The 115,343-nt window shown below is 54.4% G+C and carries 112 protein-coding genes, 7 tRNA genes and 2 pseudogenes (2 of these 121 only partly in view); 49 read left to right on the plus strand and 72 right to left on the minus strand.

Translation table 11 applies throughout. From position 1 onward, the window contains the following. The 11 genes from LH23_RS10960 to LH23_RS11010 form a co-directional block, all read left to right on the plus strand. A protein-coding gene (locus LH23_RS10960) for a flagellin (protein WP_039291066.1) crosses the window boundary here: on the plus strand, window positions 1-548 show its 3' portion. The gene continues 313 nt to the left of window position 1, outside the view; 548 of the gene's 861 nt are visible here — the last part of the coding sequence; its start codon lies beyond the left edge, outside the window; it ends in the stop codon at window positions 546-548. Window positions 549-713: 165 nt separating this feature from the next. Continuing rightward, window positions 714-1,574 carry a flagellin gene (locus tag LH23_RS10965; protein WP_039291068.1) on the plus strand — a complete coding sequence of 287 codons (861 nt, stop codon included), beginning with the start codon at window positions 714-716 and terminating at the stop codon, window positions 1,572-1,574. 211 nt (window positions 1,575-1,785) lie between these two features. Next, on the plus strand, window positions 1,786-3,105 hold the full coding sequence (fliD, locus tag LH23_RS10970; RefSeq protein WP_039291070.1) for a flagellar filament capping protein FliD: 1,320 nt from the start codon (window positions 1,786-1,788) through the stop codon (window positions 3,103-3,105). Between the two features lie 13 nt (window positions 3,106-3,118). Beyond that, a complete protein-coding gene (fliS, locus tag LH23_RS10975; RefSeq protein ID WP_039291073.1) occupies window positions 3,119-3,514 on the plus strand; it encodes a flagellar export chaperone FliS in 396 nt (131 codons plus the stop codon). Beyond that, entirely contained in the window at window positions 3,507-3,812 is a 306-nt protein-coding gene (locus LH23_RS10980; protein ID WP_039291076.1) for a hypothetical protein, read from the plus strand. The genes fliS and LH23_RS10980 overlap by 8 nt, the downstream gene beginning before the upstream one ends. Continuing rightward, entirely contained in the window at window positions 3,809-4,846 is a 1,038-nt protein-coding gene (locus LH23_RS23075; RefSeq protein WP_052050193.1) for a flagellar hook-length control protein FliK, read from the plus strand. The genes LH23_RS10980 and LH23_RS23075 overlap by 4 nt, the downstream gene beginning before the upstream one ends. 99 nt (window positions 4,847-4,945) lie before the next feature. Next, on the plus strand, window positions 4,946-5,326 hold the full coding sequence (locus tag LH23_RS10990) for a flagellar basal body-associated FliL family protein (protein ID WP_231560180.1): 381 nt from the start codon (window positions 4,946-4,948) through the stop codon (window positions 5,324-5,326). Window positions 5,327-5,347: 21 nt separating this feature from the next. Further along, window positions 5,348-6,037: a FliA/WhiG family RNA polymerase sigma factor gene (locus tag LH23_RS10995; protein WP_039291080.1), complete on the plus strand. Its 690-nt coding sequence runs from the start codon at window positions 5,348-5,350 to the stop codon at window positions 6,035-6,037. Between the two features lie 24 nt (window positions 6,038-6,061). Continuing rightward, window positions 6,062-6,925: a flagellar motor stator protein MotA gene (gene motA, locus LH23_RS11000; protein WP_039291081.1), complete on the plus strand. Its 864-nt coding sequence runs from the start codon at window positions 6,062-6,064 to the stop codon at window positions 6,923-6,925. After that, entirely contained in the window at window positions 6,925-7,872 is a 948-nt protein-coding gene (gene lafU, locus LH23_RS11005; RefSeq protein ID WP_039291083.1) for a putative lateral flagellar export/assembly protein LafU, read from the plus strand. Before motA ends, lafU begins: the two co-directional genes overlap by 1 nt. Window positions 7,873-7,954: 82 nt before the next feature. Continuing rightward, complete coding sequence (locus tag LH23_RS11010) at window positions 7,955-8,725, plus strand: C40 family peptidase (RefSeq protein ID WP_231560181.1); 771 nt, start codon at window positions 7,955-7,957, stop codon at window positions 8,723-8,725. A gap of 3 nt (window positions 8,726-8,728) precedes the next feature. On the opposite strand, the gene LH23_RS11015 is transcribed toward LH23_RS11010, so the two are convergent. From LH23_RS11015 to dcuC, 24 genes are all read right to left on the minus strand, one after another. Continuing rightward, window positions 8,729-9,289, minus strand: coding sequence for a hypothetical protein (locus tag LH23_RS11015; protein ID WP_039291087.1), 561 nt, complete (start codon window positions 9,287-9,289; stop codon window positions 8,729-8,731). Window positions 9,290-9,355: 66 nt separating this feature from the next. Next, window positions 9,356-10,585, minus strand: coding sequence for a beta-ketoacyl-ACP synthase (locus LH23_RS11020; protein ID WP_039291089.1), 1,230 nt, complete (start codon window positions 10,583-10,585; stop codon window positions 9,356-9,358). After that, on the minus strand, window positions 10,582-11,313 hold the full coding sequence (locus LH23_RS11025; protein WP_039291091.1) for a 3-ketoacyl-ACP reductase FabG2: 732 nt from the start codon (window positions 11,311-11,313) through the stop codon (window positions 10,582-10,584). The genes LH23_RS11020 and LH23_RS11025 overlap by 4 nt, the downstream gene beginning before the upstream one ends. Then, window positions 11,310-11,786 carry a 3-hydroxy-fatty acyl-ACP dehydratase gene (locus LH23_RS11030; protein ID WP_039291094.1) on the minus strand — a complete coding sequence of 159 codons (477 nt, stop codon included), beginning with the start codon at window positions 11,784-11,786 and terminating at the stop codon, window positions 11,310-11,312. The genes LH23_RS11025 and LH23_RS11030 overlap by 4 nt, the downstream gene beginning before the upstream one ends. Then, complete coding sequence (locus tag LH23_RS11035; protein WP_039291096.1) at window positions 11,783-12,952, minus strand: beta-ketoacyl-[acyl-carrier-protein] synthase family protein; 1,170 nt, start codon at window positions 12,950-12,952, stop codon at window positions 11,783-11,785. Before LH23_RS11035 ends, LH23_RS11030 begins: the two co-directional genes overlap by 4 nt. 1 nt (window position 12,953) lies before the next feature. Beyond that, window positions 12,954-13,538: a DUF3261 domain-containing protein gene (locus LH23_RS11040; protein WP_039291098.1), complete on the minus strand. Its 585-nt coding sequence runs from the start codon at window positions 13,536-13,538 to the stop codon at window positions 12,954-12,956. Further along, entirely contained in the window at window positions 13,535-15,859 is a 2,325-nt protein-coding gene (locus LH23_RS11045; protein ID WP_039291100.1) for an MMPL family transporter, read from the minus strand. The genes LH23_RS11040 and LH23_RS11045 overlap by 4 nt, the downstream gene beginning before the upstream one ends. Next, window positions 15,828-16,433: an outer membrane lipoprotein carrier protein LolA gene (locus LH23_RS11050; protein WP_039291102.1), complete on the minus strand. Its 606-nt coding sequence runs from the start codon at window positions 16,431-16,433 to the stop codon at window positions 15,828-15,830. The genes LH23_RS11045 and LH23_RS11050 overlap by 32 nt, the downstream gene beginning before the upstream one ends. Next, window positions 16,430-16,852, minus strand: coding sequence for an acyl-CoA thioesterase (locus LH23_RS11055; RefSeq protein ID WP_039291104.1), 423 nt, complete (start codon window positions 16,850-16,852; stop codon window positions 16,430-16,432). Before LH23_RS11055 ends, LH23_RS11050 begins: the two co-directional genes overlap by 4 nt. Before the next feature lie 3 nt (window positions 16,853-16,855). Continuing rightward, the gene (locus LH23_RS11060) at window positions 16,856-18,547 is read right to left on the minus strand and encodes a glycosyltransferase family 2 protein (RefSeq protein WP_039291106.1); all 1,692 of its coding nucleotides are present in this window, start codon (window positions 18,545-18,547) and stop codon (window positions 16,856-16,858) included. Continuing rightward, complete coding sequence (locus tag LH23_RS11065; protein WP_039291108.1) at window positions 18,538-18,891, minus strand: hydroxymyristoyl-ACP dehydratase; 354 nt, start codon at window positions 18,889-18,891, stop codon at window positions 18,538-18,540. The genes LH23_RS11060 and LH23_RS11065 overlap by 10 nt, the downstream gene beginning before the upstream one ends. Continuing rightward, entirely contained in the window at window positions 18,878-20,239 is a 1,362-nt protein-coding gene (locus LH23_RS11070) for an AMP-binding protein (protein WP_039291110.1), read from the minus strand. Before LH23_RS11070 ends, LH23_RS11065 begins: the two co-directional genes overlap by 14 nt. Beyond that, complete coding sequence (locus tag LH23_RS11075) at window positions 20,236-20,817, minus strand: hypothetical protein (protein WP_039291112.1); 582 nt, start codon at window positions 20,815-20,817, stop codon at window positions 20,236-20,238. The genes LH23_RS11070 and LH23_RS11075 overlap by 4 nt, the downstream gene beginning before the upstream one ends. Window positions 20,818-20,823: 6 nt before the next feature. Further along, entirely contained in the window at window positions 20,824-21,075 is a 252-nt protein-coding gene (locus tag LH23_RS11080) for an acyl carrier protein (RefSeq protein WP_038474792.1), read from the minus strand. Between the two features lie 12 nt (window positions 21,076-21,087). Continuing rightward, the gene (locus LH23_RS11085; RefSeq protein WP_038474790.1) at window positions 21,088-21,345 is read right to left on the minus strand and encodes a phosphopantetheine-binding protein; all 258 of its coding nucleotides are present in this window, start codon (window positions 21,343-21,345) and stop codon (window positions 21,088-21,090) included. Next, window positions 21,326-22,141: a lysophospholipid acyltransferase family protein gene (locus tag LH23_RS11090; RefSeq protein WP_039291115.1), complete on the minus strand. Its 816-nt coding sequence runs from the start codon at window positions 22,139-22,141 to the stop codon at window positions 21,326-21,328. Before LH23_RS11090 ends, LH23_RS11085 begins: the two co-directional genes overlap by 20 nt. Beyond that, complete coding sequence (locus LH23_RS11095; protein WP_039291117.1) at window positions 22,138-22,860, minus strand: beta-ketoacyl synthase chain length factor; 723 nt, start codon at window positions 22,858-22,860, stop codon at window positions 22,138-22,140. Before LH23_RS11095 ends, LH23_RS11090 begins: the two co-directional genes overlap by 4 nt. A 62-nt stretch (window positions 22,861-22,922) precedes the next feature. Next, a complete protein-coding gene (locus LH23_RS11100; protein WP_039291119.1) occupies window positions 22,923-23,984 on the minus strand; it encodes a methyltransferase in 1,062 nt (353 codons plus the stop codon). A 67-nt stretch (window positions 23,985-24,051) separates the two neighbouring features. Beyond that, the gene (locus LH23_RS11105) at window positions 24,052-24,438 is read right to left on the minus strand and encodes a lipoprotein (RefSeq protein WP_039291120.1); all 387 of its coding nucleotides are present in this window, start codon (window positions 24,436-24,438) and stop codon (window positions 24,052-24,054) included. 331 nt (window positions 24,439-24,769) lie between these two features. Next, on the minus strand, window positions 24,770-25,180 hold the full coding sequence (gene rnk / locus LH23_RS11110) for a nucleoside diphosphate kinase regulator (RefSeq protein WP_039291122.1): 411 nt from the start codon (window positions 25,178-25,180) through the stop codon (window positions 24,770-24,772). A 160-nt stretch (window positions 25,181-25,340) separates the two neighbouring features. Next, window positions 25,341-26,717 carry a GntP family permease gene (locus tag LH23_RS11115; protein ID WP_039291124.1) on the minus strand — a complete coding sequence of 459 codons (1,377 nt, stop codon included), beginning with the start codon at window positions 26,715-26,717 and terminating at the stop codon, window positions 25,341-25,343. 279 nt (window positions 26,718-26,996) lie between these two features. After that, window positions 26,997-27,155 (minus strand): hypothetical protein, encoded by a 159-nt coding sequence (locus LH23_RS23960; protein WP_156108028.1) that lies wholly within the window; start codon window positions 27,153-27,155, stop codon window positions 26,997-26,999. A 91-nt stretch (window positions 27,156-27,246) separates the two neighbouring features. Next, complete coding sequence (rna, locus tag LH23_RS11120; protein ID WP_071842713.1) at window positions 27,247-28,053, minus strand: ribonuclease I; 807 nt, start codon at window positions 28,051-28,053, stop codon at window positions 27,247-27,249. A gap of 87 nt (window positions 28,054-28,140) precedes the next feature. Then, entirely contained in the window at window positions 28,141-29,517 is a 1,377-nt protein-coding gene (gene dcuC, locus LH23_RS11125; RefSeq protein ID WP_039291126.1) for an anaerobic C4-dicarboxylate transporter DcuC, read from the minus strand. Window positions 29,518-29,823: 306 nt separating this feature from the next. On the opposite strand from dcuC, the gene LH23_RS11130 reads away from it, so the two are divergent. The 7 genes from LH23_RS11130 (at window position 29,824) to cspE (ending at window position 37,802) form a co-directional block, all read left to right on the plus strand. Beyond that, complete coding sequence (locus LH23_RS11130) at window positions 29,824-30,339, plus strand: hypothetical protein (RefSeq protein WP_081946080.1); 516 nt, start codon at window positions 29,824-29,826, stop codon at window positions 30,337-30,339. Between the two features lie 66 nt (window positions 30,340-30,405). Beyond that, a complete protein-coding gene (locus LH23_RS11135; RefSeq protein ID WP_052050196.1) occupies window positions 30,406-30,783 on the plus strand; it encodes a copper-binding protein in 378 nt (125 codons plus the stop codon). 11 nt (window positions 30,784-30,794) lie between these two features. Beyond that, window positions 30,795-32,048, plus strand: coding sequence for a TolC family protein (locus tag LH23_RS11140; RefSeq protein WP_039291128.1), 1,254 nt, complete (start codon window positions 30,795-30,797; stop codon window positions 32,046-32,048). After that, window positions 32,048-33,514, plus strand: coding sequence for an efflux RND transporter periplasmic adaptor subunit (locus LH23_RS11145; protein WP_039291129.1), 1,467 nt, complete (start codon window positions 32,048-32,050; stop codon window positions 33,512-33,514). The genes LH23_RS11140 and LH23_RS11145 overlap by 1 nt, the downstream gene beginning before the upstream one ends. Continuing rightward, window positions 33,511-36,630 (plus strand): efflux RND transporter permease subunit, encoded by a 3,120-nt coding sequence (locus tag LH23_RS11150; protein WP_039291132.1) that lies wholly within the window; start codon window positions 33,511-33,513, stop codon window positions 36,628-36,630. The genes LH23_RS11145 and LH23_RS11150 overlap by 4 nt, the downstream gene beginning before the upstream one ends. 197 nt (window positions 36,631-36,827) lie before the next feature. Then, complete coding sequence (pagP, locus tag LH23_RS11155; protein ID WP_039291134.1) at window positions 36,828-37,397, plus strand: lipid IV(A) palmitoyltransferase PagP; 570 nt, start codon at window positions 36,828-36,830, stop codon at window positions 37,395-37,397. Window positions 37,398-37,592: 195 nt separating this feature from the next. After that, window positions 37,593-37,802 (plus strand): transcription antiterminator/RNA stability regulator CspE, encoded by a 210-nt coding sequence (cspE, locus tag LH23_RS11160; RefSeq protein ID WP_004100146.1) that lies wholly within the window; start codon window positions 37,593-37,595, stop codon window positions 37,800-37,802. A 217-nt stretch (window positions 37,803-38,019) separates the two neighbouring features. Here cspE and crcB read toward each other — a convergent pair whose 3' ends face one another. Continuing rightward, window positions 38,020-38,403, minus strand: a complete 384-nt coding sequence (gene crcB, locus LH23_RS11165) for a fluoride efflux transporter CrcB (RefSeq protein WP_039291139.1) — start codon at window positions 38,401-38,403, stop codon at window positions 38,020-38,022. A 103-nt stretch (window positions 38,404-38,506) separates the two neighbouring features. Between crcB and LH23_RS11170 the strand changes: the two genes are divergently transcribed. Together LH23_RS11170 and tatE are read left to right on the plus strand one after the other, a co-directional pair. Further along, entirely contained in the window at window positions 38,507-39,295 is a 789-nt protein-coding gene (locus LH23_RS11170; RefSeq protein WP_039291141.1) for a deaminated glutathione amidase, read from the plus strand. A gap of 129 nt (window positions 39,296-39,424) precedes the next feature. Next, window positions 39,425-39,631 (plus strand): twin-arginine translocase subunit TatE, encoded by a 207-nt coding sequence (gene tatE / locus LH23_RS11175; protein WP_039291144.1) that lies wholly within the window; start codon window positions 39,425-39,427, stop codon window positions 39,629-39,631. 85 nt (window positions 39,632-39,716) lie between these two features. Here the strand turns inward: tatE and lipA are convergent, their stop codons facing one another. The 14 genes and pseudogenes from lipA to leuS all read right to left on the minus strand — a co-directional run bounded on the left by lipA (window position 39,717) and on the right by leuS (window position 54,840). Beyond that, on the minus strand, window positions 39,717-40,682 hold the full coding sequence (gene lipA, locus LH23_RS11180; RefSeq protein ID WP_039291145.1) for a lipoyl synthase: 966 nt from the start codon (window positions 40,680-40,682) through the stop codon (window positions 39,717-39,719). A 239-nt stretch (window positions 40,683-40,921) separates the two neighbouring features. After that, window positions 40,922-41,878, minus strand: coding sequence for a YbeF family transcriptional regulator (locus LH23_RS11185; protein ID WP_008456036.1), 957 nt, complete (start codon window positions 41,876-41,878; stop codon window positions 40,922-40,924). 247 nt (window positions 41,879-42,125) lie between these two features. Next, window positions 42,126-42,770: a lipoyl(octanoyl) transferase LipB gene (gene lipB, locus LH23_RS11190; protein WP_039291147.1), complete on the minus strand. Its 645-nt coding sequence runs from the start codon at window positions 42,768-42,770 to the stop codon at window positions 42,126-42,128. A gap of 74 nt (window positions 42,771-42,844) precedes the next feature. Further along, a complete protein-coding gene (gene ybeD, locus LH23_RS11195; RefSeq protein WP_008456041.1) occupies window positions 42,845-43,108 on the minus strand; it encodes a DUF493 family protein YbeD in 264 nt (87 codons plus the stop codon). Window positions 43,109-43,217: 109 nt separating this feature from the next. After that, window positions 43,218-44,429, minus strand: a complete 1,212-nt coding sequence (dacA, locus tag LH23_RS11200) for a D-alanyl-D-alanine carboxypeptidase DacA (protein WP_039291151.1) — start codon at window positions 44,427-44,429, stop codon at window positions 43,218-43,220. Between the two features lie 143 nt (window positions 44,430-44,572). After that, the gene (gene rlpA / locus LH23_RS11205; RefSeq protein WP_039291152.1) at window positions 44,573-45,796 is read right to left on the minus strand and encodes an endolytic peptidoglycan transglycosylase RlpA; all 1,224 of its coding nucleotides are present in this window, start codon (window positions 45,794-45,796) and stop codon (window positions 44,573-44,575) included. A 16-nt stretch (window positions 45,797-45,812) separates the two neighbouring features. Further along, window positions 45,813-46,925 (minus strand): peptidoglycan glycosyltransferase MrdB, encoded by a 1,113-nt coding sequence (mrdB, locus tag LH23_RS11210; protein WP_039291154.1) that lies wholly within the window; start codon window positions 46,923-46,925, stop codon window positions 45,813-45,815. 2 nt (window positions 46,926-46,927) lie between these two features. Beyond that, entirely contained in the window at window positions 46,928-48,829 is a 1,902-nt protein-coding gene (gene mrdA, locus LH23_RS11215) for a peptidoglycan DD-transpeptidase MrdA (RefSeq protein ID WP_039291156.1), read from the minus strand. 27 nt (window positions 48,830-48,856) lie between these two features. Then, on the minus strand, window positions 48,857-49,327 hold the full coding sequence (rlmH, locus tag LH23_RS11220; RefSeq protein ID WP_008456055.1) for a 23S rRNA (pseudouridine(1915)-N(3))-methyltransferase RlmH: 471 nt from the start codon (window positions 49,325-49,327) through the stop codon (window positions 48,857-48,859). A 3-nt stretch (window positions 49,328-49,330) separates the two neighbouring features. Further along, the gene (gene rsfS / locus LH23_RS11225) at window positions 49,331-49,648 is read right to left on the minus strand and encodes a ribosome silencing factor (RefSeq protein ID WP_008456058.1); all 318 of its coding nucleotides are present in this window, start codon (window positions 49,646-49,648) and stop codon (window positions 49,331-49,333) included. A gap of 316 nt (window positions 49,649-49,964) precedes the next feature. Beyond that, a pseudogene (gene nadD, locus LH23_RS11230) lies at window positions 49,965-50,611 on the minus strand (nicotinate-nucleotide adenylyltransferase). Beyond that, window positions 50,604-51,635 carry a DNA polymerase III subunit delta gene (holA, locus tag LH23_RS11235; RefSeq protein ID WP_039291158.1) on the minus strand — a complete coding sequence of 344 codons (1,032 nt, stop codon included), beginning with the start codon at window positions 51,633-51,635 and terminating at the stop codon, window positions 50,604-50,606. The pseudogene nadD and the gene holA overlap by 8 nt, the downstream one beginning before the upstream one ends. Next, on the minus strand, window positions 51,632-52,243 hold the full coding sequence (gene lptE / locus LH23_RS11240) for an LPS assembly lipoprotein LptE (RefSeq protein ID WP_039291160.1): 612 nt from the start codon (window positions 52,241-52,243) through the stop codon (window positions 51,632-51,634). The genes holA and lptE overlap by 4 nt, the downstream gene beginning before the upstream one ends. A gap of 14 nt (window positions 52,244-52,257) precedes the next feature. Beyond that, window positions 52,258-54,840, minus strand: a complete 2,583-nt coding sequence (gene leuS, locus LH23_RS11245) for a leucine--tRNA ligase (protein WP_039291162.1) — start codon at window positions 54,838-54,840, stop codon at window positions 52,258-52,260. Between the two features lie 264 nt (window positions 54,841-55,104). On the opposite strand from leuS, the gene LH23_RS11250 reads away from it, so the two are divergent. Next, window positions 55,105-55,587: a zinc ribbon-containing protein gene (locus LH23_RS11250; RefSeq protein WP_008456066.1), complete on the plus strand. Its 483-nt coding sequence runs from the start codon at window positions 55,105-55,107 to the stop codon at window positions 55,585-55,587. A 46-nt stretch (window positions 55,588-55,633) separates the two neighbouring features. Here LH23_RS11250 and LH23_RS11255 read toward each other — a convergent pair whose 3' ends face one another. The 4 genes from LH23_RS11255 to LH23_RS11270 all read right to left on the minus strand — a co-directional run bounded on the left by LH23_RS11255 (window position 55,634) and on the right by LH23_RS11270 (window position 58,878). Further along, on the minus strand, window positions 55,634-56,359 hold the full coding sequence (locus LH23_RS11255) for an amino acid ABC transporter ATP-binding protein (protein WP_039291163.1): 726 nt from the start codon (window positions 56,357-56,359) through the stop codon (window positions 55,634-55,636). Further along, window positions 56,359-57,033 (minus strand): glutamate/aspartate ABC transporter permease GltK, encoded by a 675-nt coding sequence (gene gltK, locus LH23_RS11260; protein ID WP_039291165.1) that lies wholly within the window; start codon window positions 57,031-57,033, stop codon window positions 56,359-56,361. The genes LH23_RS11255 and gltK overlap by 1 nt, the downstream gene beginning before the upstream one ends. Further along, complete coding sequence (locus tag LH23_RS11265) at window positions 57,033-57,773, minus strand: amino acid ABC transporter permease (RefSeq protein WP_039291167.1); 741 nt, start codon at window positions 57,771-57,773, stop codon at window positions 57,033-57,035. Before LH23_RS11265 ends, gltK begins: the two co-directional genes overlap by 1 nt. 199 nt (window positions 57,774-57,972) lie before the next feature. Further along, a complete protein-coding gene (locus tag LH23_RS11270) occupies window positions 57,973-58,878 on the minus strand; it encodes an amino acid ABC transporter substrate-binding protein (RefSeq protein WP_039291169.1) in 906 nt (301 codons plus the stop codon). A 46-nt stretch (window positions 58,879-58,924) separates the two neighbouring features. Between LH23_RS11270 and LH23_RS23965 the strand changes: the two genes are divergently transcribed. Continuing rightward, window positions 58,925-59,176 (plus strand): hypothetical protein, encoded by a 252-nt coding sequence (locus LH23_RS23965; protein WP_156108029.1) that lies wholly within the window; start codon window positions 58,925-58,927, stop codon window positions 59,174-59,176. Window positions 59,177-59,261: 85 nt separating this feature from the next. On the opposite strand, the gene lnt is transcribed toward LH23_RS23965, so the two are convergent. The 5 genes from lnt to miaB all read right to left on the minus strand — a co-directional run bounded on the left by lnt (window position 59,262) and on the right by miaB (window position 64,950). Further along, window positions 59,262-60,803, minus strand: a complete 1,542-nt coding sequence (gene lnt, locus LH23_RS11280; RefSeq protein WP_039291172.1) for an apolipoprotein N-acyltransferase — start codon at window positions 60,801-60,803, stop codon at window positions 59,262-59,264. 7 nt (window positions 60,804-60,810) lie between these two features. Then, window positions 60,811-61,689: a CNNM family magnesium/cobalt transport protein CorC gene (gene corC / locus LH23_RS11285; RefSeq protein ID WP_008456079.1), complete on the minus strand. Its 879-nt coding sequence runs from the start codon at window positions 61,687-61,689 to the stop codon at window positions 60,811-60,813. Between the two features lie 99 nt (window positions 61,690-61,788). Next, window positions 61,789-62,256 (minus strand): rRNA maturation RNase YbeY, encoded by a 468-nt coding sequence (gene ybeY, locus LH23_RS11290; RefSeq protein WP_039291173.1) that lies wholly within the window; start codon window positions 62,254-62,256, stop codon window positions 61,789-61,791. After that, a complete protein-coding gene (locus LH23_RS11295) occupies window positions 62,253-63,314 on the minus strand; it encodes a PhoH family protein (RefSeq protein ID WP_008456082.1) in 1,062 nt (353 codons plus the stop codon). Before LH23_RS11295 ends, ybeY begins: the two co-directional genes overlap by 4 nt. Window positions 63,315-63,525: 211 nt before the next feature. After that, the gene (gene miaB / locus LH23_RS11300; protein WP_039291175.1) at window positions 63,526-64,950 is read right to left on the minus strand and encodes a tRNA (N6-isopentenyl adenosine(37)-C2)-methylthiotransferase MiaB; all 1,425 of its coding nucleotides are present in this window, start codon (window positions 64,948-64,950) and stop codon (window positions 63,526-63,528) included. A 123-nt stretch (window positions 64,951-65,073) separates the two neighbouring features. Between miaB and ubiF the strand changes: the two genes are divergently transcribed. After that, the gene (ubiF, locus tag LH23_RS11305; RefSeq protein WP_039291178.1) at window positions 65,074-66,249 is read left to right on the plus strand and encodes a 3-demethoxyubiquinol 3-hydroxylase; all 1,176 of its coding nucleotides are present in this window, start codon (window positions 65,074-65,076) and stop codon (window positions 66,247-66,249) included. An 88-nt stretch (window positions 66,250-66,337) separates the two neighbouring features. Here ubiF and LH23_RS11310 read toward each other — a convergent pair. The 12 genes from LH23_RS11310 to nagB form a co-directional block, all read right to left on the minus strand. Further along, window positions 66,338-66,412, minus strand: a tRNA-Gln gene (locus LH23_RS11310). Between the two features lie 35 nt (window positions 66,413-66,447). After that, window positions 66,448-66,522, minus strand: a tRNA-Gln gene (locus tag LH23_RS11315). Between the two features lie 45 nt (window positions 66,523-66,567). After that, window positions 66,568-66,644: transfer RNA gene (locus tag LH23_RS11320), tRNA-Met, on the minus strand. A gap of 21 nt (window positions 66,645-66,665) precedes the next feature. Then, a tRNA-Gln gene (locus LH23_RS11325) sits at window positions 66,666-66,740 on the minus strand. A 38-nt stretch (window positions 66,741-66,778) separates the two neighbouring features. Then, a tRNA-Gln gene (locus tag LH23_RS11330) sits at window positions 66,779-66,853 on the minus strand. A 22-nt stretch (window positions 66,854-66,875) separates the two neighbouring features. Beyond that, a tRNA-Leu gene (locus LH23_RS11335) sits at window positions 66,876-66,960 on the minus strand. Between the two features lie 10 nt (window positions 66,961-66,970). Beyond that, window positions 66,971-67,047, minus strand: a tRNA-Met gene (locus tag LH23_RS11340). A 252-nt stretch (window positions 67,048-67,299) separates the two neighbouring features. Then, entirely contained in the window at window positions 67,300-68,961 is a 1,662-nt protein-coding gene (asnB, locus tag LH23_RS11345; RefSeq protein ID WP_039291180.1) for an asparagine synthase B, read from the minus strand. Between the two features lie 309 nt (window positions 68,962-69,270). After that, entirely contained in the window at window positions 69,271-70,026 is a 756-nt protein-coding gene (locus LH23_RS11350; RefSeq protein WP_008456091.1) for an HAD-IIA family hydrolase, read from the minus strand. Between the two features lie 62 nt (window positions 70,027-70,088). Continuing rightward, window positions 70,089-71,309, minus strand: coding sequence for a DNA-binding transcriptional regulator NagC (gene nagC, locus LH23_RS11355; protein WP_039291182.1), 1,221 nt, complete (start codon window positions 71,307-71,309; stop codon window positions 70,089-70,091). A 5-nt stretch (window positions 71,310-71,314) separates the two neighbouring features. Beyond that, complete coding sequence (gene nagA / locus LH23_RS11360) at window positions 71,315-72,463, minus strand: N-acetylglucosamine-6-phosphate deacetylase (RefSeq protein WP_039291184.1); 1,149 nt, start codon at window positions 72,461-72,463, stop codon at window positions 71,315-71,317. 161 nt (window positions 72,464-72,624) lie between these two features. Next, complete coding sequence (gene nagB, locus LH23_RS11365; RefSeq protein ID WP_008456097.1) at window positions 72,625-73,425, minus strand: glucosamine-6-phosphate deaminase; 801 nt, start codon at window positions 73,423-73,425, stop codon at window positions 72,625-72,627. 334 nt (window positions 73,426-73,759) lie between these two features. On the opposite strand from nagB, the gene nagE reads away from it, so the two are divergent. From nagE to chiQ, 4 genes are all read left to right on the plus strand, one after another. Further along, window positions 73,760-75,784 (plus strand): N-acetylglucosamine-specific PTS transporter subunit IIBC, encoded by a 2,025-nt coding sequence (nagE, locus tag LH23_RS11370; protein WP_039291187.1) that lies wholly within the window; start codon window positions 73,760-73,762, stop codon window positions 75,782-75,784. A gap of 177 nt (window positions 75,785-75,961) precedes the next feature. Then, window positions 75,962-77,629, plus strand: coding sequence for a glutamine--tRNA ligase (gene glnS / locus LH23_RS11375; protein ID WP_039291189.1), 1,668 nt, complete (start codon window positions 75,962-75,964; stop codon window positions 77,627-77,629). 463 nt (window positions 77,630-78,092) lie between these two features. Beyond that, the gene (chiP, locus tag LH23_RS11380) at window positions 78,093-79,499 is read left to right on the plus strand and encodes a chitoporin ChiP (RefSeq protein ID WP_039291192.1); all 1,407 of its coding nucleotides are present in this window, start codon (window positions 78,093-78,095) and stop codon (window positions 79,497-79,499) included. Window positions 79,500-79,545: 46 nt separating this feature from the next. Next, entirely contained in the window at window positions 79,546-79,872 is a 327-nt protein-coding gene (chiQ, locus tag LH23_RS11385) for a ChiQ/YbfN family lipoprotein (protein WP_039291194.1), read from the plus strand. A 95-nt stretch (window positions 79,873-79,967) separates the two neighbouring features. On the opposite strand, the gene fur is transcribed toward chiQ, so the two are convergent. The 4 genes from fur to ybfF all read right to left on the minus strand — a co-directional run bounded on the left by fur (window position 79,968) and on the right by ybfF (window position 82,591). After that, entirely contained in the window at window positions 79,968-80,414 is a 447-nt protein-coding gene (gene fur, locus LH23_RS11390; protein WP_039291196.1) for a ferric iron uptake transcriptional regulator, read from the minus strand. Between the two features lie 279 nt (window positions 80,415-80,693). Further along, window positions 80,694-81,224, minus strand: coding sequence for a flavodoxin FldA (fldA, locus tag LH23_RS11395; RefSeq protein ID WP_039291198.1), 531 nt, complete (start codon window positions 81,222-81,224; stop codon window positions 80,694-80,696). A 179-nt stretch (window positions 81,225-81,403) separates the two neighbouring features. Next, window positions 81,404-81,682, minus strand: coding sequence for a LexA regulated protein (ybfE, locus tag LH23_RS11400; RefSeq protein WP_039296598.1), 279 nt, complete (start codon window positions 81,680-81,682; stop codon window positions 81,404-81,406). A gap of 141 nt (window positions 81,683-81,823) precedes the next feature. Further along, window positions 81,824-82,591: an esterase gene (gene ybfF / locus LH23_RS11405; protein ID WP_039291200.1), complete on the minus strand. Its 768-nt coding sequence runs from the start codon at window positions 82,589-82,591 to the stop codon at window positions 81,824-81,826. 174 nt (window positions 82,592-82,765) lie between these two features. On the opposite strand from ybfF, the gene seqA reads away from it, so the two are divergent. Beyond that, window positions 82,766-83,314, plus strand: a complete 549-nt coding sequence (gene seqA / locus LH23_RS11410) for a replication initiation negative regulator SeqA (protein ID WP_039291202.1) — start codon at window positions 82,766-82,768, stop codon at window positions 83,312-83,314. A gap of 27 nt (window positions 83,315-83,341) precedes the next feature. Further along, window positions 83,342-84,985: a phosphoglucomutase (alpha-D-glucose-1,6-bisphosphate-dependent) gene (gene pgm, locus LH23_RS11415; RefSeq protein ID WP_039291204.1), complete on the plus strand. Its 1,644-nt coding sequence runs from the start codon at window positions 83,342-83,344 to the stop codon at window positions 84,983-84,985. A gap of 34 nt (window positions 84,986-85,019) precedes the next feature. On the opposite strand, the gene LH23_RS11420 is transcribed toward pgm, so the two are convergent. From LH23_RS11420 to kdpF, 7 genes and pseudogenes are all read right to left on the minus strand, one after another. After that, window positions 85,020-85,448, minus strand: coding sequence for an EamA family transporter (locus LH23_RS11420; protein ID WP_039291206.1), 429 nt, complete (start codon window positions 85,446-85,448; stop codon window positions 85,020-85,022). A gap of 36 nt (window positions 85,449-85,484) precedes the next feature. Next, on the minus strand, window positions 85,485-86,162 hold the full coding sequence (kdpE, locus tag LH23_RS11425; RefSeq protein WP_008456119.1) for a two-component system response regulator KdpE: 678 nt from the start codon (window positions 86,160-86,162) through the stop codon (window positions 85,485-85,487). Then, the gene (gene kdpD, locus LH23_RS11430; protein ID WP_039291208.1) at window positions 86,159-88,846 is read right to left on the minus strand and encodes a two-component system sensor histidine kinase KdpD; all 2,688 of its coding nucleotides are present in this window, start codon (window positions 88,844-88,846) and stop codon (window positions 86,159-86,161) included. Before kdpD ends, kdpE begins: the two co-directional genes overlap by 4 nt. A 12-nt stretch (window positions 88,847-88,858) precedes the next feature. Continuing rightward, window positions 88,859-89,433, minus strand: a pseudogene (gene kdpC, locus LH23_RS11435) (potassium-transporting ATPase subunit KdpC). 12 nt (window positions 89,434-89,445) lie between these two features. After that, window positions 89,446-91,494, minus strand: coding sequence for a potassium-transporting ATPase subunit KdpB (gene kdpB / locus LH23_RS11440; RefSeq protein ID WP_039291210.1), 2,049 nt, complete (start codon window positions 91,492-91,494; stop codon window positions 89,446-89,448). 13 nt (window positions 91,495-91,507) lie between these two features. Next, the gene (gene kdpA / locus LH23_RS11445; protein WP_039291212.1) at window positions 91,508-93,193 is read right to left on the minus strand and encodes a potassium-transporting ATPase subunit KdpA; all 1,686 of its coding nucleotides are present in this window, start codon (window positions 93,191-93,193) and stop codon (window positions 91,508-91,510) included. After that, the gene (kdpF, locus tag LH23_RS23405; RefSeq protein ID WP_008456132.1) at window positions 93,193-93,282 is read right to left on the minus strand and encodes a K(+)-transporting ATPase subunit F; all 90 of its coding nucleotides are present in this window, start codon (window positions 93,280-93,282) and stop codon (window positions 93,193-93,195) included. Before kdpF ends, kdpA begins: the two co-directional genes overlap by 1 nt. Window positions 93,283-93,595: 313 nt before the next feature. Here kdpF and LH23_RS11455 point away from each other — a divergent pair, with 313 nt between their 5' ends. From LH23_RS11455 to nei, 6 genes are all read left to right on the plus strand, one after another. Then, entirely contained in the window at window positions 93,596-93,802 is a 207-nt protein-coding gene (locus LH23_RS11455; RefSeq protein WP_039291213.1) for a YbfA family protein, read from the plus strand. Between the two features lie 205 nt (window positions 93,803-94,007). Next, window positions 94,008-95,417: a deoxyribodipyrimidine photo-lyase gene (gene phrB, locus LH23_RS11460; protein WP_039291215.1), complete on the plus strand. Its 1,410-nt coding sequence runs from the start codon at window positions 94,008-94,010 to the stop codon at window positions 95,415-95,417. A 15-nt stretch (window positions 95,418-95,432) separates the two neighbouring features. Further along, complete coding sequence (locus LH23_RS11465; RefSeq protein ID WP_039296600.1) at window positions 95,433-96,176, plus strand: type 2 GTP cyclohydrolase I; 744 nt, start codon at window positions 95,433-95,435, stop codon at window positions 96,174-96,176. 13 nt (window positions 96,177-96,189) lie between these two features. Beyond that, window positions 96,190-96,846 (plus strand): 5-oxoprolinase subunit PxpB, encoded by a 657-nt coding sequence (gene pxpB / locus LH23_RS11470; RefSeq protein ID WP_039291216.1) that lies wholly within the window; start codon window positions 96,190-96,192, stop codon window positions 96,844-96,846. Next, on the plus strand, window positions 96,840-97,772 hold the full coding sequence (gene pxpC, locus LH23_RS11475; RefSeq protein ID WP_039291218.1) for a 5-oxoprolinase subunit PxpC: 933 nt from the start codon (window positions 96,840-96,842) through the stop codon (window positions 97,770-97,772). Before pxpB ends, pxpC begins: the two co-directional genes overlap by 7 nt. 18 nt (window positions 97,773-97,790) lie before the next feature. Further along, the gene (gene nei, locus LH23_RS11480; protein WP_039291219.1) at window positions 97,791-98,582 is read left to right on the plus strand and encodes an endonuclease VIII; all 792 of its coding nucleotides are present in this window, start codon (window positions 97,791-97,793) and stop codon (window positions 98,580-98,582) included. Window positions 98,583-98,628: 46 nt separating this feature from the next. Here the strand turns inward: nei and LH23_RS11485 are convergent, their stop codons facing one another. Continuing rightward, entirely contained in the window at window positions 98,629-99,915 is a 1,287-nt protein-coding gene (locus LH23_RS11485) for a citrate synthase (RefSeq protein WP_008456139.1), read from the minus strand. A 645-nt stretch (window positions 99,916-100,560) separates the two neighbouring features. Between LH23_RS11485 and sdhC the strand changes: the two genes are divergently transcribed. The 14 genes from sdhC to tolQ all read left to right on the plus strand — a co-directional run. Beyond that, a complete protein-coding gene (gene sdhC / locus LH23_RS11490; RefSeq protein WP_039291221.1) occupies window positions 100,561-100,965 on the plus strand; it encodes a succinate dehydrogenase cytochrome b556 subunit in 405 nt (134 codons plus the stop codon). Beyond that, complete coding sequence (gene sdhD, locus LH23_RS11495) at window positions 100,959-101,306, plus strand: succinate dehydrogenase membrane anchor subunit (RefSeq protein ID WP_008456141.1); 348 nt, start codon at window positions 100,959-100,961, stop codon at window positions 101,304-101,306. The genes sdhC and sdhD overlap by 7 nt, the downstream gene beginning before the upstream one ends. Further along, the gene (gene sdhA, locus LH23_RS11500; protein ID WP_008456142.1) at window positions 101,306-103,072 is read left to right on the plus strand and encodes a succinate dehydrogenase flavoprotein subunit; all 1,767 of its coding nucleotides are present in this window, start codon (window positions 101,306-101,308) and stop codon (window positions 103,070-103,072) included. The genes sdhD and sdhA overlap by 1 nt, the downstream gene beginning before the upstream one ends. Before the next feature lie 15 nt (window positions 103,073-103,087). After that, complete coding sequence (locus tag LH23_RS11505) at window positions 103,088-103,804, plus strand: succinate dehydrogenase iron-sulfur subunit (RefSeq protein ID WP_039291222.1); 717 nt, start codon at window positions 103,088-103,090, stop codon at window positions 103,802-103,804. Window positions 103,805-104,066: 262 nt separating this feature from the next. Beyond that, entirely contained in the window at window positions 104,067-106,874 is a 2,808-nt protein-coding gene (gene sucA / locus LH23_RS11510) for a 2-oxoglutarate dehydrogenase E1 component (protein WP_039291224.1), read from the plus strand. Between the two features lie 15 nt (window positions 106,875-106,889). Next, window positions 106,890-108,116, plus strand: coding sequence for a 2-oxoglutarate dehydrogenase complex dihydrolipoyllysine-residue succinyltransferase (gene odhB, locus LH23_RS11515; protein ID WP_039291226.1), 1,227 nt, complete (start codon window positions 106,890-106,892; stop codon window positions 108,114-108,116). A 98-nt stretch (window positions 108,117-108,214) separates the two neighbouring features. Then, window positions 108,215-109,381: an ADP-forming succinate--CoA ligase subunit beta gene (gene sucC, locus LH23_RS11520; RefSeq protein ID WP_039291227.1), complete on the plus strand. Its 1,167-nt coding sequence runs from the start codon at window positions 108,215-108,217 to the stop codon at window positions 109,379-109,381. Then, entirely contained in the window at window positions 109,381-110,253 is an 873-nt protein-coding gene (gene sucD, locus LH23_RS11525) for a succinate--CoA ligase subunit alpha (protein WP_039291229.1), read from the plus strand. The genes sucC and sucD overlap by 1 nt, the downstream gene beginning before the upstream one ends. 821 nt (window positions 110,254-111,074) lie before the next feature. After that, window positions 111,075-112,643, plus strand: a complete 1,569-nt coding sequence (cydA, locus tag LH23_RS11530; RefSeq protein WP_039291231.1) for a cytochrome ubiquinol oxidase subunit I — start codon at window positions 111,075-111,077, stop codon at window positions 112,641-112,643. Window positions 112,644-112,658: 15 nt separating this feature from the next. Continuing rightward, window positions 112,659-113,798 carry a cytochrome d ubiquinol oxidase subunit II gene (cydB, locus tag LH23_RS11535; RefSeq protein ID WP_039291234.1) on the plus strand — a complete coding sequence of 380 codons (1,140 nt, stop codon included), beginning with the start codon at window positions 112,659-112,661 and terminating at the stop codon, window positions 113,796-113,798. 13 nt (window positions 113,799-113,811) lie between these two features. Further along, on the plus strand, window positions 113,812-113,925 hold the full coding sequence (cydX, locus tag LH23_RS23420; protein ID WP_071842714.1) for a cytochrome bd-I oxidase subunit CydX: 114 nt from the start codon (window positions 113,812-113,814) through the stop codon (window positions 113,923-113,925). Next, a complete protein-coding gene (ybgE, locus tag LH23_RS11540) occupies window positions 113,925-114,218 on the plus strand; it encodes a cyd operon protein YbgE (protein ID WP_039291236.1) in 294 nt (97 codons plus the stop codon). Before cydX ends, ybgE begins: the two co-directional genes overlap by 1 nt. Before the next feature lie 148 nt (window positions 114,219-114,366). Continuing rightward, window positions 114,367-114,771 (plus strand): tol-pal system-associated acyl-CoA thioesterase, encoded by a 405-nt coding sequence (gene ybgC / locus LH23_RS11545; RefSeq protein ID WP_008456156.1) that lies wholly within the window; start codon window positions 114,367-114,369, stop codon window positions 114,769-114,771. Further along, window positions 114,768-115,343: the 5' portion of a Tol-Pal system protein TolQ gene (gene tolQ, locus LH23_RS11550; RefSeq protein WP_071704076.1), read on the plus strand. The gene runs 111 nt beyond the window's last position; 576 of the gene's 687 nt are visible here — the first part of the coding sequence; the start codon lies at window positions 114,768-114,770; its stop codon lies off the right edge, out of view. Before ybgC ends, tolQ begins: the two co-directional genes overlap by 4 nt.

Below are 115,343 nucleotides of genomic sequence, written 5' to 3' on the forward strand. Positions count from 1 at the left end.
GCGAAGACGATCGTAAGGCGATCAATGCCGAACTGGGTGAACTGAACAAAGAGCTGAGCAACATCATGACCAACACCTCTTTCGGTGGGGACAAGCTGTTCGGTGCCAGCGGTAAGCTGACTGACGACATGAACTTCCAGATTGGGGCCAGCACCGGGGAAGGCATGACGGTTAACCTGAACACGGAGCTGACCGCTGTTACCGGGGCGAGTGGTATGACGGGGATTACGACGGCTATTGCTACCCTGAGTGGTGCTGCGGATGCGACTAACGCGCAGGCCTTGATGACCTCGCTGGAAGATGGCCTGAAAGCGGTGGGTGAAATGCGTTCAGGGCTGGGGGCCAACATCAACCGTCTGGGCCACACCGCAGCGAACCTGGCGAACATGAAAGACAACACCGAGCTGGCGCTGGGCAACATTCAGGATGCGGATTTCGCGAGCGAAGCCTCTTCCATGACGCGTAACCAGATGCTGGCGCAGACCAGCATGTCGATGCTGAAGCAGTCCAACAGCATGTCCGGCATGGTGATGTCCCTGCTGGGCTAAGACTTTGCCAGATGAGACACAAAACCACACCGCCTTTTGGCGGTGTTTTTGTTTATCGGCGAAAAATACATTTTTTTATTTCACTGTTTAATTTCTCTTATCTACGTGCCGCTTTGATTAAGTAACGAAGCTTATGTAGCACTTACCGAATCAAGGAGATTCATTATGTCTTTATCTATTTTCACCAGCGGCTCTGCCATGTCCTCCCTTAATGCGCTGAATAAGTCCAACAGCATGCTGTCCACCGCGATGGAGCGCCTGGGCACCGGCAAACGCATCAACTCTGCTGCCGACGATGCCGCAGGGATGCAGATCGCTTCACGCCTTCAGGGCCAGAGCAACGGTATGGCTGTGGCTCAGCGCAACATCTCTGACGCCACCGCCATGCTGCAGACGGCGGAAGGCGCATTCGATGAAGTCAGCAACATCATGTACCGCATGAAAGATCTCGCCACGCAGTCTGCGAACGACACCAACAGCGAAGACGATCGTAAGGCGATCAATGCCGAACTGGGTGAACTGAACAAAGAGCTGGGCAATATCATGACCAACACCTCTTTCGGTGGGGACAAGCTGTTCGGTGCCAGCGGTAAGCTGAGTGCCGACATGAACTTCCAGATTGGGGCCAGCACCGGGGAAGGCATGACGGTTAACCTGAGCACGCAGCTGACCGGTGTCACCGGAGCGAGTGGTATGACGGGGATTACGACGGCTATCACTAACCTGAGTGGTGCTGCGGATGCGACTAACGCGCAGGCCTTGATGACCTCGCTGGAAGATGGCCTGAAAGCGGTGGGTGAAATGCGTTCAGGGCTGGGGGCCAACATCAACCGTCTGGGCCACACCGCAGCGAACCTGGCGAACATGAAAGACAACACCGAGCTGGCGCTGGGCAACATTCAGGATGCGGATTTCGCGAGCGAAGCCTCTTCCATGACGCGTAACCAGATGCTGGCACAGACCAGCATGTCGATGCTGAAGCAGTCCAACAGCATGTCCGGCATGGTGATGTCCCTGCTGGGCTAAGACTTTGCCAGATGACACAAAACCACACCGCTTTCGGGCGGTGTTTTTGTATCTGAAGACCCTGTACCAGCTTCCCCTGAGGGGGAAAATCACCTTCCCGCCTTTATTTAATATATTGATTTTATTGATTTAAAAAATTGGCACGCTAATTGCTAATAATGACTGTATTACGTTCGGTTAGCCCTGCGTACCCGTATTTCTGGAGATAAAAATGTCTGATTTGACCAGCCTGGATCCTCAAACGCTCGCCACGCAGCTTGCAGGGTATGACATTGCCGCTATGCAGACGGCGTTGAAAAAACAGACCAGCTCTCTGGCGGCTCAAAAAGCGGCATTGACCGCGCTTCGCACGGCAATGAGCGACTTTCGAAGCGCATTAACCGGATTGAATAAAACCGACAGCGGGATGCTGCAGAACGTGGCCACGACGAATATTGAAGGTGTGGCTACCGTGACGGCAGGAAGCGGAGCGCAAAAGGGCTCGTACAATCTGTTTGTTGAGCAGCTGGCCTCTGCACACCAAATTGCATTCGATGATATGACCGACGAGTCCATCAAAAATGCAGCCGGCACGATGACTATCACCATTAACGGCAAGTCGATGGACATTGAGATGGATGGTCTGGAGTCGATGTCTGACCTGACCAAAAAGATCAATAGCAACAACGATAAAGATGCGCCGGGTGTGACGGCGTCGCTGATTCGAACCGACGGCAAAGTCAGCCTGATGTTGAGCAGCGATGAGAGTGGTGAAGACAATGTTGTTGAGCTGGATACCAGCTTAATGGATAGCGCCAGCGCGCAAAAATTCGCTGCATCAGAAACGATCTCTGAAGCGCGAAATGCGAAATTCAGGCTCGGAGAAAGTAACAAGGTCTATGAAAGCAGTTCAAACACCCTCGATAAGCTTATCGACGGCGTAACTATTGAGCTGACAAAGGCGCAAAAAACCGGCGATGAGCCGCTGCGCATCAGCATCGGTGTGGATAACACTGCAACCAGGGAGCAGATACAGAGCTTTGTGGATGCGTTTAATACGCTGAAAACCGAGCTGGGTAAGCTCACCAATAGCGGCAGCGACGGGAAAGATCGCGGCGCGTTTGCCGGTGATGCTGGTATTGCCTCGCTTGAAAGAGATTTGAACAACATGCTGCGCCAGACCTTTGGTGACAAAAACATGACCGCATACGGCATTACCGCCAGCCGGGATGGTTCGTTAACTATCGATAGTACCAAGCTCGACAAGGCGTTGCAGGACGATCCTCACGGCCTGAACGACCTGTTCAACGGCAACGACGGGCTGATTAAGAGCATGGATAAGTCGCTGGATAAATATCTCAACACCTCTAACGGACTGCTGAAAGGGCGCCAGGAAACGCTGGATCGCCAGCAGACAGAGATAGACACCAAAACCGACAAAATTCAGACACGCTACGACACATCGTATAACCGCTACCTGAAACAGTTCACCCAGCTGCAATCCATTATGACGCAGATGAATAACACCATGAGTATGTTTGGCCTGGCCTAAGGGAGAGTCAGTTATGTATGGAAATGAACAGGAGGCCTTCGGCCAGTATCAGCAATCCGATCTGGCCATTCAGGCCGCGGCGGCGAGCCCGCATCAGCTGGTGCTGATGTTGTTTAACGGCCTGATGGATGAGTTGGTTCGTGCGAAAAGCCATATTGCTGCTCGCCGTTACGAGCGCAAGGTTCAGAGCATTAATAAGTGTATCGATATTCTTAACGCGCTCACCAGCGCGCTGGATTATGACAAAGGGGGCGATTTGGCGCTAAGCCTTGCCAACCTCTATGACTATTGCGTGTATCGACTGTATGACGCGAGCCACAAACTCTCCGTTGAGTACGTTGATGAGGTGGAAAAGATCCTCGGCAACCTGCAGGACGGATGGCAAAAAATGGGTCAGCAGCATGAATGATGTTCAGGTCATTCATTTTTTGACGCGCGCGCTGAACGCGGCGGCAGAAAACGAAAATTGGGCTCAGGTGCAGGAAGTGGACAAGCAAATTGCCTCACTGCTCACCACTCTGAAACGCAATCCCCTTAGTGATGAGAAGCGCGTGGCTCTGGAGGCGCTGCGGCGTATGCACCGCAAAGTGAATGACAAGTGCCGTCTGAAAAGCGAAGAGCTGGAGCGAAAAATGGCGCTACAGCGGCGTAATCAGGAAGGCATTGCCGCCTATGCGGCCTTTATGGATGAAGGGGATATTCGATGATGACGATGGCCTCTTCACCCCTGGGGATGACGAATACGTCAGGATCTTTGCCGGACTTACAGAATGTTGTCACACCGCAGAGTATCACGGCTGCTGACCCTGGGTTACAGCTCGCGGTCTCAGCCCAGCCCCCCTTTACGCTTTCAATGCTGAGCGTGATGCCAACCGTGCCAAAAGATGACGCGGGGCTGGACGCTGTCGGCCCGACTCGCCCGGCACCAGAAGAAGACGGAGGCGCAGAGGCAAATGCCGGAGCGCCAGTGATGCTTCTTCAGCAAATTCTGGACGGCCTGTTGGCGAGCAACACCTCATCTTTCACCCCGGCAGCCCCAGCCGCCGACGTGAGAAATGACGCGGGCAGGCTGATTCCGGCCGGCGAAGCTCTGATTTCGCCCTCCAGCTTACCCGACGTGAGCTTGCCAACTCAGGGGCACCCTCCAGCGTTGGCTGAAGCCGGGGCGCTACTGCCTGTGCAACAGATGGTGGCAAAAAAGGGCGAATTTTCAACACCTTTAACCGTGTTGAATGCTGCTGAAAACCGGGGGATTTCAACCGTGCAGCCTGAGATTCAGCCTCAGAGTGTCGGGCCTGAAACAAAATCGTCCCCGGCAACCCTCAGGCTGGAGCCTGAATCTTCCCGTTGGGCTCAGCAGCTGCAGTCCGCACTTGGTGAACGTTTACAGGTGCAGGTTAAAGACCAGATTCAGCACGCCACTATTCGCCTCGACCCGCCGGAGATGGGCAAGATAGACATTGCCGTGCAGATCGAAAATGGCCGAGTACAGGTCACAATTAATGCAAACCAGGGGGAGGTTTACCGCGCGCTTCAACAGGTCAGTAACGACTTACGTCAGAGCCTGACCGAGCAGAATTTTGTGCAGGTAAACGTCCAGGTTTCCTCCCAGAACGGACAACGCGACGGTCAGCAGCAATCGGCACCGCAGAAGCAGCCCGAGAAGGTTATGGCTGCCGTGAGCCTTGAGACGGACGCGAGCATGCGTCGTGAAGATGCCTCCGTTTTACTGACCGTTTAAACACAGAAGATTATGACAATAAAAACTTTTTCTCTGGGGCTGTTAATTGCCCTTATTGCGGCCGCTTTAGCGGCGGTATTGACAATAGTGGGTACTCACATGCTGAGCAGAAATGAGGGGGAAAGCGGCATGCTGACCTCCCTGTTTAGTGCCTCGGATGAGCAGCGCGTTGAGTTTGTCGAAATAAAGAATGTCGTTATCACCCTACAGAGCAACAGCAGTAAAGAGCGGTATCTGCTGCTTGAGCTGGCCCTGGCGACGAGTGATCCACGTGGCGTGCAGATGATTAATGACATGTCCCCGGCGGTACGTGGTGCCACGGTAAGTCTGCTCTCCGGCATGCAATACGATGCGGTGCGTGCTATGAGCGTGTCCGAGCTGAAAGTAGAGCTGATGAAGGTCTATCGTGAACGTTTCAGGACCCTCAACAGCACCATGCCGTTTCAGGATGTGATCATCAGCAAGCTGGTCTTTCAGTAAGTCACCACGGCGGTACCGGAAATGATGGATTTTATTGCTGACGATGCCCTGACGCCTGCGGAAGAGTCACATTATGTGAATGCTTACTTACCGCTGGTCCATCGGGTTGTGAAGCAGCTTTCTTATCAGGCGAGCAGCGTGATGGACAGGGACGATATGGAGCAAATTGCCCTGATGGGACTACTCACGTCTTTGCGTCGTTACGGCCATCCTGATGAACAGTTTGGGGCTTATGCCGTGCACCGTATTCGCGGAGCCGTGCTGGATGAGCTACGCCAGCTTGACTGGCGTCCACGTCGCCTACGACAAAAGACTCATAAATTGAACGATGCCATCCGCGAGGTTGCCCGCGAACTTGGCCGTCCGCCTAATTTTTCTGACCTTGCCGGGCGGCTGGATATCACCGCCGAAGAGTATCAGGAATATCTGCTGCTGGACTGTGCGAAGTCGATGGACAGTCTGGATGAATTGCTCAGCAGTGAAACGCATTCAATGCCCTTGAATGGCAGAAATTTAGAAGAAGAAGTGATGGTGAGCCGCACGCTGAAAACCGCGCTGGCAAGCCTTGATGAACGTGAACAAATGATTTTGACGCTTTATTACCAGCATGAAATGAGCCTGAAAGAAATAGCCCTGGTGCTGGGGCTGACGGAGGCACGAATCTGTCAGTTGAATAAAAAAATAGCGCAAAAAATTGAGCAGTTTTTTTAGTGGTTCTTTGAGAAGTGGAAACTCATGCAAAAATTATTAGGTTTAGTGATTATTTTCGTCTGTGTTGTCGGCGGTTTTCTGATGTCTGGTGGGCGGCTGGCCTCGTTCTGGCAGCCTGGTGAAATTATCATCATCCTGGGTGCAGGGTTTGGCGCATTAGTGTTGGCTAACCCCAAACCTGTGCTGGCCGAAATGTACCGTCAGTTTCGCGGCGTGATGCGTAAAAACGAGCATACCGATGAATACCAGCGTCAGCTGCTGATGTTGCTGTTTGAACTGCTTGAGCTGGTGCAGGACGGCGGTCTTAAGGTACTGGACGAGCACATTGAAGTCCCGGAAAGCAGCCCGCTGTTTCAAAAATACCCGCTTATTCTGCGCGACAAAGCGCTGATTACCTTTATTTCGGATAACTTCCGCCTGATGGCGATGGGAAAAATTAACGAGCACGAGCTGGAAGGGATCCTCGAGCAGGAACTAGTGGCGATGGAGGAAGATCTTTTACTGCCATCCCGCTCGCTACAGCGTATCGCCGAGGCGATGCCGGGTTTCGGTATTTGTGCCGCGGTGCTCGGGATTATCATTACCATGCAGTCCATTGATGGTTCCATTGCCGTGATCGGCGTGAAAGTGGCGGCCGCGCTGGTGGGCACCTTCCTTGGGGTCTTCTTCTGTTACTGCCTGATGGATCCGGTGGCAAACGCCATGGAGCAGCGCACCAAGAAGCAGATGGCTGTACTGGAGTGTGTGCGAACCGTGCTGGTGAATCATGTTGCCGGTAAACCTACGCTTCTGGCGGTTGATGCCGGGCGCAAAATGCTGCCGATGGACTCTAAACCGACCTTTGCCACGCTCGACGGCTGGGTAAACCAGATGACAGGTGATGCGTAATGCGAGGCAAGGCCAAGGGGCACACTACCATCATTAAACGCTCTTCACGCAAAGGGCATGACGCGGTGCATGGTGGCGCGTGGAAGGTGGCGTTTGCCGACTTCACCCTCGCGATGATGGCGCTGTTTATGGTGCTGTGGATCATGGGGGCAGTTACCGAAGAAGAGCGGAAAGAGATTGTCTCTCTGCTCAACAGCGACTCGCTGTTTGAGGGCATGTCCGCGATGCCAATTACCCAATCAAACGGCTCCGGCGGCAGCGTGACTATCCTTGCCGGGAAACCAAAATCGGATGATGCTGGATCTGACGTTCAGCAGGATGTCGCTGCGCTGCAGGCGTTGACCAGCGCGGCAAACCAGGGGGAAAGCCTGGAAGAGGTGAATCGCCGCTCAGAGCAGGAAATCGAAGATTTGGCCCGAGTGATCATGAAGATCACTTCTGCCTATGATGCGCAGTCTAATTTGCAAATCGAAATTGTCCCGCAGGGGCTGCGTATTCTGGTGCAGGATGACCAAAAACGAGAGATGTTCCAGCGCAGCAGCGCCATTCTGACGCCCTTTTTTAACCGCTTGCTGACGGAGTTTGCCAGGGCGCTGAACTCCATCGATAACAAAATCATTATTACCGGGCACACCGATTCCACACGCTTTCGCGATCAAGAGCTTTACAACAACTGGAACCTGTCCGGTGAGCGTGCCATGCAGGCACGTAAAGCGCTGACGAAGGGCGGGCTGGATTACGGGAAAATTCTTCAGGTTAGCGGAATGGCTGACCAGATGCTGCTCGATCCTGAACATCCGCTCAGTTCGGCTAACCGCCGCATTGAAATTATGGTTTTGACCCATTCCGCGAGCGCGTCGCTGTATCAGTTCTTTGGTCAGCACGGCGAAAAAGTCCTTAAACCGCTGGCCGAGAGCGTCGTGCAGCAGCCATCCCCGACACGATAAGTTTTAGGTATTTGAATTGCTGATTTTGATTTCCACCTCAATTGTCTCCACTTTACCGCCTGCGTCCGAACTCTCCCGGCGCATGGCGGGATTTTTTTTTCTGCTGCTATTCGTCCTGTTTTCGTCACAGGCCAGTGCGTTACCTGCTAAAAAGTCTAAAGCAGGCGTCAAGCGCACGCAGGTCGCGCAGCTGCAGAGCAAAGAAGCCCGTGAACGGATGAAAAATCGTGCAAGGTTGCTTGCCAGCGCCAGGCAGCGCCTTGCCGTCGTCCCGCCCACGCCTGAACAGAAAAAGCGCCAGGCCGCTGAAAAACTGGCCGCCCGGATCCTGAATCGTGAGCAGTTGGCTATGCACACTCGCTGGCGTCCTGGGATGATCGGGGGGTCAGAAGGCTTGTGGCCGTTGGCGACCGAAGCGCTTATGGCTGAGATGGTAAGCCCTCGCGTTGAAGCGACTCTCCACAAAGTAATAGCACGGCTCAAGCAGCAGTTGGGCAAGCCCTATGTCTGGGGCGGGCAGACGCCGGAGCAAGGCTTTGACTGCAGCGGGCTGATTTATTACGCCTATAACAAGCTGCTTAGCCAAAAGCTCCCGCGTACCGCCAACGGCATGTTCCAGGACAGGCGATTAAAGCGAATTAACCAGCAACAACTTCAGCGCGGCGATCTGGTGTTTTTTAGTATCAAAAGTCAGGATCGCGCCGATCACGTCGGGGTTTATTTAGGGGAAGGGCAGTTTATCGAGGCGCCCAGGACCGGGCTGAATATCCGGATCAGCCAACTGACGGACAATTACTGGCAGGATCATTATCTTGGCGCGAAGCGTATTTTGACCGAGGAGGCGATTCTCTAAGGTTTAGGGGCCTGGGCTGGCCAGTCGGAGAGAAAACGAAGGCGATTTAAGCTGGAACTGGGCCTTGCTTCTTATTTTTACCCTCACCCTAACCCTCTCCCTGAAAGGGAGAGGGAATAAATAATGTTCCCCATAGCTTTTGTTTTCTTCCTCTGCGGGAAGGGAGAGGGAATAAACAATGTTTCCTATAGCTTTTGTTTTCTTCCTCTCCGGGAAGGGAGAGGGAATAAACAATGTTCCCCATAGCTTTTGTTTTCTCCCTCTGCGGGAAGGGAGAGGGAATAAACAATGTTTCCTATAGCTTTTGTTTTCTTCCTCTGCGGGAAGGGAGAGAGAATAAACAATGTTTCCTATAGCTTTTGTTTTCTTCCTCTCCGGGAAGGGAGAGGGAATAAACAATGTTCCCCATAGCTTTTGTTTTCTTCCTCTGCGGGAAGGGAGAGAGAATAAACAATGCTCCCCATAGCTTTTGTTTTCTTCCTCTCCGGGAAGGGAGAGGGAATAAACAATGTTTCCTATAGCTTTTGTTTTCTCCCTCTCCGGGAAGGGAGAGGGAATAAACAATGTTTCCTGTAGCTTTTGTTTTCTCCCTCTCCCGCTTGGGGAGAGGGCCGGGGTGAGGGGAAAATATTAAGCCCAGCGCTTAATGACGATAGAGGTATTAATTCCCCCGAAGGCAAAGTTATTGCTCTGCAGGAACTCGCAGTCAATTTTGCGTGCTTCACCCATGATGTAGTCCAGCGCGCCGCACTGCTCGTCCGGTTTGTTAAGGTTTAGGGTAGGGGCAAACCAGCCTTCACGCATCATCTGCAGGCTCATCCAGGCCTCAAGTGCGCCACAGGCACCCAGCGTGTGGCCGAAGTAACTTTTCAGCGAAGATACCGGGACGTTGTCACCATAAATTGCCGCCGTGGCCTGGCTTTCCGCAATGTCGCCGCGGTCGGTTGCCGTGCCGTGAGCTGAGATATAGCCCATATCCAGCGCGCTCAGCCCTGCCATTTTCAACGACTGCTCCATGCAGATCTGCATGGTTTCACGCTGTGGCTGGGTGATGTGTGCGGCGTCACAGTTGGTGGCAAAGCCGACTATTTCGCCGTAGATGGTCGCGCCGCGCGCTTTCGCATGCTCTAGCTCTTCCAGAATCAGCGTCCCCGCGCCTTCGCCGATCACCAGGCCGTCGCGCTGCTGGTCGAAAGGTGACGGCGTGGTTTTGGGCTGGTCGTTGCGCTGGCTGGTGGCAAACAGGGTATCGAACACCGCGGCCTCGGAAGGGCAGAGCTCTTCGGCACCCCCGGCAACCATGACCGTCTGGTAGCCGTGACGAATCGCCTCCCACGCATAGCCAATGGCCTGGCTGCCTGAGGTACAGGCGCTGGAGGTCGGAATCACCCGGCCACGTAGGCCAAAGAACAACCCGGTATTCACTGCGGTGGTATGCGGCATCATCTGCACATAGGTGGTGCCGGTAATATTATTGGTGTGTTTTTCCGTCAGCATGGTGGCAAATTCGCTCACCGGACCGGTGCTGCCCGTTGACGACCCGTAGGCGATACCGGTTTCACCGTTGGTCAGTACGGCTTCACCGATTAACCCCGCTTGTTCCAGCGCAAGCTCGGTTGCGCGGGTGGACATCAGCGAAACCCGCCCCATGGCGCGAATGCGCTTGCGGGTATAATGTTCCGGCAGCGTAAAGTCATCGATTGGGGCGCCGAGCAGCGTATGTAGCCCGTCGTAAATCTGCCACTCCGGCATTTTACGTACCGCATTTTCGTATGCCAGCAGCCTGGCGGAGACGCTCTGCCAGTCTTCACCAAAGGCGGTAACGCCGCCCATGCCCGTAATCACGACACGACGTGTCATAGCATCCCTCCGTTGATGGAAATAACCTGTCGGGTCACGTAGCCCGCAATATCAGACAGTAAATAACTGGCCAGCCCGGCGACTTCCTCTGCCTGGCCAGTGCGCTTCATGGGGATCATCGCCATCGCCTCTTTCAGCGCGGCTTCCTCCATTTCGATCATGCCGGTATCGATGAGGCCCGGCGCGATGCAGTTGACGGTAATTTTACGTTTAGCAAGTTCAATAGCCAGCGCTTTGGTGGCACCGATAATGCCCGCTTTTGCCGCGCTGTAGTTGACCTGGCCGCGGTTGCCCATCACGCCTGACACGGAAGATAGCGTGACGATTCGTCCGCCTTTGCGCGCGGCAATCATCGGCATAATGCACGGCTGGATAACGTTATAGAAGCTATCCAGATTGGTGTGAATAACCGAGTCCCAGTCTTCTTCACTAAGTGCAGGGAACGCTGCATCGCGTGCAATACCCGCGTTATTCACCACGCCGTACCACGGGCCATATGCCTCTATGTCTTGCTCCAGCACTTCGCGGCACTGCTCGCGGTTGCCCACATCAAAACAAAGCAAACGTCCGGCTCCCCCGGCGGCCAGGATGCCGTCCAGGGTTTGTTGCGCGCCTTCGGCATCGCGATGGTAGTGAACGCCGATAACAAACCCGTCGGCGGCAAGCTGGCGGGCGATGGCGCGGCCAATGCCTTTGCTGGCACCGGTAACCAGAACAGAACGACTCATGCTGTAGATCCCTGATGAAAAAGCGTGGTTAATTCTTCTTTGGTGGGCTGGAAGGTGTTCACCCGGCCAGTGGCCAGCGTCTCATCGCCCACGCTGATAATGCATTCGAAGCTGCCGAAGCGCTCGTCCTGCATGAGCAGTTTGACCGTAACGGCGAGCCTCGCCTTGGCAGGCAGGAAGCCTGCCTGGCAGATGAGTTCCCGCGCGCCCAACACCATCCCCAGGCTGATGCTGTCTTGCCCACACTGTTTACGATGCCAGCCGGACCAGACGCCGACGGTTTGCGCCATCAGCTCCAGCGCATACCAGCCGGGCAGGTTTCCCTGCGCGTCAATAAAGGGCCCCAGGACGCTGGATTCAGCCACCGTAACTTCGCAGACCGCGGCGTCATCCGTCACGCTGACAACTTTTTCAAGCAGCAGCATCGGCGCGTCATGAGGCAGGTATTCCGTGGGGGATAAATAGTGGCTCATGGCATTCTCCCCAGCAGAATACTGGCGTTGTTTCCGCCAAAGGCGAAAGAGTTAGAGAGGATAACCGGGCGCTCAAGCGGCCTGGCGTAGTCAATAATGCCGCAGGGCGGCAGGGCCGGATCGCGAGGAGAACGGCTGAAATCCTGCGGAGGAAGGGGTAAATCACGCTGCAAAATCAGCATCGCAATGGCCGCTTCGGTAATGCCTGCCGCACCTAAAGTATGCCCGGTAAGGTGTTTGGTAGAGCTACAGGGAATCTCCTCGCCAAACAGCGCGTGCATGACTTTGGACTCAACCTGGTCGTTTAGCTGTGTGGCGGTGCCGTGCAGATTGACGTAGCCGACTTCTTCCGGCGTCATTCCTGCATCGGCAAGGGCTTGCTGAATGGCGCGAATAGCCCCTTCACCTTCGGGATGTGGCGCCGAAATATGGTGGGCGTCGCTGGATTCGCCAACCCCAAGCAGCGCGATGGGCTGCGGCTCTTTCGTCAGCAGCATCAATGCCGCACCTTCCCCAATCGTGATGCCGTGGCGATCCCTGGCAAAGGGTTCACACAGCTCGGCAGAGAGCGATTCAAGGCTATGGAAGCCGTTGATCGGCATGCGGCTTAACGTGTCGGCGCCGCCAACAATGGCAACATCGGCAAGCCCGGCTTCAATCAAACGGCGGCCGCTGATCATCGCCCTGGCGCTGGATGAGCAGGCGGTGGAGAGCGTAAATGCCGGGCCGTCCAGTTTCAGCCAGTGGCTCAGGAAGCGGGAAGGATCGCCCAGCTCCTGCTGCGGGTACTGCCAGCTGTGGTTCTCTTTATCGTTCAACGTCTGGTCGACGTAAATATCACCTTCATCGAGCCCGGATGTGCTGGTACCGAGGACGACAGCCACGCGGTCGTGACCAAACTTTTCTATTGCTTCATCGACCTGCGGCTGAATTTGCGCCAGCGCGGCCAGCAGCAGTTGGTTGTTGCGGGAGCGATGGGCGGCGAAAGTTTCCGGAATAGCCGGTAACTCACCATCAACACCACCCAAAATGGCTTCTGCGTGCCCCTGCAGCCAGCCGCTGCGTGCCCGCATGCCTGGCGCACAGTTCTGGCCCAGATTAGCGGCGATGTTATCGAGGTCATTGCCCAGCGCGTTAATCATGCCGACGGCGGAAATATAAATCATCTCAGTCACCTAAATATTGAATGGTGATGTGGTACTTAAAGACATATTGCTGAATGCTTATCGGCTCGCGCTGGCCTTTGCGCATCAGGTAGGTGATTTCGGTCACTAGCTTGCCGCTGGCATTGCGTAGCTCGCGCTTATCGCCTTTGTCGGTGAGCGTCCAGCCTTTCGGCAACTGTGGCTGCCAGGCGGAAATCGGCCAGTGGCTGAGCATCACGTCGGCCAGAACCTGACTTGCCGGGGGCAGCTGCGGGACGACAATAGACTGCTCGGTATGCAGCCCTTTTTCATCGTAGGTGACCAGGAACAGGCGGATCCCTACCGAGGACAGACCGGCCAGCGTCAGCTTTTTATCGTCGGCGTTGAGCATCACCAAAAGTGATTGGGTTTTACCGTTAAAGCTGCCGGTTAACAGCTGCTGCGAGTTCACCGTCGGGGAAATCCCCGGTGCCGGGAGCGTAACGCGTGCGCCGGGCTCCAGCCAGGCCTGCGGGCGGCCTTGCTGGTCTTTCGGCGAGTGGCTACAGCCGGTCAGCATCAGCGCAGCGGCAAGCGATACGGCGTGCCAAAAGTTAAGCTTTATCATTTCTTCTTTTTCCCTTTTTTAGCGGGCATAGCCAGCGGAGACAGCAGGAAGGCGGTAAAGATCCCGCTGACCAGAACGATGCCAAAGCTGCTTATTGCCTGCGTGGCGCTAAAGACCAGCATGCCGAGCGTCAGTAGCGTGGTGACCATTGCCAGCGTGATGGCAAGCAGCGAGGTCAGCGGCGTGCCGCGCGGGTTGCTGAAAAACAGCGTGTAGTTAATGCCGATGCCGAGCACCAGCACCAGAGCCAGCAGCGAAAACAGGTTCACGGCGTGGCCAGTCAGCGATAAAACGGCCAGGCCGCAGCTCAGTGACAAAACGGAGGGCACCAGACTGATGAGGCCTTTGCGCCAGCCAAGACGGAGCATGGCCCCGCAGGCGATGACGGCTAATGCCACCAGCAACAGGCCGGTCAGAATATGTCGGTAAAGCGCAAACAATGTATCGAAGGTCTCTTTCCGGTCGACCCAGGCCACGCCAGGCTGTTTTGCCGCCAGCTTGTTCAAGGCGGCTGATTGTTTAACGCCGTCAACCGGCACCAGCACACCGCTTTCGCCATGGCTCAGCGTGATCCACAGCAGGCGCCATCCCTCACTTGCCGGGCTTTTTAGCCAGTCGGACACCGCCACTGGCATGGGGCTGAGATCTGGCGTAACCGTCTGTAGTCCGGCTTGCTGCAGAGCCTGCGAAACCGCAGGAGTAGCCTGCTGTAAAAGCGCTAAATCCTGCTGCTGACGAGCCAGCGAGTTGACGGGCAAGGTTCGATACCCGCCGATCAGGCCGCTATTTTTTGCCTGCTCCAGCTCGGGCGTAAACGCCTCAAGGCGCTCAAGCGTTTGCTGTGGCGTACTGCCATAAACCACAAACCATTTCTGATCGACGCTTTGCCCGGTCAGCGCGGTAATGGTTTTTTCCTGGGAAAGTAAATGCTGCGGTAATGCCTGTAGCTGGGAGATATCGTCATTAACCTTTAGCGTAGAAACACCGACAAGCGAGAAGACCGCCAGCGCAACCGGCAGCCCGACGGAGAGCTTTTTATTCCGCCGCCAGGCGGCGAGCCAGCGCAGCATCAGCACCATGGCTGGTACCGGGCGAACCGGCAGGCCACGGCACAGCCACGGGTGCCAGAAAATGACCGTCAGGCAAGAGGTGCTTAGCCCCACGGCGGCGAAAACGGCCATCTGGCGAATACCGGGGAACGGGGCGAGCATCATGATCAGGTAAGCTGCAACGGTAGTGAGCAGCGCTAAAAGCAACGCATTACGCACCTTCGCCAGACTTTGCCACGGCGTGACTTCGCTACCGTGCACCATGCGTTCCGTCAGGTAGTAAAGCGTATAGTCGGCGGAAATACCGATGATGCTCATGCTCATCACCAGCGTCATCAGGTGCAGTTCGCCGAAGATAAGCAGGGTGACGACGGTGCCGGCAAGCGCGCCGATACCGATGGAAATGACGCACAGCACGAGCGGGCGCAGGGAGCGAAAAACCGCCACAACCAGCAGCACCACGCCGAGCAGGGTAGCTACGCCAAGCGTGGAGATATCTTTCTTCGCCTGTTGGCTGGCGTAATCGCTGTAAAACACCGTGCCACGAGAAAGGATCTGCGCCTGCGGATAACGTTCGCTCAGTTGTTGTTTAAGGGAGTCGAGCGTAGTCACTAAACCGTGGGTTTGCTGCATGTCAAAAGAGGAGCCCGCCAGCTCGCCGTGCAGCAAATACCAGTAATTACCTTGCTCATCCTGAGTCACCAGCCAGCCGTCCATTAGCCTGAGGCGTTGGCCGTTTTTGGCCATAGCCAGCTGCGAACCGCGCATTAGCATCAGCGGGTCGTTTTGCAGCTCTTTCCCGCTGACGCCGGAAAAGGCGGAGTAAAGCTGGGAGAGGATCCACTGCGCCTGTGCATCCCCGCCGTTTTGCAGACGTGCCCGCGTGTCGGCATCAAGCATGCCGTTGCGGTGCTGCCAGAAAAACGCGCCCCACTGCTGCTGGGCTGCGGCATCCATCGGGCCTTTGACTTCGGCAAGCGCGTGCGAACGCTGGAGCAGGCTGAGCCAGGCCTGCGCCACGGCCGGATCGGCTTTTTTACCCGGGCTGACCAGCCAGACCAGCTGCTTGTCCAGACGCTGCATAAAGCCGTCGTTCAGGGCCGGGGGGATCGCGCCCAGCGCCTGTTTGGGCAGCATAGCCAGCACGCTACTGTTCATCCTCGAACCGGGCAGCAGGGTGAGTAAAGCCGCCAGCAGGATCAGACAGGCGAGGCCCCACAGCAGGACCGGGGCTTTGCGGTTACTGTGCGACAAAGCGCTGGAGTTCGTCATCGGTGAGCTGAGCCGGGGTCAGTTTATGTTGAGAGAGCGTGATATCCGTGCGGTCTCCCTGTTTGTCATTGAGCTGGATGCTATCCAGATACTGACCGCCGGCAAGATCGATGCTGGCGAAAATCTTGTCCAGCGGCGTGACGATTGGCGTCAGGCGCAGCGTCCAGCGGCCTTCGCCTTTGTCGGCAAACGCCACGCGGAAGTTCTGCTCCAGCACTTTACGGTCGGCCTGGAACAGCGCGCGCAGCAGGTGGTTAAACTGGAACATCTGCGGGTTATTTTCCGCAGTTATCGTCTGAGGCGGCTGGCCGTTAATGGCCTGAACCATGCGGGTGTCGTCCAGCAGTAGCTTCATGGAGAAAGGGGTCGTCTGGTCCCAGAGCAGGCCTTTATCCCGGGCAATTAACATTTCGCCGGAGGATTTCAGCGGCTGCGGCAGATCTTTAATGGTACGCGTTTGCTCGAAATGCGCGCGGACCACCGGTTGTTCGGTGAAACGCTGTTGCAGGGCGTCAAGCGTGAGAGCGTTGACGACGGGGCTGAGCAGCAGCGCCAGCACTGGCCAATATTTCATGGTTTGACTCCCATACGTTCAAATAAAATGTCCGGGCTGACGAAGCACAGTTCATTGCTTTTTTCTTCGACCGCGACCTGAATGGTGTAGCCGCTGGTGGCGCGTTTTCCGGTTTCGGCGTCGAAAATTTCATAGCCGATACGCAGGCGGTTTTCGTATTCCTCAATCCTTGCCCGAACGCGAATGCGCTGCTCAAACGTCAGGGGATTACGGTACTTCACGCGGGTATCCACCACGGGCCATAAATAGCCGGACTCTTTCATCTGGCGGTAGCCGTAATTGAACTGGTTTAGCAGCGCCTCGCGGGCAATTTCGAAGTAGCGAAAATAGTTGCCGTGCCAGGCGACGCCCATCATGTCGACGTCATGAAAAGGGATAGTCAGTTCGACTTCTGCGGTAAAACGGGGATCGTTATTCACCCTTTACTCCTTGTCTTTGACGTCCGGCAATTGCCAGAAATCGAAAAAATTAAACCAGTCGAGCGGCGACCGTAGAGCATGGTGCTCAAGGCGCTCCGCGTAGCGGTCGATAGTGCGTTGCAGCGCGGCCTGGCGTTCCGTGCGCGGCAGCAGAAGCGGGTCGGCAAAAGGCTCGCAGTGAATGCGAAGCTTGCCCTCCTCGCGCAGGGCAAAAATCAGCTCGACCGGGCAGCGCAGAATAGAGGCCAGGATGAACGGGCCCTGCGGGAACGGTGCGGCCTGGCCCATAAACGGGCTCCAGCAGACGCGCCATTCGTTGCCGCGCTGCGGGTTAACCGCTACGCGATCGCCAACAATGGCAATCCACTCGCCGCGCTCCAGCTTCTCTTTGAGCAGCATGGCGGTGTCGGGCCCAATGTCGGTGACCGGCATCAGGTTCAGCCCGGCCTGAGGAGCCATCTCCTGCATGATCTGCTTAAAGCGCTGGGCGTTATCGTTAAACACCAGCGCATTGATGGTTTTACTGCCTTCCAGCTGCGCCAGCGCGCGGCAGGCCTCAACGTCGCCTAAATGGGAAGCGAGCAGCAGTTTTCCCGCGGTACCGCTGGTGTTGAGCGTTTGCTCCGCGCCAGGCGCGAACAAAACGTCACGGCCGAGCCGCAGTTCGCCGCGCCAGCTGGCGATTTTATCCAGCATGGCGTCGCCAAAACGCAGGAAGTGGCGGAAGCTGTTCAGGTTGGCCGGTATTGGCATACTGCGGGCCGTAAGCTGCGTGCGGACACGTGAAATCCAGCTTTGTGAAGCTTTACGAGCTCGGTGTGCGGTGAGCCAGTAAACGCCCACGACCGGGTAAAGCAGCAGGGAAAATGCACCTCGCCCCAACAGACGCCAGACCAGCAGCATCAGGCGCATGCCCCACAGACCTTTGACCTCTTTCTGTTCTGCCCAGTGTTGTTTTTTACGGCGAAACAGCAGGGAAGGGATACGCGGCAGCATGCCGAAGAACAGACGGGTGTGCATCAGCGAGATGCGGCAGTTATCTTTGAGCGCGTCGAAGTGCGACAGGCCATCCAGCGGATAGGTCACGCGGGTTGGCACGAAATAGCTGGTGTTGCCCTGCCAGTAAAGACGCACCATGACTTCGGTGTCGAAGTCCATGCGCTTGCCCAGGGAAACGCGCCCGGCAAGCTTCAGCGTAGGGGCTACCGGATAAACCCGGAACCCGCACATGCTGTCTTTCAGCTGCAGCGACAGCGTTTCTATCCACACCCAGATGTGGGTTATCCAGCGGCCATAAAGGCGCGAGCGGGGAATAGAATCGTCATAAATGGGCTGCCCGGAAATCAGCGCTTCCGGGTGCTGCTGCGCGAGCTCAAGCAGCTTAGGGATATCTTCTACGGCATGCTGACCGTCGGCATCCACCTGTACGGCGTGGCTATAGCCCTTTTCTGCGGCAACCCTCAGCCCATGAATGACGGCTTCGCCTTTGCCGGCATTCGACGGCAGGTGAATCAGCGTCAGGTTTGCATGATGGGCATCTAACTGCTCAAGGATCTGACGCGTAGCGTCATCGCTACCGTCGTCGACAACGATGCAGGGTAAATCAAAGGGGGTCAGGCGCGTGAGAACGCCCGGCATCATAGCGCCGTGGTTATAGCAGGGGATAAGGACGCAGGGGCTGAAAGTCAGCGACATAGGCGGATTTTCCCGCTGCTGGCGGTATGGCGTTGTTCACCGTCATGGCGTTGAAAGCTAAAGCTCAAGACCTGGCGGGCTTCATGCCATTCCAGTGCTAACGTGACGGTCGTTTCCGGCAGCAGCGGTGCCTGGAATTTTACGTTCTGAATGCTGTGGAAACGGTAGCCTGGTGCCAACAAGTCACAGGCATACCGCATCACCCAATCCAGTTGGGCAACGCCCGGTAGCAAAGGCTGTACGGCAAAGTGACCCTGGAACCAGAACAGGGAAGGGTCGAGATAAAGCACGACGTCCAGCTTTTCCGGCTGTGCCTGGTGGCGCTCAATTTCATGAGGTTTCATGAAATAACTCCTGTAATTGCGCATAGACACGCTTGTTCATGTTATTGACCGGGATCTCGTCCACCACGCGCCAGTAGCGCGGCATGGCGACCGGTTCAAGCCACGGTTGAAGCGACCTTCGCCAGGCCATTTCCTGCGCCTTGCCGCTGCGCTGTAGCCAGCGCTGACGGGCAGATTCGTTGAGCACAAGCAGGACGCCAATTCCCTGACGCCCGCCGCGAGAAATCGGCAGCGCAGCGGCCTCGGAAATGCCTTCAAGCTCCAGCAGACGCTGTTCAATTTCCGTCAGCGAAATGCGCTTTTCTTCAATTTTAACGACACGTCCGCGGCGCCCCATCAGGCGAAATTTGCCGTCGGCCTCAATGTGAAGCACGTCATCCAGCAGCAGCCCTTCTTCGGCAGCAATCAGCGGCGAACGGGCGCGGAAGGAACCCTCTTCTGGGGTGATATTTACGCCCGGGAACGGCAGCCAGGCAACGTCATCATGCTCCCGGTAGCGCCACGCGAGCACGCCGGTTTCGGTGCTGCCATAAATTTCATCCGGCAAGACGCCCAGCCATTGCGCAGCCTGCGTGACATCCTGCCAGGGTAGCAGGCCACCCGCCGAGAGGATCATTTTTACCGGCGGCGGGGAAAGCTGGCGATCCAGTCGTTTCAAAAAGGCCGGACTGCTGATAAACGCGTAGCGATGCTCGTGGCTTAGCGCGGCAAGCTGTTCGGCGTAATAAAGCATGGCGGCATGTAGCGGTTGCCCCAGGGTCATTGGCAAAAAGATGCGGAAGGTCAGCCCATAGAGATGCTGAGGCACGACCGAGGCGACTATCCTGCATCCTTCAAGCCGTTCGGCAAAATGCGCCGTCAGCAGGGCGGCTTCCCGATCCAGATGAGTAATGGGTTTCACTACGCGTTTAGGCGTTCCGGTCGAGCCTGAGGTGAAGAGCTCCACAAAGGCATCGGCAGCAACGTCGGGGAAAAAGATGGTTTCTTCTTCGGTTTGTTGCTCTGAGCGCACAAGACAAAGTGGCCCTTGCCAGGCAAGGTCTTTGTCGCTTAATACGCCGTCGAACAAGCTGCGTTGCTCATCAAGCAGCGCGCTCCGACAATGGCCTGGGATGACCGGCGTTCTTCCGGCATGAAGCGTCGCCAGCAGCGCCACAACAAACAGGTAACTGTTTTCAAAGCACAGCGCCCAGCGCTGGCCGGGGCGATGAGCCATTTGCTGCATTAGCTGTGCGACGTCGTGGCGCAAATGCCCCAGCGTCCACTCTTGATTGCCAAGCCAGGCAATAAGCGTGGATGAAGGGCGTGGCGCGGTTAGCCACCCTGCCAGAGAAAGCGGTTGCTTCATTGAGATTCTCTTTTAATCACCCGGCGGCGAACCAGCCATTCTCCGGCCATTAACGTGCCCATCAGCAGATAGGCGATCATGCCGTTCCATGCCGTCCACAGCGCCATATCGCCGTGCAGCGCGGTAAACAAGGCAATGCTGCCGTTCGCCACAAAAAACAGGCACCAGATCTGCGTCACGCGGCGGGTATAGCGCACCGCCGGTTCAGGAAGCTCCGGTTCACGCAGGCGTGCCAGACGTTCGACAATCGGCATCGAGGACCACAGCGAACCGCCGAAAACGGCCAGCATTACGCTGTTCACCACGACCGGATAAAACAGCAGCAGCTGATGCGTTTTCAGCAGGTAGCTGGCCGCGCACAGGATGATTCCTGCGACGGCGACAACCTGAGTGACGATGCGTAAAGGACCTGCCTGACGCCGGGTCTGACGAAAGCGGAAAAACAGCAGCAGAGCCATGAGCGGCAGCAGCCAGTGAAGGCTGTTATGCGCCAGGCCTAGCCAGATAATGCCAGGCCAGGCCAGCAGCAGCAGACCGGTCAGCAGCTGTACACCCGGAAAAGCGCGAGCGCACGGCACGGTGCGTTACGCTTCTCGTATCAGACGTTCTACCGCATCGACCACATCTTGTATGGTGCGAACGGCCTTGAACTCTTCCGGTTTGATTTTTTTGCCGGTTTTTTTCTGCAGATGGACGATCATGTCGACAGCATCAATGCTGTCTAACTCCAGATCTTCATACAGGCGAGCCTCTGGCTTGATGTCCTGAGGATCGATTTCAAACAGCTTTACCAGCAGCGCGGAAACTTCTTCATAGATAGCGTGTGGATCGGTCATAACGGACTCTCCTCAGGCTCGTTGAGCGTGAATGAAAGATGCCAGCGTGGCGACGGAAAAGAAGTGCTGGCGCATTTCTTCGCTTTCCGCAGAAAGCACCACACCGTACTGGTTTTTCACCGCCAGCCCCAGTTCCAGAGCATCTATAGAGTCCAGGCCTAAGCCCTCGCCAAAAAGTGCTGCATCGGTGTCAATGTCGTCGCTCGACATTTCATCCAGATTGAGTGTGTTTATGATGAGATTTTTAATTTCAAGATAGAGCGCTTGCATCATTAATACCCGAAAGAGGTGTCGACCCCTGTTGTAATTGAAGCAAAAGGTGCCGGTTTAACTGCCTTGCGGACAGCGCCGGTTCTTGTGAATTTGCCTGGTGAAACTGGTCAATGCTTATTCGTTCGCGCACCTTGACGGTGAACAAGGGTTTTGCGGGAGGCACATTGTACCATTTGCTTTGCTTGTCCAGCAGGTTCTCACTGCAGTGGATTGTCGCCACGCGTAAGTCGCTGCCGCAGCGCACGGCGATGTTGGCCGCACCGCGCTGAAGCGTCATTTTACCGCCGGGCTGCGTTCGCGTGCCCTCGGGAAAGATTAATATTGTGTCACCTTGCTGTAGCCGCTGACGGCTTGCCGGCAGCAGGGCATCGGCCTGGCTGTTGACCAGATAGTCCGCTGCGCGAATAACGCCGCTGACAAAAGGATTTCTCAGCAGCGCGTCCTTCACCAGGCAGTCGGTCTCTGGCATCACGGACGCGAGCAGTACGTAGTCGATGAGCGTTGGATGGTTGGCAACGACCAGACATCCTTGTTCGGCTTGCAGAATATCCTGTCCTTCAATACGGTAGTCGAGCACCTTAATGGCTTTAGCAACCGTCAGGAAAAGGCGAAAGCTGGCGGCGATGCTGCGGCGTGCAATGCGGCGACGCTTTGCATTATCTCTGATAAACACCAACAGTAAGTTAAACCAAACGGTAGAGAGCAGCAGGCCGCCGAGCCCAAAGAGCACAAAGCAAAAGCCCGTCATCGCAAGACGCCATAGCCAATTTAGCCGTGCTGCCACGCGGTTCATGCACGACTCCATTGCCACTCAACGCGCTCGCCCGGCAGGGTAAAGGTCGGGCTGTCATTTAAATAGTGCTGTAAAAACATCAGACTCTGCGGCAGGGCAGGTTCGCCAGCTGCATCGCTTTTTTGCGTGCTGCACTGCAGGCGGCTTCCCGCTTCAATGACCAGCGCGACTGCATAGGGCCAGGTAGGCATTTCCGACGGCAGACGCGGGTGGTAAAACGCAGGCAGCAGGCCGTCAAAATCGACCATCATGATTTTTTTGTAACCTGCCTGTAAGAGGCAGATGACTTCGCAGAGGCCCTGCTGGAAGGTATCTTTCCCCGCGGACAGCGACACGGAAGTAATCGGCTTTTTAGCAGCAATCGTCAGGTTACCGACGGAGGAGTTATGAACCGAAAGCGCGAAATCCGTAGGGGAGAGCGGCTGTTCAGTCGCCAGCGCCTGCAGAATCCGGTAGTTGCGTTCCAGCTCTCCATGACGACTGGTATAGAGCACGGCATCAATCTCGTGGCGGCGAAGCATGGCAAGTCCGCAGTCAACGGCCAGTTTACTGCCTGAGCTCAGGCGGCGGGCCGTCATCATCGGGAGTTCGCTTAGCGCGCCCTGAGGTTGAGTCTGGTCGATAGCCTGACCGTGCTGCGACCAGTGCTGCCATTCTGCCGCGTTGCTGAGACCCGGGGCTTTCGCCTGCCAGTCAATAATGTTGAGTGCAAATTTCATCCGCGTAGTTCTGCGTTCAATCCGAGTGTTATTCTAATCACCGACGCTGAAGATGCGCTGGGTCAGGAGATTTTCTGGCATACCAGCAGGGTATGACCAACGCCTAAGTTGTCGTGGCGGGCTGAAACATGGAATCCAGCCATTTCCAGATAACGATAAAACTTCTCTACGCTGTAAAAACGGCTGTTACCGTTTGCCATGCAGGTAAAGTAAAGCGAAGAGGCATTCAGGCTAAACGAAGCCGCTTCAAATTTTTGTGCGTCCCAAAACAGTTCCATCACGCAGAGTTTTGCGCCGGGCTTCATCACCCGAGCTACGTTGCTGAGGAGCTTAATAATTTGCTCCGGTGAGAAGCAGTCCAGGAACTGGCTCATCCACCAGATATCAGCCTCCCCGGGCAGCGGGGTATCGCTCAGCATATCTACGCTGTGGAAATCAACGCGCCTGGAAAGCCCAGCATTCTCTATATTTTCACGGGCGAGTGCAATTTGTTGTGGCAAATCCAGAAGCGTGACCGCCACTTTTTCATCATATTTGCAGCAGCGTATTGCCCATTTTCCCGTATTTCCGCCAACGTCATAAAGACGAGCCGGTTGGCTGGCAAAAACATGCGGCAGGGCTGCTTCAAAGGCCGCATCGGAATAGTAATGATCGAACGCAAACCAACTCTCTTTGGCAGAAGTGGGTAATTGCGAAAGTGCGGGGTAAATGGTCGGCCAGTCGCCAAAAACTTTTAGACCCGAGGGTTTACCCTCTTTTAGTGCTTCCTCAAGGAAAAACAGCCCCTGATAACAAACATCCTGGGTGAAATCCATATTCACGCGAGTCATGGTGTCATGCACCAGGAAATGGCCGATTTTCGCCAGGAAATAATGTGCATTTTGCCTGAAGATAATGCGCCCACTCAGGCCCATATCCAGTAAAACGCTGGCAGCATATTCGTTAACGTTGCAGGATTCCGTTATTTCTTCGAGGGTTGCGCCCTGTTTTCCTTGCTGGTCCAGGTAAGCGAGTACGCCGGCATTTCGCAGGCAGAGTGCCGTTTGAAACAGCATGGGGGCAAACGCGATTCGCTGGGCTTCCGTAATGGCATCCAATGCGCTAAGGCTGTCCTGTTCGTACATATGCTGCAATACCTGTCAACGTGATAAAAAGAAAACGCCGAACCGTCAGATTCGGCGCTAAGCAAAATTACAGACCGGAAGAGGCCAGGTTAACCTGAATATCTTTGTCCAGGTTACGAACCCAGCGATTATAATTTTTGTGAATTTTGCCGCCGGAAGCGCGCAGGTTCAGGCTGTTTTCATAATTAATAGAATAGCTGTTCGCGGTATAGTTAATGCGCACTTCAGCGGTAAATTCGCGATTCTGCTGGCGAGCTTTGATAACACCTGGGCTTACTTCATTCATTATCCACTGGCGCTGAATACCCGCTTTGAGAATGGCACTTTTAACCTGTGCTTCAGTGTGACCAGCGCTAACGGTGGTTTGAATGTTGGCGATAGGTGCAGTACGCGCACAGCCTGCAAGAACGCCTAAAATCAAAAACATACCGAATAACTTAGCAACCTTTTTCATAACGTCTCCATTTGTATAAAATAAACGAAAATATCGGCATGGCCGCGTGCAACATTAATAGTTAATTCATATTAATGAGCGGAAAAATAGAGGGAATAACATCTTTATGATGTAGGGAATAGCCTCGAACGGACGCTGCCGCTTTAGGAAAATACTGCTCATCAACAAAGGGCGGTGATTTTGTCAATTTATTTAACGAATGTAAATCTGCGTCTTTAAAGCAAGTGCTATTAATTTTGGTAGTTGTTGAGGGTATTTATAAACTGGTATGGCGGGTGGGAAATGACGATTTAAGGTAAATTCCCCTCTGCGTGGCAGAGGGGAAACAACATTAACGGTGGAATTCGCCGGCGGCTTCCGGTTGGTATTGCAGCGCCAAAACTTCCAGATGAGTCTGGCTGCCGTTGGGTAACGTCCAGTTGATGCTATCGCCAACCCTCAGGCCAAGCAGTGCGGCACCGACCGGGGCCATAACAGAAAGTTGGTTATCGCTGTCGGTGAGATTTGCCGGGTAAACCAGCGTGCGCACGTGGACTTCCTGAGTGCTTAAATCGCGAAACTCTACACGACTGTTCATGGACACCACATCCGGTGGCATTTTTTCCGGGCTGCACATCTCCGCGCGATCCAGTTCGGCGTTAAGCGCCTCTGCCACCGGGGCTTTGGCGTACTGCGGCTGTTCCAGCAGGCGGTCAAGGCGTTCGGCGTCTAGTTCGTTAATGATGATGGCAGGTCTGGACATAGTTCTCTCCGTGTAAAAAACAGGGCACTCATGTGCTGAAATCGTACAAAGAAAAACCCCCACCGAAACCGGCGAGGGTTGTTCACGTAAGACCGATGATACTGAGCTTAGCCTGGAGTTGAAAGCGAGATCAGTCACATTTTGACTTCCCCCGAGTCCCTTACAGAATCACGCTCCCCAGCGCCGCCAACAGGAAGGCGATGGTGCCGATCAGCGTTTCCATCACGGTCCAGGTTTTCAGCGTCGTTTTCTCATCCATTTCCAGGAAACGCCCCACCAGCCAGAAGCCGGAGTCATTCACGTGAGAGAGGACGGTAGCGCCCCCGGCAATCGCGATAACGATAAAGCACAGATCAAACTGGCTGAGGCCCGTGGTTGCTTCAACCATCGGTGAGACCAGCGCGGCGGTGGTGGTCAGGGCAACAGTTGCTGACCCCTGCGCGACGCGGAGCGCAGTCGAGATAACAAAGGCGGCAACAATAACCGGCATGCCTGTGTCTGAGAGTACGCCAGCCAGCGCGTCACCAATGCCGCTTGCGCGCAGAACGCCGCCGAACATACCGCCTGCGCCGGTCACGAGGATAATGCCGCAAATCGGGCCCAGCGCGCCGTCACAAACTTTTTCAAGATGTTGGCGGCTATGTTTGCCGCTGAAGACCATCAGGGCAAAAAAGACGGTGATCAGTAGCGCAATAGGCGTTTTGCCCAGCATGCGTAAGAAGTTCACCAGCGTATTGTCGGCGCTGACCCAGCCGAGCACCGTGGCGGTGTTGAGGCCGGTATCGAGGAAAATCAGCACCAGCGGCATCAGTAAAATGGTCATCACCATGCCGAATGACGGCGGCTGGTGATTTTCGTCCGCTTCGATTTTACCGAGGAAAGAGCTCGGCAGAGGAATATCGAATTTCTTCCCGGCATACAGCCCGAAGAGATAGGCCCCGAGATACCAGGTCGGGATGGCAATGATCAGCCCCACCACAACCAACAGGCCGATGTTTGCGCCCAGCAGTTCGCTGGCCGCCACTGGGCCTGGATGCGGCGGCAGAAGCGCATGCATCACCGCGAAAGCACCGGCCGCCGGGAGCGCATATTTCAGGGTTGAACCGCCGAATTGCTTAGCTACGCTGAAGATGATCGGCAGCATGACCACCAGACCCGCGTCAAAGAAGATCGGGAAGCCAAACAGCAGTGACGCGACGCCGAGGGCAAAAGGCGCCCGGTGAGCACCAAAGGTGCCGACCAGGGTGTCCGCCAGCACTTTTGCCCCGCCGGAAATTTCCAGCAGGCGGCCGATCATGGCGCCTAATCCAACCAATAACGCGACGCCTGCCAGGGTACTGCCGAAGCCACCCAGAATCGTGGGCACAATTTTGTCGAACGGCACGCCGGTGACGAGAGCCACAATGACGCTGACCAGGGTCAGCGCCAGGAAGGCATGTACGCGAAAGCGCATGATCAATACGAGCAGAAGCACGACGGAGCAGGCGGCGATACCCAGCAGGGTTCCTGCGCCTAAACTTGTTGTTATTTCGGTCATTTTATTTCCCCAGTGGCAAATTCTCAGATGAATGCACCAAAATCGTGTTATTGGGTGATGCTGATACCGGTAACATGATATCGGTAACATCAGGCTGCCTGTAAATGAACTCTGTAATGTTTGTTAACATTTTGGGACGAAGTTCAAACAATCAAAATAATCAGCGAGAAAGGTGAGCGGGAGAATTGTTTGGCTGGAAAAGATCTGACATGCGTCTGACTTACATCGTCAGTAAACGGAATAAAGCGCGGGCACCGAGCTGTACGGGGCCCGATTATTTTAACGAGCAGGGTGTTCCGCTATCGGCAACAAGAGCTCTTTGAGGATTTCATAGCGCTGTTGCGGCGAGAGCCAGATAAATCCCAGCAGTTTTTGCTGGCTGCCTTCACGCTCGAACTGCGCCTTCAGCTGCAGTAAGTACCGTTTTGTTCTGTTCATGGTCACCTCCAGGTTCGTTACCTGAAGGCTATAACCAAAAAACCGGAACAAATAGTGATGCGATTAATTTTTGGCTTCAGTATTTATCCTGTCAGTAGCCAACTGCGTCCAGGCGGAAGCTCTTCCCGCAGTTTCCCGGGTGTTTTTGCGGGGCAAAGGAGGCGCTTTGCAGCGGCTGGTTAATCTTGTCTGCCAACAGGGAGATCTGCATTTCCGTGAGGTAGGCGGGATTACCGTCACAGGTTAGCTTAATGGCATCCACTGCATCGCTGCCCCAGGTTTGCTTCACCGCTTTGTTAAACGCCTTACGCGTCACGGTCTGGCCGTAATTCTGAGCAAGGAACTGGCCAAAGGCGCTGTGTTTCACTTCCCCGTTCAGGCGCACCATCGTGCCGAAGTAATCGTCGGGGTTAAAGCCAAAACAAACGCCATGCTTGGCGTATTCGTAGCGCTCCAGGCAGGATTGTCCCCCGGCGCCGGGCATCACGCCGGCCAGCTTTGAGGCCATTTCAACGGAAAGCCCGGTGTCTGGTGCGGCGCATTTTTTTGAAGCTCTTGCTTCGGCCATATTCGGTACCGGGCGAGTGGCGCAACCGTAACGCATCCAGCGTTTCTCATCGACACCGCGTGAAGCGACAGATTTTGGCAGACCCGGCCAGAGGCCGTGAACGGTCAGAAAGGCGCTTTTATCCGCCTGTTCCTGCAGGGCTTTACACTCCGCGGGTTCGTTGCGATTGCGGTCGTGCATGCTCTGGCAGAAGCCTGTTTGCCAGGAGAGCGCCAGCACGTAGCGATCAAAATCTCCGTACTGGCTGGGCTGCAGGGCGTCGGCAAACGCTGCGGGACTGAGGAAAAGCGGTGTGCAAAGCAGTAAATGTCGCGGTGTAAAATTCATCATTATTCTCTTATCTGTCCTGGAGGCGGGCTTATTATAGGCATAAAAAAAGCGCCTGATGCAGGCGCTTGAAACGATGATGCCTGCCCGTTAGTGAACGATCGCGGCAGCAGGAACCAGAATCTCCGTGGCGATAATCACCACAATAAGACCGACGGCGACCGGCACAGAGGTGCGCTTCACCACTTCGAAAGGCGAGATTTTTGCCATCCCTGCGACGGCTACTACTACGCCGGAAACCGGGGAAATGGTACGGCCCAGGTTGGAAGCCTGCAGCATCGGAATGGTCAGGTAAGCCGGGTTAATTCCGGAAGAGTGCGCCAGTTTCGGGATCATCTCGACAAAAGCATAGAACGGTGCGTTACCGGAGCCAGTGGTCATTGCCGCCAGCATGGTCAGTACCACCAATACCAGCATCAGAATAATACTTGCGGAACCAAACGAGGTGGCAATGGAGATCAGGCTTTGAATAAAGCCGATGGTGCTTAAGCCCTGGGCAAAAACGCCGGCGGCAACCAGCAGCATCACCACGTTGGCAAAGGCGTCCGCCATGCCGCGATAGCAAACTTCCATCCCGGAGAAGACGTGCTGCGTGTTGAAGCTGCGGAAAAACTCAATCAGCGCGGCAATCAGAATACAAATAACCAGAATGGTAATGATGTGCAGCTGTGGGCCCCATTTGCCGTCGAAAATCAACACGCCGACGATAGGCGTAAACGGCAGGATGGCATAGAAAGCGGGCGCAGAAGTCTGGATTTCACTCACGTCCAGCATTTCGTGGCTGATGTGCTCTTTTTTATCGAGATAGCGCTGCCAGAAGAAGTGCGCAATGGCCATGCTGATGATGGCCGCGATGGAGATAGGAATGGTTGTTTTAAAGGCAAAATCGACCAGAGACATTTCAGAGGCCTGAGCGGCCAGCACGACGTCGCCGGAGGTCGGAGCCAGAATAATAGCCGCCGGGGAGGCACAGATGGCCGCTGCCGCGCCACGACTGATGCCGACGTTGACCATGACCGGGAACAGCGTCGCCATTAACAGTACGCCAAGGCCGGTTGCTGACGAAACGGCCAGTGACATCAGGCAGGCGACGAAGTAGGCGGCGATCATCAGTAAGTAAGGCGAGTTGATGAACTTCAGCGGTTTAGAGGCCAGTTTGACCACCACATCGTTGGCGCCGATATGGGTCATATAGGCGGCAAATCCGCAGAGCATCATGATCATCATGCCAAGATCGCCGCCGCGGCTCATCAGCAGGATTTTGACGTATTCAAAGATGTCTGTGGCGGTGTAGCCAGTGCTTTCCGCGCTGGCGGGCAACACTTTATGCCCCATGAGCGCGCTGACGATAAGTAACAACAACCCGCCGACGAACAGTACGCCGGTGGCGGAGTAGCCTTTGATGATGTAGCGGGCAACGCCCACAATCACCACGACGCCAATAATAAGTTCCAGAATGGTAAGCATGTTATCCCCTGATACGCTAAGGCGCTCTTCGGCGTCCTTACGCTTGCAGCTAAAAGTGGTTTTTTCTCAGAAAATTAAAATAGTGATTTTTTACAGCCGGCTGTAAAGGGCTAAGAATTTGCCTCAGAACCTGTTTAGAGTTTCTGATGAGCATCAACTTTCGTTGCAACGGATCAACTTTAGGCAAAGCTTTTGTTAGCTGCATTACGTTTATCGACGTGGCCGATAAAAAATAAGGCACAAAAATTGTGCGTATTTTGGCGGTGTAACCGACGATCGGTTATGTAAAAACAATGATTATTTTGCTTGATTGTTAACGAATGGGTTTTTCGTAAAGCAGTTAAAAAAAACTTTAAAACGCGACAGGCTGCCGCCTATACTGCCGATCTCTTTTATGTCGGGGTTTTTATGCTGCACACCTCCCTCTGGTCGACAAGCCGCTGGCGCTTTATCAGGAAGCATCTTTTGATGCTGCTGTTGGCGTTGGGCTGGTTTTTTGTCAACAGTCAGGTGGCGATAGCGTCTTACGATTGCCCGGTTGATATGACCGCGGGTCCAATGGCAGCCCCGCATACTGAAAGTATGCAGATGCCTGACAAGGCAATGCAGGCCAAACTCAGTAACCCGCTGTGTGAAAAACACTGCGTGCCTGACGTAATGCAAAAAGACAACGGGCACAGCTCGCTGGTGGCGTTACCGGTTGCAGATACCCTTGCACTGGTTGAGCCTCAGTGTTCAACAGTCGTTGAGTCCGCCCCTTATGTTACCCCTCCCGCAACAGGACCTCCGGCAACCATTCGTTTTTGCCGCTTTAGAGAATAACTCCAGCACTGTCAATGTTTTGGGGCTTTGCCCATTCCCTTTTTGACTGTGTTTTGGAGATAAATCATGTTTAACGCTATTCGTTCTGCCGCGGCCGGTGCGCTGCTTGTTGTTGCCGCTTTCCCTGCTTTTTCCGCTGAAACTTCCCACGATATGTCCTCTATGAAGGGGATGTCTGACATGCCTGGCATGGCGATGTCTTCTGATGCGACTCCGGCGACTAAGGTCTACAAAACCGAAGGCATCGTGAAGACCATCACCGCCGATACCGTGTCTATCGCCCATCATCCCGTTGCCGAACTTGGCTGGCCAGCGATGACCATGACGTTCGCTTTGCCGAAAGACGGTTCGCTGCCGGCGTTAAAGGTGGGGGAGAAGATCGCTTTCTCTTTCACCCAGCATGAGACCGGGTATCAGTTATCTTCCGCAACCCCGCTTAACTAACCGAGGTTGCCATGAAACGACACACCCTGAGCCTCTGGCTTGGCGGGGTGCTGTTGGCTACGTCTGTCTCCGCCGCTCAGGCGGCGGAGCTCAGCCTGCAACAGACTCTGCTGGCCGCCGAGCACTATTCTGCGGCGCTGTCCGCCAACCGTAATCAGAGCGATGCGCTGAACGCCATGGCTGATTCTGCCCGGCAATTGCCCGATCCAAAGCTGAAGTTTGGTATCGAAAACGTGCCGGTGGGGGGGAGTAATAACCACCGCTTTAGCCGTGACGGCATGACCATGCAGCGTATCGGCATCATGCAGGACTACGTCAGCGAAGATAAACGCGATCGCAAAGCGGACACTATCCTGGCCCAGTCGGCCAGTAGCCAGGCGAAAGCGGAGGTGATTCGCGCCAATCTGCAGCGCGATACCGCGCAGGCGTGGCTGGATCTTGCTTTATCTGAGCGAGTACTGACGGCTGCCCGCAAGCTGGTAAGTGAAACCGAGCGGCAGATTGGCGTTCAGAAAGCCACCGTGGCCAGCGGCAGCTCGCCCGCCTCCGGCGTAGTGGATATCCGCATGACGTTGCTCACCATGCAGGACAAAGTCACGCTTGCCGAGCGTGATGTCACCCTGGCGCAGACCCGGCTTCTGCAACTGACCGGGCAGACGATTGATAGCGTGGTGGGGACATTGCCCCGCTACCAGCGGTTACCGGCCGATCCTGCCGTGCTTGAAGAAGGCGTGATGCAGCACCCGGAGGTGATTGAAGCTGCCCGTGAAGCAGATGTGGCTCGCGCTAAGTCCGCGCAGTCTGCCGTTGCGGCTAAGCCTGACGTTGGCATCGAAGTTTATTACGGACGCCGCGCTGAAGGTTATGACGATATGGCGGGCGTGATGTTCACCGTCGATCTGCCTCTGTTTAAACCTCAGCGGCAGGATAAAGATTACTCCGCCGATGTTTCCCGGGCGATGGAAGCGAACGATCAGCTGGCGCTGGCTCGCCGGGAGCGTATCGCGCTGGTTCACTCGCTGGTGGCGAATTACCAGGCTGCACAAAGCGTCTGGCAGCGGCAGCAGGAGCAGGCTTTACCGCTTCAGCGTCAGCGCCTGTCTCTGCTGGAGTCGCAGTATCGCGCCGGGCAATCCTCTCTGACTGAACTGTTGGCTGCTCGCCGGGATCTTCTGGACACCGAGCTGACCGCCAGCAGCGCGGAAAAAGCCGTGGCCACCAACTGGGCGGCGATCCGCTACCTTACGCCTCAGGATGTTAACTAATGAAAAAATCACTCACTCTTTCCCTGCTGGCGGGGGCGATTGTTGCCGCGCTGGCTGCGGGGTATTACGCCGGGAAGCAGCAAACCTCTCACCAGCATGTCGACGCTCAGCCCCAACAGGAAAGCGGCCGTAAAGTGCTTTATTGGTACGATCCTATGGTGCCGGGGCAGCGCTTCGACAAGCCGGGGAAATCGCCGTTTATGGATATGGCGCTGGTCCCGCGCTATGCCGATGAAGTGGCCAACGATGGCGGCGTGACGGTCAGCAACCGCCAGCAGCAAAACCTGGGCATTAAGACAGCCGCCGTTGAGCGCAAGGCTCTGAGCGTGCCGTTCGCCGCTTTTGCCACCGTCACGCTGGACGAACGCAGCGTACAAATCATCCCGGCCAGCGCTAACGGCATTGTGGAAACGCTGTATGTCAGGGCCCCTCAGCAGTACGTGAAAGCCGGGGAACCATTGGCGCAGCTGTGGTTCCCGGAATGGACCGCCGCCCAGCAGGAGTTTCTGGCGGTGCGCAAGCTGGGAGACAGCGCTTTAACCGCGGCGGCCAGAGAACGGCTGCAGTTGCAGTTTATGCCCACGGAAGTGATTCGCCAGGTTGAGCGCAGCGGCAAGCCGCAAACCCGCGTGACCGTTCGCGCAAAGCTTGCCGGGTATGTGAATAAACTGGAGGCGCGGGAAGGACAACAGGTGACCGCGAATGCCCCGCTGTTCGAAGTGGCAAGCCTTGATTCCGTCTGGATCGTGGTGGATTACCCGCAGTCTCAGGCTCAGGCATTGCAGCCGGGAAGCGAGATTGTGGCTACCGCCGACAGCTGGCCTGGGGAGGTATTCCACGGGCGAGTAAGTGAACTGCTGCCGAACCTCGAAACCACCACCCGCACGCTGAAAGCGCGCATTGTGCTGGATAACCCGCAAATGAAGCTCAAGCCCGGCATGTACCTCAGCGTGCATCTGGCGAATCAGCAGCCTCGTGCCGCGGTTCTGGCCGTGCCGGAGGAATCGCTGATTGAAACAGGAAGCCAAAGCCGCGTGCTGGTTGCCGAAGAGGGCGGCCATTTCCGCCCGGTGAACGTGGTGCCGGGCATCAGTGACAAGGGCTGGGTGGAGATTCGCTCCGGGCTGAATGAGGGGGAGAAAGTGGTCACTTCCGGCCAGTTCCTTATCGACTCCGAGGCAAGCCTGCGCAGCGCTTTGCCGGAGTCTGACGCGCAGCCCAAAGCATCACCAGCGGTGAAAACCTACGACGGCGAAGGCGTGGTCAAAGCGGTCAGCGCGGAGGCTATTACTATTGCCCATCATCCTATCCCGGCGCTGAACTGGGGCGCGATGGTGATGCCCTTTGTGCTGACATCGCCGACCAGTCTGAAGCCGGGGGATGCAGTCATGTTCAGCTTTACAATGGACGATGAAAAAGGGGCCGTGATCACTCACCTGATGCCGATGGCGGGGGCGCACAAATGATTGCCGCCGTTATTCGCTGGTCGCTTAAAAATCGCCTGCTGGTGGTGCTGGCCGCCATCATTATGGCGGCATGGGGGCTTTGGTCGCTGCAGAGAGCGCCGCTGGATGCGCTGCCGGATCTCTCTGATGTGCAGGTGATTGTGCGGGTGAGTTATCCGGGTAAAGCACCGCAAATCGTGGAGGACCAGGTCACCTATCCGCTGACTACCACCATGCTGTCCGTTCCGGGAGCTAAAACGGTGCGTGGCTTTTCCATGTTCGGCGATTCTTATGTCTACATTCTGTTCGACGATGGGACCGACCCTTACTGGGCACGATCCAGGGTACTTGAATACCTGAGCCAGGTGCAGTCTCAGCTGCCGCCGGAGGCCAAAGCCTCGCTGGGGCCTGATGCTACCGGGGTCGGCTGGGTATATGAATATGCGTTGGTGGACAGAACCGGGAGACACAGCCTGGCCGATCTGCGAGCCTTACAGGACTGGACGCTGAAGTTTGAGCTGAAAACCGTGCCTAACGTCTCCGAAGTGGCAAGCGTAGGCGGCATGGTACGTCAGTACCAGATTGTGCTCGATCCGGAACGTATGAAAGCGCTGAATATTACCCATGAGCAAGTCATCAATGCGGTAAAAAGCGCCAACCAGGAAGGCGGCGGGTCGGTGCTCGAGATGGGAGAGGCTGAGTATATGGTGCGAACCTCTGGCTATCTCAAAAATCTGGATGACTTCAAGCAGGTTGTTATCACCAGCCGTGATGGCGTGCCGGTGCTGCTTTCCGATGTCGCTTCCGTCAGGCTTGGGCCGGAAATTCGCCGGGGCGTGGCGGAGTTTAACGGCGAGGGTGAAGTTGCCGGTGGCATTATCGTGATGCGCTACGGCAAAAATGCCCTTGAAACGATTAACGCGGTTAAAGCAAAGCTGGCTCAGCTGCAGAAGAGTTTGCCCGCCGGCGTTGAAATTGTGCCGGTGTACGACCGTTCACATCTGATTGAAAACGCGATTGAAACTCTCTCACATAAACTGCTGGAAGAGTTTATCGTGGTCGCCATTATTTGTTCGCTGTTCCTGTTCCACTTCCGCTCTGCTCTGGTGGCGATAATTACTTTGCCGCTGGGGATTCTGGGGGCGTTTATCGTCATGCATTACCAGGGCGTGAATGCCAATATCATGTCGCTGGGTGGCATCGCGATTGCCATTGGCGCGATGGTCGATGCGGCGATAGTGATGATTGAAAACATGCACAAAGTGCTGGAGCAGTGGCGGCACGATCGTCCGGGAGAGCAGCCTCGCGGCGAAGATTACTGGCAAATTTCTCAGCAGGCGGCGGTAGAAGTAGGGCCAGCGTTATTTTGTAGCCTGTTGATTATTACCCTGTCGTTTATCCCGGTGTTCTCTCTTGAAGCGCAGGAGGGAAGGATGTTTTCGCCGCTGGCGTTCACCAAGACTTATTCTATGGCGGTGGCCGCGGGGCTGGGGATTACGCTGGTGCCGGTGCTGATGGGCTGGTTTATTCGCGGCAAGATCCCCGATGAAAAGGCCAACCCGATTAACCGCTGGCTGATTGCGGCCTACGAGCCTGTACTGGAAAAAGTGCTCGACAGGCCGAAAACCACGCTTGCGGTAGCCGGCGTGTTGCTGGTCGCCACGCTTTGGCCGCTGAGCAAACTGGGCAGCGAGTTTATGCCGCCGCTGGATGAAGGCGATTTACTGTATATGCCTTCCACGCTGCCGGGTATCTCGACGCGAGAGGCAGGGCGGCTGCTGCAGCAAACCGATCGCCTGATCAAAACTGTACCGGAAGTTGAAACCGTTTTTGGTAAAGCCGGACGTGCCGAAACGGCCACAGATCCCGCGCCGCTCACCATGATTGAAACCACCATTCGCTTTAAGCCACGCGACCAGTGGCGGCCGGGAATGACGATGGACAAGCTGGTGAATGAGCTGGACAGCGTGGTGAAGGTGCCGGGTATTGCCAACGTGTGGGTACCGCCTATTCGTAACCGGCTGGATATGCTGGCCACCGGGATTAAAAGCCCGGTAGGGATAAAGGTGAACGGCAATAATATTGCCGCTATTGAGTCAGTCGCGGAACAGATTGAGCGCGTGGTGAAGCAGGTGCCTGGCGTCACCTCTGCGCTGGCTGAGCGCCTGGGCGGCGGGCGCTATGTGGATATCGATATCGACAGGCGCAAAGCGGCTCGCTATGGCGTTTCGGTTAAAGAACTGCAGTCGCTGGTTGCCACGGTGATCGGTGGGGAAAACATTGGTGAAACTATTGAAGGGCGTGAGCGTTTTCCAATAAATGTGCGCTACCCGCGTGAGCTGCGAGACAACCTGCAGAAACTACGCGATTTACCGGTTATTACCTCCAACGGCAGCCAGGTAGCACTTTCTGAACTGGCAAATATTGCGATTACAGAAGGGCCGCCGATGCTGAAAAGTGAAAATGCGCGCCTTTCGAACTGGATCTATGTCGATCTGCGTGGCCGAGATTTGAAGTCTGCCGTAGAGGATATGCAGCGTGCGGTGGCCGAGCAGGTGAAATTGCCTGAAGGTGTTTCTCTTTCGTGGTCAGGGCAGTTTGAATACCTGGAGCGTGCGACGGCGAAATTAAAAATTGTGCTGCCATTTACCTTATTAATCATATTTGTACTGTTATATGTCACCTTCTCACGAGTGAAGGATGCGCTATTAATTATGGGGACTTTGCCGTTCTCATTAATTGGCGGTGTGTGGCTACTTTATCTGCTGGGATATAACCTGTCGGTGGCCGGAGCCGTGGGCTTTATTGCCCTTGCGGGTGTTGCTGCCGAATTTGGCGTGATCATGGTGCTTTATTTAAACCAGGCGCTAGCTAAGCATCAGAAAACTGACAGCGTGCAGGATGGCGGTCTGCTGCGGCGTGCTATTCATGAAGGTGCTGTACTACGCGTCAGGCCTAAAGTGATGACGGTGGCCACCATTATGGCGGGTTTACTGCCGATTATGTGGGGCAACGGCACTGGATCGGAGGTAATGCGACGTATTGCCGCCCCGATGATTGGGGGGATGGTGACGGCGCCATTGTTGTCGATGTTGGTTATCCCTGCGGTATATATGTTGATTAAAAAACGGAAATAAGCGTTGTTGGCAGGAGCGTATATAGTTATGCGCTCCTGCTTGCAATTTTATTCAACGTTGTCTGACATCTGTTTGGGAATTCAGCGTATTGACAGCAGGCGATGGACAATTTTCTTTACGAGTCATGTGCTGATTTAGCTTCCATTGAGATATAATTTCGTAAGGTACTTGTCGAATTTTAATATGGTAATAACGACGTGACTTACGCGAATAAACTGTTCTCAATTTTGATTTTTGTTTGCACGCTTGGGCTGAGCGCTTCTGCTGCTGCGGAAGACGGCTTTTTCAGCAACGCATGGGAAACCTTCTCCGGCCAGGTATCTAAAACCTGGAACGAACCAGAACATTATGACCTTTACGTGCCGGCGATTACCTGGCACGCCCGCTTTGCCTATGACAAAGAAAAAACGGATCGCTATAACGAACGACCGTGGGGCGCAGGTTTTGGCCAATCCCGCTGGGATGAGGAAGGTAACTGGAACGGCATCTATCTGATGGCGTTCAAGGACTCTTTTAACAAATGGGAGCCTATCGGCGGTTACGGTTGGGAGAAAACCTGGCGGCCGTTGAGTGACGATAACTTCCATATGGGACTGGGTTATACCGTGGGTGTTACTGCCCGCGACAACTGGAAATACATCCCAATCCCGGTTGTGCTGCCGCTGGCGTCTATTGGCTACGGCCCGGCAACCTTCCAGATGACCTACATTCCAGGCACCTATAACAACGGTAACGTCTACTTTGCGTGGATGCGTTTCCAGTTCTGATTGTATAGTCCTGAAGTCGGTGAAAACTGAGGGTTTTTATACCCCTTTAAAAACAAGGTGTAATGCGCAAGCTAGTAAAAAGTTAGCGACTTTTATCACTTTTTAGCAATTCTGGACTGGACAAAAGCCACCACAATTGTTGTACTGATGCCCGACACAGCATTTGTGTCGTTTTTTCATGTAAAGGTAATTTTGATGTCTAAGATTAAAGGTAACGTTAAGTGGTTTAATGAATCCAAAGGCTTCGGCTTCATTACTCCGGAAGATGGCAGCAAAGACGTGTTCGTACACTTCTCTGCAATCCAGAGCAATGGTTTCAAAACCCTGGCTGAAGGCCAGCGCGTTGAGTTTGAAATCACTAACGGTGCCAAAGGCCCTTCTGCTGCAAACGTAATGCCTATCTAAGTCATTACCAGTAGAATATAAAAACCCGCCAAGGCGGGTTTTTTTTTGCCTGTGATTTGTCAGGCAAACAGATACGTTTTCAAAAACAGTCCAACGATAACGACGCTTATCAACACGCTCTCCCAGCCGGTTATTTGCTCTTTCATTGCCCGCTCCCCCAAAGATATGGCTGGGATAGTGGCAGAGAAAAATTAAGCTAACATTAATGCCTCAGGGCTTATTGGGTAACGAAGAGAGAAACCAGCCAAAATGCGAGCGCGGTCATGATAAACGAGCCTGCCAGGTTGAGCAGGACGTTCGTGCCAGCCCAGATCAAACGCCCATCCTGCAGCAGCAAAACGACTTCTGCAGAAAACGTCGAAAACGTTGTCAGACCGCCACAGAAACCGGTGGTTATCAGCAGCTTCCACATCGGGTCAACGTGACTGAAGCGGCTGAACAGCGCCAGCCCAAGGCCGATGATAAACGCCCCGGTCAGATTGGCGATTAGCGTCCCAATGGGAACGCCCATGTGCATTGGATTGAACTTCATACTGAGAAACCAGCGTGCTACGCTGCCCATCCCGCCGCCGATAAAGACGGCGAATAGCATCTGAATCACGATTAATCCTTATTAAACATCAGCAATGGGAAAAGTGTAGCGTTCAGGCCGGGAGATTTATACCCAATGTGCTGTAATTAATCCTTTGAACGGCGAGGCGAATATGAAGGTGGCGGTCGGGCAGTTTGTGGTGGGGCCAGTCTGGCAGGAAAATGCGGCAACCTGCGTCAGCCTGATGGCGCAAGCGGCAGGCAAAGGGGCCGATTTGCTCGTTTTACCTGAGGCGGTGTTAGCCCGGAGTGATACCGATCCGGATATGTCAGTCAAGTCAGCACAGACGCTGGATGGCGGCTATGTACAACAGCTGCGGGCTGAAAGCCGAAAGAACGAGATGACAACGGTGCTAACGCTGCATGTCCCTACCCGTGATGGTCGGGCGGCAAACACCTTGCTGGCCATTCGCGGCGGTGAGATTGTGGCGAATTACCGGAAGGTTCATCTGTATGATGCTTTCAGCGTTCAGGAGTCCCGGCTGGTGGATGCCGGAGCAAGCCAGGCACCTTTGATTAAGGTTGCCGGCATGAACGTCGGGCTGATGACCTGCTACGACCTTCGTTTTCCTGATATGGCGTTGAGTCTTGCGCTTAGTGGGGCAGAGGTTCTGGTTCTGCCCGCGGCGTGGCTAAAAGGCCCGCATAAAGAGGCTCACTGGGCGACGCTTCTCGCCGCTCGCGCGTTGGATACTACGTGCTATATGGTTGCTTCTGGAGAGTGTGGCAATAAAAATATCGGCCAGAGCCGGATCATTGACCCGCTGGGCGTGACCGTTGCTGCGGCAGCCGAGGTGCCTGATCTGATTTTTGCCGAGATAAACACAGAACGAGTCGCGGCGGTCAGGCAAATGCTGCCGGTACTGCTTAACCGGAGGTTTGCGCCGCCGCAAATGTTATGATGTTTTTTTAAACAAGCCTTGATTCACCTTGTTACAGATTGCTATTGTGTCGCCCGGATAAATATCCGTTAATGCAATCAGGTCTTTTATTCGCCGTTGCCACGGCACGCATCACAAAAGAAGGTAGGTATGGGAGAGATTAGTATTACTAAGCTGCTGGTTGTCGGCGCGCTGATCGTATTGCTGTTTGGTACCAAGAAGCTGCGCACGCTGGGCGGCGATCTCGGTTCTGCCATCAAAGGCTTTAAGAAAGCGATGGCTGAAGACGACAGTGGCAAAAAGCCCGATACCGAAGCTGAAGCCACTGCAGAACAGCGCATCGTTCATAAAGACTGAATGACGACTGCAAAATAAAAAACCGGCTCAAAATGGCCGGTTTTTTTATGGTTGTCAGTTTATAAGTAACAAGATGTAACGGTTGTTACTTCACTTCCATACCTTTTGCCTGCAGATCGGCGTGATAGGAAGAGCGAACAAACGGGCCACAGGCGGCGTGGGTGAAGCCCATTGCCAGCGCTTCGGCTTTCATCTCTTCAAACTCGTCCGGGCTAACGTAACGCTGCACCGGTAAGTGGTGACGGCTTGGCTGGAGATACTGGCCCAGGGTCAGCATGGTCACGCCGTGACGGCGCAGGTCGCGCATCACTTCGATGATCTCTTCGTTGGTTTCACCCAGGCCTACCATCAGGCCAGATTTGGTCGGGATATCCGGATGAGCTTCTTTGAAGCGCTCAAGCAGCTTCAGCGACCAGTTGTAGTCTGCACCTGGGCGGACGTTGCGGTAGACGCGCGGTACGTTTTCCAGGTTGTGGTTGAACACGTCCGGCGGCGTTGCGGTGAGAATATCCAGCGCACGATCCATACGTCCACGGAAGTCAGGCACCAGCGTTTCGATTTTGATGCTTGGGTTTTTTTCGCGGATAGCGCGAATGCAGTCAGCAAAGTGCTGGGCGCCGCCGTCACGCAGATCGTCACGGTCTACTGAAGTAATCACGACATAGCGCAGACCCATATCGGCGATGGTCTGTGCCAGTTTTTCAGGCTCATTGGCATCTGGCGCAACAGGGCGACCATGTGCGACGTCGCAGAATGGGCAGCGGCGGGTACAGATAGCGCCCAGAATCATAAAGGTCGCGGTGCCGTGGTTAAAACATTCAGCGAGGTTAGGGCAGGAGGCTTCTTCGCAAACGGAATGCAGACCATTTTTGCGCATCGCCGCTTTAATGCCCTGGATACGGGTTGAGTCAGACGGAAGTTTAATTTTCATCCATTCTGGTTTTCTCAACAGCTCCTGGCGCTCTGTCGCCACGTTTTTAACCGGGATCAGAGCCATTTTATCGGCGTCGCGGTATTTAACGCCGCGTTCCATCACAATGGGTTTGCTCATAGGGTGCGTGTTCCAGTTGCGGATAATGAAGTCAGGCTAATTCAAGCTAAGTTAGGATCTATCAACTATTTTTGAATTAATGGCCGGAAGTATACCATCACGGCCAGGGAGAATCAGTATACCCCAACGTGAAATGGAGAAAGAATTGTAAATGGGTTGTTGTTTTGTGCTAAATGCGAGGTTAACGAGCATGGTGTTCACCTCTGAAACGCCCGGCAAGAGGTGAAAACCACTGAGGATCAAGCGAACTCTGTGTGAATGGCTTTGATTATCTCCTGCAAAACCGTGTCGCGAATGCTCAGCTTGTTAAAATGCATGCTGGTTTCCATTGTTTTATCAGCAAACAGATCGCAGTCAACGGCTCGCAGGTTCCAGGTCTCTTTGAACATTTCGTACAGGCGCCAGGGCATGAAGCCCAGCAAATCGCTGCTGCCCAGCAGCGAGGACAACGTGACGTAGTTGTAGCTGCTGAACGCTATTTGCCTGTTAGGAAGCCGCTCGCTGATCTCCTGACGCAGGTCACGCAACAGGTCATCCTGCATGATCAGGAAAGTGTGCTCCATATTTTGCAGATCTTCGCGAGTGAGCCGCTGTTCAAGGCAGGGATGACCTTCCCGGCAGACCACGGCGATACTTTCCTGATACAGCGGTACGCTGGTGATGGTACGCGCGTAGTGGCGGCTGGTGTCGATAATCAGGTCGGTTTGAAACTGGCTGAGTTGGGACTCACCATCGTTAATGGGCACATTGCGAATAAGCAGATTTGGATTGACCTTGCGGATCGCCGAATAGACTTTAGGGATAACTAAAGCCCCAATAGACGGCTGAGTGGCAATGGTGATGGTACGCTGCTGATCGTTGCTGTTGTTGAAATCCAGCGCGCCAAGAATCGATTCCAGGCCCTGGCTGATATATTCATGCAGATGTGCCGCATACGCCGTCGGCGTGACGCCCTGGCCTTTGCGAATGAATAAAGGGTCGGGAAAAATATAGCGCAACTTTTGGATAGACTGGCTGATAGCCGAGGGCGTGAGATTAAGCACTCGGGCTGCATTGACGATGCCTTTATGAATGTAGACGGCCTCAAAAATAGTCAGCAAGTTCAAATCTATGTTGCGTAACGTCTTGAATACGGGATAGTTGTTTTCACCATCGCGATCCACGATTTTTTTCTCAGACAGTGGGTTTTGCCCCATGTCAGGTCTCCGCTAAAAAAATAAAGAATATTATATTTATAGATACAAATAGAGCATTTTGGGGAATTAGCGTAGTTATTTTGCCAACCCAAGCACGAATGAGAAAAATTAAGCTATGGGAACCCATTCCTGACTGTCATATTATTTAAATAATGACATTACTGAATTATCCAATTAGTGATTATAACTGGTGGGCGAAAAAGTGATAAAACGGCAATGTCTGGCCCGCGGGAGGCAGGCCTGACGTTTACTTCTCTTTGCGATATTCGTACGGCGGGTGGTTTAGCAGGGCGATAAAGTTTTCTACCAGCCGGGGCTGAATATCCGCCACGGTGATGCCTTCGACAAAATGGCTGACCTGGGTCATCTCCAGGCCGGCATAACCGCAGGGATTTATCCGCAGGAAGGGGGATAAATCCATGTCGATGTTCAGTGCCAGCCCGTGGAAAGAACATCCCTTACGAATACGAAGCCCCAGAGAGCAAATCTTGCGTCCGTCGACATACACGCCCGGCGCGTCGGCGCGGGGGTAAGCTTCAATACCATATTCTGCCAGCGTGTTAACCACGGTTTGTTCCAGGACGGTTACCAGCTCCCGCACGCCAAGCTTGCGTCGTTTTAAGTTCAGCAGCAGATACATAACCTGCTGGCCTGGGCCGTGAAAGGTTACCTGGCCGCCGCGATCGCTTTGCACAACGGGAATATCGCCCGGCATCAGGACGTGCTCGGCTTTACCGGCCTGGCCCTGGGTGAAGACCTGGGGATGTTCAACCAGCCAAATCTCGTCGGCCGTAGTGTCGTCACGGGTGTCGGTAAAGTCATGCATTGCCTGCGAAACAGGTTCATAAGGCTGCAGGCCAAGAGTGCGAATCAGGATAGTGTCTTGAGACAAAACAGCGTCTCCGGGAGAAGAGGGTGGCGGAAAGTATATCACAGCTAAAACCCGGCCTAAGCCGGGTTCTCAGATTACAGCACCATACGAACGATTTCGATGTTGCCTAATTCTTCATACAGGGTTTCAACCTGTTCAATGTGAGTGGCATTGATGGTAATAGAAACCGAGTGGTAGTTACCTTTGCTGCTTGGTTTAACCTGCGGCGTGTAGTCACCAGGGGCGTGGCGCTGCACCACCTCAACGACCAGATCAACCAGCTCCGGTTTCGCCAGGCCCATTACTTTGTAAGTAAAAGAGGTTGGGAATTCGAGCAGTTCGTTCAGTTTGGTTTTCATGGTAGCTCCAGCGTTACGGCAATAAAAATAATAACTCCCGCCGGCGGGCGGGAGTTGCTTTGATGCTAAGTATATGGGGTCAACTTCGACACTTTCAAGTGTTCAATAATTAACCGAACCAGTGGTGGAACATCAGTTTGATGTAATCAATGATTCGGCTGAAGAAATTCCCTTCCGGCATTTCCTGCAGCACGACTAACGGACGCTGCTCGATGGTTTTGCCATCCAACTGGAAGTTAATGGTACCGACAACCTGGTTTTTCTGCAGCGGCGCGTGCAGTTCAGTCGTGGTCAGCACGTAGCTGGCTTTCAGATCCTTCATGCGGCCACGAGGAATGGTCAGATAAACGTCTTTATCCACGCCGAGGGAGGCACGATCGTTGTCGCCAAACCAGGCTGGCTCAGAAGCAAACTCTTTGCCGGCTTTCAGCGGAGAAACAGTTTCAAAGAAGCGGAAGCCCCAGGTCAACAGCTTTTTGCTTTCTGTTTCACGGCCTTTGTAGGTGTGCCCGCCAAGAACAGCGGAGATCAGGCGCATCTGGCCTTCGGTTGCGGAAGCTACGAGGTTATAGCCTGCTGCATCCGTGTGGCCGGTTTTAATACCATCAACGTTGAGGCTGGTATCCCACAGCAGACCATTGCGGTTAGTCTGACGAATGTTGTTGAAGGTGAACTCTTTTTCTTTGTAGATAGCGTATTCGTTCGGTACATCGCGGATCAGTGCCTGGCCGATCAGCGCCATATCACGCGCAGAGCTGTACTGACCTTCGGCATCCAGGCCGTGCACGGTCTGGAAGTGGGTGTTTTTCAGGCCCAGAGCGGAAACGTAGCCGTTCATCAGGCTCACGAAGGCATCCTGGCTACCGGCAACGAAGTCGGCCATCGCCACACAGGCATCGTTACCTGACTGCAGGTTGATACCGCGAACCAGTTTGTTGACCGGCACCTGCATACCAGGCTGCAGGAACATCAGCGAGGAGCCTTTAAACACCGGGTTACCGGTGGCCCAGGCATCTTTGCCGATGGTGACCATTGCATTGTCGTCGAACTTGCCGGCTTTCATCGCCTGGCCAATGACGTAGCTGGTCATCATTTTGGTCAGGCTGGCCGGGTCGCGACGTGCGTCGGCGTTTGATTCGGCCAGCACTTTGCCTGAGTTGTAGTCAATCAGGATATACGCTTCTGCATCAATCTGCGGGACGCCCGGGATCATAGTTTTAATGTTGAGGTCGTCAGCTTGAGCAGAGGCCATAGCCGCAAGAGCGAAAGCCGAGGTGAGCGCCAGGCGCTTAACAAAACGTGCAGAAGGAGCTGTATTCATGATGGAACTACGACGTCCGTGATGGAATTAAAAAAAGTGCCTTACTATAGCAAAAGCATTTTTGACTGGCATCTGACTTTGCGCGTGAGTTTGTTAATGGTCTTTACACAAATTTACGGGCAAGAAACAGGCCAGTCATTGCTTTACATAGCGGGAGCGTTGGTAACAAATGACTGCTGTTGCGCTTCAGACATCAGGCGCTGCTGCAGAGCTGTAGCTTCATTGCGGCTGCTGAACGGGCCAAGCTGAACGCGATAGACGGCACCGTTGTGAGAAACTGCGCCCGGTACGCCAAACTGCTGGCTTAGCTTTTGCTGCCACTGGCTGGCGCGTGCGCCGTCGCTCACTGCACCGACCTGAACAACATAACGGCCACTACTGGCTGGCACGCTTGCTGCAGTTACACTGCGCTGAACGTGACCTTGCGTTGAACCCGGCGCGGTGACCGGCGCAGAAACAGCTGGAGCAGGCTGCTCAACGATCGGCCCTGGCTGTGGCGCTACTGGAGGAGTAGGCGCTGCGGCTGGTGCAGCTGTTGCTGCGACAGGCTGCTGTGTAACAGGAGCTGCCGTTGCCGGAGCATCAGGTGTTTCTATCACGCCTGCCGCAAGAGGAGTAGGAGCACCGAGAAAACCGCTGCTCTGAACAGGTGCGCCGGTGGTATCTGCGCTTTGCAGCGTCGAATTGCTGATGGCGCGGACATCACCCTGCGGCGCGACAGGCTGAGCAGGGGAGGAGGCGCTTCCCATGCCGCCGCTAAGATCTGGGCGGGCTGGCAGAGCATAGGTCTGCTTGGCGATAGTCGTACAGGCCGTACCCGGGCCAGACATTGTGCCATCCTGTGCAACGATAATAGGGTCGATACGGACTTTGGTATTGTTCGAGGTGTTCAGCCTGTCTGCCGCCGCACGAGACAACGAGATAACCCGATCGTTGCCGTAAGGGCCGCGATCGTTGATGCGGACCACAATCATGCGGCCATTTGCGAGGTTAGTGATTCGCGCATAGCTTGGAATAGGCAGGGTTGGGTGTGCTGCTGTCAGTGCATTAGGATCAAACGCTTCGCCAGAGGCGGTCAGGTTGCTGCCGGGTTCGGCATCGTAGATAGCCGCAAAGCCTGCCTGGCTGAAGTTTGCCGGATTCTGAACAATTTTGTAGCTTTTGCCGTTGTTCTGGTAATCCTGGTTCACTGACGGATTCAGCGGCTCGTAGCGTGGCTCAGCGCCGCTGATTTCCACGACTGGACCGTTGCACACGGCCGGCTGCGGTGCCTGATTAACCGGCTGCTGACTCTCATCATTTGACGAACATGCTGCCAGTAACGCCGCTGCGATGCAGACGCCAGCCCACCGTTTTTGCTTACCCATTGCGCACCTCATCCAGTTACACGCTTTTTGATAACATTTTTCTGTGAGTATGTATCGACATGACGATACCAAACCCGGCCATCAGCACGATTAGCGCTGACCCCCCGTAGCTGACAAGCGGCAGCGGTACGCCGACCACCGGTAAGATACCACTAACCATGCCAATATTTACAAATACATAGACGAACAGGATCAGCATCAGCCCACCAGCCATTACCCGGCCAAAGGTGGTCTGCGCGCGGGCGGCAATAAACAGGCCGCGCATGATCAGCAGCAGATAGAGCGCCAGCAGCACCAGAATGCCGACTAAGCCTAGCTCCTCTGCAAGCACTGCAAAGATAAAGTCCGTATGGCGTTCGGGCAAGAATTCCAGCTGTGACTGTGTGCCGTGCAGCCAGCCTTTACCGCGAAGTCCGCCGGAGCCGATGGCGATTTTGGACTGAATTATATGATAGCCCGCGCCGAGCGGATCGCTTTCTGGATCTAACAGCATCATTACGCGCGCGCGCTGATAATCATGCATCAGGAAGAACCACAGGATCGGCACAAAGGCCGCTACCAGCAGTACGGCAACCAGAATAAGCCGCCAGCTCATGCCTGACAGGAAAAGCACAAACAGGCCTGATGCTGCGACCAGAATGGATGTCCCCAGGTCAGGCTGGGCGGCAACCAGCAGGGTCGGCATGAAGATCAGGATGAGCGCTATGCCGGTGTTTTTCAGCGTGGGCGGGCAAACGTCGCGGTTAATAAAGCGAGCAACCATCAGCGGAACGGCAATTTTAGCGATTTCTGACGGTTGGAAACGCACGAAGCCCAGGTCGAGCCAGCGCTGTGCCCCTTTTGATATGGCCCCAAAGGCATCAACCGCCACCAGCAGAATAATACAGAAAATATAGAGGTAGGGCGCCCAGCCTTCGTAAACGCGAGGCGGAATCTGTGCCATGACGACCATGATCACCAGTCCCATCAGGATCTGGCCGATTTTACGTTCCATCATGCCCGTATCCTGGCCGCTGGCGCTCCATACCACCAGGGCGCTGAACACCAGCAGCGCGAGGATGGTCACCAGGAAAGTCGGGTCGAGGTGAACCTTATCCCAAATTGTTTTTTTATTAGGATTGTCAGTCATGCTTATTGATCCTCTGCGGCCGAGGCGGCCGGTGCTTCAGACGGCAGTACCGTGTTGTTATCCCCTAACATGACGTGGTCGAGGATCTGTCGCATGATGGTCCCAACGGCTGGGCCTGCGCCGCCGTTCTCCAGAATCATGGTTACGGCGTACTGTGGGTTGTCATACGGCGCAAACGCCGTCATCAGCTTGTGGTCGCGTAGACGTTCGGCAATTTTATGCGCGTTATACGTTTCGTTGGCTTTCAGGCCGAAGACCTGTGCAGTACCAGATTTCGCCGCCACTTTGTAAGGCGCATTCGCGAAGTATTTATGCGCAGTACCGTTAGGTCTGTTGGCTACGCCATACATCCCGTCTTTAGCAATTTCCCAATAGCCAGAGTGGATGTCGCCCACCGGCGCTTCAGTCGGCTGCTGCCAGGGAACCTGCTTGCCGTTTTCGGTGGTGCTCATCAGCAGGTGCGGAACGCGAACAATACCGTCGTTTATCAGGATCATCATCGCCTTGCTCATCTGGATTGGCGTGGCCGTCCAGTAACCCTGGCCGATACCGACCGGGATGGTGTCACCCTGATACCACGGTTTTTTAAAGCGCTTCAGCTTCCACTCGCGCGTCGGCATGTTGCCCGCGCGCTCTTCTGAAAGGTCGATGCCCGTCAGGTGGCCGTAGCCAAACTTACTCATCCATTCGCCAATTCGGTCGATGCCCATGTCATAGGCGACCTGGTAGAAGAAGGTATCCGCCGATTCTTCGAGGGATTTTGTGACGTTCAGGCGGCCGTGGCCCCATTTTTTCCAGTCACGGTAGCGTTTTTCCGAGCCTGGCAGTTGCCACCAGCCTGGGTCAAACAGCGAGGTGTTGCGGGTGATTACCCCGGCGCTCAAGGCCGAGACGGCCATATAAGGCTTCACGGTAGAGGCCGGTGGGTACACGCCCTGGGTCGCGCGGTTAATCAGCGGGGTATTCGGGTCATTAAGCAGGCCCGAGTAGTCCTTGCTGGAGATGCCGTCGACGAACAGGTTCGGGTTATAACTTGGCATAGAAACCAGCGCCAGAATGCCGCCCGTGCGAGGATCGGTAACGACCACCGCAGCACGGCTGCCGGCGAGCAGGGTTTCGATGTAGGTTTGCAGCTTCAGATCGAGGGTCAGATAAATGTCATGCCCGGCCTGAGGCGGCACTTCTTTAAGCTGGCGGATAACGCGGCCACGGTTGTTAACCTCGACCTCTTCGTAGCCCGTTTGCCCGTGCAGGACATCTTCGTAATAGCGCTCGATACCGAGCTTGCCGATGTCGTGGGTCGAGGCGTAGTTGGCCAGCTTGCCTTCTTTATCCAGGCGCTCAACGTCTTTGTCGTTGATTTTAGAAACGTAGCCAATGACGTGGGTCAGCGCTGAGCCATAAGGATAGAAGCGGCGTTTGTAGCCTTTCACTTCCACACCAGGGAAGCGGTATTGGTTTACCGCAAAGCGGGCAACCTGAACTTCCGTCAGGTTTGTTTTGACCGCAATAGAGGTGAAGCGGTGCGAGCGGGCACGCTCTTTTTTGAAATTCGCGATATCGTCGTCGGTCAGGTCAACCACCGGGCGCAGCGCCTCCAGCGTATCCTGAACGTTATCGACTTTCTCCGGCATCATCTCGATTTGATAGATGGTGCGGTTCAGCGCCAGCGGAGTGCCGTTACGATCGTAAATAATGCCGCGGCTGGGCGGAATGGGCACCAGCTTGATGCGGTTTTCGTTGGACCGCGTCTGATAGTCGTTAAAGCGAACGATCTGCAAATTATAAAGGTTGGCGATCAGCACGCCGGTAAGCAGCAAAATGCCGATAAAAGCGACCAGCGCCCGGCGCACAAAGAGCGCAGACTCAGCAGTATAGTCGCGAAAAGAATTCTGTAATTTCATTCGCTGCTTAGTATTACCCGCTCAGGTTTACTCACGATGGTAAGGATGGTTGGTGGTAATGCTCCACGCCCGATAAAGGCTTTCCGCCACCAGTACCCTGACCAGCGGATGGGGCATGGTTAGCGTGGAGAGCGACCAGCTTTGCTCGGCGGCGGCCTTGCAGGCTGGTGCTAACCCTTCGGGACCACCGATTAACAGGCTGACATCGCGGCCATCCTGTTTCCAGCGTTCGAGCTGCGTGGCAAGCTGCGGGGTATCCCACGGTTGACCGGGAATATCCAGCGTCACGATTCGGTTACCTTTGCCCGCGGCGGCCAGCATCATTTCGCCCTCTTTTTCGAGGATACGTTTGATATCGGCATTTTTGCCGCGTTTTCCAGCCGGAATTTCTACCAGCTCAAAAGGCATGTCTTTCGGGAAACGACGCAGGTACTCGGTAAAGCCGGTCTGCACCCAGTCAGGCATTTTGGTTCCAACGGCCACCAGTTGCAGCTTCACCCGTTAGCTCCAGAGTTTTTCCAGTTCGTACAGCTGACGGCTCTCTTCCTGCATGACGTGAACGATAATTTCGCCCAGATCGACCACGACCCAGTCAGAAGCGTTAATGCCTTTCACGCCCATTGGCGACAGGCCAACTTCACGAGAGGATTGAACTACGTGCTCAGCAATAGACATGACGTGACGGTTAGACGTCCCGGTGCAGATAACCATGCAATCGGTGATGCTGGATTTGCCTTTAACATCAATCGCGATGATGTCCTGGGCTTTGAGGTCGTCGATTTTATCGACAATGAAATCCTGAAGTGCTTTACCCTGCAAGTGTTCCCCCTGAGAGAATGAGAGTGTTTGGTTGAGCCCGTAAATAACCCTGGACCAACAGGGCAGGTGGCTTTGGCTGAAAAATTGGCCGTCCAGCGCGAAGCGCGGGCTATCATCCCATTGCGCGCCAGAGTTTGCATTGCCATTTTTGTAAAACTATTTCAGAAAAGCCGGATTACGGGCAGGAAATTATGGCAGCGGAGCATAACAGCCTGAGGAGTGGTGTCAATGGCTGCGGCTTCCGGTAAAAGATAATAGCGTAAAGCCGGGCATTTCACTGTCGTTCTGCCGAATGATTCAGACTTAGCCTGGAAGCTCAGCGATACAACCCTTGCTGGAGAATAAACGTCAGCACAGCCGGGGTAGCAGATCGTCACAGGGCTGATTGTTCTCAAGTCGTTGGCGAATTGTTGTCGCCGAAATGTCGTACAACGGCGTTGGGGCCAGAAAGATTTTGCCAGCGGGCTGCTGGTGCAGTATTTCGACAGAATCCGTTACGTTTTGTGCGAGCCACGCCTGCTGTTCAGGCGTTTCCATGGTTAACGGATAACCGGGCCGCTGGGTGACCAGCAGATGGCACAGAGTAAGCAGCGTTTCCCAACGGTGCCAGCGGTGCAAACTGAGCAGTGAATCCTGGCCAATAATAAAAGCCAGCGGCTGTTTGGGCCCCAGTTCGGCGCGGAGCTGATCCAGCGTTTCCACGGTCCAGGACGGTGTCGTCCGGGTCAGCTCGCGGTCATCCAGAGTGAAAAGCGGGTGGTCTGCTATCGCAAGCTCAACCATCTCTTTGCGTTGCGCGCTGCTCGCTTCCGGCTGCGGGCGATGCGGAGGCACATTATTGGGCATGATGGTGACGCTTTTTAGCTTCACCAGTCTCGCAAGGGCTTCAACGGATTTCAAATGACCGTAATGGATAGGATCAAAGGTGCCGCCGTACAGCGCCAACAAAGAGGAGTCAGGCATCAATAAAGATTTCCGGTATAGCTTTATGGCAGATAAGCAAAGAAAGACCTTCAAGCTCGTCCCAGACTGACTGCCCGTAGTCTTGCTTCAGCGTCAGTTCGATGCGCGTCAGTAAACGAACGGCCTGATAAAGCTGCTCCGGAGAAACACGACTGAGCGCTTCAGTGACCAGCTGGCGGCGGTTTTGCCACACGCGTTGCTGATCGAACAGCGTTCGTAAGGGAGTCGTTGCTGACTGACGTTTGAGATTGACCAGTTGCAGAAGTTCGCGCTGCAGGGTTCGAAGCAGAATGACTGGCTCGCTGGCTTCCAGACGGAGTTGCTGCAATATATGCAGCGCTCGTTTGCTCTTACCGGCGAGCAGCGCATCTACCCAGTGAAAAGGCGTGAAATGAGCGGCGTCGTTTACGGCTTGCTCAACACGAGGCAGCGTCAATTTACCATCCGTCCAGATGAGCGACAGCCTTTCCAGAGCCTGAGAGAGCGCCAGCAGATTGCCTTCATAGCAGTAGCAAAGCAACTGATTGGCGGCATCGTCCAGGGTCAGATTCATCTGTTTTGCGCGCTGAGACACCCAGCGGGGAAGATTGGTCTGTTCTGGCGTCTGGCAGGTTACCAGCACAGAGCGATTTGCCAATTGGGTAAACCAGGCCGCATTTTCCTGTGCCTTGGTCAGTTTGTTGCCGCGAACCAGGAGCAAAATGTCGTCGTGGAGCAGGCTCACAAGCGTTTCTAGCTGTGCGTTAATGGCGGCATTTGGGCCGTTTTCCGGCAGCAATAAGAGCAGCGTCTGGCGACTGGCAAAAAGACTGAGCGCCTGGCAAATCGAAAACAACGCCTGCCAGTCCGTGGAGGCTTCTATCTGAACGGTGTGATGTTCTTCAAAGCCGTTTTGCTGGGCGTGTTTACGCACCGCATCTTGGCTTTCCTGCAATAAGAGAGGATCGTTACCTAGCAGCAGATACGCCGCGCGCAGCCCTTCATTGAGCTGCGCGTGGAGTTGTTCCGGATACAGTCGGATCATTTGCTACCAGAGGTTGCAGGCAGAGTGGTGGACACCCGGCCTGCAGGTACGGCAGGTTTCTCAGCGCTAACGGGCTTTACTTCATCTTTCGTTGCTGCAAGATCGGCCGCGTGTACTGCCATCAGTTTACGGATCAGCTGTTGGGCAACGTTGGTGTACATCTCTTTGATGATCAGATCCTGCTCAGCGTCTTTCGCCAGGGCAGTCAGCGGGTTATCAAAGAACGAACGGTAGGTCTTCGCGCTGATTGGATAAATATCGTGACCCGGGATCAGGACCTGAGCGTTGACGGTCATTACCATCTGGTATTCCGCGGTCTGGCCGTTCTGGAATACTGAAGCAGTGTCCTGACTCAAGCCTAAAGCGCCTACGCGCAGGGACGGAATATCCTTGCGTACGCCAGTGCCGGTATCGTCAACAATCGTTACGCCGTTTAAGCGCAGTTGTTTACGAATTTCACGCGTTAGCGGACCGTTAGGATCGCCAGAGTTGAGGATCAGCGTCTTCATCTCTGAAGGGACCTGCGTGTTACCACGCAGGTGAAAACCACATCCAGCGGTGACAAGCACCGCCAGGGTTACTAACAGGGTGATAAAGGGATGTCGCACGCTTCCTCCTGCGCTTAGCCCACAACCAGGTTGAGCAGTTTACCCGGAACGTAAATCACTTTACGTACGGTTACACCCTCAAGATATTTCGCGACCAGATGTTCCTGACCGGCGCGCTCGCGCACTTGTTCTTCAGTGGCATCGGCAGGCACGGTAACTTTACCACGTACTTTACCGTTAACCTGAACCACAACCAGGCGAGAGTCTTCGACCATTGCCTGCTCGTCAGCCTGCGGCCACGGTGCGTTATCCACATCACCTTCACCGCCCAGCGACTGCCACATATCGAAACAAACGTGCGGGGTAAATGGATACAGCATGCGCACAACGGCTAGCAGAGCTTCGTTCAGCAGAGCACGATCCTGCTCGCCGTCCTGAGGTGCTTTTGCCAGTTTGTTCATCAGCTCCATAATGGCAGCAATGGCGGTGTTGAAGGTCTGACGGCGGCCGATATCGTCGGTCACTTTAGCAATGGTTTTATGCACATCGCGACGCAGTGCTTTTTGATCTTCGCTCAGGGCAGCAATATCCAGAGCTGGTGCAGCACCACGGTTGGTGTGTTCGTAGACCAGTTTCCAGACGCGTTTCAGGAAGCGGTTGGCCCCTTCAACGCCGGATTCCTGCCACTCAAGCGTCATGTCTGCCGGTGAAGCAAACATCATAAACAGGCGAACGGTATCTGCACCGTAGCGCTCAACCATGACCTGCGGGTCGATGCCGTTGTTTTTCGACTTCGACATTTTGCTCATGCCAGCATAGACCAGTTCACGGCCTTCTGCGTCACGGGCTTTGACAATGCGGCCTTTATCATCGCGCTCAACGATAGCGTCGACTGGAGAAACCCAGTTACGTTCGCCGTTAACGCCGGTGTAGTAGAAGGCATCGGCCAGCACCATGCCCTGGCAAAGCAGCTGTTTGGCTGGTTCGTCGGAAGTCACCATGCCCGCATCGCGCATCAGTTTGTGGAAGAAGCGGAAGTAGAGCAGGTGCATGATGGCGTGTTCAATCCCGCCAATGTAGATATCCACCGGCAGCCAGTAGTTGGCGGCTTTGGAATCCAGCATGCCTTTGTCGTACTGCGGGCAGGTGTAGCGCGCGTAGTACCAGGAGGACTCCATAAAGGTGTCGAAGGTGTCGGTTTCACGCAGCGCAGGCATCCCGTTAACGGTGGTTTTCGCCCACTCAGGATCGGCTTTAATTGGGCTGGTGATGCCGTCCATGACCACGTCTTCCGGCAGAATAACCGGCAGCTGGTCTTCCGGGGTTGGCATCACGGTGCCGTCTTCCAGGGTGACCATTGGGATTGGTGCGCCCCAGTAACGCTGACGGGAAACGCCCCAGTCGCGCAGACGGAAGTTCACTTTACGTTCGCCCACGCCTTTAGCGGCCAGTTTATCGGCAATGGCGTTGAACGCCTGTTGGAAGTCCAGACCGTCGAATTCGCCAGAGTTAAACAGTGCGCCTTTTTCGGTCATTGCGGAGGCGGAAAGGTCCGGCTCGCTGCCGTCGGCATTCAGAATTACTGGTTTAATCTGCAGGCTGTATTTTGTGGCGAATTCCCAGTCACGCTGATCGTGGCCTGGAACGGCCATCACGGCACCGGTGCCGTATTCCATCAGCACGAAGTTGGCCACCCAAACCGGAACGCTTTCGCCGGTCAGCGGATGAATGGCGTTAATGCCGGTGGCGACGCCTTTCTTCTCCATGGTCGCCATGTCGGCTTCGGCCACTTTGGTGTTGCGGCATTCTTCAATGAATTCGGCAAGCGCAGGGTTATTAACTGCGGCCTGCTGCGCCAGAGGGTGACCGGCGGCAACGGCCAGATAAGTCACACCCATAAAGGTATCAGGACGGGTTGTATAAACGGTCAGCTTCTCGGCGCTGTTTTGTACGTCAAAGGTGATTTCCACGCCTTCGGAACGGCCAATCCAGTTGCGCTGCATGGTTTTAACCTGATCCGGCCAGTGATCCAGCGTATCCAGGTCGTTCAGCAGTTCGTCGGCGTAGGCGGTGATTTTAATGAACCACTGCGGGATCTCTTTACGCTCAACTTTGGTGTCGCAGCGCCAGCAGCAGCCGTCAATAACCTGCTCGTTTGCCAGTACGGTCTGATCGTTCGGGCACCAGTTAACCGCGGAGGTTTTTTTGTAAACCAGACCTTTGTTGTACAGCTGAGTGAAGAACTGCTGTTCCCAACGGTAGTATTCCGGCGTACAGGTAGCCAGTTCGCGGCTCCAGTCGTAGCCGAAGCCCAGCGTTTTCAGCTGGTTCTTCATGTAATTGATGTTGTCGTAGGTCCACGGGGCTGGAGCGGTGTTGTTTTTTACCGCGGCGCCTTCAGCCGGCAGGCCGAAAGCATCCCAGCCGATCGGCTGCAGGACGTTTTTACCCAGCATACGCTGGTAGCGTGCGATAACGTCGCCGATGGTGTAGTTACGGACGTGGCCCATATGTAGTCGGCCGGAAGGATAGGGCAACATGGAGAGGCAGTAGTATTTCTCTTTGCCTTCGTCTTCGGTCACTTCAAAAGTACGGTTCTCTTGCCAGTGTTGCTGGACGTTGGATTCTATCTCTTCCGGGCGGTATTGCTCTTGCATGGCAGCCAGTAGTCCTGTGTATGAAAGACGGCTACGAAACGTAGCCTTTAATGAATTCGAGTTTAGATCGCCATAGCATAGCCGATTCGACAGCGGCAAAACAGCCTTTCGACGCCCTCAGTGACCATTTCACCGTTCCGTAACGCTTGCAGTTTTTTACCCAGGGTGTGGTTAATCTAACAAAGCGTGGGCGGATTAACGTCTACTATTAGAATCAGTTACCACGCCGCGAATGCGGGAATCCTTCAAGGAGGCAGGCTAACGATGAACAAGGTTGCTCAATTTTATCGGGAACTGGTCGAATCGCTGAGTGAACGGCTACGCAAGGGGGAGCGCGATATTGATGCGCTGGTTGCCAGCGCCCGTAAGCAGATGAATGACACCGGGGAGCTGACCCGAACGGAGATAGAGGAGGTAACGCGTGCGGTGCGCCGTGATCTCGAAGAGTTTGCTCGTAGCTACGGGGAAAGTCAGGAAGAGTTCACCGACAGCGTTTTTATGCGGGTGATTAAAGAGAGCTTATGGCAAGAGCTGGCGGACATTACCGACAAAACGCAGCTTGAATGGCGGGAAGTGTTTAAAGATCTCAGCCATCACGGGGTGTATCACAGCGGCGAAGTTGTTGGGTTAGGCAATTTAGTGTGTGAAAACTGTCACCATCACATTGCAATTTACACACCTGATGTGCTGCCGGTTTGCCCGAAATGCGGTCATAACCAGTTTCATCGACGGCCATTTGAGCCTTAAAAAAAAGCCTTCCGCAGGGAAGGCTTTTTACTGTGGCGCGTTACGGTTAGTGCAGTATTTTCGCCAGGAAGTCTTTCGCGCGTTCAGACTGAGGATTATTGAAGAAGTCGTCTTTGTTTGAGTCTTCGACAATTTTCCCTTCATCCATAAAGATCACGCGGTTAGCCACTTTGCGGGCAAAGCCCATTTCGTGGGTTACCACCATCATGGTCATGCCTTCATTGGCCAGCTCAACCATGACGTCCAGTACTTCGTTGATCATTTCCGGGTCGAGCGCTGAGGTTGGTTCGTCAAACAGCATTGCGATAGGATCCATGCACAGGGCGCGGGCAATCGCGACACGCTGCTGCTGGCCGCCGGAAAGCTGCGCCGGATATTTATCGGCATGGGCGGCAAGCCCAACGCGCTCTAGTAATTTTAACCCTTTGGCGCGGGAAGCTGTTTTATCTCGCTTCAGCACTTTGACCTGGGCAAGCGTCAGGTTTTCGATAATCGACAGGTGAGGGAACAGCTCGAAGTGCTGGAACACCATGCCAACGTGGGATCGGAGTTGCGCCAGATTGGTTTTCTTATCGTTCACCTGGGTGCCGTTCACCAAAATTTCGCCTTTTTGTACGGGCTCAAGACCGTTGACGGTTTTAATCAGCGTAGATTTGCCGGAACCGGAAGGCCCGCACACGACGACAACTTCGCCTTTCTTCACTTCGGTTGAGCACTCGGTCAGCACCTGAAAGTGACCATACCATTTAGAAACATTTTTCAGGGTAATCATTACACAGTCCTTTTCTTCAAGTAGCTGACCAACAGCGATGCACTGAGGCTAATCACAAAATAGACCAGGCCGGCAAACAGGATCATCTCGACCTGTGTACCGTCACGCTCGCCAATGGTGGAGGCGGTGCGGAAGAAGTCTGCCAGGCTTAAAACATATACCAGCGAGGTATCCTGGAACAAAACGATGCCCTGGGTTAACAGCAGCGGCACCATAGCGCGGAAGGCCTGCGGCAGAATAATGAGTTTCATCGACTGCCACTGGGTCATGCCCAGCGCCAGAGCGGCGTTTGACTGCCCTCTGGAAATACTCTGAATACCGGCGCGAATGATTTCTGAATAGTAGGCGGCTTCAAACATGGAGAAGGCGACCATCGCGGAAATCAGGCGGATATCAGTTTTTGGCGACAGACCTAGCACCGACTGCAGGAAGCCAGGCACCACCAGATAGAACCAAAGCAGTACCATCACCAGCGGCACAGAACGGAAAACGTTCACGTAAGCGGTAGCAAACCACGCGATCGGTTTGAAGCTCGACAGGCGCATGACGGCCAGCAGCGTGCCCCAGACAATACCGATCACCACCGCGGTAACGGTGATTTTGAGCGTGATGACCAGCCCCTGCATTAAGTACGGCAGGGCAGGTAGAATAGAACTCCAGTCAAGATCGAGCATTATTTGCCCCCCATATTGCCAGGCAGGCGAATTTTACGTTCAACCACATACATCACGCCCATGATGACGGCGTTAATCAGTACATAGGCAAGGGTAATCGCCGTAAAGGATTCATAGGCGTGTGCCGAGTAATCCAGCAGCTTGCCAGCCTGTGCCGCCATATCCACCAGACCAATGGTTGAAGCGATGGCCGAGTTCTTCACCAGGTTCATCATTTCAGAGGTCATCGGCGGCACGATGACTCGATAGGCGTTAGGCAGCAGGACATAGCGATAGGCCTGAGGCAGCGTCAGCCCCATTGCCAGAGCCGCGTTCTTCTGCCCCCGAGGCAGGGATTGAATTGCGGCTCGCACCTGTTCGCAAACGCGAGCGGCGGTAAACAGACCGAGGCAAATCATTGACGAGAGGAAGAACTGAATATTGGGATCCAGTTCGGACTTAAACCACATGCCGATGTTTTCCGGCAGCAGTTCAGGCACCACCAGATACCAGGTAAAGAATTGGACTATCAGGGGAACGTTGCGAAAGAGTTCAACGTAAAGCGTACCGATGCCGGACAGGAATTTGTTCGGGACCGTACGCAAAATACCAAACAGAGACCCTACCAGAAAAGCAATGATCCATGCGGTTATTGACAGGGCTACGGTGACCTGGAAGCCATTCCAAATCCAGCCCAGATAGGTTGTGTTGCCGAACGGGGCGGGCTGTAAAAAGATTCCCCAGTTCCAGTCTATAGACATAACTTACTCCGAGATAAAAAAAGAGGGTAGCGCAGGCTACCCTCGAAGATTGATGAGAAGCCGGTGCCTTGAAGCAGATCTTTGTCTGCGTTTTTGAGCACCTTCACGCTGGTGGGGGAACGACCCACCAACGCATAGTCTGTCCTGGCTTCAGTTCGTCAATCGGGAGGGCGGATTTTTCCGGCCCCTGTGTTTCTAATTAGTTGAGAGCTTTGTCGTTTGGTTCCTTGAACAGCGCTTTCATTTCGTCAGAAAGGTCGAAGTTCATGTTGAGGTTTTTCGGTGGAATTGGCTGTTTAAACCATTTATCAAACCATTTCGCGGCTTCACCGGAGGTTTGTGCCTGCGCGATGGTGGTATCCATCAGCTTTTTAAACTCTGGGTCATCTTTACGCAGCATACAGCCGTAGGCTTCCTGGGACTGCGGCTTGCCGACGATCTCCCAGTTATCTGGCTGTTTAGCCTTCGCACGTTCACCGGCCAGCAGGGCATCATCCATCATAAAGGCAACGGCACGGCCGCTTTCCAGGGTACGGAAGGAGTCACCGTGGTCTTTGGCGCTGATAATACGCATGCCCATTTTCTGCTCGTCGTTAAGCTTGTTGAGCAGGATTTCGGAGGTGGTCCCGGAGGTCACAACAACGGTTTTCCCTTTCAGGTCAGGGAAGTCCTTAATCGGGCCGCCTTTTTTCACCAGCAAACGGGTGCCGACAACGAAGATGGTGTCGGAGAATGCGGCTTGTTTTTGACGTTCCACGTTGTTGGTGGTGGAACCACATTCAAAATCGAAAGTGCCGTTTTGCAGCAGCGGAATACGGTTCTGAGAGGTGATTGGGATCAGTTTCACCTGCAGGTCAGGTTTGTTCAGCTGTTTTTTCACCGCTTCTACGATGGCGTTTGAGTAGTCCTGAGAGTAGCCAACCACTTTTTGCTGATTGTCGTAGTAAGAGAAAGGTACAGATGATTCACGGTGGCCGACCACGATAACGCCGTTGGCTTTGATTTTATCCAGCGTTGACTGCTGAGGTTTCGCATCTTCTGCATGAACCATTGTGGCGCTCATGCCCATCACCAGCATTGCCGTGGCCAGTTTACGTAATTGCATATCCAACTCCTTAATCTTAGTGCCAGAGGAGGCACCGGTATCCGATGTGAGTGTTGTGTTTTGTTGTTTTTTCATGCTGCTAAAAGCGTCATGCAATGCTCTTTTGTTAGCATCTAACCTAGCTGAATGTAAAGAAAATGCTAATAAGATGTTTATTTTTGCGAAGCGCGCCGCACCGTTTAAAGGCAAAGATATGCCAATGCACTATAACGGTGCTTGCGATGTCGCTTTTTGGTGCATGCATTTTTCACTGCCCGATACGGCAAGGCCACAGGGCGTCTTTGCGCCAGCTATTTGATTTCAACTGTTAATATCTAGCAAAGCTTGTGCCAGAAATGAAAAAGGCCAGCAAATTTGCTGGCCTTTAGGCGCGGGAAGGGAGATTACTTTTTGTTGCGGTTACGCAGGCTCATCACCAGAGCGGTGAAACCGAATAACGCAGTAATCACCCACAGCGGCCAGAAGCCGAAGCGTGCATAAGGCGTTAAGCCGGTGGTTGGCGTGACTTTCGCTTCCAGCACTTCGCGGGTGAACTGCGGGATGATATTAGTGATATCACCTTCGGCGTTGACCACCGCAGTGACGCCGTTATTGGTACTGCGCAACAGAGGCCGCCCCAGTTCGAGCGAACGCATACGCGCCATCTGCAGGTGCTGCCACGGGCCGATAGATTTACCGAACCAGGCATCGTTGGAGATAGTCAGCAGGAAGTCAGTATCTGGCCTGAAGTTGTCCCGGACTTGTTCACCCAGGATGATTTCGTAGCAGATTGCCGCCGTCAGCTTAACGCCGTTTGAGAGCAGTTGGGGCTGAACATATGGCCCACGGCTGAACGATGACATAGGCAGATCGAAGAACGGGGCCAGCGGCCGTAGAATCGATTCAAGCGGCACAAACTCACCAAATGGCACAAGGTGGTTTTTGTTGTAGCGATTACTGCTGGTGTAGCTGTAAGGGCTACCTTCACCAAGCGTGATAATGGTGTTGTAGGTGTCATACCGGTTTTGCTTGTTAAGGCGTGCATCGACGATACCGGTAATTAATGAGCTGTGTTTTGCCCGCAGCAGGTCATCCATCATGGTCAGGAACTGTTGCTGATTAATTTCCAGATCGGAGATAGCCGATTCTGGCCAGATGATAAGCTTAGCTTTACCCATCTCCGGCTCTGTTTTATCCAGATAAATTTTCAGCGTGTCCAGCAGCTGGCTTTCATTCCACTTTAGAGACTGGGGAATGTTGCCTTGTACCATCGCCACATCAACGGAACGCTCTGGCAGAGGCTGGAACCATTGAATACTGCGCAGAGGCCAGGGTAATAACAGTAAAGCCGCAGAAACCGCGGCAGGAACCCATTTCCGTGCCTGCAGGGCGTACACCAGAAGGCCACTGATAATCATCAATAGGAAGGTAATCGTATCGACCCCAAAAATCGGCGCGATGCCTTTTAGTGGGCCATCGATTTGGCTGTAGCCAAACTGCAGCCACGGGAAGCCGGTCAGCACCCAGCCGCGCAGGAATTCGGTAATTTGCCAGACGACCGGGGCGGCAATAGCTACGCGCCACCACGTTGTTTTTGGCCACAGCTTGCTGAGAATACCGGCAAACAAACCTGTGTAGAGTGACAAATAAGCGGCCAGCAGTACGACCAGGAACACGTTCACCGGGCCCGGCATACCGCCAAACTGAGCAATACTCACGTAAACCCAATTGACGCCGCTGCCGAACAGCCCCAGCCCCCAGAAGAAGCCAATCGCGGCGCTTTGTACCGGGCGACGGTTGAGCGTCAGACCCTGCAAACCAGCCAGCGAGACAATGGCTGCAGGCCAGAAATCATAAGGGGAAAAGGCCAGCGTTCCGCAGGCCCCAAAGAAAAGCGCCAGCAGCAGGCGAATGCGCTGGCGTTGAAGAAGTTGAGCTATAGCCATAGCTGAGTTATTCGTCCAGTTTAGGTTGCGGCGAGTCGTCCGGAATTCTGACATGAACCTGAATAATACGACGGCTATCGGCCATGGCGACTTTGAACTGGTAACCATCTATTTCAATGGTTTCGCCACGGGCAGGCAGATGCCCAAAGGCTTGCATCACCAGACCACCGATGGTGTCGACTTCTTCATCGCTAAAGTGCGTGTCGAAGGTTTCGTTGAAGTCTTCAATAGAGGCGAGGGCGCGCACCGTCCACGTATGGCGGCTCAGCTGACGGAAATCGCCGTCTTCCTCGTCGTCGTATTCGTCTTCGATTTCCCCGACAATCAGTTCAAGAATATCTTCGATAGTCACGAGACCTGAAACGCCGCCAAATTCATCAATGACAATCGCCATATGATAGCGCTGCTGACGAAACTCTTTCAGCATGCGGTCAACCCGCTTGCTTTCAGGCACGACAACCACCTGACGTAACACTTTTTCCATGCTGAAAGGCTCAGAGTCGCTGCGCATAAACGGCAGCAGATCTTTCGCCATCAGAATCCCTTCGATGTGATCTTTGTCTTCGCTTATCACCGGGAAACGGGAGTGAGCGGAATCGATAATGACATCGAGGCACTCGTCCAGCGTCTGGTTGTGTTTGAGCGTGACCATCTGTGAACGTGGGATCATGATGTCGCGGACGCGCTGGTCAGCGATATCCATTACCCCTTCGAGCATGTCGCGGGTGTCCTGGTCTATCAGAGAGTTTTGCTCAGAATCACGAATAAGCGTCAGCAGATCGTCACGGTTTTTCGGTTCACCGTGAAACAGCTGGTTGAGAATGAGGGAGAAGAATCCCTTTTTGGCTTCCGGCGTGTCACTATTCTGTGAATTGTCGTCGCTCATGGCGTTAGGTTTTAGGCCTCATATAAATCAAATACTAACAGGCAGCCTGATGGTGCACTGCCTGCGCGTGGCGGCGGCAAAGGGAAAGCCCTGAGCCGACTACTCTTTCTCGGCAATGTACGGATCGGCATACCCAAGAGCAAGCATTATCTCTGTTTCCAGCGCTTCCATCTCTTCGGCTTCATCGTCTTCGATGTGGTCGTAACCGAGCAGATGCAGGCTGCCGTGTACAACCATATGTGCCCAGTGGGCTTCCAGCGGCTTCTCTTGTTCTTTGGCTTCCTGCTCAACCACCTGACGGCAGATGATCAGATCGCCCAGTAAGGGAAGCTCAATCCCAGGCGGGGCTTCAAACGGAAAAGAGAGCACGTTGGTGGGCTTATCTTTCCCGCGATAGGTCAGGTTCAGGTCGTGGCTTTCTGCTTCGTCTACCAGACGAACGGTGACCTCTGACTCTGGCTGAAACTGAGGAATAACCGCATCCAGCCAGCGCTGGATTTGTGCTTCATCCGGCAGGCCGCTTTCTGCTTCGCAGGCAACCTGTAAATCTAAAATAACCTGACTCATTTGCTCTCCTGAGCGGTAGCCTGCAGGGCAAGGGCTTCACGTTTACGCTCGGCGGCAAGCTCGTCTTTGCGTTTTTGATCGGCGGCTTCCCAGGCCTCATAGGCGTTAACGATGCGGGCCACAACCGGGTGGCGCACCACGTCTTCGCTGTTAAGGAAGTTGAAGCTGATTTCATCCACCTCGGACAGAACGTCGATAGCATGACGTAAGCCTGATTTCAGGTTACGCGGCAGGTCAATTTGCGTCACGTCGCCGGTAATCACCGCTTTGGAGTTGAAGCCAATGCGGGTCAGGAACATTTTCATCTGTTCGGTGGTGGTGTTCTGGCTTTCATCAAGAATGACAAAAGCATCGTTCAGGGTACGGCCACGCATGTAGGCTAGTGGAGCGACTTCGATAACGTTGCGCTCAATTAGCTTTTCGACTTTCTCGAAGCCCAGCATTTCAAACAGCGCGTCGTACAGAGGGCGCAGGTACGGGTCAACCTTCTGGCTTAAATCGCCGGGAAGGAAGCCCAGTTTTTCACCCGCTTCAACCGCCGGACGGGTCAGCAGAATGCGGCGAATTTCCTGGCGCTCCAGCGCATCAACCGCGGCGGCAACGGCAAGATAGGTTTTCCCTGTCCCTGCCGGCCCAATGCCGAATGTGATGTCGTGGTCGAGAATATTCGCGATGTACTGCGCCTGGTTAGGCGTACGCGGCTTAATGACGCCACGCTTAGTTTTTATATGGATAGCTTTACCGTAATCCGGCACGCTGTCGGCCGTTTGCTCCAGCACCCGACTTTCTTTAATCGCCAGATGAATTTGCTCAGGGTCGATATCCTGGCTTTGGCCGCGCATTGGCGCGGTGTCTACATACAGATGGCGCAGAATATCCGCAGCGGCGTTAACGGAAAGCTCACGACCGGTGAGCCTGAAGTGATTGTCACGGCGGTTGATTTCAATCCCCAGCCGGCGCTCCAGCTGTTTGATGTTGTCATCAAAAGGGCCGCACAGACTAAGCAGACGGGCGTTATCCGCCGGTTCCAGCGTTAATTCACGTGTTTCGATATTCAAACTTATCCTCTGGGTCACTCGGGGCCAGTTAGAGTAAAACGGTCTCGCGTAGCCGAAAATACGGTTCGGCTACAGGGAAATTATTTATCCCGCAGCGTGATGGCGCAAGCGTCACAATTGATATTTGGGTGATGTCTTCAGAATGCAAGTGCAAACAATGAGACAGCCTGCCAGGGCGTGGAATTCGCGTTCCGGCAGGCTGTGGAGAGAATTAAGGCTGGTAAGTCCCAACGCCAATTTCATTCTCTTTGCGGGTACGAGCAATAACGGAAGCCGGGGTTTCAGCAATACGCAGGCCCATTTCGCTTTCTGTGCGTACCAGCTTCGCGCGCAGGGAGTTAGTCAGGACTTCGGTGATTTCAACATCCACGAATTTCCCGACCATATCCGGTGTCCCTTCGAAGTTAACCACGCGGTTATTCTCGGTACGGCCGGACAGCTGCATAATGCTTTTACGTGAAGTACCTTCCACCAGAATGCGCTGCACCGTGCCCAGCATTTTGCGGCTCCACTCCATTACCTGCTGGTTAATACGATCCTGCAGGATATAAAGGCGCTGTTTTTTCTCTTCTTCCGGTACGTCATCAACCATGTCGGCCGCCGGGGTGCCCGGACGAGCGGAGAAAATAAAACTAAAGCTGGTGTCAAAGTTGACGTCAGCAATCAGCTTCATGGTCTGCTCGAAGTCCTGGCTGGTTTCGCCCGGGAAGCCCACGATAAAGTCTGAGCTGATCTGGATATCCGGGCGTGCAGCGCGCAGCTTGCGAATCGTCGATTTATACTCCAGCGCGGTATGCGTGCGGCCCATCATATTCAGCACGCGGTCAGCACCGCTTTGAATCGGCAGGTGCAGGAAGCTCACCAGCTCGGGCGTGTCGCGGTACACTTCGATAATGTCATCGGTAAATTCGATCGGGTGGCTGGTGGTGAAGCGAATACGGTCGATACCGTCAATTGCGGCAACCAGGCGCAGGAGTTCAGCAAACGAGCAGATGCCGCCGTCGTAAGCCGCGCCACGGTATGCGTTAACGTTTTGACCCAGCAGGTTAACTTCACGCACGCCCTGTTCCGCCAGTTGAGCGATTTCAAACAGAATATCGTCGCAAGGGCGGCTCACTTCTTCGCCACGGGTATAAGGCACCACGCAATAGGTACAATATTTGTTGCAGCCTTCCATGATGGAAACGTAGGCGGTCGGGCCTTCGGCTTTCGGCTCAGGCAGGCGGTCAAATTTTTCGATTTCCGGGAAGCTGACGTCCACCACCGGGCTGCGGGTACCGCGAACCTGGTTGATCATTTCCGGCAGGCGGTGCAGGGTTTGCGGCCCAAAGACGATGTCTACATAGTGTGCCCGCTGGCGAATTTTCTTCCCTTCCTGAGAGGCAACGCAGCCGCCGACGCCAATGATCACGTCCGGACGTTTGGCTTTGATATGCTTCCAGCGCCCCAGCAGGTGAAACACCTTTTCCTGTGCTTTTTCGCGAATAGAACAAGTGTTCAGCAGCAGAACGTCCGCTTCATTCGCGTTATCGGTCAGCGTAAAGCCGTGGGTGCTGTCCAGCAGGTCGGCCATCTTCGATGAATCGTATTCGTTCATCTGGCAGCCCCAGGTTTTTATATGGAGTTTTTTTGTCATCGACTTGCCATTGCTCAAGGTGAAGTCAGGAATTAAGCCGGATAGTGTAATGCTTTGCTATGGATGTGACCAGCCTGGGAAAAGCCAGTAGAATTAGCAAAGATGAATTAAGGAAAGAGATTTATGGCAAATCAACCAATTGAAGTAGCCGTTGTTGGCGGCGGCATGGTCGGTGCGGCCGCTGCGCTGGGGCTGGCGCAGCACGGTTTTCGTGTGGCGGTGATTGAACATCATGCTCCTGAGGCTTTTGTTCCAGGTCGCCAGCCGGATGTCCGTATTTCGGCCATCAGCAGTGCATCGGTTGGCCTGCTCAAGTCTCTTGGCGTCTGGGGCAGCGTTTTAGCGGTGCGGGCGCACCCTTATCGCCGCCTGGAAACCTGGGAATGGGAAAGCGCGCACGTCGGTTTTGATGCCGAAGAACTGGGCTTACCTGAGCTCGGTTTCATGGTGGAAAATAACGTGCTGCAGCGCGTGCTTTGGGAAGCGCTTGAGGCACATCAGAATATCACTTTACGTTGCCCGGCGAGGCTACGGCAAATCCATCGCCAGGCAGCAGGTTGGGCGCTTGAGTTTGAAGACGGCGGCTCACTCAATGCTGAAATGGTGATTGGCGCGGATGGCGCGAATTCCCAGATCAGAAAATGGGCGGGGATTGGCGTGCATGCCTGGCAGTACCGTCAAGCCTGCATGCTAATTACCGTTAAATGCGAGTTTGAGCCGGGAGACAGCACCTGGCAGCATTTCACACCGACAGGGCCACATGCTTTCCTGCCGCTGTTCGATAACTGGGCCTCTCTGGTTTGGTATGACACGCCGACACGTATTCGGCAGTTGCAGGGAATGAACATGCCCCAGCTGCAAAAAGCGATTTCGGCCGCTTTTCCTCAGCGACTCGGGGCGGTTACGCCGGTTGCCAGCGGGGCATTTCCGCTGACTCGTCGACACGCTTTGCAGTATGTCCAGCCGGGGCTGGCACTGATAGGTGACGCGGCGCATACGATTCATCCTTTGGCCGGGCAGGGTGTTAACCTGGGGTATCGCGACGTAGATACTTTGCTTGATGTCCTGATCGGTGCCCGTAGCCACGCAGAAGCCTGGGCGAGTGAGGCTATTTTAAAACGTTATCAGAGGCGCCGTCAGGCGGATAATTTCCTGATGCAAAGCGGAATGGATCTGTTCTATGCGGGGTTCAGTAATAACCTGGGGCCGCTGCGCGTGGTGCGAAATATTGGACTTATGGCGGCGGAAAGAGCCGGTGGCCTGAAGCGTAAAGCGCTGAAATACGCCCTGGGATTATAGTTAAGACGCGCAGGGCGATTTACCGCTCTGCTTATGCTGACTAAATGTCAGATAGCAAAAAGCCCGCTTGCGCGGGCTTTTCATTGTGTGGCTGGGGTGCAGGGATTCGAACCCCGGAATGCTGGTATCAGAAACCAGAGCCTTACCGCTTGGCGACACCCCAATTGCGTTAAACGAACCGCTTAACGACTTTAAAATTGGCTGGGGTACGAGGATTCGAACCTCGGAATGCTGGTATCAGAAACCAGAGCCTTACCGCTTGGCGATACCCCAACAATTTTTTTGGATTTATCGAAATTAATCAATAATTCCTTTGTATGGTGGCTACGACGGGATTCGAACCTGTGACCCCATCATTATGAGTGATGTGCTCTAACCAGCTGAGCTACGTAGCCAGACCTTATCATATTTTTCGATGGCTGGGGTACCTGGATTCGAACCAGGGAATGCCGGTATCAAAAACCGGTGCCTTACCGCTTGGCGATACCCCAATAACCGTCGCGGTAAACCGCATGTATCGAAAAAATAATGGCTGGGGTACCTGGATTCGAACCAGGGAATGCCGGTATCAAAAACCGGTGCCTTACCGCTTGGCGATACCCCATCCGTGCAACGCGAAAGATAAATGGTGCGGGAGGCGAGACTTGAACTCGCACACCTTGCGGCGCCAGAACCTAAATCTGGTGCGTCTACCAATTTCGCCACTCCCGCATAAAAAAGATGGTGGCTACGACGGGATTCGAACCTGTGACCCCATCATTATGAGTGATGTGCTCTAACCAGCTGAGCTACGTAGCCATCTTTTTACGCGCTACCTTATCGGCGTTGCGGGGCGCATTATGCTGAGTTGACTCTACAGCGTCAACTAGTTTTTTCCCGAAAACCCGCTCAGAATGCTCGTTTGAATGACTTGCGAACAGCTTGCTTGAAATATCGACAATAACGCACGTTTTTGTTTTTAATTCCGCTTAAAAACAGGGATAAAGCCGCGACAGGAATACAGAAACGACAACGGGCCATAAGGCCCGTTGTTTTAAGCTAAATTAGCGATTAATAGGCGGCCTGGTGCACACCCACCGCGCGCCCTGATGGATCGTTCATGGTTTTGAACGACTCATCCCATTCGATCGCTTTTGCGGAAGAACAGGCCACTGACGGGCCGCCAGGTACGCATTCCGCCGCGCTTTGCAGCGGGAACAGCTCTTCAAAGATTTCGCGGTACAAATAGGCTTCTTTCGAGCCTGGCGTGTTGTACGGGAAACGGTAGGCAGCGGTGGCCAACTGCTGGTCGCTAATCTGCTCAGCGGCCACTTCTTTCAGCGTATCAATCCAGCTGTAGCCTACGCCGTCAGAGAACTGCTCTTTCTGGCGCCACGCCACGCTTGCCGGCAGGTACGATTCGAAGCACTCACGCAGAACATGCTTTTCCATTTTGCCGTTGCCGCACATTTTGTCCTGCGGGTTGATGCGCATTGCCACGTCGAGGAATTTTTTATCCAGGAACGGGACGCGGGCTTCAACGCCCCAGGCGGACATTGCCTTGTTGGCGCGGGCACAGTCAAACATGTGCAGGGCCTGTAATTTGCGCACGGTTTCTTCATGCAGCTCTTTGGCGTTTGGCGCTTTGTGGAAGTACAGGTAACCACCGAACACCTCATCAGAGCCTTCCCCGGACAACACCATTTTGATGCCCATCGCTTTGATTTTACGCGACATCAGGTACATCGGTGTTGAAGCGCGGATCGTTGTCACATCGTAAGTTTCGATGTGATAGATAACATCGCGGATCGCATCCAGGCCTTCCTGGACGGTGAAGTGGATCTCATGGTGAACCGTGCCCAGATGGTTAGCGACTTCCTGTGCGGCTTTCAGGTCAGGAGAACCTTCCAGACCCACTGCGAAGGAGTGAAGCTGCGGCCACCAGGCTTCGCTACGCTCTTCATCTTCTACGCGGCGCGCGGCAAATTTTTTGGTGATCGCGGAAATCACGGAAGAGTCCAGCCCGCCGGACAGCAGAACGCCATAAGGAACGTCGGACATCAGGTGGCTCTTCACGGAATCTTCCAGCGCCTGACGCAGCGCATTTTTGTCCGTGACGTTGTCTTTTACTTCTTCGTAGCTGAACCAGTCGCGCTGATAGTAGCTGCGGATTTCGCCGTCTTTGCTCCACAGGTAGCTGCCCGCCGGGAACTCTTTGATGGTGCGACAAACAGGCACAAGGGCTTTCATTTCTGAAGCGACATACAGGTTACCGTGTTCATCATGGCCCATATAAAGCGGGATGATGCCGATGTGGTCACGGCCAATCAGGTAAGCGTCTTTCTCGCTGTCGTAAAGCGCGAAGGCAAACATCCCCTGCAGATCATCAAGGAAGTCAGGGCCTTTTTCCTGATACAGCGCCAGGATAACTTCACAGTCTGAACCGGTCTGGAAGGTATAGCGGTCGCCGTATTCGGCGCGCAGAGCCTGGTGGTTGTAGATTTCGCCGTTAACCGCCAGGGCGTGAGTTTTTTCGGTGTTGTACAGCGGCTGAGCACCCGCGTTGACGTCAACAATTGACAGACGTTCGTGAACAAGAATCGCTTTATCGCTGGCATATACCCCTGACCAGTCCGGGCCGCGGTGGCGCATCAGGCGTGATAATTCCAGCGCTTTTTTGCGCAATTCAACTGCATCAGTTTTGATATCCAGAACGCCAAAGATAGAACACATATAACTTCTCCGTACACTTGCCTGAGCGATTTGAGTTGTGGTGCTGCGTTGCCGATTTTTTTGCTTTTGCTGCGGCTTTGCGGCGTTGCTTAGTAATGAAAATGCTCAATCGTTGAAGGGAATGCAAGGCTTTTAGCTTTCAGCTAATAAATAGTGCAGTGAGGATTGCTGATTTATGAAAAATGATGATGTTTTCGGCGTGAAAATTAACGGATCGTCAATTTTTAACAATTTGTACTGAAGTTTGATTCGCCTGGGCGGCGATTTTTTATCGATATAAAAATGCCGGCTCTGGGCCGGCATTCTGAATTAGAAAATATCGATTTCAGCCACAGAGGGGTAAATCCAACTTGGCCGGAACGGCATATCATCGACGTTGTTCAGGCTGGAGACACCAGACAGAACCAGGATAGTTTCAAGACCCGCCTGGAAGCCCGCGAGAATATCCGTCCGCAGGTTATCGCCGACGATAACGGTTTGCTCGGAATGCGCCTGCATTTTATTGAGCGCCGCGCGGATGATCCACGGGCTTGGTTTGCCGACATAAAACGGTTCACGACCGGAGATTTTCTCAATACCCGCACAAAGCGCGCCGCAGGCCGGGCTAAAGCCGTGGCCGTGGCTGTCAGGATTGGTCGCAATGAAACGTGCACCGTTTGCCACGAAGTAGGCCGCTTTATGCATCATCTCCCAGTTAAAGGAGCGAGTTTCACCGACGATAACAAAGTCAGGATTGATGTCGGTAATGGTAAATCCAGCTTTGTAGAGTTCGTGAATCAGCGCCCCTTCACCGACGACGTAGGCTTTCTTACCTTCCTGACGACGGAGGAAATCGGCCGTAGCCATGGCGGAGGTGTAAAACACGCTCTCCGGCACGTCGATACCCGCGGAGGCAAAGCGGTTGGCAAGATCCTGGCTGGTCTGGGAAGGGTAGTTGGTCAGCAGCACCAGCGGCATTTCTTTTTCAAGAATACGTGCCAGAAATTCATTAGCGCCCGGCACGGCGACGTTGTCGTGCATCAGCACGCCGTCGATATCACAAATTACGTTCTGGATGGTGGTCATTAACAACTCTGGCTCACGGAATGAAGTCGGTAACTATAGCGTAAAATGCTGCCTGGGCAGCATTAACTTTCCAGCAAATGCTGAAGCAAGACGCCGTTTAGCATCGAGCGCTTAACCAGCGCAAAGGCTCCGATGGCCGAGCGGTCGTCCAGCTTTGAGCAGACGATAGGCAAATTTTTACGGAAGGCATTCAATACCTGAGTATTAATGCAGCCTTCAATGGCCGGCAGCAGCACTTTTTCAGCTTCGATTATCTCACCGGCAAGCACGACTTTTTGCGGGTTAAACAGGTTAATGGCGATGGAAATGGCTTTCCCCAGGTGGCGGCCAACGTGTTCCAGCACTTCACAGGCCAACGCATCGCCTTTATTGGCCGCTTTGCAGATAGCTTGAATACTACAATCTTCCAACGTCAAACGGCTGTTATAGCCTTGTTCCAGCAAATGGCGGACGCGTTTTTCAATGGCGGCGTTCGCGGCGATGGTTTCCAGGCAGCCAAAGTTACCGCAGTGGCAGCGCTCGCCTAATGGGTCTACCTGAATGTGGCCAATCTCACCGACGTTCCCATTACGGCCGATAAAAATCCGCCCGTTTGACAGAATGCCCGCCCCGGTGCCGCGGTGAACGCGCACCAAAATAGAGTCTTCGCAGTCGTGAGTTGCACCGAAGTAGTGCTCGGCCAGCGCGAGACTGCGAATATCATGGCCGACAAAACAGGTCACTTTGAAACGTTTTTCCAGGCTGTCGACCAGCGCCCAGTTGTTGACGGCGATGTGCGGCATGTAGCGGATCACGCCGCTTTCTGGGTCAACCAGCCCTGGCAGGATGACGGAAATAGCGATAAGTTCGCGGGTTTTACGCTGCCAGGTTTCGATAAAGTGACTGATGGCGTTGAGCAACGCATGCTCGAGCGTTTCCTGGGTGCGTTCAGGCAGCGGGTAGTGCTCTTCGGCGATGGATTTCGCGCTCAGGTCGAACAGGGTGATAGTGGCGTCATGGCGCCCAAGGCGCACGCCAATAGCGTGAAAGTTACGTGTTTCGGTAGTAATGGAGATAGCGCGGCGGCCGCCGGTGGAGGCCTGCTGATCGACTTCTTTTATCAGGCCGCGCTCAATAAGCTGGCGAGTAATTTTTGTGACGCTGGCGGGCGCAAGCTGGCTTTGTTCGGCAATCTGGATGCGCGAGATGGGACCGTGCTGATCAATCAGGCGGTAGACCGCCGCGCTATTCAGCTGTTTTACCAGGTCAACGTTACCAATTTGGGCTTGTCCGCCAGTCGTCATGCTATTTACTCAGTTACGACCTCGTTACCATTAACGATGGTCTTGATAATTTTATAGTCGCGGGTAAACACGGTCAGGTTAGCCACTTTACCGGCTTCGATTGCGCCCAGATGTTTATCCACGCCCATGGCGCGAGCAGGGTAGAGGGTTGCCATACGCAGGACTTCATCCAGCGCGATGGCCGCGTGTTCCACCAAATTGCGAACACCTTGAATCATGGTCAGTGCAGACCCGCTCAGCGTGCCGTTCTCATCAACGCACAGACCGTCACGGTAGTATATTGTTTTGCCAGCAAAAATGAACTGATCGATGTTGGCACCTGCCGGTGCGGTTGCGTCAGTCACCAGGCACAGTTTATCGCCCTTCACGCGTTTTGCGGTGCGAATGTTCGCATAATCCACATGTAAACCATCAGCAATGATGCCACAGTAGACGTCAGCTTCATCAAAAATTGCGCCAGCAAGGCCAGGTTCACGGCCGGTAATATAAGGCATCGCGTTGAAAAGGTGGGTTGCGAAGGTGATCCCGGCGCGGAAGCCAATTTTGGCTTCTTTAATTGTTGCATTGGAATGACCGGCAGAAACGATGATGCCCGCAGCGACCAGCTTCTGAATGACTTCTGGCTCAACCATTTCAGGTGCGAGGGTGATTTTGGTGATCACATCGGCATTCTGGCAGAGGAAATCAACCAGCTTCGCATCCGGCTTGCGCACGAAGCCCGGGTTGTGCGTCCCTTTTTTCACGATGTTAAGCCACGGCCCTTCAAGGTGTAAACCCAGCGCCTGATGGCTGTATTTCGCCAGATAGTCGCGCATGACGTTCACGCCCTGCATCATCAGCTCGTCGCTGGTGGTGATAAGCGTAGGCAGGTAGCTGGTGCAGCCTGAGCGTTCGTTCGCTTTCTGCATGATTTCCAGCGTTTCAACAGAAACGGCTTCTGCGGTGTCGTTAAACTGCACGCCGCCGCAGCCGTTCAGCTGTACGTCAATAAAACCGGGGGCAATGACGGCACCGCCCACATCGCGCGTTTCGATACCTGCTGGCAGTGCTTCTACAGGGCAAACTCGCTCAATCAGGCCATCGGCAATGACTACCGCGTGGTCATCCAGAATTTCGTGGCCGGTATAAATCCGACCGTGGATTAATGCATACATATCCTACCCCCGGGAATAACGTCGTGCTTTAAGACTGTAAGATCGCTAATAAAGAGGAAAAGCCGAAACACCTTCCTCTTTATGACTGACTGTAGAAAACCAATACATTGATTTTCCTGGACAACTGACGCTTTTACGACGCGTCAGTTGTCTATTGTGCCTTAAAGGCCTTTAATGTTTTCTGCTTCCAGTTCGTTGAAATATTTCAACGTTTTGACTTTCAGCTCCATGGTGGACGGCTCATCACACACGATCACCGCCTTTGGATGCAGCTGCAGGCAGGTGATAGTCCACATGTGGTTAACGTTGCCTTCCACGGCCGCCTGCAGCGCCAGAGCTTTGACACCGCCCAGCACCAGGATCATCACTTCTTCTGCATCCAGCAGGGTACCTACGCCAACGGTCAGCGCGTATTTAGGTACCTGAGTCACGTCGCCGCCGAAGAAACGAGAGTTTGCCACGCGGGTGTCATGGGTCAGGGTTTTAATACGGGTGCGGGAAGCCAGGGAAGACGCTGGTTCGTTGAACGCGATGTGGCCGTCGTTGCCCACACCGCCCATGAACAGGTGAATTTTGCCATAGGAGCGAATTTTCTCTTCGTAGCGGCGACATTCTGCATCAACATCTTCTGCGTTGCCGTTCAGCAGATTGATGTTTTCCGCTGGGATATCAACGTGATCAAAGAAGTTGCGGTGCATGAAAGTATAATAGCTTTCCGGGTGTTCTTTCGGCAGACCGACGTATTCATCCATGTTGAACGTGACGACGTTCTTAAAGCTAACCTGGCCTGCTTTATGCATCTCAACCAGAGCTTTGTAAGCTTCCAGCGGCGTGCCGCCGGTTGGCAGACCCAGAACAAAAGGACGGTCCGCGGTTGGTTTGAATGCATTGATGCGATTTACAATATGGCGAGCTGCCCATTTGCCGACTTGTGCCGGGGTAGCCAGGGGAATCAGTCTCATCATTCACCTCGTAGTTTAAGAGTAAAAATAGGGTTAGCTGAATCGATCTCGATAAGCATAAGGGTAAACCACTTTTATACTGAACCGACAGGGATCAATCCGCCTTGATTTTTTGAATCATAAAATAAGTTTTCGGAGATAGCCAGTGAAGGGGGAGGGTTGAAGCGATATTTGGTGATAAATATCACAAAAAAGGTGCGTTTAATTTGCGGTACGAATTAATTTTTTTCACACTTCACCGTGTGATGTGAATCGTCGCCGTGTATTCAATGTAAGTAAGACAATAAAAACACTGCTTGAGCGAGCCTTAACGGGGTCTCATAGGGGGAATAAAGTGAGTATTCTAGGTTATCTACAGCGCGTGGGCCGGGCACTTATGGTGCCGGTGGCTACACTGCCAGCAGCAGCAATATTAATGGGGGTTGGTTACTGGATTGACCCAGTTAGCTGGGGTGGAGACAACGCGTTAGCCGCGCTCTTCATTAAATCCGGTTCCGCCATTATCGATAACATGTCCGTGTTGTTCGCCATCGGCGTCGCTTACGGCATGTCCAAAGACAAAGACGGTGCAGCTGCACTGACCGGCTTTGTTGGCTTCCTGGTTCTGACCACCCTCTGCTCACCGGCAGCGGTTGCCATGATCCAGAAAATTCCGGCGGATCAGGTTCCGGCGGCGTTTGGTAAAATCAGTAACCAGTTCGTCGGTATTCTGGTCGGTATTATTTCTGCAGAACTCTATAACCGCTTCAGCGGCGTTGAGCTGCCGAAAGCGCTCTCCTTCTTCAGCGGTCGTCGTCTGGTGCCAATCCTGACCTCCTTCGTGATGATTGCCGTTGCTTTCATCATGATGTACGTCTGGCCGATGATCTTCGACGGTCTGGTGAACTTCGGTGAACACATTCAGAAACTGGGTTCTGCAGGCGCCGGTATCTATGCCTTCTTCAACCGTTTGCTGATCCCGGTTGGTCTGCACCACGCCCTGAACTCCGTGTTCTGGTTTGACGTTGCGGGTATTAACGACATTCCTAACTTCCTGGGTGGCGCTCAGTCCATCGAAGCAGGTAAAGCGGTTGTCGGTATCACCGGTCGTTACCAGGCGGGCTTCTTCCCGATCATGATGTTCGGTCTGCCAGGTGCAGCGCTGGCCATCTATCACTGTGCACGTCCTGAAAACAAAGCAAAAGTTGCCGGTATCATGATGGCCGCTGCTTTCGCTGCGTTCTTCACCGGGATCACCGAACCGCTGGAGTTCTCCTTCATGTTCGTTGCGCCGGTACTGTACGTGATTCACGCAGTGCTGACCGGTATCTCGGTATTTATCGCGGCAAGCATGCACTGGATTGCGGGCTTCGGCTTCTCTGCGGGCCTGGTGGATATGGTGCTTTCTTCCCGTAACCCGCTGGCAACCCACTGGTGGATGCTGATCCCTCAGGGTCTGGTGTTCTTCGTTCTCTACTACGTGGTGTTCCGTTTCACTATCACCAAATTCAACCTGCTGACGCCGGGCCGTGAACTGGCTGTAGCCGGTGACGAGGCTGACGGTCAGGACGTGAACGTGAGCGGTGAAGCGAATCAGGACGTTTCTGGTCTGGCTCGTCAGTACATCTCTGCGGTAGGCGGCTCTGCAAACCTGACCGGCATTGATGCCTGTATCACTCGTCTGCGTCTGAGTGTGAAAGACTCTTCCGTTGTTAACGAAGCGCTGGCTAAGCGTCTGGGTGCGACGGGCGTTATTCGCCTGAACAAAACCAGCGTGCAAATCATCGTTGGCTTTGCTGCAGAAAAAATTGCTAATGCAATGAAAACCGCAGGCACTGTCGAAGCCGCCGCACCTGTTGCGGGTGCAGCACCGGCTCCTGCGGCTAAACCACAGGCTGTTCCAAACGCGGCCAGCACAACTATTGCCGCTCTGGTTTCTCCGGTAACCGGCGATGTTGTTGAGCTGGACCAGGTGCCTGACGAAGCTTTCGCCAGCAAAGCTGTAGGTGATGGCGTAGCGGTTAAGCCGACGGAGAAAACTGTCGTTTCTCCTGCCGCCGGGACTATCGTGAAAATCTTCAACACCAACCACGCGTTCTGCCTTGAGACAGAAAAAGGCGCAGAGATTGTGGTTCACATGGGCATCGATACCGTTGCTCTGGGTGGTAAAGGCTTCACGCGTCTGGTGGAAGAAGGAGCCGAAGTGGTTGCCGGCCAGCCGATTCTGGAAATGGATCTCGATTTCCTGAACGCCAACGCTCGCTCCATGATTAGCCCGGTAGTTTGCAGCAACATCGACGACTTCAGCGGTCTGGTTATCCAGGCGAAAGGTCAGGTGGTTGCAGGTCAAACACCACTGTATGAGATTAAAGGCAAGTAATCGCTCCTGAGTAAGCATTTGTGCCTTAAGCGGCTGGCGTATATCGTCAGCCGCTTTTTTATTACCTGCCGCTAGCCAGCATGGATAACCCTAATTTATGCAACTAAAGGTTGTTTCCCGAGGCCGCTTATTAGATCATACGCCGTTAACTAAGGTACACGCTTTGAGGAACCCGCGATGAGTGAGGCTGAAGCCCGCCCAACTAACTTTATTCGTCAGATTATTGATGAAGACCTGGCGAACGGTAAGCACACCAGTATTTGCACCCGTTTTCCGCCTGAGCCAAATGGCTATCTGCACATTGGCCACGCCAAGTCTATTTGCCTGAACTTTGGCATTGCCCAAGATTACCAGGGGCAATGCAACCTGCGCTTCGACGACACAAACCCGGTAAAAGAAGACATCGAATACGTAGAGTCCATCAAGCATGACGTTGAATGGCTGGGCTTCCACTGGTCTGGCAATGTGCGTTATTCGTCTGACTATTTTGACCAGCTGTTTAATTATGCCGTTGAGCTGATTAATAAAGGGCTGGCGTATGTTGATGAGCTGAGCCCGGAACAAATTCGTGAATACCGTGGCTCGCTGACTGCGCCCGGTAAAAACAGCCCGTTCCGCGATCGTAGCGTTGAGGAAAACCTCGCGCTGTTCGAGAAAATGCGCAACGGTGAGTTCGCCGAAGGTACCGCCTGCCTGCGTGCCAAAATCGATATGGCCTCGCCGTTCATCGTTATGCGCGACCCGGTGCTGTATCGCATTAAATTTGCCGATCACCACCAGACCGGCAACAAGTGGTGCATCTACCCGATGTACGACTTCACCCACTGTATTTCCGATGCGCTGGAAGGCATTACGCACTCGCTGTGTACCCTGGAGTTCCAGGACAACCGCCGCCTGTATGATTGGGTGCTGGATAACATCACCATTCCTGCACACCCGCGTCAGTACGAGTTTTCTCGCCTGAATCTCGAATACGCCATCATGTCCAAGCGTAAGCTGAACTTGCTGGTGACCGAGAAGATTGTGGAAGGCTGGGACGACCCGCGTATGCCGACCATCTCCGGTTTGCGTCGCCGCGGCTATACCGCAGCCTCCATTCGCGAGTTCTGTAAGCGCATTGGCGTAACCAAGCAGGACAACACCGTTGAAATGGCTTCTCTGGAATCCTGTATCCGTGACGATCTCAACGAGAATGCACCGCGTGCCATGGCCGTACTGGATCCGGTAAAAGTTATTATCACTAACTACCCTGAAGGTGATGAAGAGACGGTCACCATGCCGAATCACCCAAATAAACCTGAAATGGGTAGCCGTGAAGTGCCGTTCAGTCGTGAGATCTATATTGATCGCGCTGACTTCCGTGAAGAGGCAAACAAGCAATACAAGCGTCTGGTGATGGGTAAAGAAGTTCGCTTGCGTAATGCCTATGTGATCAAAGCCGAGCGTGTAGAAAAAGACGCCGAAGGTAATATCACCGAACTGTATTGCACCTATGATCCGGAAACCCTGAGCAAGGATCCGGCTGACGGCCGCAAGGTTAAGGGTGTGATTCACTGGGTCAGCGCAGCACACGCGCTGCCGGTGGAGATTCGCCTGTACGATCGCTTGTTTAGCGTCGCGAATCCAGGGGCTGCGGAAGACTTCCTGTCTACCATTAACGCGGATTCCCTGGTTATTCGTCAGGGCTTCGTTGAGCCTAGCCTGCAGAACGCGGAAAAAAGTAAGGCATATCAGTTCGAGCGTGAAGGTTACTTCTGCCTCGACAGCCGCTATGCGACCGCAGAAAAACTGGTGTTTAACCGCACCGTTGGCCTGCGTGATACCTGGGCTAAAATCGGTGAGTAATTGCCACTAACAGCCTGATGAAAGCGCCGCGCAATGCGGCGTTTTTTCTTTTTGCTTACCTTTTGTTAACCTTTCATGCACATTCGCGGTGCGAATTAATTCTCATTTTCATTTTTGGGAAAATCTCCTTACACAATGTCATCTCTTCCCCGTAATCTCCTGATGCTTATAATGAAAGCGCTCTCAAAGAGATTTTATTCTTAAAATCAATCGTAATCAGGGTTAATCATCTGCTGCGCAATTTTGTTACAAATGCACATAGATTATGTGCTCTCTGTCATACTCCAGGAAATCTCTGATACAAAGTCATTGATAATTCGCGTCGCGAAAAATAGTCTATGAGCAGCAGTAATGCGGGTGTGTTAAGCAAAAACCGCTTTTAGCCGTCAGGCAATTTTACTTTTTTCGTCAATGGCGCTTTTCACGTCAGACGATGATTTTTACGTCAAAGAGGAATTTAACTATGCGTACGTTTAGTGGCAAACGTAGTGCGCTTGCTCTTGCTATTGCAAGCGTTACCGCTCTTTCTGGCTTTGTAGTGGCTCCGCAGGTTAGTGCTGCGGGTTTTGTTGATGACTCCACGCTGACCGGCGGCATCTATTACTGGCAGCGTGAGCGTGACCGTAAAGATGTGTCCGACGGTAAGTACAAAACTAACCTGTCGCACTCAACCTGGAACGCCAACCTCGACTTCCAGTCCGGCTATGCGGCCGATATGTTTGGTTTCGATATTGCCGCCTTCACCGCCATTGAAATGGCCGAAGACAGCGCCAGTGGCCACCCGAACGAAATCGCATTCTCCTCTAAAAATAAAACCTACGACGAAGACTACTCCGGTGATAAAGGCGGCATTAGCCTTTATAAAGCGGCTGCTAAATTCAAATACGGCCCGGTATGGGCACGTGCAGGTTACATTCAGCCAACCGGCCAAACGCTGCTAGCACCACACTGGAGCTTCATGCCTGGTACTTATCAGGGTGCTGAAGCAGGGGCCGCATTTGACTACGGTGATGCCGGTGCGCTGAGCTTCTCCTATATGTGGACCAACGAGTACAAGGCGCCGTGGCACCTTGAAACCGACAAGTTCTACCAGAACGACAAAAAAACCAAAGTTGATTACCTGCACTCCATCGGCGCGAAGTATGACTTCAAAAACGACCTGATTCTCGAAGCCGCATTTGGCCAGGCGCAGGGCTTTGTTGATCAGTACTTCGCTAAAGCCAGCTACAAATTTGACGTTGCAGGTAGCCCGCTGAGCACCAGCTACCAGTTCTACGGCACCCGTGATAAAGCCGCGAACAACACTATCAACGATATCTACGATGGCACCGCATGGCTCCAGGCGTTGACCTTTGGTTATAAAATTGGCCAGGTTGACCTGCGTCTCGAAGGGACCATGGTGAAGGCAGAAGGGCAGCAGGGTTACTTCCTGCAGCGTATGACGCCAACCTACGCTTCTTCCAACGGTCGTCTGGATGTGTGGTGGGATAACCGCTCTGACTTCAACGCCAACGGTGAAAAAGCCGTGTTCTTCGGCGCAATGTATGACCTGAGCAACTGGAATCTGCCGGGTTGGGCAGTCGGTGCTTCTTACGTTTATGCATGGGATGCAAAACCATCCACCTGGGCGCTTGATGCTTCCGGTAACCGCCAGGATCTCGCTTCCAACAAGATCAAAGAGTCTTCTTACAGCCTCGATGCAATGTATACCGTGCAGGAAGGCCGAGCGAAAGGCACGCTGTTCAAACTGCACTTCACACAGTACGACAACCACTCCGACATCCCAAGCTGGGGCGGTGGTTACGGCAACATGTTCCAGGATGAGCGTGACGTGAAGTTCATCGTGATTGCTCCGTTCACCATCTTCTGATGTGAAACCGGGCGCGTAAGCGCCCGTTTTTTATAAGGAACCGAACATGAAAAAGATTCTACTGGTCACTGCGGCTGTTTTCACGCTGTCTGCCTGCGTTCAGCCTCCGGCACCTCCGGAAGATTCACGCCTGAAGCAGGCCTATAGCGCCTGTATCAACACGGCGGAGGGCAATCCGGATAAAATTGAAGCCTGCCAGAGCGTGCTGAACGTACTGCGTCAGGAAAAACAGCATAAAGCGTTTGTTGAAAAAGAGGCTGTGAACGTGTTGGATTATCAGAAATGCATCCAGGCAAGAAAGAGCGGCAATGATGAAGCCGCGAAGGTGCGCTGCGATAAGATTTGGCAGGAGATTCGCGCCAATAACAGCTGATAACCTTTTTCAGTCAATAAAAAAACCGGCAAGGGAAACCTGCCGGTTTTTTGCTTTTAAACGCCACCGAAGCAGCGTTTGTTAATGCGGATTACTTATTTCGGATCGTGGGCCGTGTCGTCTTCACGGCAGTCGCCTTCGGCACAGTGTCCGTACAGATACAAACTGTGGTTAGTCAGGCGAATACCGTGGCGCGCGGCAATTTCACGCTGGCGAGATTCGATAGAATCGTCGCTGAACTCGATGACTTTTCCGCAGTCGAGGCAGATCAGGTGATCGTGGTGATGCTGCTGGGTCAGCTCGAAAACGGACTTGCCGCCTTCAAAGTTGTGGCGGGTCACGATCCCGGCATCATCAAACTGGTTCAGTACGCGGTAGACCGTCGCCAGGCCAATTTCTTCGCCCATGTCGATCAGACGTTTATATAAGTCTTCCGCGCTGACGTGATGATTTACCGGCTCTTGCAGCACTTCGAGGATTTTTAATCGCGGAAGCGTGACTTTCAAGCCGGCCTTCTTTAATGCGGTATTGTTGTCAGTCATGCGGAAATTGTCCTGTTGCTTAACGATTCGCTCAAACTGCAGTGAGCGTTAAGAGTAATGCGTCTCATTATAGAACTGCTACTTCTAAATGGGAACCGCAAGTATGGTGCAAAATAAGGCTGAAAAATCGTGGCGGCGTCGCCATTTACAGTAATTATCAGCCAAGCTATCAGGAAGACATTGTACAGGGATGTACGAGAAAGTTACAAACTTGTAGCAATTATTTTCATTGCTACAAGCTATCAAAATGGCGCAAATGCTCTATTTGCGCCAGAGAAATCAGGCGTTAATGATATCAGCCAGATTCAGTTCTTCAGAAACTTGCTTAACCCACTTCTCAACGCGTTCTGCGGTCAGTTCTGGCTGACGGTCTTCGTCAATGGCCAGGCCGACAAAGTTGTCGTCATCAGCCAGGCCTTTGGAGGCTTCAAAGTGGTAACCGGCGGTTGGCCAGTGGCCCACAATCGCCGCGCCGCGCGGTTCGATAATGTCGCGGATGGTGCCCAGTGCATCACAGAAGTATTCTGCGTAATCTTCCTGGTCGCCGCAGCCGAACAGCGCCACCAGTTTGCCGTTGAAATCGACTTCTTCAAGAGTAGGGAAGAAATCATCCCAGTCGCACTGGGCTTCACCGTAGTACCAGGTCGGGATGCCGAGCAACAGAATGTCGAAACCTTCGAGATCTTCTTTGCTGCTTTTAGCAATGTCATGCACCTCAGCAACGTCTTTACCGAGCTGTTTTTGAATCATTTTCGCGATATTTTCGGTGTTACCAGTGTCGCTGCCGAAAAAAATGCCTACGATTGCCATGAGTAAAATAACCTCTTGAAACTTAATAGTATGCTGGCCGTCAAATGCCCACGTATAGGGCAATCATAGCAGAACAGCTCCGGCAGCGGAAACAGCTATCACACCCGGGTGCACAGTCTGCAACATGGTTTAGCTCACCCTTTTGAGATTTCAGATAACCCGCAGGGCGGCTGAAGGCGTTACCCGAGATTTTTAAGCTGCTCGAGCAGCATCTCTTCGATCAGTTCGCTGCGGCTGATGTTGCGGGCGTCAGCCAGCTGGTTGAGGGCATCGACCGCATCATTGTTCAGTTTTAGCTCAACCCGCTTCAAACCACGCACTTTATCGCGCTTCAGCTGATTGCGCTTATTGATACGCAATTGCTCATCACGCGAGAGCGGATTGGTTTTCGGCCGCCCGGGGCGACGCTCGTCCGCGAACAGATCTAATGTAGTACGGTCCGTTTGTTCTTTTGCCATGATTAGAATACTGACAGGAAATTCTGGCTGCAGGGGCAGGGTGCCGGTGCAATTAAGCGCGCCATCATACATCAGCGCGCCATTCCCGCCAACGCGTTAGCGACTTCTGCTGCCCGGTCGGTCTGTTTTTAATCAGTTTTTCTACTCAGCGTCGATAAATCGGTGAATTGCCCGCAAAACGGCGTCCGGTTTTTCCGCATGAACCCAATGACCTGCTCCAGCGATGACGTGAGCGCGGGCCTGTGGGAACTGACTTAACAGCGCCTCGCGGTGGCTTTCATCAACATACGGAGAATTCCCGCCGCGGATAAACAACGCTGGATGTGGCCAGGCCGGGACAGGCTGCCAGCCAACGATATTTTCATATTGCTGCCAAAGCACGGGCACGTTGAACTTCCACTCGCCGTCAGCAAAGGATTTCAGCAGAAACTGAATAACGCCTTCCTCAGCTACGTGGTCGCGCATGATTTGCGCCGCCTGCTGGCGAGTTTTTACGCCCGCTTCGCTGACCGCGCGAATAGCCGCGAAAATTTCGTCATGACGGCGAACCTGATAGTTAACCGGCGCAATATCGATCATCACTAGCTTATCAATACGCTGAGGTGCGATTGCGGTAAGGGCCATCACCACTTTGCCGCCCATGGAATGACCAATAAACGTGGCTTTTTCGATGCCGTATTCGTCCAGGGTATCCAAAACGTCCCCGGCCATTGCGGCATAGCTCATGTCATCGCTGCGCGGTGACAGTCCATGATTGCGCAGATCGATCTGCAGCAACGTGTGATCTTTACCCAGATCCCGAGCCAGAACGCCGAGATTATCCAGGCTGCCGAATAGGCCGTGGATCAGTACAATAGGGGAATTGCTATTCGATTGTTGCGCAGTTTGCAGGCGAGCATTTAATTTCATGGCAAAGTTCTTTATTTTGGTTCGTTTGGTTAGGGTATCATGTTGGCATTCCCGCGGGCGTGCGGCAAATATTCAGTTTACTCTGACTTTGAGCTGCCTCTCCTGTTCGCTGTTGGGATTTGACCCTATAATCCCAACGACTTGTATTCAGAAAAGATATCGCACTGGATTAAGATGAAAACAATCGAAGTTGATGACGAGCTTTACCGCTATATTGCCAGCCAGACTAAACACATCGGCGAGAGCGCGTCAGACATTTTACGGCGTATGCTTAAATTTACCGCCGGGCAAACACCAGCAGCCACTTCTACGCCAGCTGCGCCTGAGCGCGCTGCGGCTCCCGTTGTTGAAGAAAAACCTGCGAACACCGCTCGTAACCGCGTGCGTGCCGTTCGTGAGCTGCTGCTTTCCGACGAGTATGCTGCCCAGAATAAAGCCGTAAACCGCTTTATGATGGTGCTGTCCACGCTGTATCAGCTGGATGCAAAAACCTTCGGCGAAGCCACTGAATCACTGCACGGCCGCACCCGCGTCTATTTTGCTGGCGATGAGCAAACGCTGCTGGCAAACGGCAATCAAACCAAGCCGAAACATGTTCCGGGCACCCCATACTGGGTGATTACCAATACGAATACTGGTCGTAAATGCAGCATGATCGAACACATCATGCAGTCAATGCAGTTCCCTGCGGAGCTGATTGAAAAGGTTTGCGGCACTATTTAAAAACCTGGCGTCAGTAAGGAAGAGCCAATGGCTAACCACGATCGTGCGGGCCAACCTGCACAACAGAGCGACTTGATTAACGTAGCCCAGCTTACGGCGCAGTATTACGTGCTTAAGCCAGTGGTGGGGAATAGCGAACACGCGGTGAAATTCGGGACCTCCGGCCACCGTGGTAGTGCCGCACGTCATAGCTTTAACGAACCTCATATTCTGGCGATTGCGCAAGCTATCGCTGAAGAACGGGCGAAGAATGGGATCACCGGTCCGTGCTATGTGGGCAAAGATACCCATGCGCTGTCCGAACCTGCGTTTATCTCCGTGCTGGAAGTGCTGGCCGCCAACGGCGTGGATGTCATTGTGCAGCAGGATAATGGCTACACGCCGACGCCTGCGATTTCTAATGCCATCCTGGTGCATAACCAAAAGGGCGGCGCTCAGGCAGACGGGATTGTGATCACGCCATCCCATAATCCACCGGACGATGGCGGCATCAAGTACAACCCGCCAAACGGTGGCCCGGCTGATACCAACGTTACCAAAGTGGTTGAAGATCGCGCTAACGCGCTGCTGGCCGACGGCCTGAAAGGCGTGAAGCGTATCTCACTGGATAAAGCCTGGGAAAGCGGTCACGTTCAGGCGCAGGATCTGGTTCAGCCGTTCATCGAAGGGCTGGTGGATATCGTCGATATGGCCGCTATTCAAAAAGCGGGCCTGAAGCTGGGCGTTGATCCCCTCGGCGGCTCTGGGATCGAGTACTGGCACCGTATTGCGAAGCACTACAACCTTGATCTGACCATCGTGAACGATCAGGTCGATCAGACCTTCCGCTTTATGCACCTGGATAAAGACGGCGCAATCCGTATGGACTGCTCCTCCGAATGTGCGATGGCGGGCCTGCTGGCGCTGCGCGACAAATTCGATCTGGCGTTTGCCAACGACCCGGATTACGACCGTCATGGCATCGTCACGCCGGCTGGTCTGATGAACCCGAACCATTACCTGGCCGTGGCTATCAACTATCTGTTCCAGCACCGCCCGCAGTGGGGCAAAGATGTGGCCGTGGGTAAAACCCTGGTTTCCTCCGCGATGATTGACCGCGTGGTGGAAGATTTGGGCCGCAAGCTGGTGGAAGTCCCGGTGGGCTTTAAGTGGTTTGTTGACGGTCTGTTCGACGGCAGCTTCGGCTTCGGTGGTGAGGAGAGCGCCGGGGCATCGTTCCTGCGCTTCAACGGCACTCCTTGGTCGACCGACAAAGACGGTATCATCATGTGTCTGCTGGCGGCAGAAATCACCGCCGTTACGGGCAAAAACCCGCAGCAGCATTACGACGAGTTAGCCGCGCGCTTTGGCGCACCGAGCTACAACCGTATTCAGGCCCCAGCCACTTCCGCACAGAAAGCCGCGCTGTCCAAGCTCTCGCCTGAAATGGTGAGCGCAGACACACTGGCAGGTGACCCGATCACCGCGCGTCTGACGGCAGCACCGGGCAACGGTGCTTCCATTGGCGGTCTGAAGGTGATGACGAAGAACGGCTGGTTTGCCGCTCGTCCGTCCGGCACAGAAGACGCCTACAAAATTTACTGTGAAAGCTTCCTGGGCGCAGAGCACCGCGAGCAGATTGAGAAAGAAGCAGTAGAGATTGTCAGCGAAGTGCTGAAAAGCGCCAAGTAATAGGTAAAAAGGCTCCTTCGGGAGCCTTTCTCTTTTAACCCAAAGCCACCATCAGCGCGCCGCAGGTGATAAGCGCCACACCTATCCCGGCAATCAGCGACACTTTCTCACCAAACAAAATCACCGCCAGAATCACCGCGAACACCACGCTCAGCTTATCGATAGGGGCGACCTTCGACACTTCGCCGCTTTTGATCGCCATAAAATAGAACAGCCAGGACAGCGCCCCGGCCACGCCGCTTAATAAAATAAACAGCAGCGCTTTTTTATCGGCAAACACCGTGCTAACAAGATTCAGTTTTCCCTGAACCACAACCACCCCAACTAAAAATAACGCCATGACCACGGCGCGAACGGCCGTGGCGGTATTGGCATCCAGATGCTGCAAACCAACCTTACCAAAAATAGCGACCAGCGCTGCCGTAGCGGCAGACAACAGGGCGTAGACTAACCATGCGCTCATAAAAGACTCCTCTTGAACCGACAAGAGGTTACTCTTTCAGAGCATAAAACGGTAGCCGATCCCGGTTTCGGTGAGCAGGTGGCGAGGGCGGGCAGGATCGCTTTCCAGTTTCTGGCGCAGGTGGCCCATATAAATCCGCAGATAGTGGCTGTGCTCCACGGCATTCGGGCCCCAAACCTGGTTAAGCAACTGGCGCTGGGTCAGGACTTTACCGTGATTATTCAGCAGAGTGGCCAGCAGGCGAAACTCAATCGGGGTCAGGTGAATTTCCTCTTCGCCGCGGGTAATGCGACGCGAAGCGAGGTCGACCCGAATTTCGGAAAACTGATAAACCGGATCGGGCTGAACGGTGCTGGCGTGGCGGCGCAGGGCGACGCGAAGCCTGGCCTGCAGTTCACCGATGCCAAACGGCTTGCTGAGAAAATCATCTGCGCCAGCATCCAGCGCAGCAATCTTCGCCTGCTCGTCACTCCGGGCCGACAGGACGATGACCGGCGTCTGGCTCCACTGGCGGAAGTCACGAATAAAATCGATGCCGTCACCGTCAGGCAGGCCGAGATCGAGAATCACCAGATCCGGCTTGCGGGTGGCGGCTTCAATCAGGCCGCGCTGCAGGGTTTCGGCATCAAACACGCGTAACGATTCATCTTCCAGCGCGGTGCGCAGAAAGCGGCGGATCTCTTTTTCATCCTCAATTATCAGAACCGTTGTCACAGCACCTCAATCATTTCAGGGAGTTCGGGGGGAGGCGATAAAGGTAGCACAACGTGGAAGCTGGCACCGCCTTCCGGGCGGTTAAGCGCATAAATTGTGCCGCCGTGAACTTCAACAATCGCCCGGCAGATAGCCAGCCCCAGCCCAACGCCAGGAATCGCTGACTCTTTGTTACCACGGGCAAATTTATCAAAAATCAGCAGCTCTTTACCAGCGGGAACCCCCGGGCCGCTGTCCCAAACTTCCAGGTCGAGCTTGTCTGCTGTCGAGGTCGCTTTGATACCGATGTTGGCTTTATAACCGGCATATTTAACCGCATTTTCCAGCAGGTTGATCAGCACGCGTTCGAACAACGGGCCGTCGACTTCAATCAGCATCAGCGGGTCAGGCAAATTAAGGGCGATATGGCGGCCGCCGAGACCCGGTTCAAGCATCTTCAGCGCGCTGCCGACGACTTCCTCCAGCGTCAGCCACTCTTTGCGAAGGTTAAAACCACCGGACTGAATACGGGCCATATCCAGCAGATTATTCACCAGCCGGGTAGTGTTCAGCACGTGCTGACGAATTTCGTTGGCCTGCGGGGCGTGTTTTGACCCTTCGCTGGCGAGATCCAGCGTGAGGATTTCCGCCTGGCCGAACAGCACGGTCAGCGGCGTGCGCAGGTCGTGCGAAAGCGCGGCCAGCAGCGAGTTGCGGATTTGCTCCCGCTCGCTGGAAAGCCGGGCCTGTTCTTCGCTGGCGGTGAGCAGCAGCCTGTCGAGCGCAGTGGCCACCAGCAGGGTAAAGGTTTCCAGCAGGCGCTGCTGTTCAGGGATCATCAGCTGGCGCAGGTTCTCCGGCTCAACGACCAGCAGGCCCAGGGTTCTTTCCGTGGTACTGAGCGGCAGGATGCGGTAAGGCACGCCCGGCAGCGTATCCGTTCCGGCGCCGGCTGGTTGACCTTTATCAAAGCTCCAGCGCGCAATCGCTTCATCCCATTGGGCGGGTTCCCCTTCGGCAGCAATGCGGCTGAGCTTCCCGTGATCGTCCGGGAGCAGTAGCAGGCTACGGGCCTGGAAGGTGTTATTAATAAACTGCACGCTGGTGGCGGCGACGTCCTGCGGCGTGCGGTCATCGGCCAACGCTTTGGACATCTCATACAGATGACGAGTGCGCTGTTCCCGGTAGCGGGCGATGCGCGCCTGGTAGCGTACCCCGGCTGTCAGATTACCGATCACCAGTCCTACGGTGAGCATCACGCCGAAGGTGAGCAGGTATTGTACGTCCGACACGGCGAGCGTGCCCCGCGGCGCAATAAAGAACAGGTCGAAGCTAATCACGTTGATGACCGTCGCGAGGACAGACGGCCAGCGGCCATAAAACAGCGCGACCATTACAACGCCAAGCAGGTAGATCATCACCAGGTTGGCGGCATCAAAGGCCACCAGCCACTGGTTGGCGATAAAGGTAATAAACGCACAGAGCACCACCGCCACGGCGCAGCCGCGCAGTTGAATGCGCCATTTCTCGCTTAGCGTTCTGGTATCCGGTGCTCTGGCCGGGGAGGGGAGCGGTTTTTCATCCAGTGCAACAATCAGCAGGTCGAGATCCGGGGCACGTTTGGCTAACCGGTCGGCGAAAGAAGTACGGTGCCACCAGCGCCGCGTGGTGTGACGGCCAATAATGATTTTGCCGAGATTGTGTTCGCGGGCGTAGCGCAGCACCGCTTTTTCTTCATTAGGGTCGGCAAGTGTGGCAGTTTCGGCTCCAAGCTCTTGGGCGAGACGCAGAGCGCTTAAAATAGTCCGGCGCTGATGTTCCGGCAGGCGGTGAAGCTGCGGCGTTTCGACGTAGACGGCGTGCCAGATGCTGCCGAGCTTGGCGGCAAGGCGAGCGGCGGTGCGAACCAGTTTTTCATTCCCGTTGCTGTGGCCGATGCACAGCAGAATGGCGTCCCGCGTGTGCCAGACTTTCTCCTGGCCCTGATTGTCCCGCCAGGCACGCATCTGATCGTCAACGCGGTCGGCTGTGCGTCGCAAGGCCAGCTCGCGCAGCGCTATCAGGTTGCCTTTGCGGAAGAAGTGCTCGATGGCGCGTTCGGCCTGGCCGGAGATATAAACCTTGCCTTCGTGCAGGCGCTGGCGGAGATCGTCCGGCGGTAAGTCAACCAGCACAACTTCGTCGGCAGCGTCGAAAATAGGATCGGGGACGGTTTCGCGTACCTGAATTCCGGTCACCCCGCCTACCACGTCATTCAGGCTTTCCAGGTGTTGAACGTTAACGGAGGTCAGAACGTCGATCCCGGCTTCGAGCAGCTCTTCTACGTCCTGCCAGCGTTTCGGATGGCGCGACCCCGGCGCGTTGGTATGCGCCAGTTCGTCCATCAGGATCAGCGCAGGGCTGCGGGCCAGAGCGGCGTCCAGGTCAAATTCCTGAACCAGACGCCCCCGGTGATGAATACGACGAGGGGGCTGAATCGTCAGCCCCTTCAACAGTTCGGCGGTTTCCTTGCGGCCGTGGGTTTCCACCACGCCCACCAGCACATCGAGGCCCTGCGCCCGCAGGCGCTGCGCCTCCTGAAGCATCGCGTAGGTTTTCCCGACGCCTGCACAGGCGCCGAAGAAGATTTTCAGTTTCCCACGCGGCTGGCGATTGACTTTCTCCAGCAGCTTATCGGGGTTGGGGCGCAGCGGCTCCTCGGTCATAACGCGTCCTTTTTACTTCGCCTGGAGATGGTCCAGCGCCAGGTTCAGCTTAACGATATTCACTACCGGCATGCCGATAAAATTCACCAGCGGCGTGGTGGTGTTTTCCGCCACCAGGCGAGCGATTTGCTCCACCGGCAGGTTTCTGGCTTTCGCCACCCGTGGGATTTGCCACGCGGTCGCTTCAGGAGAAAGCTGCCCGTCCAGGCCGCTGGCGGAGGTGGTGACTAAGTCAACGGGTACCGCTGGATTAGCCTCCGGGTTAGCCGCACGCAGCGCGCTAATGCGAGCCTTAACCTCTTTGTCCAGCTCCGGGTTGCTGGCCGCAAGGTTGCTGCCGCCGGATGCCATTGGATTATAGGGGCTATCCGAGGTGGCAGAGGGGCGGCCCTGGAAATATTTTGCGTTAGTGAAGTCCTGACCAATCAGTTCTGAACCGCGAACCTTGCCGTCTTCAACGATTAACGAGCCGTTGGCCTGAGCCGGGAACCACCATTGCCCCAGCAGCGTGGCGAGGAGGGGGTAAACCCCCCGGTAATCAGCGTCAGGATAATCAGCAGTAATAAAGCGGGGCGTAACGTAGCCATGTTCTTTTCCTCTTAGACCAGACCGAGCACGGTCAGGATCACGTCAATCACTTTGATACCAATAAACGGCACGACAATACCGCCCAGGCCATAGATCCACAGGTTGCGGCGCAGCATCGCGGCAGCGCTCAGCGGCTTGTAGCTAATGCCTTTTAGCGCCAGCGGGATGAGGCAGATGATGATCAGCGCATTGAAGATCACCGCGCTCAAAATGGCTGAAGCAGGGGAGTGCAGGTGCATCACGTTCAGCGCGTTGAGCTGCGGGTAAGTCACCGCAAACGCCGCCGGGATAATGGCGAAGTATTTCGCCACGTCGTTAGCAATACTGAAGGTGGTCAGTGACCCGCGAGTCATCAGCATTTGCTTCCCGATGTGAACCACTTCAATCAGCTTGGTCGGGTTAGAGTCCAGGTCAACCATGTTCCCGGCTTCTTTCGCTGCCTGAGTCCCGGAGTTCATGGCTACCGCTACGTCAGCCTGTGCCAGGGCCGGAGCGTCGTTGGTACCGTCGCCGGTCATCGCCACCAGACGCCCTTCGGCCTGATACTGGCGAATCAGCGCCAGTTTGGCTTCCGGCGTTGCTTCGGAAAGGAAGTCATCCACCCCGGCTTCGGCGGCGATCGCCGCGGCGGTCAGACGGTTATCCCCGGTGATCATTACCGTTTTGATGCCCATCTGGCGCAGCTGTGCAAAGCGCTCTTTAATGCCGCCTTTCACGATATCTTTCAGCGCAATCACGCCCAGAACATTAGCGCCTTCGGCAACCACCAGCGGCGTACCGCCCTGGCGGGCCACGCCTTCAACCAGCGTGTCGACCTGAGCCGGGAAGTGGCCGTTGTTCACTTCTACGTGGCGGCGAATGGCATCCACGGAACCTTTACGGATCATGCGATCCTGAATGTTGATGCCGCTCATACGGGTTTGCGCGGTAAACGGCACAAACGTTGCCTGCAGGTTCTGTACGTCGCGTTCGCGCAGGTTAAAGCGCTGTTTTGCCAGCACCACGATGCTGCGGCCTTCTGGCGTTTCATCCGCCAGTGAGGCCAGTTGTGCAGCATCGGCCAGCTCTTTTTCATCCACGCCAGGGGCAGGGAGGAAGGCTGAGGCCTGGCGGTTACCGAGCGTGATGGTGCCGGTTTTATCCAGCAGCAGGACGTCGATATCCCCGGCGGCTTCTACCGCACGGCCGCTGGTGGCGATCACGTTCGCACCCAGCATACGGCTCATCCCGGCCACGCCGATGGCGGAAAGCAGGCCGCCGATGGTGGTTGGAATCAGGCAGACCAGCAGGGCTACCAGCACGGTGACGCTAGCCGCCTGGCCGCCGTAGGCAGAGAACGGCCACAGGGTTGCGGTCGCCAGCAGCAGGACAATTGTCAGTGCTACCAGCAGGATAGTCAGGGCGATTTCGTTCGGCGTTTTACGACGCTGGGCGCTTTCCACCATGGCAATCATGCGGTCGAGGAAGGTTTCCCCTGGATTAACGCTGCACTGGATGACCAGCCAGTCAGACAGAATGCGCGTCCCGCCGGTCACTGAGGCAAAGTCGCCGCCGGATTCACGGATAACCGGGGCGGATTCCCCGGTGATAGCGCTTTCATCTACAGATGCGCCACCTTCAAGGACTTCGCCATCGCAAGGGATGATATCCCCGGCTTCCACCAGCACGACGTCGCCTTTACGCAGATCGGCTGCCGGAACGTGGTCCACCTGAGCATCATGCTGCGGGCTGCGCAGTTTGCGTGCCCAACTGGTTTTTTTCACCCCTTTCAGGCTGTTCGCCTGGGCCTTACTGCGACCTTCTGCCAGCGCTTCAGCAAAGTTGGCGAACAGCACGGTAAACCACAGCCACAGGCTGATGGCGAGCGTGAAGAGGGCATCCCCCTGCTGCAGGCCAGTGAACATCGCTATCCCAAGCAGGGTAGTGATGATGCTCCCCACCCAGACGATGAACATCACCGGGTTACGCCACTGCACCTGCGGGGCGAGCTTTTTAAAAGAATCAATTAGCGCCTGACGGATCAGGCCAGGTTCAAACAGCGCCTGTTGCTTGCGACTCATGGAAGCCTCGTAATCAGAAATTAACCAGAGAAAGGTGTTCCGCAACCGGGCCTAAAGCGAGGGCGGGGATAAAGGTCAGGGCGCCAACCAACAGCACTGTCCCAATCAGTAAACCGATAAACAGCGGGCCGTGCGTTGGCAGCGTACCGATGCTGACGGCCTGGGATTTTTTCGCAGCGAGGGAACCGGCAATCGCCATTACCGGGATAATCACCCCGAAGCGCCCAATCCACATGCACACGGCCAGCAGCATGTTCCAGAACGGCGTGTTGGTGCTCAGACCTGCGAAGGCGCTGCCGTTATTGTTCGCGGCGGAAGAAACCGCATACAGCACTTCGCTGAAGCCGTGAATCCCAGGGTTTGCCATGCCGCTGCGGCCAGCTTCCGTCATCATTGCCAGCGCGGTGCCGAGTAGCACCAGGGCTGGGGTGATAAGAATGGCCAGAGAGGTCATCTTCATTTCCGGCACGTCGATTTTCTTACCCAGGTATTCCGGGGTACGCCCAATCATCAGCCCGGCGATAAATACGGCCAGCAGCACGAACAAAAGCATGCCGTACAGGCCAGCGCCTACGCCGCCGAAGACCACTTCGCCAATCTGCATCAACCACATTGGCACCATGCCGCCCAGCGCCGTAAAGGAGTCATGCATGGCGTTGACTGCCCCGCAGGATGCGGCGGTAGTAATGACCGCAAACAGGCTGCTGTTCAGAATGCCGAAGCGGCTCTCTTTACCTTCCATGTTGATGCTGCTGTTCGCACCCAACTGGATAAAGTGCGGGTTGCCCTGCAGCTCGGCCCACATTACCACCACCACGCAGACCACGAAGATGATGGTCATTGCCCAAAGCAGCGCGCGTCCCTGACGGCGGTCGCCCACGGCTTCACCAAAGGCGAAGCAGAGCGCGGCCGGGATCAGGAAGATGGAAACCATCTGCACGAAGTTGGTCAGCGCAGTTGGGTTCTCAAACGGGTGAGAGGAGTTAGCGTTGAAGAAGCCACCGCCGTTGGTACCCAGCATTTTTATCGCTTCCTGAGAAGCCACTGGCCCCATCGGCAACAGGTGCTGAACGCCTTCGATAGTGGTGTAAGGCTGGTAAGCAGAGAAGTTCTGCAGCGAGCCCTGGCTGATAAAGAACAGCGCCATCACCAGCGAGATCGGTAGCAGGATATACAGCGTGACGCGGGTTAAATCGACCCACGCGTTGCCCAGTGTGCTGGTGGAATGGCGAGAGAAACCACGAATCAGCGCAAACACCACGGCAATGCCGGTTGCGGCGGAAACGAAGTTTTGTACCGTCAGGCCCACCATCTGGCTGAAGTAGCTCAGCGTGGTTTCGCCGCCGTAAGACTGCCAGTTAGTGTTGGAGACAAAACTGACGGCGGTGTTCAGTGCCAGGTGCCAGGAGAGACCAGGCAGATGCTGTGGGTTAAGCGGCAAGCTGTCCTGGAACAGCAGCATTGCGAACAGCAGGATCAGCCCGAAAACGTTAAATGCCAGAATCGCCATCAGATAGCGTTTCCAGCCCATTTCTTCACCTTTGCTGCCCATCAGGGACCACAAAAACGGCTCAATGCGGCCCACAATCGGCAGCGGTTCGCCGTCAATCAGTCGTGCCAGCACGGCGCCCAGCGGTTTCGCAAGGGCAAAGAGCACCAGCAGGAAGCTGGCGATCAGTAAAAATCCGGACGCAGCCATTAAAACGCCTCCGCTTTAATCAGGGCATAAACCAGGTAACCCAACAGCAAGAAGACCAGCACGATGCCGGTTATGACGCCTGCACTCACAATCCACCTCCAACGGTGCGTTAAGCATTTCGCGGCAGAATAGGATTTCGGGTGAAAAGATGTCGTAAAAGTCCGGGGGTGGGGTGTAAAAAAAGTATAAAAATGGCAAAAGCCATTAGTTAACTAATGGTTAGTATTTATTTAACCATTTTGTAACTTAATTACAGGTGAAAAGATAAATAGCGCACAAAAAAGCGCATTTATCTGGTCGGAGGAGTAGTAAACTTTCAAACAATGAGATAGTATTTTGACCAGATAACAAGTTTCGATTTTCCGACATGCGGTGTCGGTCACACATTATGAGGAGAAGCCTATGTCTTTATACAAAGAATACCCTGCGCATCAGGTCATCCTGCGTCGCACCTTAGCCGTCGCTGCCGGTGTGCTGGCGTTGCCTGTGATGCTGTTCTGGAAAGATCGTGCACGTTTTTACAGCTACCTGCACCGCGTGTGGTCCAAAACCAGCGACAAGCCGGTGTGGATGGCGCAATCCGAAGCTGGCGCCTTCGATTTTTACTAAAAGCTGAATCGATTTGACGAAAGCTACCTCCGGGTAGCTTTTTTGTTGCCTGCGTCTTGCTACACTTAGTTAACAACTTAGACGCGGGCAGTCAGAGATGTCGCTTAGTCTGGCATTGGCATTCTTCTGCCCGGAATAATTTCGCAATGTTGAACCGTCATCTAAGCGTACTGGAGACGGTCAGGCAATTAATCCAGGGAGAGTTATGCCCACCCATCTGGTCTGGTTCCGCAACGATCTACGCATTCACGATAACTACGCCTTACACGCCGCCTGCCGTAATCCCGATGCAAAAGTTATCGGATTTTTTGTCGTGACGCCCGAACAGTGGCGGCAGCATGTTATGGCGCCAAAACAGGCCGAGTTCATCTTTGAGCATTTACGAGCATTGGGCCATGCCCTGGCCGGGCGTGGGATTGAACTTCATATCCAACAGGCTGCGGATTTCGCCGCATCGGTAGACTGTATAAAAGCGTTTTGCGCTGAACAAAAGGTCGACGCGCTTTTTTACAACTACCAGTATGAAGTCAACGAGCGTGCCCGTGACGCCGCGCTGGAAAATGCCCTGGACGTGGACGTTACCGTGCAGGGATTTGATGACAGCCTGCTGCTTGCGCCGGGCAGCGTCACTACCGGTAACCACGAGATGTATAAAGTCTTTACCCCGTTCAGCAAGGCGTTTATTCGGCGTTTGCAGGAGGGCTTGCCTGAATGCGTGCCTGCGCCAAAAGCACGTGGAGAGTGTGACTTCAATGAACGCTTTGCGTTTGATATGCCCTGTGAAGCGTTTGACCGCGAACTCTTCCCGGTGGGTGAGGCGGAGGCAATTGGATTGCTGCGTAAGTTTTGCCTGCAGCCCGCGGCCGATTACCCGGAACAACGTGATTTCCCGGCGATAGAAGGGACCAGCCGGCTGTCGCCTTATCTGGCCACCGGCGTTTTGTCTCCGCGCCAGTGCCTGCATCGCCTGCTAAAAGAACACCCTAAAGCGCTGGAGGGCGAGGCCGGAGCGACCTGGCTCAACGAACTCATCTGGCGTGAATTTTACCGCCATCTGATGGTTGCGTACCCGAAGCTTTGCCGTCACCGGCCGTTTATCGCCTGGACTGATAAAGTTCGCTGGAGTGGGAATGAGGAGTGGCTTGAAGCCTGGCAGCAGGGTAAAACGGGTTACCCGATTGTCGATGCGGCGATGCGGCAACTGAACCAAACGGGCTGGATGCATAACCGTTTACGCATGGTCGTGGCGAGCTTCCTGGTGAAGGATTTACTGATCGACTGGCGCCAGGGCGAGCGCTATTTTATGTCTCAACTGATTGATGGCGATCTGGCGGCGAACAACGGTGGCTGGCAGTGGGCGGCCTCTACGGGCACCGACGCCGCGCCTTATTTTCGCATTTTTAACCCTACAACTCAGGGCGAACGCTTTGATGCTGAAGGGGATTTTATTCGCCACTGGCTACCTGAACTGAAAACTGTGCCTGGGAAACAGATTCATTCGCCGTGGGCCTGGGCCGATAAACAAAAGCAAACGCTGGACTACCCGCGCCCGATTGTTGACCATAAGCAGGCCCGACTGAATACGCTTGCCGCTTATGAAGCAGCAAGAAAATAACCGAAGAGAATAATGATGAAAAACAGTGAACTGGAACGCCTGATTAATGACAAGCTGAACAGCGCGGCAATCAGCGATTACGCCCCGAATGGCCTGCAGGTTGAAGGCCGGGAAGAGATCCGCAAGATTGTCACCGGCGTTACCGCCAGCCAGGCGCTGCTGGACGAGGCCGTGCGCCAGCAGGCCGACGCGGTGATCGTCCACCACGGTTATTTCTGGAAAAACGAATCGCCGGTGATCCGCGGCATGAAGCGCAACCGCCTGAAAGCGCTACTGGCGAACGACATCAACCTTTACGGCTGGCATTTACCGCTTGATGCCCATCCACAGCTGGGGAATAACGCCCAGCTTGGCGCGCTGCTGGGGATTGAAACGAAAGGGGAAGTTGAGCCGCTGGTGCCGTGGGGCGAATTCCCGACGCCGCTTTCCGGCGTGGAGCTGGCTTCCTGGATTGAAATGCGCTTAGGCCGCACGCCGCTGTGGTGTGGAGACACTGGCCCGGATCAGATTCGCCGAGTGGCGTGGTGTACCGGCGGTGGGCAAGGCTTTATCGATAGTGCGGCACGCTTTGGTGTGGATGCGTTTATTACCGGCGAGGTTTCCGAACAGACGATTCACTCCGCCCGCGAGCAGGGGCTGCATTTCTATGCAGCGGGTCACCATGCCACCGAGCGGGGCGGGATCCAGGCGCTTAGCGACTGGCTAAACAGCGAAACCGATCTCGACGTTATCTTTATCGACATCCCTAATCCAGCCTGATACCGGAGGGCCTGTGCAACGAGCTCGCTGCTATTTATTGGGTGAAAAAGCGGTGGTTCTTGAACTGGAGCCGCCCGTCAGACTTGCCAGCCAGCAGCGCATTTGGGGGCTGTTGCAGCGCCTGAATGCCTCTGACGAGGTGAGCGAGGCCATTCCTGGCATGAATAACATCACCGTGGTGCTGAAAGATCCCCAGAGGTTAGCGCTGGATGGCATTGAATGGCTCCAGCGCTGGTGGGAAGAAAGCGAGGCTGTCGTCCCCACGCCTCGTCAGATTGAGATTCCGGTAGTTTACGGCGGTGAGGTGGGGCCCGATCTTGATGCCGTAGCTCGGCACAATAACTTAACGCCTGAGCAGGTCGTCGCCCTGCATTCCGGCGCGGAGTACATCGTCTACTTCCTTGGTTTCCAGCCGGGGTTTGCTTATCTGGGGGGGATGCCTGATGTCCTTGCCACGCCGCGCCGTGCAGAGCCTCGACTGCAGGTTGCTGCCGGCTCTGTAGGCATTGGCGGCAGTCAAACCGGTATTTATCCGCTGGTGACGCCGGGAGGCTGGCAAATCATCGGCCGCACTTCACTCCATTTGTTCAACCCCAACGGCTCATCACCCACTTTATTGTTGCCGGGTGACTCTGTGCGTTTCGTCCCGCAACAGGGGGGCATATGCTGAATATTATTCGCGCCGGGATACAAACCAGCGTGCAGGATACGGGCCGTGAAGGGCATCGCCATTTGGGCGTGAGCCGCTGCGGCGCGCTCGATACACCCGCTCTCTCAGTCGCCAATTTACTGGTCGGGAATGCGCCTGACGCCCCCGCACTGGAAATCACGCTAGGGCAGTGCGTGATTGAATTCGGGCGTAGCGGTTGGTTTGCGCTTACCGGAGCTGGCTGCCATGCGGAACTGGATGGCAACGCCGTTTGGACGGGCTGGCGATTGCCGGTCAAAAAAGGTCAAAGGTTGACGCTGAAAAAACCTGCGCACGGTATGCGCAGCTACCTTGCCGTCGACGGTGGCCTGGATGTTCCGGAAGTGATGGGGTCATACAGCACCGATCTTAAAGCCGGCATCGGCGGCCATCATGGCCGTTTGCTGCGGGATGGCGACCGTTTATCTCTGCGTAAACCTCAGCGTAAATTTCAGCATCCTCGCGGCGTTAAGCAACTGCTTTGGGGAAATCGTATTCGTGCCGTGACCGGGCCGGAGTATCAGGAGTTCAGCCAGGCGTCGCAGGAGTGTTTCTGGCGTCTGGCCTGGCAAATTAGTCCGCAGAGTAATCGGATGGGCTATCGGCTTCAGGGACCGGAACTGGCGCGGACGACCCAGCGTGAAATGCTGTCCCATGGCCTGCTGCCGGGCGTGATTCAGGTGCCGCATAACGGCCAGCCGATTGTGCTCATGAACGATGCCCAGACAACCGGCGGCTATCCTCGCATTGCCTGCGTGATTGAGGCCGACCTTTATCACCTGGCTCAAGTCAGACTGGGGGAACCCATTCATTTTGTGCCGTGTACGCTGGCGGAGGCGCTGAAAGCGCGCCGTGAACAGGCGATTTATCTCGAGCAAATTGCCTGGCAACTGGCACAGGAAGCGTAACGTTTCAGGGAGTTTAGTATGCCGGAAGGACCGGAGATTCGCCGTGCGGCGGATAAATTGGAAGCCGCCGTGGGCGGGGAACCGTTAACCGAAGCCTGGTTTGCTTTTGAAGAGCTAAAGCCGTTTGAGGCGATGCTGGTGGGGAAAACCATCGATCGTATCGAGACCCGGGGGAAAGCGATGCTGACGCATTTTTCCAACGGTTTAACGTTGTATAGCCATAACCAGCTCTACGGCGTATGGCGAGTGGCTGACGCAGGTAAAGTAGCAGAAACGAACCGCGTGCTGCGTGTCAGGCTGCAAACAGCTAAAAAAGCCATTTTACTGTACAGCGCCTCGGACATCGAAATCCTCGATCAAGGGCAGCTTGAGCAACAGCCTTTCTTGCAGCGCGTTGGGCCGGATGTATTAGACGAGACACTGACTGTGGAACAGGTAAAAGCACGTTTGCTGTCGCCGAAGTTTCGCCGTCGGCAGTTCAGTGGGTTACTGCTCGATCAGGCTTTTCTTGCTGGTCTGGGGAATTATCTGCGCGTGGAAATCCTTTGGGAGGCGGAGCTTGCGCCGCAGCACCACGCGGAGGATTTAAGCGAAGATCAGGTTGAGCGGTTAGCGACTGCTTTACTGGCGATTCCGCGGCTTTCTTATCAGACGCGAGGCCAGGGAGACGAGAACAAACATCACGGGACTGTGTTCAGCTTTAGGGTGTTTCACCGGGCGGGTGAACCGTGCGAACGGTGTGGTGGGATTATTGAAAGAACCAATCTCTCTTCAAGGCCTTTTTACTGGTGTCCTCGCTGTCAGAAATAAAAAAAACGCGCCACAGGGCGCGTTTTTTACTCAGAAAGCGAAAAGATTACTTTTTGAGGTCGGATTTGAAATCACGTTTGTCGTAGCCAGTGTACAGCTGACGTGGACGGGCAATTTTGATGCCGTCGTCGTGCATTTCGTTCCAGTGTGCAATCCAGCCCACGGTACGCGCCATCGCGAAGATAACGGTAAACATGGAGGAAGGAATGCCCATCGCCTTCAGGATGATGCCGGAGTAGAAGTCTACGTTCGGGTAGAGTTTCTTCTCGATGAAGTACGGGTCGTTCAGCGCAATGTGTTCCAGCTCCATCGCCACTTCCAGCAGGTTGTTATCCTTCAGGTTCAGCTCTTTCAGCACTTCGTGACAGGTTTCACGCATCACGGTGGCACGCGGGTCGTAGTTTTTGTACACGCGGTGGCCGAAGCCCATCAGGCGGAACGAGTCGTTCTTGTCTTTGGCACGACGGATAAATTCTGGAATGTGCTCCACAGTACTGATTTCTTCCAGCATTTTCAGTGCAGCTTCGTTCGCGCCGCCGTGAGCCGGTCCCCACAGGGAAGCGATCCCCGCCGCGATACACGCAAATGGGTTCGCGCCAGAAGAGCCTGCGGTACGCACGGTTGATGTCGATGCGTTTTGCTCATGGTCAGCGTGCAGGATCAAAATACGATCCATTGCGCGTTCCAGAATTGGGTTAACTTTGTATTCTTCGCACGGCGTGGAGAACATCATGTTCAGGAAGTTAGCCGAGTAGGAGAGGTCGTTGCGTGGGTAAACAAACGGCTGGCCAATCGAATACTTGTAACACATTGCCGCTACGGTTGGCATTTTGGACAGCAGGCGGAATGCCGCGATTTCACGGTGACGTGGGTTATTTACGTCAAGGGAGTCGTGGTAGAACGCCGCCAACGCACCGGTTACGCCGCACAGCACGGCCATCGGATGCGAATCGCGACGGAAGCCGTGGAACAGACGGGTGATCTGCTCGTGAATCATGGTGTGGCGGGTAACGGTGGTTTTGAATTCGTCGAACTGTTCCTGAGTCGGTTTTTCACCGTTCAGCAGGATGTAGCACACTTCCAGGTAGCTGGATTCAGTGGCCAGTTGGTCAATCGGGAAACCGCGGTGCAAAAGAATGCCTTCGTCACCGTCGATATAAGTGATTTTAGATTCGCAGGATGCGGTAGAGGTGAAACCTGGGTCAAAAGTAAATACACCTTTAGAACCAAGACTACGGATATCAATTACATCCTGACCTAGCGTGCCCTTTAGCACATCAAGTTCGAGAGCATCGTCACCATTAAGGGTGAGGTTTGCTTTAGTATCAGCCATTTACGGTCTCCTTAGCGCCTTATTTCATAAGACTGCCGGGCGTCCGATTTGCATTCGAACCCACAATGGTTGGTTACCAGTTTTTTAATTGGCTCGCGGCTCTGTTTAGAGGAGTACAACCAGGGTACAGAGCGATGGGCGCTTGCAGGTAACACTCGCTTTGAGGGCGAAACTACAGCAAATCAGCGTCTTAGCAATCAGTATCATTCAAACCTGTATATCACTAATAACTGTCCTGATCTCTCGGGTCAATACCCATCCACTGTTACATAACTATTACTCAGGTGAAAGGCTGACCCTATAACTTTTGCGAATTATACGGCTTTTCTGGCCCTGTTTGTAACAAGAATGTTTAACTTTTGTCAAATCAGATGATTAAAATTTAAAATAATGTTGTTATCGTGATCCTGCTCACTGTTCCGAGCAAAACCCTTCAAACATTATGTGGGTTAATTGTAATGATTTTGTGAAGAGCCTATACTGCCGCCAGGTCTCCGGAACACCCTGCTACCGGGAGCCACCCAGCGTTGTAGCCAGATCTCTGGCCTCTGGATGTAGCTGTTTTTTGCATGACGCACAGTTATAGAAAGTTAGCGCTGTCTGACCCCGAATGCAGATCCGGAGGAAGGAAACAATAAGAAGAGCATGTGGGCGCTATTCATGATAAGAAACGTGAAAAAACAACGACCTGTCAATCTGGACCTGAAAACGATCCGGTTCCCCGTCACTGCAATCGCTTCCATCCTCCACCGCGTTTCCGGCGTGATCACATTTGTGGCGGTCGGCATTCTGCTTTGGTTGCTGGGACTGTCACTCTCCTCCCCGGAAGGTTTTCTGACCGCGTCCGCCGTGATGAGCAGCTTTATCGTTAAATTTATAATGTGGGGCATTCTGACGGCTCTGGCCTATCACGTGGTGGTCGGTATCCGCCATCTGCTGATGGACTTTGGCTATCTGGAAGAGACCTTTGTAGCGGGCAAACGATCCGCACATATCTCCTTTGTTATTACTGTCGTGCTTTCAATTCTTGCAGGAGTCCTCGTATGGTAAGCAATGCCTCCGCATTGGGTCGCAATGGCGTGCACGATTATGTGCTGGTTCGCGCTACCGCCATCGTACTCACCCTGTACATCATCTACATGATTGGCTTCTTCGCTGTCACCGGCGAGCTGACCTACGACGTCTGGCACGGCTTCTTTGCCTCTGCCTTCACCAAAGTTTTCACCCTGCTGGCACTGTTCTCTATTTTGATCCATGCCTGGATTGGCATGTGGCAGGTGTTGACCGACTACGTTAAACCGCTGGCGATTCGCCTTCCTTTACAGCTGCTGATTGTTGTCGCGCTGTTGGTTTACGTCATTTATGGATTCGTTGTGGTGTGGGGTGTGTAATGAAACTGCCAGTCAGAGAATTTGATGCTGTAGTGATTGGTGCCGGCGGCGCAGGTATGCGCGCGGCGCTACAGATTTCCCAGAGCGGCCAGACCTGTGCGCTGCTTTCTAAAGTGTTCCCGACCCGTTCCCATACCGTATCCGCGCAGGGTGGCATCACCGTCGCGCTCGGTAATACCCATGAAGACAACTGGGAATGGCACATGTACGACACGGTAAAAGGTTCCGACTACATCGGTGACCAGGACGCCATCGAATATATGTGTAAAACCGGCCCGGAAGCGATTCTGGAACTGGACCACATGGGCCTGCCTTTCTCCCGTCTGGAAAACGGCACCATTTATCAACGCCCGTTCGGCGGCCAGTCGAAAGACTTCGGCGGCGAGCAGGCGGCACGTACTGCAGCAGCCGCTGACCGTACCGGCCACGCGCTGCTGCACACTTTGTATCAGCAGAACCTGAAAAACCACACCACCATCTTCTCCGAGTGGTATGCGCTTGATCTGGTGAAAAACGCCGATGGCGCGGTGGTTGGCTGTACCGCGCTGTGCATCGAAACCGGTGAAGTCGTTTACTTCAAAGCCCGCGCAACCGTGCTGGCAACCGGTGGTGCGGGTCGTATCTATCAGTCCACCACCAATGCCCACATCAACACCGGTGACGGCGTCGGTATGGCTATCCGTGCTGGCGTGCCGGTGCAGGATATGGAAATGTGGCAGTTCCACCCAACCGGTATCGCCGGGGCAGGGGTTCTGGTCACAGAAGGCTGCCGCGGTGAAGGCGGTTACCTGCTGAACAAACACGGCGAGCGCTTCATGGAGCGTTACGCCCCGAATGCGAAAGACCTGGCGGGTCGTGACGTGGTGGCGCGTTCCATCATGATCGAGATCCGTGAAGGCCGTGGCTGTGATGGTCCATGGGGTCCACACGCCAAGCTGAAACTCGATCACCTGGGTAAAGAAGTGCTGGAATCCCGCCTGCCGGGTATTCTGGAACTGTCCCGTACCTTCGCCCACGTCGATCCGGTGAAAGAGCCGATCCCGGTAATTCCAACCTGCCACTATATGATGGGCGGTATTCCGACCAAAGTAACTGGTCAGGCGCTGACCGTGAACGAGCAGGGCGAAGATGTAGTTATCCCTGGTTTGTTCGCCGTGGGCGAAATCGCGTGTGTTTCCGTACACGGTGCGAACCGTCTGGGCGGCAACTCTCTGCTTGACCTGGTGGTGTTCGGGCGTGCTGTTGGCCTGCACCTGCAGGAATCCATTGCCGAGCAGGGCGATCTGCTTGACGCAACCGACGCTGAAATCGACGCCTCCCTTGAGCGCCTCAACCGCTGGAACGGCAACCGTAACGGTGAAGATCCGGTGGAAATCCGCAAAGCGCTGCAGGAATGTATGCAGCACAACTTCTCGGTGTTCCGTGAAGGTGACGCGATGGCCAAAGGGCTTGAGCAGCTGAAAGCAATCCGTGAGCGCCTGAAAAATGCCCGTCTGGACGACACTTCCAGCGAGTTCAACACCCAGCGCGTTGAGTGTCTGGAGCTGGATAACCTGATGGAAACCGCTTACGCCACTGCGGTGTCGGCCAACTTCCGTACCGAGAGCCGTGGCGCACATAGCCGCTTCGACTTCCCGGAGCGTGATGACGAAAACTGGCTGTGCCATTCCCTGTATCTGCCAGAGACGGAATCCATGACGCGTCGTAGCGTCAACATGGAACCGAAACTGCGTCCGGCGTTCCCGCCGAAGATTCGTACTTATTAATGCGGAGACAGGACAATGAAACTCGAATTCTCAGTTTATCGTTATAACCCGGATGTAGACGACGCTCCGCGCATGCAGGATTACACCCTGGAAGCGGAAGACGGTCGCGACATGATGCTGCTTGACGCTTTAATGCAGCTGAAAGAAAAAGATCCTAGTCTGTCCTTCCGTCGCTCTTGTCGTGAAGGGGTTTGTGGCTCTGACGGCCTGAACATGAACGGCAAAAACGGGCTGGCCTGTATCACGCCAATCTCGGCGCTCGGTAACGGTAAGCAGAAGATAGTCATCCGTCCTCTGCCTGGCCTGCCGGTGATCCGCGATCTGGTGGTAGACATGGGGCAATTCTATGCTCAATATGAGAAGATTAAGCCTTACTTGTTGAATAATGGGCAAAATCCACCCGCTCGTGAGCATTTGCAGTCGCCTGAGCAGCGTGAAAAACTGGATGGTCTGTACGAGTGTATTCTTTGCGCTTGCTGCTCGACTTCTTGCCCGTCGTTCTGGTGGAACCCGGACAAGTTTATCGGCCCGGCCGGTTTGCTGGCGGCGTATCGCTTCCTGATCGACAGCCGCGACACCGAAACGGACGCGCGTCTGGACGGCCTGAGCGATGCTTTCAGCGTATTCCGTTGCCACAGCATTATGAACTGCGTCAGCGTTTGTCCTAAGGGGCTGAACCCGACGAAAGCTATCGGCCATATCAAGTCGATGCTGTTGCAAAAAAGCGCTTAAGTTAGAAAAGTACCCTCTCCTCGTAGGGGAGAGGGTACAAATTGCAGGAAATCTTTAAAAACTGCCGACGATCTTCCCTTTCTCATGTAAGGGGAAGGGTTAGGGGAAACCCTTAAGACAGTTTCTAAAGGTTCCTTCGCGGGCCGCCCTCCACGGCAACAGGCTCGAAGAAAGTGAACCCTGGAACGTATACCTGTATACCCTACGGTGTGCGTTATAGTTATCCACGGCGAAATAAGCATAAAATGCTTAAGGGATCACGATGCAGAACGGCGCGATGAAGCCCTGGCTGGACTCTTCCTGGCTGGCGGGCGCAAACCAGTCCTACATAGAGCAGCTCTATGAAGACTTCTTAACCGATCCTGACTCTGTTGATGCGCACTGGCGCACCATGTTCCAGCAGTTACCTGGCACCGGAGCCAGACCGGATCAATTCCATTCAAAAACGCGTGATTATTTCCGTCGTCTGGCGAAGGATGCCTCACGTTACTCCACCGCAATCACCGATCCTGACACCGATGCCAAACAGGTAAAAGTGTTGCAGCTGATCAACGCCTGGCGTTTCCGCGGCCATCAGGCGGCTAAGCTCGATCCGCTTGGGCTTTGGCAGCAGGAAACGGTTGCCGATCTGGATCCGGCGTTCCATAACCTGACCGAAGAAGATTTGCAGCAGAGCTTCAACGTGGGATCGTTTGCCATCGGCAAAGAGACCATGAAGCTTGCCGACCTGATCGCTGCGCTGAAGCAAACCTACGGTGGGTCGATCGGTGCGGAATACATGCACATCACCAATACCGAAGAAAAACGCTGGATCCAGCAGCGCATCGAATCGGTAGCTGGTCGTTCAAGCTTTACTCAGGAAGAGAAAAAACGTTTCCTGAGCGAGCTGACTGCAGCAGAAGGTCTGGAACGTTACCTGGGTGCAAAATTCCCAGGCGCGAAACGCTTCTCGCTGGAAGGCGGCGACGCGCTGGTACCGATGCTCAAAGAGATGATTCGCCACGCCGGCAAGAGCGGCACGCGCGAAGTGGTGCTGGGTATGGCGCACCGTGGTCGTCTTAACGTACTGATCAACGTACTGGGTAAAAAACCGCAGGATCTGTTCGACGAATTTGCGGGCAAACATAAAGAACATCTCGGCACCGGCGACGTGAAGTACCACATGGGCTTCTCTTCCGATGTTGAAACCGAAGGCGGCCTGGTTCACCTGGCGCTGGCATTCAACCCGTCACACCTGGAAATCGTTAGCCCGGTGGTTATCGGTTCCGTGCGTGCGCGTCTGGATCGTCTGGATAAGCCAGGCAGCAACCAGGTATTGCCAATCACCATTCACGGTGATGCCGCGGTAGCCGGGCAGGGCGTGGTTCAGGAAACCCTGAATATGTCCAAAGCGCGTGGCTACGAAGTGGGCGGTACCGTGCGTATCGTTATCAACAACCAGATTGGTTTCACCACCTCTAACCCGCTGGATGCGCGTTCCACGCCATACTGTACCGACATCGGTAAGATGGTGATGGCGCCGATTTTCCACGTGAATGCGGATGACCCGGAAGCCGTAGCTTTCGTGACCCGTCTGGCGCTGGACTTCCGTAACACCTTCAAACGTGACGTGTTTATCGACCTGGTTTGCTATCGCCGTCACGGGCACAACGAAGCTGACGAGCCAAGCGCAACGCAGCCGGTGATGTACCAGAAGATCAAAAAACATCCGACCCCACGCAAGATCTACGCAGACAAACTGGAGCAGGACAAACTGGCCACGCTGGAAGATGCCACCGAAATGGTGAATCTGTACCGCGATGCGCTGGATGCCGGCGAATGTGTCGTGCAAGAGTGGCGTCCGATGAACATGCACTCCTTTACCTGGTCGCCGTACCTCAACCACGAGTGGGATGAAAGCTACCCGAATAAAGTTGAGATGAAGCGCGTTCAGGAACTGGCTAAGCGCATCAGCACCGTGCCGGAAGCCGTAGAGATGCAGTCCCGCGTGGCGAAAATCTACAGCGACCGTCAGGACATGGCGAACGGCAATAAACTGTTCGACTGGGGTGCAGCGGAAAACCTGGCTTATGCAACGCTGGTGGATGAAGGCGTGTCCGTTCGTCTGTCCGGTGAAGATGCTGGCCGTGGGACCTTCTTCCACCGTCACGCTGTTATCCATAACCAGACCAACGGCTCTACCTATACGCCACTGGCGCACGTTCACAACAGCCAGGGTATCTTCAAAGTCTGGGATTCCGTGCTGTCTGAAGAAGCAGTGCTGGCCTTTGAATACGGCTATGCCACGGCAGAACCTCGCACCCTGACTATTTGGGAAGCGCAGTTCGGCGACTTCGCCAACGGGGCACAGGTGGTGATTGACCAGTTCATCAGCTCCGGCGAGCAGAAATGGGGCCGTATGTGTGGCCTGGTGATGCTGCTGCCGCACGGCTATGAAGGGCAAGGTCCAGAGCACTCCTCCGCTCGTCTGGAACGTTACCTCCAGCTGTGTGCCGAGCAGAACATGCAGGTTTGCGTGCCATCTACTCCGGCTCAGGTTTATCACATGCTGCGTCGTCAGGCGCTGCGCGGGATGCGCCGTCCGCTGGTGGTGATGTCACCGAAATCTCTGCTGCGCCATCCGCTGGCAGTTTCCAGCCTCGACGAACTGGCCAACGGCACGTTCCAGCCGGCAATTGGTGAGATTGACGAACTGGATCCGAAAGGCGTGAAGCGCGTTGTTCTGTGTTCCGGTAAGGTCTACTACGACCTGCTTGAGCAGCGCCGTAAGAATGAGCAGAAGGATGTGGCGATTGTGCGTATCGAGCAGCTCTATCCGTTCCCGCATCAGGCGGTACAGGAAGCGCTGAAGCCGTTCGCTCACGTACACGACTTCGTCTGGTGCCAGGAAGAGCCGCTGAACCAGGGCGCCTGGTACTGCAGCCAGCACCACTTCCGCGAAGTGATTCCGTTTGGGTCCGCTCTGCGTTATGCAGGTCGCCCGGCCTCCGCCTCTCCGGCGGTAGGGTATATGTCCGTTCACCAGAAGCAACAGCAAGATCTGGTTAATGACGCGCTGAACGTCGAATAAATTAAAGGATAAATAATGAGTAGCGTAGATATTCTAGTTCCTGACCTGCCTGAGTCCGTAGCCGACGCGACAGTGGCAACCTGGCATAAAAAACCGGGCGACAGCGTCAAACGTGACGAAGTGCTGGTTGAAATCGAAACTGACAAAGTGGTACTGGAAGTACCCGCGTCTGCGGACGGCGTTCTGGATGCAGTCCTGGAAGATGAAGGCACAACTGTGACCTCTCGTCAGATTCTGGGCCGCCTGCGTGAAGGCAACAGCGGCGGGAAAGAGTCCTCCGCAAAAGCTGACACCAAAGAGTCTACTCCGGCCCAGCGTCAGCAGGCTTCTCTGGAAGAGCAGAGCAATGATGCCCTCAGCCCGGCTATCCGCCGCCTGATCGCAGAGAACGACCTCGACGCCAGCGCTATCAAAGGCAGCGGCGTAGGTGGTCGTCTCACTCGTGAAGATGTTGAAAAACACCTGAGCGAAGCGAAAGCGAAACAGCCTGCACAGGCGAAAACTGCTGAAGCCGCTCAGGCACCGGTTGCGCCACTGGCTGGCCGCAGCGAAAAACGCGTACCAATGACCCGTCTGCGCAAGCGCGTAGCCGAGCGTCTGCTGGAAGCGAAAAACTCTACCGCCATGCTCACCACGTTCAACGAAGTGAACATGAAGCCAATCATGGAACTGCGTAAGCAGTACGGCGAAGCGTTTGAAAAACGCCACGGCGTGCGTCTGGGCTTCATGTCCTTCTACATTAAAGCGGTTGTTGAAGCGCTGAAACGCTATCCGGAAGTGAATGCTTCCATCGACGGCGAAGACGTGGTTTACCACAACTACTTTGATGTCAGCATCGCGGTTTCTACCCCGCGTGGCCTGGTGACTCCAGTGCTGAAAGATGTTGATACCCTGGGCATGGCCGACATCGAAAAACGCATCAAAGAGCTGGCGGTGAAAGGCCGTGACGGCAAACTGACCGTGGAAGAGCTGACCGGTGGTAACTTCACCATCACCAACGGTGGCGTCTTCGGCTCCCTGATGTCTACGCCAATCATCAACCCACCGCAAAGCGCGATCCTGGGTATGCACGCCATCAAAGATCGCCCAATGGCGGTGGACGGTAAAGTTGAGATCCTGCCGATGATGTACCTGGCGCTCTCTTACGATCACCGTCTGATCGATGGCCGCGAGTCCGTGGGTTACCTGGTAGCGATTAAAGAGCTGCTGGAAGATCCAACTCGTCTGCTGCTGGACGTGTAGTCGAACAAGACTCTGGCGGGTGCTATGACACCCGCCCCTACAACCAAATCTAACCTTACCCCGAGCATTAATGCTCTTTATCTGGATGGATAGAACTCATGAACTTACACGAATATCAGGCGAAACAGTTGTTTGCTCGGTATGGTTTGCCGGCACCTGTCGGTTACGCCTGCACCACACCGCGCGAAGCGGAAGAAGCCGCCTCTAAAATTGGCGCGGGTCCTTGGGTGGTGAAATGTCAGGTTCATGCCGGTGGCCGCGGTAAAGCGGGCGGTGTGAAAGTGGTTAACAGTAAAGAAGACATTCGTGCTTTTGCTGAGCACTGGCTGGGCAAACGCCTGGTGACTTACCAAACGGACGCCAACGGCCAGCCTGTACACCAGATTCTGGTTGAAGCTGCAACCGATATCGACAAAGAGCTGTATCTGGGCGCGGTAGTTGACCGTAGCTCTCGCCGTGTGGTCTTCATGGCCTCCACTGAAGGCGGCGTGGAAATCGAAAAAGTAGCGGAAGAAACGCCGCACCTGATCCACAAAGTTGCTCTGGATCCGCTGGCAGGTCCAATGCCTTACCAGGGCCGTGAGCTGGCGTTCAAACTGGGTCTGGAAGGTAAACAGGTTCAGCAGTTCACTAAGATTTTTATGGGTCTGGCGACTATCTTCCTTGAGCGCGACCTGGCGCTGATTGAAATCAACCCGCTGGTGATCACCAAGCAGGGCGACCTGATCTGTCTCGACGGTAAACTGGGCGCAGACGGTAACGCACTGTTCCGCCAGCCAGATCTGCGCGAAATGCGTGACCAGTCTCAGGAAGACCCGCGTGAAGCTCAGGCTGCGCAGTGGGAGCTGAACTACGTGGCGCTGGACGGTAACATCGGCTGCATGGTTAACGGTGCGGGCCTGGCAATGGGCACCATGGACATCGTTAAGCTGCACGGCGGCGAGCCGGCTAACTTCCTTGATGTGGGCGGCGGTGCGACCAAAGAGCGCGTCACCGAAGCGTTCAAAATCATCCTGTCCGACGACAAAGTCAAAGCCGTTCTGGTGAACATCTTCGGCGGTATCGTACGCTGCGACCTGATTGCCGACGGCATCATTGGCGCGGTAGCTGAAGTGGGCGTTAACGTGCCGGTGGTGGTGCGTCTGGAAGGTAACAACGCCGAACTGGGCGCGAAAAAACTGGCGGATAGCGGCTTGAACATCATTGCAGCGAAAAGTCTGACGGACGCAGCACAGCAGGTTGTTGCTGCCGTGGAGGGGAAATAATGTCCATTTTGATCGATAAAAACACTAAGGTAATTTGCCAGGGCTTTACCGGCAGCCAGGGGACTTTCCACTCCGAGCAGGCGATTGCCTACGGTACGCAAATGGTTGGCGGCGTGACGCCAGGCAAAGGTGGCACTGAACATCTGGGTCTGCCGGTATTTAATACCGTGCGTGAAGCTGTTGACGCTACTGGCGCGACCGCTTCCGTGATTTATGTTCCAGCCCCGTTCTGCAAAGATTCCATCCTGGAAGCGATTGATGCTGGCATTAAGCTTATCATCACTATCACTGAAGGTATCCCTACGCTGGATATGCTGACTGTGAAAGTGGCGCTGGATGAAGCTGGCGTGCGCATGATCGGGCCAAACTGCCCAGGTGTTATCACCCCAGGCGAATGCAAAATCGGCATCATGCCGGGCCACATTCACCTGCCGGGCAAAGTGGGCATCGTTTCCCGCTCCGGGACGCTGACCTATGAAGCCGTTAAGCAGACAACTGACATCGGTCTCGGCCAGTCAACCTGCGTCGGTATCGGCGGTGACCCGATCCCTGGCTCCAACTTCATTGATATCCTGAAGATGTTCCAGGCAGACCCGAAAACCGAAGCCATTGTGATGATCGGGGAAATCGGCGGGAGCGCAGAAGAAGAAGCTGCGGCCTATATCAAAGAGCACGTGACCAAACCTGTTGTGGGCTACATTGCCGGCGTTACCGCGCCTAAAGGCAAGCGTATGGGCCACGCGGGTGCCATCATCGCGGGCGGGAAGGGGACGGCGGATGAGAAATTCGCAGCTCTGGAAGCCGCTGGCGTGAAAACCGTTCGTAGCCTCGCCGACATTGGCGATGCGCTGAAAGCTATTCTGCCGCAGTAAGCAGATGCCCCCCGCGTAAGCGGGGGAGACAGTAATAATAAGTGTTCGACATGGTTGGCCACCCTGGGTGGCCTTTTTTTATGTTTTGACTTTGATAATCCAGCCTCTTCTTACGTTGTATCGCGCATTCCCACGCACATTTTCTTTTCCTGAATAATTTCTCTCTGCGATATTTTCTCTCTGTAACCTTATAAAAAATAATGATTTGTTAATTTAATTTATATCAAAAGTGAATTATTTGTGAATATTAAAAGGAGGGGGCTAAAACCACGGAAAAAGGTGCCGGATAAATAGTGTAAAGATGACCAGGCTAGCATTGGCGAAATTTAAGGTTCAGCTTTAAATATCCGCTTTATGTTGAGAATAAGCGTCATGAAATTAACCTCAACCGAAGCGTTGGAACATATCATTAACAACAAATTCACGATTAATTCTCTATTGAAAAATAATTAACATTACCAATGTAAATTGTTTTGGATCAATGTTTAAAGCTGGCGTTGCGGGGTATAAAGGGGCAAAATTGCTGCAGATCAAACTGGCCGAATAACGGTGTTTTAGCTATAAATTGATCGCCGTCGTAAAACGTAAAAAACATTAAGCAAAGACCTGTTTATTGTAAGGGAATTGCAGGGTAATATAATTACGGGTTATTTTTGATTTAATTAACGTGTTTGTAACCTTTCACCTTTTGATTTCACATTTGAATAAAGTGGGCGAGAAAAAGGGGACTGGAAGCGAATGTATTTGTATTAGGGCATGCTTGTGGGAAACCTCCCGGTGAACCACAGTCGAAGTCTTCATGCGAAGAGCAAGGAGTCAAGATGTTTGATATTGTCGAACTGTCGCGCTTACAGTTTGCCTTGACCGCGATGTACCACTTCCTGTTTGTGCCACTGACGCTAGGTATGGCGTTTTTGCTGGCCATCATGGAAACGGTCTATGTGCTGTCAGGTAAGCAAATTTATAAAGATATGACCAAATTCTGGGGCAAGTTGTTTGCAATCAACTTTGCGCTGGGGGTGGCAACCGGTTTGACCATGGAGTTCCAGTTCGGGACTAACTGGTCTTACTATTCTCACTATGTCGGGGATATCTTCGGTGCGCCGCTGGCTATCGAAGGCCTGATGGCATTCTTCCTCGAATCTACCTTCGTTGGTCTGTTCTTCTTTGGCTGGGATCGCCTCGGCAAAGTTCAGCATATGGCCGTCACCTGGCTGGTGGCATTGGGCTCCAACCTCTCCGCGCTGTGGATTCTGGTCGCTAACGGCTGGATGCAAAACCCTATCGCTTCCGACTTCAACTTCGAAACCATGCGTATGGAAATGGTCAGCTTTGCCGAGCTGGTCCTGAACCCGGTTGCGCAGGTTAAATTCGTACACACCGTAGCGTCCGGCTATGTGTGTGGCGCGATGTTCGTGCTCGGTATCAGCTCCTACTACCTGCTGAAAGGCCGCGACGTCGCTTTTGCGAAGCGTTCCTTCGCGATTGCCGCGAGTTTTGGTATGGCCGCTATTCTCTCCGTTATCGTACTGGGCGATGAATCTGGCTACGAAATGGGGGATGTGCAGAAAACCAAACTGGCCGCGATTGAAGCCGAATGGGAAACTCAGCCAGCGCCGGCGGCGTTTACTCTGTTTGGTATTCCTGACCAGGATAAGCAAGAAAACCGCTTTGCTATTCAAATCCCTTACGCGCTGGGCATCATCGCTACCCGCTCCGTGGATAAACCTGTCACCGGTCTGAAAGAGCTGATGGTGCAGCACGAAGAGCGTATCCGTAACGGGATGAAGGCGTACAGCCTGCTGGAGCAACTGCGCAGTGGTTCAACCGACCAAAGCGTGCGTGATAGCTTCAACCACGTGAAGAAAGACCTGGGCTATGGTCTGTTGCTGAAGCGCTATACGGAAAACGTTACTGACGCGACCGAAGAGCAGATTCAGAAAGCAACCAAAGACTCCATTCCTCGCGTAGCACCATTGTACTTTGCGTTCCGTATCATGGTGGCCTGTGGCTTCCTGATGCTGTTCATCATTGCTGTGTCCTTCTGGACCGTGACCCGTAACGCCATTGGTTCGAAAAAATGGCTGCTGCGCGCCGCGCTGTACGGTATTCCATTGCCCTGGATCGCTATCGAATCCGGCTGGTTTGTTGCGGAATACGGTCGTCAGCCTTGGGCGGTAGGTGAGGTTCTGCCGACGGCTGTTGCAAACTCGTCATTGAGCGTGGGCGACCTGCTGTTCTCCATGATACTGATTTGCGGCCTTTACACGCTGTTTATGGTGGCGGAACTGTTCCTGATGTTCAAATTTGCTCGCCTTGGGCCGAGCAGTCTGAAAACAGGACGCTATCACTTTGAGCAGTCCAACGTGGCTTCTCAGCCGGCACGCTAAGACAGGAGTCGTCAAATGATCGATTATGAAGTATTGCGTTTTATCTGGTGGCTGCTGGTTGGCGTTCTGCTGATTGGCTTCGCCGTCACCGACGGCTTCGATATGGGCGTGGGCATGCTGTCGCGCGTGATTGGCCGTACTGACGTTGAACGCCGCATCATGGTTAACTCCATTGCGCCGCACTGGGACGGGAACCAGGTTTGGCTGATTACCGCGGGTGGGGCTCTGTTTGCTGCCTGGCCAATGGTTTATGCCGCTGCTTTCTCTGGCTTCTATGTCGCGATGATTCTGGTGCTGGCTTCTTTGTTCTTCCGTCCGGTAGGGTTCGACTACCGCTCGAAGATTGAAGATACCCGCTGGCGCAACATGTGGGACTGGGGCATTTTCATCGGTAGCTTCGTGCCACCGCTGGTGATTGGCGTGGCGTTCGGCAACCTGCTGCAGGGCGTTCCGTTCCACGTGGATGAATACCTGCGTCTTTACTACACCGGTAACTTCTTCCAACTGCTGAATCCGTTTGGCCTGTTGGCGGGTGTTGTTAGCGTGTCGATGATCGTGGCCCAGGGCGCAACCTATCTGCAGATGCGTACCGTAGGTGAGTTACATCTGCGTGCTAAAGCGGCTGCTCAGATTGCTGCGCTGGTGATGATGGTTTGCTTCGCGCTGGCCGGTGTTTGGGTGATCTACGGCATTGATGGCTATGTGGTGACCTCTGCTCTGGATCATCATGCTGCGTCCAACCCGCTGACCAAAGAAGTGGCGCGTCAGGCTGGTGCCTGGCTGGTGAACTTCAACAATACGCCAGCGCTGTGGTTGATTCCTGCTCTGGGCGTTGTGCTACCGCTGCTGACCATCCTCATGTCTCGTCTGGAGAAAGGCGCCCTGGCGTTTATCTTCTCTTCGCTGACGCTGGCCTGTGTGATCCTGACTGCCGGTATCGCGATGTTCCCGTTCGTGATGCCTTCCAGCACCATGATGAACGCTAGCCTGACCATGTGGGATGCGACGTCCAGCCAGCTGACGCTGAATGTGATGACCTATGTTGCCATCGTGTTCGTGCCAATCATTCTTCTCTACACCACCTGGTGTTACTGGAAAATGTTCGGTCGTATCACGAAAGAGCACATCGAAAGCAACTCCACCTCTCTGTACTAATAAGGAGCTGATTATGTGGTACTTTGCATGGATTCTGGGCACGCTTCTCGCGTGTGCATTCGGGATTATTACCGCGCTGGCTCTCGAGCACGTTGAGGCGAGCAAAGCCGGAAAAGAAGAGCCCTGATGGAATACGTTATCGCGAAACTGTACGCGGTAATGGACAAGAGCCCCTTGCGGGCTCTTTCCTTAGTGATGGCGCTGGTATTGGCTGGATGTATTTTCTGGGACCCGTCTCGTTTTGCCGCCAAAACGAGTGAGCTGGAGATTTGGCATGGCTTCCTGCTGATGTGGGGCGTTTGTGCCGGGATCATTCACGGCGTGGGTTTCCGCCCAACCAAAGTGCTTTGGCAGGGTATTTTCTGCCCGCTGATAGCCGATTTAGTGCTCATAGCTGGACTGCTGTTTTTCTTCTTCTGAATGCCTGTGCGCATTCCCTCGCCTGAAGCAGAAATTATGGGCTTTAACAAGCCCATAAAAATTTACTTAACGTTTAAAACAATCCATTCCAAACCCTGATTCTCTTGCGTATAGTAAGCAGCGTTTAATTGCATTACCGGGATGTAAAGTGAGTACAACGCTGTTTCGATGGCCGGTTCGTGTTTACTACGAGGACACAGACGCCGGTGGTATGGTTTACCATGCCAGTTATGTTGCTTTTTATGAAAGAGCACGCACAGAGATGCTGCGCCAGCACAACTTTAACCAGCATTCCCTGTTGGCGGAGCGTGTCGCCTTTGTCGTACGCAGGATGACGGTTGATTATCTTGCGCCTGCCCGACTCGACGATTTACTCGAAATCCAAAGTGAAATTACATCGATGCGCGGCACTTCTATGGTGTTTACGCAGCGAATAGTCAACGCTGAAAATCAGTTACTTAACCAAGCTGAAGTGCTGATTGTTTGTGTTGATCCACACCTAATGAAGCCTCGTGCGCTTCCCAAGTCTATTGTCGCGGAGTTCAAGCAGTGACTGACATGAATATCCTTGATTTGTTCCTGAAGGCAAGCCTTCTGGTCAAATTTATCATGTTGATTTTGATTGGTTTTTCCATCGCATCATGGGCAATCATCATTCAGCGAACGCGTATCCTTAATGCCGCCGGCCGTGAAGCCGAGGCGTTTGAAGACAAGTTCTGGTCCGGTATCGAACTGTCTCGCCTGTATCAGGAGAGCCAGGGCCGCCGTGACAGCTTGAGCGGTTCCGAGCAGATCTTCTATTCCGGCTTCAAAGAGTTTGCGCGCCTGCATCGTGCCAATACCCACGCGCCAGAAGCCGTGGTTGAGGGCGCATCACGTGCGATGCGTATCTCGATGAGCCGCGAGTTGGAAACGCTGGAAACCCATATTCCTTTCCTTGGCACCGTCGGTTCCATCAGTCCGTATATCGGCCTGTTTGGTACGGTGTGGGGGATCATGCACGCGTTTATCGCCCTGGGTGCGGTGAAGCAGGCGACGCTGCAGATGGTAGCGCCAGGTATTGCCGAAGCGCTGATCGCGACCGCGATTGGTCTGTTTGCTGCTATTCCGGCCGTTATGGCGTAC

The organism is Cedecea neteri (genome assembly GCF_000758305.1).
GTDB classification, from domain to species: Bacteria; Pseudomonadota; Gammaproteobacteria; order Enterobacterales; family Enterobacteriaceae; genus Cedecea; species Cedecea neteri_C.

Coding starts and splice junctions, on each gene's coding strand:
- LH23_RS10965 (WP_039291068.1), top strand. CDS start 714: ATGTCTTTATCTATTTTCACCAGCGGCTCTGCCATGTCCTCCCTTAAT.
- fliD (WP_039291070.1), top strand. CDS start 1,786: ATGTCTGATTTGACCAGCCTGGATCCTCAAACGCTCGCCACGCAGCTT.
- fliS (WP_039291073.1), top strand. CDS start 3,119: ATGTATGGAAATGAACAGGAGGCCTTCGGCCAGTATCAGCAATCCGAT.
- LH23_RS10980 (WP_039291076.1), top strand. CDS start 3,507: ATGAATGATGTTCAGGTCATTCATTTTTTGACGCGCGCGCTGAACGCG.
- LH23_RS23075 (WP_052050193.1), top strand. CDS start 3,809: ATGATGACGATGGCCTCTTCACCCCTGGGGATGACGAATACGTCAGGA.
- LH23_RS10990 (WP_231560180.1), top strand. CDS start 4,946: ATGCTGAGCAGAAATGAGGGGGAAAGCGGCATGCTGACCTCCCTGTTT.
- LH23_RS10995 (WP_039291080.1), top strand. CDS start 5,348: ATGATGGATTTTATTGCTGACGATGCCCTGACGCCTGCGGAAGAGTCA.
- motA (WP_039291081.1), top strand. CDS start 6,062: ATGCAAAAATTATTAGGTTTAGTGATTATTTTCGTCTGTGTTGTCGGC.
- lafU (WP_039291083.1), top strand. CDS start 6,925: ATGCGAGGCAAGGCCAAGGGGCACACTACCATCATTAAACGCTCTTCA.
- LH23_RS11010 (WP_231560181.1), top strand. CDS start 7,955: ATGGCGGGATTTTTTTTTCTGCTGCTATTCGTCCTGTTTTCGTCACAG.
- LH23_RS11020 (WP_039291089.1), bottom strand. CDS start 10,585: ATGACACGTCGTGTCGTGATTACGGGCATGGGCGGCGTTACCGCCTTT.
- LH23_RS11025 (WP_039291091.1), bottom strand. CDS start 11,313: ATGAGTCGTTCTGTTCTGGTTACCGGTGCCAGCAAAGGCATTGGCCGC.
- LH23_RS11030 (WP_039291094.1), bottom strand. CDS start 11,786: ATGAGCCACTATTTATCCCCCACGGAATACCTGCCTCATGACGCGCCG.
- LH23_RS11035 (WP_039291096.1), bottom strand. CDS start 12,952: ATGATTTATATTTCCGCCGTCGGCATGATTAACGCGCTGGGCAATGAC.
- LH23_RS11040 (WP_039291098.1), bottom strand. CDS start 13,538: ATGATAAAGCTTAACTTTTGGCACGCCGTATCGCTTGCCGCTGCGCTG.
- LH23_RS11045 (WP_039291100.1), bottom strand. CDS start 15,859: ATGACGAACTCCAGCGCTTTGTCGCACAGTAACCGCAAAGCCCCGGTC.
- LH23_RS11050 (WP_039291102.1), bottom strand. CDS start 16,433: ATGAAATATTGGCCAGTGCTGGCGCTGCTGCTCAGCCCCGTCGTCAAC.
- LH23_RS11060 (WP_039291106.1), bottom strand. CDS start 18,547: ATGTCGCTGACTTTCAGCCCCTGCGTCCTTATCCCCTGCTATAACCAC.
- LH23_RS11065 (WP_039291108.1), bottom strand. CDS start 18,891: ATGAAACCTCATGAAATTGAGCGCCACCAGGCACAGCCGGAAAAGCTG.
- LH23_RS11070 (WP_039291110.1), bottom strand. CDS start 20,239: ATGAAGCAACCGCTTTCTCTGGCAGGGTGGCTAACCGCGCCACGCCCT.
- LH23_RS11080 (WP_038474792.1), bottom strand. CDS start 21,075: ATGACCGATCCACACGCTATCTATGAAGAAGTTTCCGCGCTGCTGGTA.
- LH23_RS11085 (WP_038474790.1), bottom strand. CDS start 21,345: ATGCAAGCGCTCTATCTTGAAATTAAAAATCTCATCATAAACACACTC.
- LH23_RS11090 (WP_039291115.1), bottom strand. CDS start 22,141: ATGAACCGCGTGGCAGCACGGCTAAATTGGCTATGGCGTCTTGCGATG.
- LH23_RS11095 (WP_039291117.1), bottom strand. CDS start 22,860: ATGAAATTTGCACTCAACATTATTGACTGGCAGGCGAAAGCCCCGGGT.
- LH23_RS11100 (WP_039291119.1), bottom strand. CDS start 23,984: ATGTACGAACAGGACAGCCTTAGCGCATTGGATGCCATTACGGAAGCC.
- LH23_RS11105 (WP_039291120.1), bottom strand. CDS start 24,438: ATGAAAAAGGTTGCTAAGTTATTCGGTATGTTTTTGATTTTAGGCGTT.
- rnk (WP_039291122.1), bottom strand. CDS start 25,180: ATGTCCAGACCTGCCATCATCATTAACGAACTAGACGCCGAACGCCTT.
- LH23_RS11115 (WP_039291124.1), bottom strand. CDS start 26,717: ATGACCGAAATAACAACAAGTTTAGGCGCAGGAACCCTGCTGGGTATC.
- LH23_RS23960 (WP_156108028.1), bottom strand. CDS start 27,155: ATGAACAGAACAAAACGGTACTTACTGCAGCTGAAGGCGCAGTTCGAG.
- rna (WP_071842713.1), bottom strand. CDS start 28,053: ATGATGAATTTTACACCGCGACATTTACTGCTTTGCACACCGCTTTTC.
- dcuC (WP_039291126.1), bottom strand. CDS start 29,517: ATGCTTACCATTCTGGAACTTATTATTGGCGTCGTGGTGATTGTGGGC.
- LH23_RS11135 (WP_052050196.1), top strand. CDS start 30,406: ATGTTTAACGCTATTCGTTCTGCCGCGGCCGGTGCGCTGCTTGTTGTT.
- LH23_RS11140 (WP_039291128.1), top strand. CDS start 30,795: ATGAAACGACACACCCTGAGCCTCTGGCTTGGCGGGGTGCTGTTGGCT.
- LH23_RS11145 (WP_039291129.1), top strand. CDS start 32,048: ATGAAAAAATCACTCACTCTTTCCCTGCTGGCGGGGGCGATTGTTGCC.
- LH23_RS11150 (WP_039291132.1), top strand. CDS start 33,511: ATGATTGCCGCCGTTATTCGCTGGTCGCTTAAAAATCGCCTGCTGGTG.
- cspE (WP_004100146.1), top strand. CDS start 37,593: ATGTCTAAGATTAAAGGTAACGTTAAGTGGTTTAATGAATCCAAAGGC.
- LH23_RS11170 (WP_039291141.1), top strand. CDS start 38,507: ATGAAGGTGGCGGTCGGGCAGTTTGTGGTGGGGCCAGTCTGGCAGGAA.
- tatE (WP_039291144.1), top strand. CDS start 39,425: ATGGGAGAGATTAGTATTACTAAGCTGCTGGTTGTCGGCGCGCTGATC.
- lipA (WP_039291145.1), bottom strand. CDS start 40,682: ATGAGCAAACCCATTGTGATGGAACGCGGCGTTAAATACCGCGACGCC.
- LH23_RS11185 (WP_008456036.1), bottom strand. CDS start 41,878: ATGGGGCAAAACCCACTGTCTGAGAAAAAAATCGTGGATCGCGATGGT.
- ybeD (WP_008456041.1), bottom strand. CDS start 43,108: ATGAAAACCAAACTGAACGAACTGCTCGAATTCCCAACCTCTTTTACT.
- dacA (WP_039291151.1), bottom strand. CDS start 44,429: ATGAATACAGCTCCTTCTGCACGTTTTGTTAAGCGCCTGGCGCTCACC.
- rlpA (WP_039291152.1), bottom strand. CDS start 45,796: ATGGGTAAGCAAAAACGGTGGGCTGGCGTCTGCATCGCAGCGGCGTTA.
- mrdB (WP_039291154.1), bottom strand. CDS start 46,925: ATGACTGACAATCCTAATAAAAAAACAATTTGGGATAAGGTTCACCTC.
- mrdA (WP_039291156.1), bottom strand. CDS start 48,829: ATGAAATTACAGAATTCTTTTCGCGACTATACTGCTGAGTCTGCGCTC.
- holA (WP_039291158.1), bottom strand. CDS start 51,635: ATGATCCGACTGTATCCGGAACAACTCCACGCGCAGCTCAATGAAGGG.
- leuS (WP_039291162.1), bottom strand. CDS start 54,840: ATGCAAGAGCAATACCGCCCGGAAGAGATAGAATCCAACGTCCAGCAA.
- LH23_RS11250 (WP_008456066.1), top strand. CDS start 55,105: ATGAACAAGGTTGCTCAATTTTATCGGGAACTGGTCGAATCGCTGAGT.
- LH23_RS11255 (WP_039291163.1), bottom strand. CDS start 56,359: ATGATTACCCTGAAAAATGTTTCTAAATGGTATGGTCACTTTCAGGTG.
- gltK (WP_039291165.1), bottom strand. CDS start 57,033: ATGCTCGATCTTGACTGGAGTTCTATTCTACCTGCCCTGCCGTACTTA.
- LH23_RS11265 (WP_039291167.1), bottom strand. CDS start 57,773: ATGTCTATAGACTGGAACTGGGGAATCTTTTTACAGCCCGCCCCGTTC.
- LH23_RS11270 (WP_039291169.1), bottom strand. CDS start 58,878: ATGCAATTACGTAAACTGGCCACGGCAATGCTGGTGATGGGCATGAGC.
- lnt (WP_039291172.1), bottom strand. CDS start 60,803: ATGGCTATAGCTCAACTTCTTCAACGCCAGCGCATTCGCCTGCTGCTG.
- corC (WP_008456079.1), bottom strand. CDS start 61,689: ATGAGCGACGACAATTCACAGAATAGTGACACGCCGGAAGCCAAAAAG.
- ybeY (WP_039291173.1), bottom strand. CDS start 62,256: ATGAGTCAGGTTATTTTAGATTTACAGGTTGCCTGCGAAGCAGAAAGC.
- miaB (WP_039291175.1), bottom strand. CDS start 64,950: ATGACAAAAAAACTCCATATAAAAACCTGGGGCTGCCAGATGAACGAA.
- ubiF (WP_039291178.1), top strand. CDS start 65,074: ATGGCAAATCAACCAATTGAAGTAGCCGTTGTTGGCGGCGGCATGGTC.
- asnB (WP_039291180.1), bottom strand. CDS start 68,961: ATGTGTTCTATCTTTGGCGTTCTGGATATCAAAACTGATGCAGTTGAA.
- LH23_RS11350 (WP_008456091.1), bottom strand. CDS start 70,026: ATGACCACCATCCAGAACGTAATTTGTGATATCGACGGCGTGCTGATG.
- nagC (WP_039291182.1), bottom strand. CDS start 71,309: ATGACGACTGGCGGACAAGCCCAAATTGGTAACGTTGACCTGGTAAAA.
- nagA (WP_039291184.1), bottom strand. CDS start 72,463: ATGTATGCATTAATCCACGGTCGGATTTATACCGGCCACGAAATTCTG.
- nagB (WP_008456097.1), bottom strand. CDS start 73,425: ATGAGACTGATTCCCCTGGCTACCCCGGCACAAGTCGGCAAATGGGCA.
- glnS (WP_039291189.1), top strand. CDS start 75,962: ATGAGTGAGGCTGAAGCCCGCCCAACTAACTTTATTCGTCAGATTATT.
- chiP (WP_039291192.1), top strand. CDS start 78,093: ATGCGTACGTTTAGTGGCAAACGTAGTGCGCTTGCTCTTGCTATTGCA.
- chiQ (WP_039291194.1), top strand. CDS start 79,546: ATGAAAAAGATTCTACTGGTCACTGCGGCTGTTTTCACGCTGTCTGCC.
- fur (WP_039291196.1), bottom strand. CDS start 80,414: ATGACTGACAACAATACCGCATTAAAGAAGGCCGGCTTGAAAGTCACG.
- fldA (WP_039291198.1), bottom strand. CDS start 81,224: ATGGCAATCGTAGGCATTTTTTTCGGCAGCGACACTGGTAACACCGAA.
- ybfE (WP_039296598.1), bottom strand. CDS start 81,682: ATGGCAAAAGAACAAACGGACCGTACTACATTAGATCTGTTCGCGGAC.
- ybfF (WP_039291200.1), bottom strand. CDS start 82,591: ATGAAATTAAATGCTCGCCTGCAAACTGCGCAACAATCGAATAGCAAT.
- seqA (WP_039291202.1), top strand. CDS start 82,766: ATGAAAACAATCGAAGTTGATGACGAGCTTTACCGCTATATTGCCAGC.
- pgm (WP_039291204.1), top strand. CDS start 83,342: ATGGCTAACCACGATCGTGCGGGCCAACCTGCACAACAGAGCGACTTG.
- LH23_RS11420 (WP_039291206.1), bottom strand. CDS start 85,448: ATGAGCGCATGGTTAGTCTACGCCCTGTTGTCTGCCGCTACGGCAGCG.
- kdpD (WP_039291208.1), bottom strand. CDS start 88,846: ATGACCGAGGAGCCGCTGCGCCCCAACCCCGATAAGCTGCTGGAGAAA.
- kdpB (WP_039291210.1), bottom strand. CDS start 91,494: ATGAGTCGCAAGCAACAGGCGCTGTTTGAACCTGGCCTGATCCGTCAG.
- kdpA (WP_039291212.1), bottom strand. CDS start 93,193: ATGGCTGCGTCCGGATTTTTACTGATCGCCAGCTTCCTGCTGGTGCTC.
- LH23_RS11455 (WP_039291213.1), top strand. CDS start 93,596: ATGTCTTTATACAAAGAATACCCTGCGCATCAGGTCATCCTGCGTCGC.
- phrB (WP_039291215.1), top strand. CDS start 94,008: ATGCCCACCCATCTGGTCTGGTTCCGCAACGATCTACGCATTCACGAT.
- LH23_RS11465 (WP_039296600.1), top strand. CDS start 95,433: ATGAAAAACAGTGAACTGGAACGCCTGATTAATGACAAGCTGAACAGC.
- pxpC (WP_039291218.1), top strand. CDS start 96,840: ATGCTGAATATTATTCGCGCCGGGATACAAACCAGCGTGCAGGATACG.
- nei (WP_039291219.1), top strand. CDS start 97,791: ATGCCGGAAGGACCGGAGATTCGCCGTGCGGCGGATAAATTGGAAGCC.
- LH23_RS11485 (WP_008456139.1), bottom strand. CDS start 99,915: ATGGCTGATACTAAAGCAAACCTCACCCTTAATGGTGACGATGCTCTC.
- sdhC (WP_039291221.1), top strand. CDS start 100,561: ATGTGGGCGCTATTCATGATAAGAAACGTGAAAAAACAACGACCTGTC.
- sdhD (WP_008456141.1), top strand. CDS start 100,959: ATGGTAAGCAATGCCTCCGCATTGGGTCGCAATGGCGTGCACGATTAT.
- sdhA (WP_008456142.1), top strand. CDS start 101,306: ATGAAACTGCCAGTCAGAGAATTTGATGCTGTAGTGATTGGTGCCGGC.
- LH23_RS11505 (WP_039291222.1), top strand. CDS start 103,088: ATGAAACTCGAATTCTCAGTTTATCGTTATAACCCGGATGTAGACGAC.
- sucA (WP_039291224.1), top strand. CDS start 104,067: ATGCAGAACGGCGCGATGAAGCCCTGGCTGGACTCTTCCTGGCTGGCG.
- odhB (WP_039291226.1), top strand. CDS start 106,890: ATGAGTAGCGTAGATATTCTAGTTCCTGACCTGCCTGAGTCCGTAGCC.
- sucC (WP_039291227.1), top strand. CDS start 108,215: ATGAACTTACACGAATATCAGGCGAAACAGTTGTTTGCTCGGTATGGT.
- sucD (WP_039291229.1), top strand. CDS start 109,381: ATGTCCATTTTGATCGATAAAAACACTAAGGTAATTTGCCAGGGCTTT.
- cydA (WP_039291231.1), top strand. CDS start 111,075: ATGTTTGATATTGTCGAACTGTCGCGCTTACAGTTTGCCTTGACCGCG.
- cydB (WP_039291234.1), top strand. CDS start 112,659: ATGATCGATTATGAAGTATTGCGTTTTATCTGGTGGCTGCTGGTTGGC.
- cydX (WP_071842714.1), top strand. CDS start 113,812: ATGTGGTACTTTGCATGGATTCTGGGCACGCTTCTCGCGTGTGCATTC.
- ybgE (WP_039291236.1), top strand. CDS start 113,925: ATGGAATACGTTATCGCGAAACTGTACGCGGTAATGGACAAGAGCCCC.